Source organism: Herbiconiux dendrobii (assembly GCF_052048175.1).
GTDB lineage: Bacteria > Actinomycetota > Actinomycetes > Actinomycetales > Microbacteriaceae > Herbiconiux.
Genome location: NZ_JBLZQV010000002.1, coordinates 269020 through 383208 on the forward strand (window position 1 = coordinate 269020; position 114189 = coordinate 383208).

Here is a 114189-nt window from a genome sequence, read left to right on the forward strand (position 1 = left end):
ACCGACGACCCGCCGATCGCCGTGCGCGACACCGCGCAGCTGCCGACCGGGCGCAACACGCTGGTGAACGTGCTGGCCAACGACACCGACCCCAACGGCGGCATCCTGGCCGTTCAGTCGGTGCAGGTCCCCCAGGACGCGGGGGTGAGCGTGGAGGTGCTCGAGCACGAGATCCTGCGGATCACCGACCGCGGGCTGACCGAGCCGATCACCATCGGCTACAGCGTCTCCAACGGCAAGGCGACCGCGCAGGGCGAGGTGTTCGTCACCCCGATCCCGGCCCCGGCCCGCCTGCTGCCGCCCGTCGCGGAGGACGACGAGGTGACGGTGCGCGTGAACGACGTGGCGACCATCCCCGTGCTCGCGAACGACCACCACCCCGACGGCGACACCATCCACCTCTCCGAGACGCTGATCGAGCCGCTGGTGGCGCCGGAGGACGGCGAGATCTTCGTCTCCGAAGACGTGGTGCGCTTCAAGGCCGGTCCCGAGCCGAAGGTGGTCTACGCCACCTACGAGGTCGTCGACTCGCAGGGCCAGAAGGACGCCGGCTACATCACCATCCGCGTGGTGGGTGCCGACGACACCACCAACTCGCCGCCCCGGCCCAAGGACGTGACGATCCGGGCCCTGCAGGGCACCAGCGTGCGCATCCCGATCCCGCTGAACGGCATCGACCCCGACGGCGACTCGGTCGAACTCGTGGGCCAGAGCTCCGCACCCACCAAGGGCCGCATCGTCGACGTGGGCGAGGCGTGGCTGGTGTACGAGGCCTACCCAGACTCCACGGGCACCGACACCTTCACCTACACGGTGCGCGACCGGCTCGGCGCCTCGGCGACGGCCACCATCCTGGTGGGCATCATCCCCTCGAGCGAGTCGAACCAGGCGCCGTACGCCCTGAAGGACGTCGTGAGCGCACGCCCCGGCCGCACGGTCGCGGTCGACGTGATGGCGAACGACACCGATCCCGACGGCGACCCGATCTCGATCAGCACGAACGTCGAAGCCCCCGACGACGTCGAGGCCGGGGTCGAGGGCGGCCGCGTGCTGGTCACAGCCCCCGCCACCCCGGGCGACTACACGGTCATCTACTCGATCAGCGACCGCTGGGGAGCGACGGCGAAGGGCACGCTGCTGCTCAACGTGAGCCCGGATGCTCCGCTCGCGGCCCCGATCGCCCGCGACGACAAGGCCCAGGTGGCCGACGTGCTCGACCGCGCCACCACCGACATCGACGTGCGCGAGAACGACGACGACCCCGACGGCACCATCGACGCCCTGAAGGTCTCGGTCACCGACCCGGCCGCCACGGTGCTGGCGAGCGGCCTGGTGCGCATCACGCTGCTGCCGACTCCGCAGATCATCACCTACACGGTCACCGACCAGGACGGCCTCACCGCCTCCGCGTTCGTGGACGTGCCCGGCGTCGACGGCCTGCCGCCGGTGCTCAAGCCCGGCATCGAGCCGATCGTGGTGCACGACGGCGAGACCGTCGACATCGAGCTCAGCGACTACGTGCTGGTGGGCGAGGGCAAGACGGCCCGCATCACCGAGGCCGACAAGGTGCGCGCCTCCAACGCCAACGGCGACAACCTCGTGGTCGACGAGAACACCATGCGCTACACGCCGAAGGTGCACTACGACGGCCCGGATGCCCTGAGCTTCGAGGTCACCGACGGCACCGGCCCCGACGACCCCGAGGGCAAGAAGGCGACCCTGGTCATCCCGATCACGGTCATCTCCGACTACAACGCGCCGCCCACCTTCGTGGGAGCGAGCGTCGACGTGGCGGCGGGCGACGGCGACGGACGCCTCGACCTGCGCGGCTACTCGCAGGACGCCGACGACGGCGACCTCGAGAAGCTCACCTTCGCGATCGCCGGCGGCACGGCCCAGGGCGTGTCGGCGAAGATCGAGGACGGCTCCACGCTGATCGTGTCCGCCGCGGCGAACGCCCCGCGCAACCCCTCGACGATCGACATCGACGTCTCCGACGGCACGAACACGCCGGTGCGCGGCGTCGTCACGGTGAACGTGCTGTCGACCACGCGCAACCCGCCGTCGGCCACCGACGACGTGGTCGACAAGGCGAACCAGGGCCAGACCGTCTCGGTGCCGGTGCTGGGCAACGACTACAACCCGTTCCCCGAGACGCCGCTGACCATCACCAGCGCGACGGTCGAGACCGGTACCGGTGGGGCCGACGTCGACGGCGGCAACGTCTCGGTGACCCCCGGTGCCGACTTCGTGGGCACCATGGTGGTGCGCTACTCGGTGCAGGACGCGACCGGCGACCCGGCGCGCACGGCCGACGCCCGCATCCGCCTCACCGTGCAGGGCCGCCCCGAGGCGCCCTCCACGCCCACGGTCACGAGCATCCAGGACCGCACCGTGGTGCTCTCCTGGAACCCGCCGGTGAACAACGGCGCCGTGATCACCACGTACACCGTGACCAGCCAGAACGGCTACTCCACGCAGTGCGCCTCCACCACCTGCACGCTCAGCGGGCTGACGAACGACGTGGAGTACTACTTCACGGTCACCGCCACGAACGAGGTGGGCGTCTCCGATCCCTCACCGAGCTCCGGCCCCGCCCGCCCCGACGCGCGCCCCGACCAGCCGCAGCCGCCGACCCTCGTGTTCGGCGACAAGAGCCTCGCGGTGACCTGGGTCACCCCGTCGACCCCGGGCTCGGCCGTCACCTCGTACAACCTCGAGATCTCACCCGCCCCCGAACGCGGCTCCGCCTCGCGCTACGGCGTGACCGGCAATACGCTCACCTGGGAGGGCCTGGCCAACGGCACCGCCTACCAGGTGCGGGTGCAGGCCGTGAACCGTGCGCCCGAACCCTCGGAGTTCAGCGGCTACTCGGCGTTCGAGATCCCGGCGGGCGTTCCGGATGCTCCGGCGGCGCCCACCACGTCCCGCGCCGACGGCGTGGGCAGCCAGTCGCAGCTCACCGTCAACTGGGTCGCGCCGAAGAACAACGGCGACGCGATCAAGGGCTACACGCTCACCCGCAGCGGCGGCGGCGCGGCCGACGTGGCCATCCCGGTCGACGGCGGAGCCACCTCGCAGACGGTGACCGTTCCGGTCAGCGGTTCGGGTTACACGTTCACCCTGGTGGCCCGCAACAAGGCCGGCGACAGCGCCGTCTCGGCGGCATCCGCTCCCCGGCGGGCGTTCAACAAGCCCGAGCCGCCGACCAACGTGAGCGCGACCGGTGGCGACAACACCATGACGATCACGTTCTCCGACGGCGCCCTGAACGGCGCCAACCAGGGCGAGGTCTCGTACGAGTACTCGTTGAACGGCAACGGAAGCTGGGCGCCCCTGGGCGGCAGCGGATCCACGGTGTCGGCCCCGAACAACGGCACGTACACCGCCCAGGTGCGCACGCTCACCTCGGCCGACGGCTCGAGCTACACCAGCGATCCGAGTGCGTCCAGCAACGCCGTGTCGCCCTACGGGGCGTACGGGGGCACCTCCGCGAGTGCCAGCGGAGGCGACAAGGTCGTGAACTTCAGCTGGACGGCGCCGGCCCGCAACGGCCGCGACTACACGCTGCAGATCCGGATCGACGGGGGCCAGTGGCAGAACAAGGGCATGTCGTCGGGCAGCGCCTCCGTCGCGGCCGGCTACAGCGAGGACCACGGCATCGAGGTGCAGATGGTCGACGCGGGCGGCGCCGTGATCCCCGGATCCGGCTCCTCGGCCTCGGCCAAGTCGGACAAGGAGCCGATCAACACCTCGGTGAAGGTGTCGCAGGGCGACCACGTCAACAACAGCAACTGCCGCCACGCATCCTGCGCCTACATCAGGGTGACGGTCACCGACGGTCAGCCCGGCGTGACGTACACCGCGAAGGTCTACGCCAGCGGCAACTACGAGGACACCGTCACCATCAACGGCAGCGGCACGGGCCAGACCGGTTTCTACTGGGGCTACCCGGGAACGACCGTGAGCATCGAGGTGACCGGTGGGGGCAAGACCTACACCGACTCGATGACCTGGCCATCGAATTAGCGCCCGCATCCGCTCCCTCGCATCACCGACCCTCATGACCACCGACGAAAAGGACCCTCGATGACCATGACCCCCGAGCAGGCGACCTGGTTCGCCGGCACCTTCGACCGCCTCGTGCAGAACGTCGGTCTGGCCGTACTCGGCAAGGAGCACGTCATCCGGCTCACGCTGATGGCGATGATCACCGAGGGCCACGTGCTGCTGGAGGATGCTCCGGGTACCGGCAAGACGAGCCTGGCGAAGGCGGTGGCCGCCACGGTGCAGGGAACGCACCAGCGCATCCAGTTCACCCCCGACCTGCTGCCCTCCGACGTCACGGGCGTGACCATCTACGACCAGGACACGCACAAGTTCGACTTCCACAAAGGCCCGATCTTCGCCTCCATCGTGCTGGCCGACGAGATCAACCGCGCCTCGCCGAAGACGCAGTCGGCGCTTCTGGAGGTCATGGAGGAATCGCGCGTGTCGGTCGACGGCGTGACCCACGAGGTGGGCCGCCCGTTCCTCGTGATCGCCACCCAGAACCCGATCGAGCAGGCCGGAACCTACCGCCTGCCCGAGGCGCAGCTCGACCGCTTCCTGATCAAGACGAGCATCGGCTACCCCGACCTCGCCTCGGCCGAGCAGATCCTGGCCGGCTCCGCCAACCGCAACCCCTCGGCGGGGCTGTCGGCGGTCATCACCACCTCGGCCGTGGCCGACATGGCCGACCTCGCCTCCACCGTGCACGTCGACCCCGCCATCCTGCGCTACACCGCGCAGCTGGCCGAGGAGACCCGCTCGGCGCCGGAGTCGCGCCTGGGCGTCTCGGTGCGTGGCGCGATGGCGCTCATCCGCGCCGCCAAGGTGTGGGCCGCCGCCCAGGGCCGCCACTACGTGCTGCCCGACGACATCAAGGAGCTCGCCGGGCCGGTCTGGACGCACCGGTTCGTGCTCGACGCCGAGGCCGAGTTCTCGGGCGCGACCGCCGAGAGCGTGCTCGCCCGCGTGCTCGCCGACGTGGCCGCTCCGCAGTCGAGGCAACCCGCCGCATGAGCGAGCGGGGGCGAACGCGCTCTCGCCGTCTCGCCTCGGCTCGCAGCCGGGCGGGCGGCAGGGTGAGCGGATGGATGGGCGCGGCCGGCGGGTCGCGACCGGGGCGCTGGGTGCGCGGCACCGGATGGCCGGCCGTCGGCTCGGCGGCGCGCGTCGTGTGGCGCGTGGTCGGTCCGGTGCTCGGCACGGTGTCCGGCTTCGGCTGGGCCGTGCTCGCCGCCACGATCGCCGCGCTGATCGCGGGCTCGATCCTGGGCTGGCGCGAACTGCTCGTCATCGGCTTCGTGCTGCTCACCGCCCTGCTGATCGCGATCGGCTTCGCCATCGGCCGCTCCGCCTACGCCGTGCGGCTGGATCTCGCCCTGGATCGCGTGGTCGTGGGCGAACGCGCCGTCGGCCGCATCGCCGTCACGAACACCTCGGCCCGCACCCTGCTGCCGGCCCGGATCGAGCTGCCCGTCGGCTCCTCGTTCGCCTCCTTCGCCCTGCCTCGGCTCGCGCCGCAGGCCGAGCACGACGACCTCTTCGGCATCCCCACCCACCGCCGCTCGGTGATCGTGGTGGGCCCCGTGCGCTCGGTGCGCGGCGATCCTCTCGGCCTGATGCGCCGCGAGATCCGCTGGACCGACCCCGTCGACCTGTTCGTGCATCCGAGAACCGTCGCCCTCGGCGGCTCGTCCTCCGGCGTGCTGCGCGACCTCGAGGGCGTGGAGAGCCGCATCATCTCGGCCGACGACGTGTCGTTCCATGCGCTGCGCGAATACGTGCCGGGCGACGACCGCCGCTCCATCCACTGGAAGACCTCGGCGCGCACCGGCAAGCTCATGGTGCGCCAGTTCGAGGAGACCCGGCGCTCGCACCTGGCCATCGCGCTCTCGACCAACCGCTCCGACTACGCCGAGGGCGAGCAGGGGGAGGACGAGTTCGAGCTCGCCGTCTCGGTCTGCGGATCGCTCGGGGTGCAGGCCATCCGCGAGGAGCGCGACATCACCGTGCTCACCCAGAACGACACCCTCGAATCCGCCACCGGCCGCCGCCTGCTCGACGAGCTCTCGGGCGTGGAGCAGACCGAGCGCCGCGAGAGCATCGTGCAGCTGGCCAAGACCACGGGCACCGCGGTGCCGCAGGCCTCGGTGGCGTTCCTGATCTTCGGATCGACCGTCACTCCCTCCCAGCTGCAGGCCTCGACCGTGCACATCCCGCTCGGCATCCGCGTGATCGCGGTGAGCGCCCGGCCCGGCGCCCCGATGTCGATGCGCCGGATCGGCGAGCTGAGCCTGCTCACCATCGGCCAGCTCGGCGACTTCCCCCTGGCGCTCCGGAGGGCCAACAGCTGATGAGCACACCCACCCGATCCTCGGCGCGCGCCGACGCCGCAGCGCGCACCTCGACCCCCCTGCTCCCTCCGCGCCCCCAGGGTCCCGGCGGCCTGTTCCGGCCGTACTGGGCGATGGCGGTCGACCTCGGCGTGATCGCCGTGCTGCTGATCGTCTCGGCCCTGAGCTTCGGCCCGGCCTTCGGCGGAGCCGGCTACCTCCTCGCCTCGATCGGCGGCGTCGTGCTGGGCCTGGCCATCGCCCTCGCCGGCTGGCGCCTGTCGTGGAACCCGATCATCGTCGCCGCGGTCACGATCCTCGTCTACCTGCTGTTCGGCGGCGCCCTCGCGGCACCCGGCACGACGCTGCTGGGCGTCATCCCGACGCTGGAGACGATGCGCACCCTCATCCTCGGGATCGTGTTCTCCTGGAAGGACGTGCTGACGCTCGTCACACCCGTCGGCGGCTTCGACGGCACCCTCATCGTGCCCTTCCTCTCCGCCCTGGTGGCGGCCGTGCTGGCCGGCACCTTCGCTCTCCGCCTGAAGCGCGCGGCCTGGGCACTGCTGCCGGCGGCCGCTCTGTTCGTGACGGCGATCGCCTTCGGCACCCGTGAGGCCGCGTTCCCGATCGTGCAGGGGCTCGTCTTCGCGGGCGTCGCCCTCGCCTGGGCGGCCTGGCGGCGGCACGAGCGCCGGGTGGGGCAGAGCGCGGGCACCGCGGTGGCCACCGGTGGCGCGGCTGAGGCGGCCACGACGGCCGACCGGGCCGGAACCCGCGCCGACACCGCGAGCGCGAAGAAGCTGCGCAACACCCGCCTCGCACTCGGGGCCGGACTGATCGTCGCCGCGCTCGGCGTCGGGTTCGTCACCGGCGGCATCCTGATGCCCGCCACGGCCCGCGAGGTGATCCGCGACCAGATCGTGCCACCGCTGGACCTGCACGACTACGCCAGCCCATTGGTGGGCTACCGCAGCTACGTGCGCGACTTCAAAGAGGACTCGCTGTTCACGGTGACCGGGCTGCCGGATTCCGCGCGCATCCGCCTGGCCACGCTCGACAGCTACGACGGCATCGTCTACGACGTGGCGGGCGACGGCACCAACGGCTCCGGCACCTTCGTGCGGGTGAGCGACGACATCGCCAACGACACCGCCGGCGCGCCGGCCGAGCTCGACGTCGACATCACCGGCCTCGACGGCGTCTGGCTGCCGGATGCCGGTTACCTCGACTCCCTGCGCTTCACCGGTGACCGCGCGGAGGAGCTGGGCGGCGCCCTGCACTACAACGCGGCGACCGGCGTGGCCCTGGACACCCTGGGTGTCACCGAGGGCGACAGCTACCGGATGGACACCGTCATCCCGCCCACCTTCAACGACGAGCAGCTCTCCGACCGTGCGATCGAGAACGTCTCGGTGCCCCGGGCCAGCGGGGTGCCCGACGAGGTGGGCACGCTGGCCGCCGAGTACATCGGCGACGCCGCGACACCCATCCAGCAGGTGCGCAACATCGCCACCGGCCTCAGCCAGAACGGCTTCTTCAGCCACGGACTGGAGGGCGAGGCGGTGTCCCGCGCCGGCCACGGCGCCGAGCGCATCGCGAGCCTGCTGAGCGCCGAGCAGATGGTGGGCGACGACGAGCAGTACGCCGTGGCGATGGCCCTGATGGTGCGCTCGATCGGCATGCCGGCCCGAGTGGTGATGGGCTTCTACCCCGACACGTACTCCGGCGCCGACACCACCTACGAGATCACCGGCGACCAGCTGCACGCCTGGGTGGAGGTGCCGTTCACGGGCGCGGGCTGGGTCGCGTTCGACCCCACGCCGCCCGAAGACCAGATCCCGCTCGAAGAGGCGCCCAAGCCCAAGGCCGACCCCAAGGCCCAGGTGCTGCAGCCGCCGCCCCCGCCGCAGGAGCCGGCCGAGCTGCCGCCGGACATCCGTACCGAGGACACGCAGGACGAGGAGGTCGACAAGAACACCTTCGATCTGCTGCCGTTCCTGCTGATCGGCGGCGGCCTGCTGGCCTTGCTGATCCTCGTCTTCGGGCCGCTGCTGGTGATCGTGCTGCTCAAGCTGCAGCGGCGCAAGAGGCGCCGGCAGGCCGCGCGCACCGCCGACCGCGTGAGCGGCGGCTGGGACGAGATCGTCGACCGTGCAGGCGACCTGGGCACCCCGGTGAGTTCGAGCGAGACCCGCCGCGACAACGCCCTCGTGCTGGCGTCGGCGTATCCGGCGGTTCCCGTGGTGGCCGTGGCCGACAAGGCCGACGGCAGCGTGTTCGGCCCGGGCGACCCGACCCCCGAGCAGGCGGAGCAGTACTGGACCGAGGTCGACGCCGTGGTGAAGAGCATGGCGGCCTCGCGCACGTGGTGGCAGCGGATGCGGGCGCGCTGGGCGCTGGGCTCGTTCTTCGGCCGGCGACGGCGGAGCGGTTCGGGTTCGCGCTCGGGCTCCGGCTCGCGCCGGCCGGGCGGAACCGGTTACGGTGCTTCTGGAGAACGAGGGGGACGATGATGACGGATGCGGCCTACCCCTGCGTGCAGTGCGGCTCGCCCGTGCCGCGGAACGCGCAGTTCTGCCTGGTGTGCGGCACCCCGGCCTCCTCGCGCAGTCAGACGGCCGCGCTCGGCGCCACCCCGCACGAGCCCGCCGGATCGCCGGGTGCCGTGAGCGCGGCCGGCGGAGTGCCCGCCTCGGCCGGCTGGCAGCCCGAGCCCGCCGTGGAACCGATCCTCCCCAGTCAGCTGCTGCCCGCGAACTACGGCCGCCGTGTCGTCGCCTTCCTGCTCGACGGCGTGGCCGGAACGGTGCTGTGGCTGCTGATCGCCGTGCCGCTGATGGCGGCGGGCGTGATCCAGGTGCAGACCTCCGGCAGCACCTTCTCGGTGAACGGGCTGAGCGCCGTGCTGCTGCTGGTGCCCGCCCTCCTGGTGCCGCTGGCGAACCTGCTGCTGCAGTCGTTCCTCGGCTTCTCGATCGGCATGCTGATCATGGGCCTGCGGATCGTGAACGCCGTGCGCTTCACCCGCCCCGGCCTCGGCTGGATGCTGCTGCGCAACCTCGTGGTGGGCGCCGCCTCGCTCGTGCTCGGCCTCGGCCAGTACGTGGTGTACCTCTCGCCGCTCTGGGACTCCGGGCGCCAGGGCCGTGGCTGGCACGACAAGCTCGCCCGCACCTGGGTGATCGACGTGAAGGCGGGGCCCAACCCGCTGAAGGCGCGACCCGGGCAGCTGCTGGCGGACGACCGGGCGACCGTGGCCGCCGATCTGCTGCCCGTTCCCGCCGCGCGCGCCGATGCCGGACCGGCGCCCGTCGCCGCGGCGTCCTCGGCGCCGATCGCCGATCCGTGGGCCGCTCCCCGGCCGGCGGTCGAGCCGATCGCGAGCGTGCCCGGCTTCGCGCCGCCGCCCGTGGTGACGCCGGCGGAACTGGCCGTCGAGGAGGACTCCGAGCGCACCCGCCTCACCGACTCCGGCCGCTCGGCCATCGGCACCGGCGTGACGGTGTTCCGGCTCGACACCGGCGAGATCGTGCCGATCATCCGGAACGGCGCGCTCGGCCGCGACCCGGTGTCTCCGGGCGGCGACCCCTCCGACATCCTGATCGCCGTCACCGGCGACACCCTCTCGGTCTCCAAGACCCACCTGGAGTTCGGCGTCGACGCCGGGCACGTCTGGGTGGCCGACCGGGGCTCGACGAACGGATCGGCGATCGTGCGCGAAGACGGCGCCGAGTATCCGCTGGACCCGGGCGAGCGGATCACCGTCGTGCCCGGCGACCGCGTGCGCGTGGGCACCCGGGTGTTCTCGGTGGAGGCCTCGGCATGAGCGCCCCCGACGGCGTGCCCTCGGCCGAGCTGCGGCTGAACGTGGGCACCGAGACGCACGCCGGGCTCCGCCGCCGCATCAACGAGGACTCGTTCCTGGCCGTGCCGCCGGTGTTCCTGGTGGCCGACGGGATGGGCGGGCACCAGGCCGGCGAGGTCGCCAGCGCCCTGGCGGTCGAGGCCTTCGCGGCGCTGGAGGGCGACTTCGTCACCCCCGGCGACATCCGCGACGCCTTCGCCCGGGCGCACGGGACGATCGACGCCCTCTCTCCCGCGGGCGACCGGCGGGCCGGCACCACGGTCTCCGGCGTGGCGGTGGCCCAGAGCGACGGCCGCGCCTACTGGCTCGTGTTCAACCTCGGCGACTCGCGCACCTACCGGCTCTCCGGCGGCGAGCTCGAGCAGATCAGCGTCGACCACTCGGTGGTGCAGGAGATGCTCGACGACGGCGAGCTCGACCGCGAGGCCGCGGCGAACCATCCCAGCCGCAACGTGATCACGCGGGCGCTCGGCGCCGGCGGCGAGTTCCAGCCCGACTACTGGCTGGTGCCGGTGGAGGCCGGCGACCGGGTGCTGGTGTGCTCGGACGGCATCTCGGGCGAGCTCGACGACGAGCTGATCGCGCGCATCCTGCAGAGCGAGGAACAGGCTCAGGATGCCGCCACCCAGCTTGTGCACGCGAGCCTCGCCCGCGGCGGGCGCGACAACCTGACGGCGGTCGTGGTGGACGCCTGGGATCACGAAGGGGCATCGCGCGGCACGGCCGACGCGGACCGCGACGACGACGGCCGGCACGGCGAGGACACCATCCCCCGGGGTCCCGTCGGGGTCGGCGGGAGGAACTGAGATGACTTCGCTGCGATACACCCCGGGAGAGTGGCGCGCGATCGTGGCGCCCTCGGGCCTGGCCCTGCTGCCCGCGAGCGTCGAGGCCTCGACGCTGGAAGAGCTCTGGAGCGCATTGTCGGAGGGGGCGGGGCTCGGCGCCGTGCTGGAGTCGCTGAGCGGCGCCTTCGGCACCAGCCTGAGCTCGATCCCGCCGTTCGCGGTGGCGACCGTCTCCGGCGACTCCGGCGACTCCGGCGACTCGGGCGGGTCGGTGCGGCTCGCCGTGCGCGGGGGGCTCGCGATCGAGGTCTCGGACGCCTCCGGCACCTACGCCGTCTCGGGCGCCGAGGTGACCACCTGGAGCGAGCGCGTGGTGACGGGCGGCATCCGCCTGCGCCTGCGCCCGGACTCCGCCTCGGCGCTCTCCGCCGAGATCGCCGGCCCCTGGTTCCCGATCGCGAGCGGGGTGGTGCTCGCCGCCGCCGTCGACGTGCAGCTCACCGCCGATGCCGTGGCCCCCACCGCAGCACCGGCGGCCACCTCTGCCGCGGCCGCCGGAGGCGCTTCGGCAGAGGCCGCGCCGGTGGGGACCGCGTCCCTCGGGTCCGGTACAAGCGACGGCGTGCCGGAGTCGCAGGGGACGGATGCGGCCGATGTCGAGGAGGCGGTGGGCGTCGACGAGACCGTGAGCGTCGAGGAGACGGTGATCCCGGAAAGCACCGCGCTGCCTGAAGCGCCCGGGACGCCGGACGTGGCGGAGGTGCCGGACGTGGCGGATGCGGAGACCGGTGAGACGGGACTGGACGACGAGCTCGTGCACACCCGCACCGAGCTGCCGGACGACGCCTACGACCACCTCTGGGGTGCCACCGTGGTGAAGTCGGTCGAGGAGGCCGCCGTGCGCGAGGTCGACGACGAGGACGAGGAGGCCGCCGCGGTGACGCCGGCCGCCGCTCCCGTGGTCACGCCCGCCCCCGACGACGCCGACGCCGCGCGCGAGCAGAACGCGGCCTCGGCCGCCGAATCCGCCCCCGCCGCCCCCGGCTTCGCTCCCTCCCCCACGGCTCCCGCACCGACGGCCCCGCCCGTCAGCGGCGGCCTCATCGACGGCGTGCCCGACTTCGGCGGACTGGGCGCGGCCTCGGGCAGCTCCAGCATCAACGGCCGCACGGTCCCGCCGATCGCGCCCGCGCCGGCCCCGCTGGCCGCCGCCTCGTCGCCGTCCTCTCCTGCGACCGCGCCCTCCGCCGTCGGCCCCGCCGCCACCGGCGCCGACTTCGACCACGACGGGCTCACCGTCACCGTCTCCGAGCTGGAGGCCATGCGCCGGCTCGGCGGAGCATCCGGAACCGACCCGGCCGCCGGCGCCCCCGCCGCCACTCCCGTGGGCGGACTCGGCCGCATCGTGCTCTCCACCGGCGAGACCCACACCCTCGACCGCCCGATCATCATCGGCCGCCGTCCGCGCGCCAACCGCGTGCAGGCCGACCAGGTGCCCGTGCTGATCACGGTCGCGAGCCCCGAGCAGGACATCTCGCGCAACCACCTCGAGATCCGCATCGAGGGCCGCCACGTGCTCGTGGTCGACCTCGACACCACCAACGGCTCGGTGCTGCACCGCGAAGGCACCCCGCCGCTCCGCCTCGGCCCGAACGAGCCCGTGCTCGTGCTGAGCGACGACGTGGTCGACCTGGGCGACGGCATCACCGTGGCCTTCGAGGACGTGCCGTGAACGCGCGCCGCCCGCCCTCCGCCCCGCCCGAGATCCCCGGCTTCGGGTACCTGCAGCTGCTCGGATCCGGCGGTTTCGCCGACGTCTTCCTTTACGAGCAGCGGATGCCGCGCCGTCGCGTGGCCATCAAGGTGCTGCTCTCGGAGTCGCTCACCGAGGGCGCACGCGACAGCTTCGACGCCGAGGCGAACCTGATGGCGCAGCTGTCGACGCATCCGTCGATCGTGACGATCTACCAGGCCGACATCTCCGAAGACGGCCGGCCCTACCTCGCGATGGAGTACTGCCCCAAGCCGAACCTCGGCGCGCGCTACCGGCGCGAGAAGTTCAGTGTGGCCGAGGCGCTGCGCATCGGCATCCAGGTGGCGGGTGCCGTGGAGACCGCGCACCGGGCCGGCATCCTGCACCGCGACATCAAACCCGCCAATATTCTCGTGACGGAATACAACCGTCCCGCGCTCACCGACTTCGGCATCTCGGTCGCCCTGGTGGGCGGCGACGAGCAGGAATCCGTGGGCATGTCGATCCCGTGGTCGCCGCCCGAGGTGTTCGGCGCGGCGCCGTCCAGCGGCACCGCCGCCGACATCTACTCGCTCGGTGCCACGATCTACACGATCCTGGCCGGGCGCTCGCCCTTCGAGGTGCCCGGGGGCGCCAACTCCGGGCTCGACCTGATCGCCCGCATCCAGTCGTCCCCGCTCACCAAGACGGGGCGTCCGGATGTTCCGGCCGCGCTCGAAGAGGTGCTCGCCACGGCGATGGCCAAGCGCGAGGAATCGCGCTACTCGTCAGCGCTGGAGTTCGCCCGCGCCCTGCAGAAGGTGCAGCTCGAGCTGAGCATGTCGGTCACGCCGACGGACGTGCTCGACGACCAGGTGCCGGCCGACGAGCTGGACGAGGAAGACGAGGGGCACACCCGCATCCGCGGCATGGTGTCGATCGACCCGACCGCGCCCGTCACCGGGCGGCGCAGCTCCACCGGGCCGCGCGGCGGCTCCACGACGCCGCCCGCTCCGATCGCGTCCACCGCTCCGCCGCACGCGCCGCGATGGGGTGCGCCGCCCGCCGCCCCGAACCGCTCGGGCTCCGCGTCCGCTCCGCCGGCCGAAGAGCACACGGTCATCCGCGGGGCCGCCCCCGCGCCCGCCACCGGCACGGGCCGTGCGGGCGGTGCCGGGCCGTTCGCCGGCCCCGGTGTGGCGACCGGTGCGGGCACGGGTGCCGGTCACGCTCGCCGCGGCTTCGACGAACCCGCCCTCGAGGAGACGGTGCACCGCGAGTCGGCCGGCGCCCTCCTGCACGGCGAGCCCGAGGTGCGCCGCTCGCGCAAGCTCCCCTACATCCTCGGCGCGATCGGCCTCGTGCTGGTGCTCGGCATCGGCGGCGTCGTGTTCGCGCTGAACGGCGGCATCAGCCCGGCCTCCGACGACATCGCGGTGACCGACAAACCCGTCGACCCGATCAAGGTCGAAGACGCGGTCGTGCCGGCGATCCCCGCGTTCGCCGGCACCGCCTCGGCCGAGGGAGTGGTGTTCACCTGGGCGAACCCCGATCCGGAGCCCGGTGACCGCTACATCTGGACACCGGTCGTGACCGGCGCCCAGGAGGCGCAGGCCACCCGGATCGACGGCACCACCGTGACCGTGGCCCCCGCTGCCGGTCAGGGGCAGGTGTGCATCGACGTGGTGCTCTTGCGCAGCAACGGCAAGAGCTCCGAACCGACGACGGGATGTGGACCATGACCCCCGAGAACAGCACCGGCACCCGCATCGACGAGAGCACCATCCCGCCCAGCGGCGCCACGAAGCGCCCGCACTCCGACGCGAGCGTGGAGTTCTGCGGCGAGTGGTTCTCGCTCGACCGCGAGAAGCCGTTCGAGATCGGTCGCGAGGCCGACCTCGACATCGACGACAACCAGTACCTGCACCGCCGCTTCCTGCAGATCTCGAACGTCGACGGCATGTGGTGGCTCTCGAACGTGGGCTCCCGCCTCTCGGCGACGGTCTCGGATGCCAGCCGCACCATGCAGGCCTGGCTCGCCCCGGGCGCGCGCATGCCGATCGTGTTCGGCCTCACCACGGTCGTCTTCACGGCGGGCCCCACCAGCTACGAGTTCACCGTGCACACCAGCGCCCCCACGTTCGTCGACTCCAGCCCCGTGCCCTCCGGCAGCGGCGCGACCACGGTCGGGGCCGTCACGTTCACCGCCTCGCAGAAGCTGCTCATCCTGGCCCTGGCCGAGCCCATGCTGAAGCGCGAGGGCACGGGCACGAGCGAGATCCCCTCCTCGCAGCTCGCCGCCGAGCGGCTCGGCTGGGCGCTCAGCCGCTTCAACCGCAAGCTCGACAACGTGTGCGACAAGCTCAGCCGCACCGGCGTCGACGGGCTGCGCGGCGGGGTCGGCGCCCTGGCCACCAACCGCCGGGCCCGGCTGGTGGAGTACGCCGTACTCTCGCGCCTGGTCACGAAGGCCGACCTGCCTCTGCTCGAGCAGCCGCACGACGACCTCGCGAACGACGAGCGATAGCACCGGCACCGCCGGCGCGTCCGTGACCCGACCCCCCGTAACCCAGGCAACCCCGCAACAAGACAGGTATCAGGTACTGACGGATGCGCATCAAGGCAAGCCTCCGCCGCCCGGGCGGCAGCACCAGCAAGCTGCAGATCACGGCGGACGCCACGGCGAGCGTCGCCGACATCGCCGAGGCCATCTTCGTGGCCGACCCGCAGCGCAGTGACACGGTCGCCCCGGTCGGCCTGACCCTGCAGGTGACCGGCGCGGGCGGCGAGCCGCGCGCGCTCGATCCCTCGTCGAACCTGCTCGACGCCGGGGTGCGCTCGGGCTCGGTGCTCGAGATCGTGCGGCACAGCGAGGGCTTCACCTCCTCGGGCCAGGGCCCCGCCGCGGCGACCCTGCGGGTGCTCAGCGGTCCGGATGCCGGGGCCGAGTACCCGCTGCCGTTCGGCTCGAGCTACATCGGCCGCGAGCGCGGCATCGACGTGCGGCTGTCCGACGGGCTGATCTCCAAGCGGCACGCCCGCATCAACATCGGCGAGCACGTCGAGATCATCGACATGAACTCCGCCAACGGCCTGCTGATGGGCGGCGAGCAGGTCGCTCGCACCACGCTCTCCTCGGCCGACGTGGTGGTGCTCGGCGACACCGCGATCTGCATCGTGCCGCTGCAGCGCCTCGGCGGCGCGGCTCCCTCCACCCCCGTGATCGAGTTCAACCGCTCGCCGCGCGTGGTCGCCCGCTACCCCGGCGGCAAGTTCCCGGCGCCCGTGCCGCCGAAGCAGCCGCAGGGCGTGCGCTTCCCGTTCGTGGCGCTGGTGGCCCCGCTGCTGATGGGCCCGATCCTGTTCTTCGCCACCGGATCGGCGCTCAGCCTGATCTTCATCGCGCTCAGCCCGATCATCATGATCGGCACCTGGGCCGACAACAAGATCCAGACCCGGCGCCAGCTGCGGGACGCGATCAAGCAGTTCAACGCCTCGCTCGAGGCCTTCGTGGCCTCGATGCACGAGAAGCAGCGCATCCAGCGGGCGGTGCGGCTCACCGAGGCGCCCGCGGTCGCGGCCACGGTCGACGCCGTGCAGCGTCTCGGCCAGCTGCTCTGGACGCACCGGCCCGAGCACACCGCCTTCCTCACCGCGCGCCTGGGCCTCGGCACCGGCCTCAGCCGCGACGCGGTGCAGCTGCCCACCTCGAACGACGCGCTGCCGGAGTACTGGGGCCAGATCGAGGAGGTCGCCGACCGGTTCTCGCGCATCGACGGCGTGCCGATCGTGGTGGAGCTGCAGAAGGCCGGCGCGCTCGGCATCGCCGGGCCCTCGGCATCCGCAGACCCCGCAGCCGCACCGGGAGCCGGCACCGACGGGGGCCGCCACGGCGTGGCCCGCGCGGTCGTCACCCAGTTCGTGGGACTGCACTCCCCCTCCGAGCTCGTCATCTGCGCGCTCGCCTCGCCCACCTCCCGCAGCACCTGGGAGTGGCTCGAGTGGCTGCCGCACACCAGCTCGCCGCACAGCCCGCTCTCGGGCGACCACCTGGCCGACAACCCGGGCAGCGGATCCGCTCTGCTCGCCCGCATCGAAGAGCTCATCAACGCGCGCGTGGCGGGTGCGCCGAGCCCCCGCGGGCCGATCGACACCTCGCGGCCCGACTCCGACGACGCGCCCCGCCCGATCACCCCCGCCGTGCTGTTCATCGTCGAGGACGACGCCCCGGTCGACCGCGGCCGCCTCACCCGCATCATCGAGCGGGGAGCGGATGCGAACGTGCACGTCATCTGGTCGGCCCCCTCGATCGGCCATCTGCCCGCCGCGTGCCGCAGCTTCATCAGCGTGGAGCAGGACCCGAACGGCGCCACGGCCGGCCAGGTGCGCCTCGGCGAGCACACCTTCCCGCTCGCCTGCGAGACCGTCGACGCCGAGACCGCGCACCGCCTCGCCCGCCAGCTCGCCCCCGTGGTGGATGTCGGCGCGCCCGTCGACGACGAGTCCGACCTGCCGCGAGCCGTCTCCTACCTGGCCCTGGCCGGCACCGACCTGGCCGAGATCCCCGAGGCCGTGATCGACCGGTGGCGCGAGAGCAACTCGATCGCCGACCGCTCCGGCGCCCCGCACGTACGCCGCAAGAAGGAGGGCTCGCTGCGCGCCCTCGTGGGCCACACCGGCACCGAGCCGTTCTACCTCGACATCCGCAACCAGGGGCCGCACGCCCTGGTCGGCGGCACCACCGGTGCCGGCAAGTCGGAGTTCCTGCAGAGCTGGGTGCTCGGCATGGCCGCGGCGCACAGCCCCGACCGCGCCACCTTCCTGTTCATCGACTACAAGGGTGGGGCCGCCTTCGCCGACTGCGTCGCGCTGCCGCACACGGTGGGCCTGGTCACCGACCTCTCGCCGCACCTGGTGCGCCGGGCGCTCACCTCGCTCCGCGCCGAGCTGCGCTACCGCGAGCACCTGCTCAACCGCAAGAAGGCCAAAGACCTGGTGTCGCTCGAGAAGACGGGCGATCCCGAGACCCCGCCGAGCCTCTTGATCGTGGTCGACGAGTTCGCCGCCCTCGTGCAGGAGGTTCCGGAGTTCGTCGACGGCGTCGTCGACGTCGCCCAGCGCGGCCGCTCCCTGGGCCTGCACCTCATCCTCGCCACCCAGCGCCCCGCCGGCGTCATCAAGGACAACCTGCGCGCCAACACCAACCTGCGCATCGCGCTCCGGATGGCCGACGCCGACGACTCCAGCGACATCCTGGGCACCCCGATGGCCGCCTACTTCCCGCAGTCGATCCCGGGCCGCGGTGCCGCGAAGACCGGCCCCGGCCGGCTCGCCGCGTTCCAGACGGCGTACGCCGGCGGCTGGACGACCGACGAGCCGCCGCGCCCGCCGATCGACCTCACCGAGATGGACTTCGGATCCGGCGCCGCCTGGGAGGTGCCCGAGGTCGAGGCGCCCGAGCTGAGCGACCCGGGGCCGACCGACATCGCCCGGCTGGTGTCGAGCATCCGCACGGCCGCCTCGATGGCCTCCATCCCCGAGCCGCGGAAGCCCTGGCTCGACGAGCTCGCCGCCGTGTACGACTTCTCGCTGCTGCCGAACCCGCGCACCGACGAGCGGCTGCTGCTCGGCGTGATCGACGACCCCGCCTCGCAGTCGCAGCCCACCGTGTTCTACGAGCCCGACCGCGACGGCAACATGGCCGTGTACGGTACCGGTGGCTCGGGCAAGAGCGCCACGCTCCGCACGATCGCCGTCTCGGCCGCGGTCACGCCGCGCGGCGGCCCCGTGCACGTGTACGGCATCGACTTCGGCTCGGCCGGGCTCTCGATGCTGGAGGAGCTGCCGCACGTCGGCGCCATTATCTCGGGCGACGACGAAGAGCGGGTCATCCGCCTGCTCCGGATGCTGCGCGACCTTGTCGACGACCGCTCGATCCGCTACTCGGCCGTGCGCGCCGGTTCGATCGGCGAGTACCGCACGATCGCGAACGCTCCTCAGGAGCCGCGCATCCTGGTGCTCGTCGACGGCATCGGCGCGTTCCGCGAGCAGTACGAGTTCGGCGGCCACTCCGCCTGGTTCACCACCTTCTCGCAGATCGCCACCGACGGCCGCCAGGTGGGCGTGCACATCGTGATCGCCGGCGACCGGCCGAACTCGGTGCCGGCCTCGCTCGGCTCCACCATCCAGCGCCGCCTGGTGCTGCGGATGGCGAACGTCGACGACTACTCGCTGGTGAACGCGCCGAAGGACACCCTCTCCGCCACCTCGCCTCCCGGCCGCGGCGTGATGGAGGGCAACGAGGTGCAGATCGCGGTGCTCGGCGCCGACGCGAACGTGGCCGTGCAGGCGCGCGAGATCGCGAAACTGGCCGAGGCGATGAACCGGCAGGGGGTGTCGCGCGCGGAGCCGATCCGCACGCTCGCCGACGCCATCCCGCTCGGCGACCTACCCTCGACGGTCTCGACCGGCGGCGTGCCGCTCCCGGTCGTCGGTGTGCGCGACGACTCGCTCGCGCCGCTCGGCATCGCGCCCCGCGGCGCCCTGCTGGTGGCCGGCTCCTCCGGCAGCGGGCGCTCGACGGCCCTCGCGACGTTGGCGACCGCTCTGCGGCGGGCCGACCCGGGCATCCGTCTGGTACACATCTCACCGCGCCGCACCTCGCTCACGCCGCTGCCGCTGTGGTCGCTGTCGATGTCGGACCCGGCGCAGATCAGCGCCTTCGCCGACGACATGAGCGCGCAGCTGGACGCCGAGACCCTGAAGCCCACGCAGTTCGCCGTGTTCGTCGAGAACGTGGGCGAGCTGAACGGTTCGCCGGCCGAGGCCGACGTCGACCGCATCGTGAAGCGGGCGCTGCGCGAGGAGGTGTTCGTGATCGGCGAGAGCGAATCGTCCACCTGGTCGGCCGCATGGACCCTCGCGGGACCGTTCAAGAACTCCAAGCGCGGGCTGCTGCTCGTGCCGGGCGACCTCGACGGCGACAGCCTGCTCGGCACCGGGCTCGGCCGCTTCAAGCGCGCGGATCTGCCGCCTGGCCGGGGATTCTTCGTGCAGGGCGGACGGGTCGTCAAGCTCCAGGTGGCGACGCCGGATGAGTGATTCAGCGGTTTTCGGGGGGTCATGGGGAGTCATGGGGACTTCTCCCCATCGACGATCGTCGACCAGCTGAATAGTGTCTTTCTTGTGAGAAGCACTCACAGGAAGTAGCGGGACCGGACAGCCCGGACCGCGGAACGAAAGGGAGAACATCATGGCCGTATGGGGTCTCGACGTCGAGCAGGTTCAGCAGCTCTCGAAGCAGCTCAACACGCAGTCGCAGCAGGTTCAGCAGATTCTGACCACGCTCACCAGCGCTCTGCAGAGCGTTCAGTGGACCGGTCCCGACGCGGAGAACTTCCGCAGCGAGTGGAACGGCACCCACACCGCCGCTCTGAAGCAGGTCATCGCCGCTCTCGAAGACGCGTCGCAGAAGGCCGCGAAGAACGCTTCCGACCAGGAAGCCACCTCGAACGCGTAGTTCGATCCGGCGGGAGCCCCTTCACCGGGGCTCCCGCCTTTCTTGTCTCATCTGACTTATCGGGCCCTTCGGGGTCTCCTGGCTTTCGTGCTTTGAGAGGGTGTCATGGCTGGTGGTTTCTACGGAGCTGATGTCGAACAGCTCCGGCAACTGGCGAAGCAATTCGACGGTGCCGCGGAGAAGTTGAACACGGTGACCTCCTCCCTCACCACGAGCGTCAATCACGCGCAGGCCTGGCAGGGTCCGGATGCGTCGACCTTCCGCTCCGACTGGAACGGCACGCACACGGCCTCGCTCAAGGCGGCCGTGGCGGCGCTGCAGAAGGGCGGCGAGGGGCTGGTCAAGAACGCCGACGAGCAGGATGCGTCGTCGACCGACGGCGGGGCCTTCGGGGGCGGCGGCGCCGGGGGTGGCGGCAGTTCCGGGTCCGGGGGATCCGGATCCGGCGGCAACGGCGGCGGCTCGGGCTCTGGCGGCGGCAACGGAGGTGGCTCCGGCGGCGGTTCAGGCGGCTCCGGCTCCGGCTCCGGTGGTGACGACGACGGCACCTACTCCAACGCCGACGCGCACGGCTTCGAGACCGACTCGCACGCCGACGCGGGAACCGAGACGGGTCCCGCCTCCGCCGAGGCGAAGGCCTCCGCCGGCTGGCAGTGGGGCGCCGGCGCCGAGGCGCGCGCGGGCTTCGAGAACGACTACGCGGCCGGCGAGGCGGGAGCCGACGCCTTCGTGGGCGTCGACACCAACGCCGACGCGAGCGCGGGCATCAGCCTCGACGGCGCCGAGGCGAGCGCCTCCGCCGATGCCTTCGTGGGCGGCAAGGCGAGCGCCGATGCCAGCATCGACGTGCTCGGTGGCCTGGGCGGCGCCGATGTGAGCGCCAACGCGATGGCCGGTGCCGAGGCACAGGTCAACGCCGGCGCCACGATCGGTCCGGACGGAATCGGTGCGAACGCCGGTTTCGACGTCTTCGCCGGGGCCAAGGCCGGGGTCGACGGCAGCGTCGACCTGCTCGGCGTGACCGCCGGCGGCGGTGCCGAGGTCTACGCGGGAGTCGGCGCGCACGCGAACGTCGACGCCGACATCTCCTACAAAGACGTCGACCTGTCCTTCGACGTCGGTGCCGCACTCGGCATCGGCGGCGGCGTCAAGTTCGACGTCTCGTTCAGCCCCAAGGATGCCGTGGACTCCGTCGCCGGCATCTTCGGACTCTGACCCCGGGCATCCTGAGCATTCCCTCCCTGGCCCGCATCCTGCGCTTCTGACCTCCACCACTTTCTGAAAGGCTGGAACCATGTCCCACACCCTGACCTTCCCCGGCGACTCGGCCCCCGCGTTCCCCTCGATCGCGCTCACGCTGCCCGACGACTGGCACGCGCTCTCGGTGAGCGGCGCCGTGCTGGCGGCCGGCAAGACCGTGCCGGCGGGCGAGTTCCGGCCGAACGTGGTGGTCGCGATCTCGCGGTTCGGCGCCGACTACACACTGCAGACGGCGATTGACGCGGTCATCGCCCGCGTGGAGTCGATCGAGGGGGTCGTCGAGCTCGTGCGTGAGAGCACTCCGCTGCTCGGGCACGAGGGCTTCCGCATCGAGTTCAGCTACCCGGATGCGCGGGTCGGCACCCTGATGCAGGCCCTGCGGATCACCGTGGTCGAGAACGGCCCGGTCGTCGACCTGGTGCAGGTCACGGCCACCACCACGGGTGTTCAGGCGAAGGAGCTGTGGGGGGAGATCCGCGAGATCCAGTCGAGCGCGAGCTCCGACTCCGCCCCTGTCGCCTCGGCGGCCGGAGCCTGATGTCCGACGCCACCGGTTCGCCGGGCTCCCCCGCGTCGGTCGCCGACGCCCAGGCGCGCGTGCTGGCGCTGAACAGCCCCGAGCTCCCCTTCGTCTACGAAGCGACGCCCGACGGCATCCGCGCCACCTGGAAGTACGCCGACGTGAAGTGGGCGGCCATCGCCGCGGCCGGCACGATCAGCGCCACCTACGAGCTGCGGGTCACCCTCGATCCCTCGGACGCCACCTGGACCTTCGACGAGACCGAAGACACCTCGGGCCTCACGGTCACGGGCGACCGTGACGGCAGCATCGGTCTGAGCGGAAGCGCCTCGACCTTCACGGGCCGCCAGAAGAAGGTCTCGTTCCAGTTCGGTGTCGGCACGGCGGCCTCCACCACCGATCGCCAGGGAACCCACGAGGGCCACCTCTACGGCTACTCCTTCACCACCGACGAGCTGAAGCAGCCCCTCATCGACGCCCTCACCGCCGCCGGCTGGTCCCCCCGCAAGAAGGGCTTCTTCGGCAAACTCTTCGGCGGCTGACCCGAACCCGTCAATGCGTCGAGCCCGTCTCGACGAGCAGGACGCCGCCTACGATGAGGACGATTCCCACGATCATCACGACGGTCAATGGCTCGCGAAAGAGGAACCGGCTGAGAACGGCGATGAGTGCGACGCCGCTGGCCGACCAGATCCCATAGGCGACCCCGAGCGGTATGCCCGACTCGAGAGTGAGAGTGAGGGCGAAGAACGAGACGAGATAGCCGATGGCGACTCCGACGAACCAGCGCCGACGACCGAGCATCGCCGAGCGCAGACTGAGGGTCGCCGCGATCTCGAAGACGATCGCGCAGGCGAGGAACAACCAGCCGCTCACGGCGCCACCTCACCCTCGAGACGCTTGCGGGCGGCCGCTTGGGAACCGAGCTCGACGCACAGCACCCCGACCACGATCAACGCGATACCGATCACCATCACCGGAGTGAGCGGCTCTCCGAAAACGAGAGCCGAGAGGACCGCGGTGAGCGCGACACCGCTCGCCCCCCAGACGCCGTACGCGACGCCCAGATGGAGTCCGAGGCGAAGCGCTTTCCCGAGCATCACGAACGCCGCGACATAACCGACCACCACGACGACGTACCATCCGGGATGATCCAGAGCGGCCTTGAGGGAGAGTGAACCCGTCACCTCGGAAACTATCGCTGCGGCAAGCAGGATCCATTTCATCGGCTCATCCCGAGTAGATCTCGATGACGGAAGAGTCGTCTTGCTGGGCAAGACCGAGCCGCATGGCCTGGGCCCACTGTCCCGCCGCAGCTCTGAGCACGACGGCATCGAGTCCCGCAGCCGACGCGGCATTCAGCGCCAGGTGGGCGTCCTTCGCCAGGATCGACAGATGGGTCGCTGCCTCGCGGGTACTCGCGTTCTCGAGCATCCGTGGCCCGCGATCGCTGAGCATCCACGAAGCTCCCGCCCCGTCCGAAATCAGTTCGAGCGCCATCGCAGGATCGAGGCCGAGGCGCGACGCCAGCGCGAGCGCCTCCGCGGCGACCACCACGTGGGAGGTCGCGAGCACCTGGTTCACCACCTTCAGGTGCTGACCGTCGCCCACCCGCTCGCCACATCGCTTCACCGAGCCGACGGATGCGAGCACCTCTGCCGCCAGCTGCATTTCGAACACGCTCCCTGCAGCGAGGATCGTCAGGGTGCCCTCCTCGGCACCGGCGACGCCGCCGGTGACCGGGCAGTCGACCACTCCGATGTTGCGCGCCGCCATCGCCTGCTGGAAACCGATCACGGCATCCGCACCGACGGTGCTCATGACGCACACCAGCTCCACGGCCGTCGACTCGCCCAGGATCTCGTTCGAACTCAACGACGCGAGGTCTTCCGGCGTGGCCACCAAGACGATGAGCACCTGGGACTCGCTGAGAGTCAGAGGATCGACACTGGCGGCCACGCCGGCAGCCTGAGCACGCGAGACCCGGTCGGCCGAGAGGTCGGTGCCGAGCACCCGGTAGCCGGCCCGAGCGATCCGCCGGGCGATGGGTAACCCCATCGCCCCGAGTCCCAGAACCCCGACGGTCGGGCCGACCGGCCGGCTCATCTCGCCGACGCGAGATCGGCTTCGGGATCGCGTTCGGACATCGCGGACCTCATCTGCACGGCCGCCTGGACGATCTCCGAGACCTGCGGAACGATCGCCGCCTCCAACTCCGTGCTGTAGGGCACGGGGGTGCGCGCCGTCCCCAGCCGCCGCGGCGCCGAGGCGAGCGACTGCCAGCACTCCGAAGCCGCCCGGGCGATGATCTCGCCTCCCCAGCCGAAGTCCTGAACCGCCTCGTGCACGACGATCAGGTTGCGGGTCTTCTCGACCGAGCGGCGGACCGTCTCGAAATCGAGGGGGTAGAGGGTGCGCAGATCGATGATCTCCGCCTGGATGCCCCGCTCGGCGAGCTCACCGGCGGCCTGCTCGCACCACCGCACGGCCCGCTGGGTCGCGACGAGAGTGACATGATCGCCCTCCCGCGCGACGCGGGCGACACCGAACGGGATGATCGTGCGCGAGACCGGCCCCTTGTCGAGGTAGAGATCCTTGTGCTCCAGGAAGATGGTGGGATTGGGGCTGAGGATCGCCGATCGCAGCAACCCGTAGGCGTCGTCCGGAGTGGCCGGCACCGCCACCTCCAGCCCGGGGACGTGCGCGAAGAGCGTCTCCAGCGACTGGGAGTGCTGGCCGGCCTTGCCGATGCCGGCCCCACCGTTCGTGCGCATCACGAGGGGCACGTCGAACTGCCCGCCGAACATGTAGCGCGCTTTCGCCGCCTGATTCACGAGGGCGTCGAGTCCGAGCAGCGTGAAGTCGGAGTACATGATCTCGACGATGGTGGGGGTCCCGGTCATCGCCGACCCCACGCCGGCGGAGAGGATGACCTCCTCGCTGATGGGTGTGTCCCGCACGCGCGCCTTCCCGAAGGCCGACTCGAGCTTCTTGGTGACCCCGTAGATGCCACCGCCGGTCCCCCAGGTCGTGATGTCCTCGCCCATGATGAGCAGTCGCGGATCCTCCGCGAAGGCGTCGTGCAGCGCCAGGTTGAGCGCGCGCCAGACGGACAGGTTCTGATCGGCCATTATCGATTCGCCTCCACATCGGTGAACGCCGCGCCGACCTCGGGGAACGAGGAGGCCACGGCGAACTCGTACGCGTCGTCGACGGCGCGCACGGCGTTCTGCTGGATGGTGTCGAGTCCCTCGTCGTCGAGATGCCCTCCGTCGACGAGAGCCTTCACCAGACGGGCGATGGGGTCCCGGCCCTGCGCGGCCTCGACGGCCTCGCGCGACCGGTAGATCTCCGTGTCGTCCGCCATGTGCCCGAGGTACCGGTAGGTGTCGGCGACGAGGAAGGTGGGTCCCCCTCCGGAGCGCGCGCGCTGGACCGCAGCCTCGGTCGCCTGGCTGACGGCCGCCACGTCCATCCCGTCGATGTCGAACGAGGGCACCCCGTACGCCTCGCCTCGGCGTGAGACCACGGGCTGGGCGATCATCTCGTCGAAGGTGGCCGACTGCGCGAAGTGGTTGTTCTCGCAGATGAAGAGCACCGGAAGGCGCCAGATGGCGGCCAGGTTGAACGCCTCGGCGAGCACGCCCTGGTTGCTCGCTCCGTCGCCGAAGTAGGCGACGGCGACGTCGTCGGATCCTCTGGTCTGCGCCGAGAGCGCCGCTCCGACCGCGAGCCCGATGCCCGCACCGACGATGCCGTTCGTGCCGAGGATGCCCAGTTCCGCGGAGGCGATGTGCATGGAGCCGCCCTTCCCGCCGCAATAGCCGTCCGCACGGCCGAAGATCTCGGCCAGCGTTCGGCCGAGCTCGGCGCCCTTCGCGATGCAGTGCGCGTGACCGCGATGGTTGCTCGCGATCGAGTCCGTCGCGCGCAGGTGCGCCGAGACGCCCACGGCGATGGCCTCCATGCCCACCGAGGGATGCGTGGATCCGCGGATGAGGCCCTGCTTGGCGTAGCCCGGCAGTCTCGACTCGAACTCGCGGATGGTGATCATCTGGGCCAGCGAGGCGCGTCCGCTGCCCGCCAGGTCGAAGGTCGTCGATTCGACGAGCGTGTCGGTCATGCGATCCTCGCGATGGTCGCGCCGACGTCGAAGACGGAGCCGGCCTCGACCACGATCTCGATCGTCCCCGCGGCCGGGGCCTCGATGTCGACCATCACCTTCGAGGTCTCGACCTGGGCGATCGCCTGGCCCGCCGAGACCTGATCGCCGTCGGCGACCAGCCACTCCGCGAGATCCGCCTCGGTCTCCTCGCCGAGCACGTCCTCGGTGATATCCACATCCATGTTGCGCTCCCTTGCTGCCACGACCCATTGCTTGGTCTGATGAAGAGAGTCTATGGTACTACCAAGAATTGTTCCAGACCGTTCGACGAGAGGGATGCCCATGGCAGCCGAGCTGTACCGCAAGGAACCTCTGATCGCCTATCCACCGTCCGGCAGCTGCCGGACCATCTACGGCGACCCGGCGGGAGCGCGCGCGACACCGGTGCTGATGGAATGGGAGCTGCGCGCCGGCGAATTCTCGGACGAGCATCCGCACGACGAGTTCAACATCGTGATCGAAGGCGAACTGCACGTCGACAGCGACGGCGAGACCGTGGTCGCCGGAGTCGGCGACACCGTGCGTGTGGTCGCCGGCTCGATCGGCACCTACCGAGCACCGGTGTACGCACGAATGCTCCTGGTCTACGACCACAATCCGGCGGGACTGCCGACCGTCGTGCACGGCAACCGGTCGCTCGGCGCGCCGCAGGAGTCTGAATAACTTCAACTCTCAGCCTCTACTGGGAATCTGGTAAAGTGAGGAGATGTCAGTATCTATGCGACGTCTCGTCGGAGGCTCTGCGACTGCTGCGCTTGTGGCCTGCGGCGCCCTTCTTCCGCTCATGGCAGCCCCCGCATCGGCGTCGACCTTTGTCGCCACGACCATCCCGATCATCTCAGTGACCCGGCCCGACCCCGCACCAGTTGCCGTGGCAGTCGATACTGCTACGGCTCAGGCATACGTGACGAATACCTTCGATGGCACTGTGTCCGTCATCGACACCCGCAGCAACCGAGTAATCGACACCGTGCCGAACGGCCCGACGAGCATCGGAGCCGGGGCCAGCGGAGCCGCCATTGATCCGGCGCATCAACAGGTATTCATCGCTAACTACAACTCGAACACCGTCTCGGTGATCGACACCGGGACGAACCGGGTGACGTCAGTGATTCCTCACGACATTGTTCGCGGCATTGGGACCGGCCCCGAGGGCGTCGCGGTCGATCCCAATCTCAATCGCGCCTTCGTCTCGAATGTGGGCGGCGGTACGGTCTCGGTGATCGATACGACGGTCAACCAGGTCGTTGCGGTCATCCCTTACAGCCCGACCAGTGGCATCGGGAAGTTCCCCATCGGTATCGGTATCGATACGGTGCTCCACCGCGCGTATGTCGCAAACTACAACGACGACACTGTCTCGGTCATCGACACCAAGACCAACTCTGTCATCAGCGTGATCCCCGCGGGAGCGACGAAGGGCATCGGCGACGCGCCTCGCAGAATCGCCGTCGATGAGGTAAGCCACCGCGCCTTCGTCACGAACGAGACCGCGGGAACGCTTTCGGTTATCGATACCCAGACCAATGCCGTGATCACGGTGATCCCTCACGACCTGTCCAGGGGAATTGGAGACGGCCCAGATGGTGTGGTTGTGGACCCGGTGGGCCGGCAGGTCTACGTGCCGACCGAGTCGCGATTCACCGTGATCGACGTCGACTCTCTGCGCGTCACCAAAGTGATCACCAAAAGCGGCGGGAACGACTACGGGTCTGGGCTCCAGGGAATCGCGGTCGATCCTGTGCGCCGCCACGCCTACCTGACCGGCAGCTCCTCGAACAGCGTCGCCGTCTTGAACCTCGAGTCCACCTGCGCTCTCAGCCGACGCGGAGGCGCCGATCGGTTCGCAGTGTCCGCAGCCAACTCAGCGGCCGAGTTCGCCCCCGGGGTATCGGTCGCCTACATCGCTTCGGGCAGTGCGTTCCCCGACGCGCTCTCGGGGTCGGCGGCCGCCGGAGCGCACGGGGCGCCTGTTCTTCTCGTCAGCAACGATTCCATCCCGACCGTCATCGGCGCCGAACTTGCCCGGCTGAAACCTAAGCGCATCGTGGTGCTCGGCGGCACAGCATCGGTCAGCTCGGGCGTCGAACAGGCCCTGGGCGGGTACTCGCCGATCGTCGACCGGCTCGGCGGCCCCGACCGCTTTGCCGTGTCGGCGGCGATCTCCAAGGACAGCTTCACCCCGGGCGTGCCCGTTGCCTACATCGCCTCAGGCGCCGTCTTCCCCGACGCACTGTCAGCCTCCGCGGTCGCGGCAAAAGATGGTGCACCGGTTCTCCTCGTCACGAACGATGGCGTCCCCAAAGCGGTCGCCGACGAATTGACACGCCTGAACCCCGCACGGCTCGTGATCCTCGGCGGCACGAACACCGTCTCTACCGACGTCGAGAGTAATCTCCGTGCCACCCGCCCGACGACTCGTATCGCCGCACCGGACCGCTTCGGCGTATCCGCAGCCGCATCAGCTGCAGGATTCCCTGCAGGCGCCAAAACCGTGTTCGTCGCCTCTGGCCTAGTCTTTCCCGACGCGCTGTCCGGTTCGCCTGCGGCTGCGGCGAACGGCGCGCCGGTGCTTCTCATTGCTCCGAACGAGATCCCGCTGCCGGTCGCCACCGAGCTCGACCGCCTCAACCCCTCGCAGATCGTCGTGCTCGGCGGTAGCTCCACCATCTCCGACGCTGTTCTTCAACAGCTTCGAGGGCATCTGGGATAATCGCGCGGAGACTGAGACCGCGCGATTCCGCGAGGGCACCGCCGCAGTTCTAAGCCGGGTCGGGCGCGACGAGCGCGTCGATGTGCTCGAAGTGCCGGTCCATGGCCGCCATCGAGGCGGTGGCGTCGCCCGACTTGACGGCCTCGAGGATGTTCCGGTGCAGGGCGCGCATCTCGTCGATGTCGGATTCGAGGGCCATCATCCGCTGTCGGCGCGCGACGACGGAGGCGGTGAGCAGGTCGCTGATCGCTTCGGAGAAGAAGATCAGGGCGTCGTCGCCGGATGCCCGGAACAGGCTCCGGTGGAAGGCCAGATCGGCCTCGTAGAGCAGGCCCGGATCCGTCGTCGCCTCCATCTGCAGAACGGCCTCCTCCGCATACGCGATCGGCACCGGGCTGCGCTTGTCGGCGGCCGCTTTCACCGCCTGCCGCTCGAGCGCGACCCGGATGCTCTGGAACGACTCGCCCTTGCCCAAGGGAGAGGCCGAGAGCCCGAGCCGCAGGGCCTGCGCCACGTCTTGCGGGAGCATCGTGCGCGCGAAGGAGCCGGCCGATCCACGGCGCTCCAGGGCGCCGGCGCTCTCCAGTTCACGGAGACGGCTGCGGATGGCCGTGCGGGAGGCACCCACCAGGTCGGCCAGTTCACGCTCCGGGGGGATGCGCCCACCCGGGCCCGTGTTTTCGATGATCTGCAGCAGCGCGCTGAGCAAAGGGTCCGGCATCGTGTCCTCCCGTCGATGCTCATCGTAGAACGTGTCCCGGGAGGCTTCTAACAGGGGCTGCCCTCCGAGGCCGCGAGCGGCATGATGTGGTCGACGAGCGCGAGGAGCGCGTCCTCCACAGCGGCCGGGTCGGCGTGCCAATAGGTGATCGGGCCTTTGCCCCGCGGATGCGTCGTGCGGGAGCTCGTGGCCATCCCGAGGTCTTCGAGGTGGTGGAGGTGCTTGAGCACGCCCGAGCGGCTCAGCCCGCTGGCCTGCTGGATGTCGGCCGTCGAGGGCCCGGCGGAGCCGATGAGCGCCCGGAGCACGTGCGTGAGCTCGGCGCTCAGACCCCAGTGCACGAACGCCTCCGCGCCCCAGGCGCTCGCGTCAGTGGAGGTGGCTTCCACCGTTGATGTCCAGCGTGGTTCCGGTCAGGTAGCCGGCGTCTTCGCTGGCGAGATAGGTGATCGCGGCTGCGACCTCCTCGGTGCTCGCGACACGGCCGAGTGGAACGTCGGCCCGGATCGCCGCTTCGAGTTCCGGGGTGGTTCCGACCCGGATGTTCGTGTCGACCGCGCCGGGCGCCACCGCGTTCACCGTGACGCCGGAGTCGCCGAGCTCCCGGGCGAGCGCCTTGGTGAAGCCGAGGATCGCGGCCTTCGCGGCCGAGTACGGCACCTTGCCGAAGACACCGCCGCCCTTCTGCGCGGCGACCGACGACATGTTCACGATGCGGCCCCAGCGCTGCTCGAGGAGGTCGGGGAGGAAGGCCCGGGTCACGAGGTACGTGCCGGTCGCGTTGACGGCCAAGATCTTGTTCCAGAGCTCCAGCGTGGTGTCGAGGAACGGCACCGGCGACGTGATGCCGGCGATGTTCACGACCGCTCCCACGGGGGGAAGAACGGATGCCTCGACCTGGGCGGTCACGGCCCGGTGGGCGTTCGCGACCGACTCCTCGTCGGCCACGTCCACCTGCGTCCCGAAACCGGGGACACCGAACTCGGCGGAGATCGACGCGGCCACCTCGGCCGATCGGTCACCGTCGAGATCGAGGACGACCACCGCCCAGCCCTCCCGGGCGAAGCGGCGCGCGGTCGTCATGCCGATGCCGCGGTCGGAGGTGGCGCCGGTCACGACGGCGGTGCGCTGGGGTGTGGTGAGTGCGTCTGTCATGGGTGTCTCTCTGGGGTGGGTTGTGCGGATCATCGCTCGGACACGCGTCCGAACGCGCGGGCGATGCTCGCCAGGATGAGCGGCCGGGCCGCGAACCAGGCGGCGACGATCGCGAGCAGCGATACGGCGAAGATGAGGAATCCGGTCCAGTTCGCGGTGAACGCGGTCGGATCGGTCGAGCCCTGGGCGGCGTACATGTGGTTGAGGTTCCGCAGCGCACCGGTCGCGAACACCAGGGCGACGTGCACGATGATGAAGCCCACGAAATAGAGCATCACCGGGAAGTGGATCGCCCGGGCCCACTCGATGGGGTACACCTTATTCAGTCGAGGCGCGTTCGTGGGCCAGAGCCCGCTCATCCGCACCCCGGACAGCGCGGCGAGGGGCGCCGCGACGAAGATCGTCGTGAAGTACGCCAGAACCTGGAGGCTGTTGTAGTTCACCCAGCCGTTCTCCGTCGGCCACTGCAGCGAGAGGTACTGGACGGCCGCCGAGAGGGCGTTGGGGAAGACCTCCCAGCTGGTCGGGACCACCCGCATCCACTGCCCGGTGCTGAACAGCAGCACGACGAACACCACGCCGCAGAGCACCCACAGGATGTCGAGACTCTGATGGAACCAGAGCGTGATGCTGATCTTGCGCTTCGGGTTCCAGCGCGGCGACCAGAAGAGCGGGGGCCGCTTCTGAGTTCTGACCTGCCATCCGCTACGGATGATCAGCACCATCACGAAGGTGTTGAAGAAATGCAGCCAGCCGAGCCATCCCGGGATGCCCACCGGCGCCCCGTCCGGGAGAGCGGTCTCGCCGGGGTAGGTCGCCAGGAAGTCGCGCACGGTGGGGGTGCCCACCAGCCACGTCGCGAGCAGCACGACGAAGAAGGCCACGACGAGGGCTCCCAGCGCGATCAGCAGGCCCCGCCGAACGCGGCCTGCGCCGACGGCCGAACGGATGCCCCGTGGTTCGGGCGCAGGCGGGGATGGAGCTGCAGGCGGAGCGACATCCGACGCGGGAGGCGCCGCCGTGCTGACAGGGGGTGCATCCGGAGCGCGAGGCAGCCCCCGACGCGCAGCCGGCGCATCCGTTTTCGCGGCGGGATCATCCGCAGCGCGCGGCAGGCCCCGGCGGGCAGGCGGCGCCTCCGCGTTCACGGCCGGCACTCCCGCAGCGCGCGGCAGCCCCCGGCGGGCAGGCGGCGGTGTGCTCATGGCGTCGGCGTCATTTCCGTGCGTCCAGCCAGCTGATGAGCTCGGGCACGACGGTGAAGACGTCGCCGACGATGCCGAAGTCCGCGACGTCGAAGATGGGAGCATCCTCGTCGCTGTTGATCGCGACGATCGTCTTGGCGGTCTGCATGCCCGCGCGGTGCTGGATCGCACCGGAGATGCCGAGTGCGACGTAGAGCTGAGGGCTCACCGAGACCCCGGTCTGGCCGACCTGATGCGACGACGGGATGTAGCCCGAATCGACGGCCGCCCGGGATGCACCGACCGCGGCGTCGAGGGCATCGGCCAACTGTTCGACGAGCACGAACTTCTCGGCCGAGCCCAGCCCGCGACCGCCCGAGACCACCCGCGTCGCGCCCCGCAACTCGGGTCTGCTCGAGGTGTTCGCGAGCCCCTCGAAGGCGCTGACGTGCGCCGCGGGCGAGCCGGAGGCCGCGACCGGTAGCGAGTCGATCTGCGGCGTGACGGCCTCGGCACGAGCATCGATGGCACCCTGCCGCACCGTCGCCACGAGGGGGCCGCTGGTCGCGGCGCTCGTGACGGTGTAGGCACCGCCCCATACGGAGTGGACGGCGATGACCCCCTCCTCGTCGCGATCGACATCCACCACGTCGACGGCCAGGGCGGATCCGGTTCGCGCGGCGAAGCGGGCCGCCGCGTCCCGGCCGTCGACACTGTTCACGATCAGCACCGCTTCGGGGCCGACCTCGGCCGCCGCCACGACCAGGGCGTCGACGAGGGGCACGGTCACCTCCGTGCCGACGCGGTCGTCTTCGACGACGAGCACCCGGCTCGCGCCCGCGGCTCCGGCGGCCCCGGCGAGCGCGGCGCCGTCACCAGGCCGCGCGACGACCAGGGCCACCGCGTCTCCGATCCGTGTCGCCGCGGCGAGGAGACCGGGGACGGACGACGAGAGGGCGCCGAGCGGTCCGGCTTCGATCACGACCAGGATTGTGTTGCTCATGGGTTACACCAATCGATTCTGAACGAGGTACTCGCCGAGCTGAGCGGCGGCGTCGCCTTCGTCCTTCACTTTCACGCCGGCCGCACGGGCGGGCGTCTGTTCCACCGACGTCATGATCGATCGCGGCACGGCCGAGTCGGCCGAGACGCCGAGATCGGCGAGCGACCAGGTCTGGATCGGCTTCTTCTTCGCGGCCAGGATGCCCTTGAAGTTCGGGAAGCGAGGTTCGGGGAAGGCCTCGGTGATCGACACCACCGCCGGCAGCGGAGCGCTGATCGTGGCCGTTCCGGTATCGGTGCCCCGCTTGCCCGACACGGATTCCTGAGTGAGCTCCCACGACGACAGGAAGGTCGCGTTGGGCACCCCGAGCAGCTCGGCGAGCATGGCCGGGATGACGCCGCCGGCCCCGTCGGTGGAGACGTTCCCCGCCACCACGACGTCGAACGTCGCCGCGCGCAGCGCCGCGGCCAGCACCTCGGCCGTGAGCGTCAGGTCGGCACCGGCGAGTTCGTCGTCGAGCACGTGGATGGCCGAGTCCGCGCCCATCGCCAACCCCTTCCGCAACGACGCGGGAACGGTCGCCGGCCCCACCGAGAGCAGCACGACCTCCGTTCCCGGCGTCGTGTCGGCGAACGCGACAGCGGCCTCGACGGCGCGCTCACCGATCTCGTCGAGCACCCGCTCCGAGGCGTCGCGGTCGGCGATCCCGGTCTCCAGGTTCAGCTTCCGGTCGCCGTACGTGTCGGGTACTTCTTTGACCAGCACCACGATTTTCATTCAGGCCTCCTCGATGGGGTTACTCAGGGCGATGATGCGGCGACGTCTACAGGGCGGCCTGGCCGGCCAGTGCGACGCTCTGATCCTGCTCGCCCGAACCGCCGCTGACGCCGAGGCCTCCGACGACGACGCCGTCGCGGGTGAGGGGCACGCCGCCGGCGAAGATGGCGACCCGGCCGCCGTTGGTGGTGTGGATGCCGAAGAACTGCTGCGTCGGCTGCGCGTTGTCGCCCAGGTCCTTGGTCTGGATGTCGAACGCCTTGGCCGTCCACGCCTTGCTGATCGAGATGTCGATGCTGCCGATCCAGGCGCCGTCCTGGCGCACGTGGGCGATGAGGTTGCCGCCGGCGTCGACCACGGCGATGTTCATCGGCTGGCCGATCTCGTCGGCCTTCTTCTCGGCGGCCGCGATGAGGGTGCGGGCATCCGCGAGGGTGAGTGCTGACATGGTGTTTCTCCTACTGATCGGGGTGGATTCGGTCGTCTGCGGTCCAGACGTGGCCGAGAGGGACGGGTGTGTGAGTGCAGTTCATCGCTGCAGAAAGAAATCGAAAGCCCGGAGGGCGTCTTCGGCATCGGCGCGACCGAGACCCAGCCGGAACCGGTCGTCCGCCACGACGGCGAGGTCCGAACGGAACAGGCTCGCCGGGAGAAGGATGACTCCGGCCTCTTCGACGAGCCGCTCGGTCATCGCCTCGACCCCGTCCGTTCCGAGATACCGGGGGAACGTGACGCAGCCGCCGGCCGGCGGGCTCCACTCGAACAGGTCGGCGTGCGCCCGGAAGAAGTTCTCGTAGACCGGCAGGTTGGCGCGGATGAGGTCGCGGTTGCGCGACCAGATCGTCTCCTGGTTCTTCAGCGCGATGGTGGCCAGCGCCTCGCTCGGACCGGAGTTGCACATCGACGTGTAGTGCTTGTGCCGCTCCAGCTCTTCGAGGATGCGGTGGTCGCGCGAGGCGATCCAGCCGACGCGCAGCCCGGCGAGCCCGTAGGACTTCGACATCACGTTGAGGGAGACCGCCATGGGGTCGAGGTCGGCGGCCTGCACCAGCGTGCGCTCGGGGTCGAGCTCCAGACCCCGGTACACCTCGTCGCTGAATAGGCGGGCACCGCGCTCGGCGCACAGGTCGACCAGTGCCTGCCAGGTCTCGGCATCCGGGAGCGCGCCGGTCGGATTGTTGGGGAAGTTGACGGCCACGAGGGTCGTGTTGGGTCGCCAGGCGGCGCGCACCTGGTCGAGGTCGAGTCGCCATCCGTCGGACGCGTCCAGCAGCACGCCGCTGACCTGCGCCCCGGTCGCGAGAGGGATCGTCTCCATCGACTGATAGTTCGGGACCGTCATGATCACGTGATCCCCGGGACCCACGAGCACCTGCATCGCCCAGAAGATCGCCTCCTCGGCTCCGGCGAAGACGAGCACGTCTTCCGCGCTCAGCGAGTCGTAGGTGGCGGCGATCTGCGCGCGGAGCTCGTCGCCGCCCCACGTCGGCGTGTAGCCGAGGCTCAGCTGCTCGAAGCCCTCGCGGTCCTCCTCGCTCGCCATCGCGAGCAGGTCGCTGATCCGGATCGTCTCCAGGTCGGAGGCGGCCAGGTTGTACGTGGCGCTGAACTCCCAGCGCGCGTAGTGGGCCTCGAGCCGGAAGTCGGGGAATCGTGACACGGTCATCGCAGGGTGAACCAGATGGTCTTGAGCTCGGTGTACTGCTCCATCGCCTCGATGCCGCTGTCGCGTCCGCCGAATCCGGAGGCGCGATGGCCGCCGAACGGTGTCGTCATGTCACCCTCGCTGTACCCGTTGATCGCGACGGTGCCGGCGCGGATGCCGCGGGCCATGCGCACCGACACGTCGACGTCGTGCGACCAGACGGTGGCGGCGAGTCCGTACTCGCTGTCGTTCGCCAGCCGAAGGGCCTCCTCCTCCGTGTCGAACCCGAGCACGGAGACCACGGGCCCGAAGATCTCGTCCCGGGCGATCGCCATGTCGGGAGTCACCTCGTCGACGACCGTCGGCGGATAGAAGTGCCCGCCCGTCGTCTCGAGCACGGCCGAGCCCCCGACCCGCACGCGGGCGCCCGATGCCACGGCCTCGTCCACGTAGCGCGCGACCCGCTCGAGCGCCGAACGCTCGATCAACGGGCCCATCTGGGTGCTGCGGTCCATCGGATCGCCCAGTCTGATCTTGGCGGCGGCCTCGGCCAGCCGCGCGGTGAGCTCCTCCCGGAGCTCGTTCGCCACCAGGATCCGCGAGCCCGCCGAGCAGTTCTGACCGGCGTTGCCGAAGGCCGCGCCCGCCAGGTCGTCCGCGACGAGCTGCAGGTCGTCCTTCATGTCGGCCATCACGATCTGGGGGCTCTTGCCACCCATCTCCAGCACCACGTTCTTCATGTTGCTCTCGGAGGCGTACCGGAGGAACGCGCGACCCACCGGGGTGGATCCGGTGAAGGCCACGGCGTCGATCAGCGGATGCATCCCCACGGCCCGGCCGGCCGTGGGCCCATCACCCGGGACGACGTTGAACACGCCCGGCGGGAAACCGGCCTCGTGGGCGAGCTCGGCGAGACGCAGCGCACTCAGCGGCGCCTGTTCCGCCGGCTTGGCCACGACGCAGTTGCCGGCCGCCAACGCCGGGGCGGCCTTGAACGACAGCATGACCGCCGGGTAGTTCCACGGCACGACGATGCCCACCACTCCGACGGGCTCCCGGGCGATCACGCCGAGGTGGCCGGCGCTGGTCGGCGAGACCTTGCCGAACACCTTGTCGATCGCCTCCGCGTACCACCGGAACAGGTGTGCCACCTCGGGGATGTCGTCGGCCTCGCAGTCCGTGATCGGCTTCCCCGCGTCGATCGCATCCAGCGCGGCCAGCTCGTGGGCATGCTCCTCGACGAGCTCTGCCAAGCGGGTCAGCGCCGCACGGCGCACGTCGGCGTCGGACCAGGAGCCCTCATCGAAGGCGCGCCGGGCGGCGCGTGCCGCCCGATCGACGTCCTCGGCTCCCCCGTCGGCCACCGACGCCAGAAGCCGTCCGGTCGACGGGGCGTAGGTCGGGAAGGTCCGCCCGGAGAGGGCGTCGACGAACTGGCCGTCGATGAAGGCCTGGGTGCGGGTCACCGTCGGGACCGGCAGGACGTCTACCGACTCGAGTGAGGTGGAGTTGCTGTGTGCGCTCATGGATGTGGTTCCCTACTTCGTCTGAATCGATCACGCGGAGGGCGTCATCGAGGTCTGGTCGGTCGTGCCGTCGCCCAGGACGTCACGCCGGAGGCACCGTGTAGATCGGGCCGCGGGCCACGACCGGTGCGAGGAGGTCGTCCCTCAGGAAGAACTCGACCTCGCCCGGAGCCGGCGGCGCCGGCACCCGGCCGGGATAGCCCAGCAGCCTCCACACCGGCCGGCACGACAGGTAGCGCCCGACGAGCAGGTCGCACACCACGGCGAAACCAGCGGGATCGATCGCCTCGAGCCCTTCGAGGTCCGGCTGGACCCCGGTGCTCCACGAGTGGGCGACGGCATCCGTGAACGCAGCGATCACGGGCCGGTCCCTGACCAGTTCACGCAGGGCCATCTCCAGCACCGCTCCGCTCGGATCGGCCTGGGCGGCGGACGGGAACCCGGGAGTCGCCGGCGTGATGATCTCCGCCAGCGCGTGGAGGGTGGCGTACTGGGCCTCGCTCAGGCGGGACTCGGGGTCGAGGTCGTCCATCAGGCGGTCTCGCTTTCCATCTCGGCCATCGCGTGCTCCACGATGTGGTGGGCGGTGCGCCGGGCGAAGGCGCTGATCGTGTTGGTCGGACCGACGGTTCCGGCCGAGGGGAAGACGCTGCCGTCGACGATGAACAGGTTCGGCACGTCGTGCGCCCGCCCGTAGCCGTCGACGACCGACGTCGCCGGATCCGTGCCCATGCGCGCGGTGCCGAGGATGTGTCCCGGCTGATCCGGCATCTCGGGGTAGCGCAGCACCTGCACCGCACCGGCCGCCTCGAGAGCCTCGGTCGCGCGATCCAGGTGGAACTCGATGAGATCGCGGGAGTTCTGGTCTTTGGTGTACTGGATCCGCGGAGCCGGGATGCCGTGCGAATCCGTCAGCACCGGATCCAGCGTCACCCGGTTCTCTTCGTTCGGCAGGTCGCTCGTGCAGATCGACATCAGCACCGATCGGCCGAGGATGTTGCGGACGCCGTCCAGCATCCCCGCACCGGCGCGCGCGCCTCCGGCCGATGTCGACAGCGAGTACGCGGCCACGGGCCCGCCCGAGGCACTGGTCCCCCACGAGCCACCCAGGACGTGCCCCCGCGCCCGGTCGGTCTCGCCGAACTGGAACGAGTGCGCCGTGTTGCCGGCCGGCCCGTACCAGCCCTTCAGCTGCTCGTCGAACACGCCGACGGCCATGGCGGTGGGATTCAGCATCAGCCGCCTCCCGACCAGGCCGCTGGAGTTGGCGAGGCCGTCCGGGAAACGGGACGACGTCGAGAGCTGGAGCAGCCGGCTGGTGCCGATCCCGTTGGCGGCCATCACGAACAGGTCGGCCTTGATGCGGTGCTCCCGGCCGTCGCTGTCGAGGAAGAGGGCGCTGTCGACCTGGCCGTCCTTGTCGACGGTCAGCTCGCGCACCCGGGCACCGGTGACCAGCGTCGCACCCTGCTTCAGCGAGATGGGCCAGTGCGTGATGTCGACGCTCGCCTTCGAGCCGTTGGGGCATCCCGCTTCGCACACGCCCAGGCGCACGCACGGCACCAGTCCCTTGGTGTTCGTGTTGGCGATGGCGTTCGACGCCGGCCACCAGTGCCACCCCTTGGCGTTCATGCCCTGCGCGAACAGCCTCCCGTAGTCGTTGATCGGGTGGGGAGGGAAGGTCGTGCCCTCCGTCACCGGGAAGGCCGTGTCGCCGTGCATCGCTGCGGCGGCGAAGTCCTTGTCGACCGCGTCGTAATGCGGAGCCAGGTCGTCCCACGAGATGGGCCAGTCGTCGGCGATCCCGTACAGCGAGCGCAGCTTGAAGTCGCTCGGCATGTAACGGTGCCAGTACGCACCGAAGTGGATGCTGCCGCCTCCGACAGCGTTGTACATCACCGGCGACACGTCGCTGTCGGCGAGGTTGAGCGGGTAGTCCTCGGGCATCGCCCGGACGTTCGAGCTGCTGTGCCAGCGCCCGTAGGTCGACATCTCGTACTCGTCGCGCGTTCCGGTGTACTCGTGGGTGTCGATCCAGCGGCCCTGCTCCAGGCAGACCACGTGGAACCCCATGGCGCTCAACTCCTTGGTCACGGTCGCCCCGGACGGGCCGGAGCCGATGACGACCACGTCGGCCACGTCGTTCGCCGACGCGGTGAACTCGGTGGCGGGATAGGTACCTCGTGCGATCGTCACGGCTCGATCCTTTTCAGCGTTCGGAGGGTCAGGGAGGACGGGAAGTCCTGGGGAGGGGTGTTGTGGATGGCCTCGAGCAGCTCCCCGGCATCGATGCCGAGCTCGAGGGCCGTGGACTCGGTGACGAGGCGGTAGACCCTCTCGGCCGGCGAGTCGCTGTAGGCGAGCATCACCCGCTCGGCCAGACCGTCGATGAGGCCCTGGATGCGCATGACCGCGTCATCCACCGTGCCGATGCAGCGGAAGACGCCGTCGTCGACGCCGCCCTGGATGATGCCTCGCAACTGGCTGTCCCACTGCAGGCACAGTTCTTCGAGCCGGGCCGCCCAGCGGGCGTCGCGGAGCGCGAGACGCGAGAAGTCCATCCAGACGATCTGGTCCACCCGGTCCGGCGACGCCACGATGGCATGCCGGAGGGCGGCACCGAGCTTCGTGATCGCCGAGCCGCCGTCGTCGACCGTACCGTCCTCGAACCAGCCGTGCATCGCATTACTCAGGGCCGCGAACAGCAACTCGTACTTGGTCTCGAAGTGGTAGTGCACCGTCGCCGTCGACACGCCGGCCTGGAGCGCCACGTCGCTGACGCGCACCTCGGAGTAGCCGCGGGCGACGATGACCTCGAGCGTCGCCTCGAGGATCTTGAGGCGCGTGAGATCCGTGTCCGAGGCGCGCTGCGCAGCCCGCCCCCTCCCCTGACTGTGCCACTGCTGATCCCAGTCGCGCACCGTGTTCGCGATGCGCGACAGCTCGCGACGCTCGGCCTCACCGGTCGCCGCGGCGAGCCGGTCACGGATGCGCTTGGCACGCGCATCCGTCGTTCCGAGTCGCTGGGCGAGGGCGTTGACACTCAGGCCGGGCTCGAGCTCGAGCTCGTTGATGGCGGCGAACCAGACGCGCAGAGGCACCCGCGACCGTTCGAAGATCGTGCCCACCCGCGGGAAGACGTGGTGCCCGCAGCTGTCGCAGCTGTAGCAGCTGCGCCCGCGGACCATGTGGAAGCGACGGGTGCGGTTGCACGACGGGCAGTGCGACCGTGCGCCGTCGGTGCTGTGATGCTCGGACCACAGCCACTGGATGCAGTCCTCGTCGGTGAAGGCGTCCACGGTGTCGACCTCGGCGTCTGCGCGGGCAAAGGCGGCACCCGTGGCCCCGACGGCGCTCATGCCACCCACATGGACTTGAAGTCGAAGTCACCGAACGACAGTCCCGTCTTGGAGGCGGTCAGACCGCCCACGGATTTGCCGGCCGCATCGATCGTCGCCGCGAATTGCGGGACGATGTATCCGCCCTCGTTGTAGTCGATCAGCTGCATCTCGTGCGACAGCTCTCGGCGCGCGTTCTCGTCGACCGTCCCGATCGCCTGCGCGTACAGGCTGTTGTACTGCGCGTTGTCGAAGTGGGTCTCGGGGTACGGGGCTCCCGGTGTGGTCGTGTAGCCCGCCATGGGCAGGTAGGGGACGTACGACCACGGGTCGATCGACAGATCCCACGACAGGAAGTTGCTGCCGAAGTAGTCGGTGACGGTGACCTTCTGGATGTCGACCGTCACTCCGGCCTGCTTGGCCTGGTCGGCGAACACCTGGGCCGTCTGCACGGCGCCGTTGCCGACGTCGCCGACCGTGAAGGTGATCCGCAGATCGGACTGCCCGGCCTGCTTCAGCAGCGACTTCGCCTGTTCGATGTCCTGCTCGCGCTGCGGGAGCGACGAGTCGTAGTCCGGGTCCCAGATGCCGAACACGTCGTTGCCGACGGTCCCGTTGCCGTCGAAGACGACGCTGTTCATCTGCGCGCGATCCACCAGGAGCCGGAGCGCCTGGCGCACGCGGACGTCGTTGTACGGGGCCTTGTCGGTGCGCATGACGATCGGTACCGGAGCGCCGCCCTGCGAGATGAGAACCTGGCCCGTCGCCTGGGCGATGCCGGTGGATGCCGCGGACAGCTGGTTGACGAGATCGACCTGCTGGGACTGCAGCGCGTTCAGCTGCGCCGTCTCGTCGGCGTAGTTGCTGATCACGAGGGAGTCGACGTAGGCGGCCGTGTCCCAGTAGTCGGGGTTCGCCGCGAAGACGCTCTGCTGTCCGGGTGTGAACGACTGGAACGTGAACGGACCCGTGCCGACAGGGTTCTGGGGGTCGTAGTCGGTCGGGACGATGCCGAGGTAGTACGCGTTCGCGTAGAGGGCCTGGTCGAGGATCGCGTAGGGGGCGAAGCAGGGCAGCTTGACGGTGAGCTCGTCGAGCTTCTGCGCGTTCTTCATGTCGACCTGGGTGAGGGCGGACGACCCGCCGTACTGGTTCGAGGCCACCCGGTTGAGCGTGAAGAGCACGTCGTCGGCGGTCACCGACTTGCCGTTGTGGAAGGTCAGGCCGTCCTTGAGCCTGATCGTCCACGACATGGCGTCGGCGGAGGGCTCGATCAGCTCGGCCAGGGCATTGACGCCGATCGCGTCTTTGTTCATGACGATCAGCGGGTTGTAGAGGGCTGCGACCCGGGCGAAGTCGACGTTGTTGAGCGGGGTGGCCGCATCCAGAGTGTCGGCGGCGCCACCCCCGGTGAGACCGGCACGGAGGGTACCGCCCTTGACCGGCGTCGAGGTGGAGAAGGCCGTACCGCTTCCGGTCGAGGGCGTGCAGCCGTCGAGCACGCCGGCTACGGCGGCGGCGGCGAGGCCCACCCCCGCGTACCGGAAGAGGTCGCGACGGGACAGCCCGCGGTCGGTGAGGGTGCGCGGCTCGATCATGATTGCTCCATCTCGGATAGTTCTGGTGCGTCGAAATCGGGAAGGTGTTCCATCAGCTGCCGGGTGTACTCGGCCTGAGGGTCGTCGAGCACCGAGTCCGTGCTGCCGTGCTCGATGATCCGGCCGTCGGACATGACGGCCACCCGCTGCGCGATGCTGCGCACCAGCGGGAGATTGTGGGTGATGAACAGGATCGACAGTTCCTGCTCGAACTGGAGCTCGCGCAGCATCTCGATCACGGAGGCCTGCACCGACACGTCCAGCGCCGAGGTCACCTCGTCGCAGACGAGCACCTGCGGCTTGACCACGAGCGCCCGGGCGATCGCCACTCGCTGGCGCTCACCGCCCGAGAGCTGATCGGGATACTTGGCCAGGTAGGTGCGCGGCAGCGACACCGCGTCCAGGGTGCTGACGACCCGCTGGTTGCGTTCACGACGGCCCAGCCGGGTGAAGTGCTCGAGCGGCTGCAGCAGCAGCCCGCCCACCGTTCGGCGGGGGTTCAGCGACGCGTAGGGATTCTGGAACACGTACTGCATGTTCTTCAGGGCGTCGCGGGAGCGCTGGTTCACACCGGGCGTGAGTTCGTCCTGCCCGAGTCGCACCTGCCCCGACCACCCGCGGTGCAGACCGACGAGGCAGCGGGACAGCGTCGTCTTGCCGGAGCCCGACTCGCCGACCAGCGCCAGGCACTCGTTCTCGCCGATGGACAGGGTGATGTCGTGCAGAACCTGCTTGCTCCCGTAGCGGGCCGACAGGCCGGACACCTGGAGCACGCCGGCCGAGCGGGCGTCGTCGCGATGGTCGTCGACGGCATCCCGCACCTGGAGGCCCGGAAGCATCGACTCGCGCGCGGCGACCTCCGGTGCGACGTGACAGCGAGCGGCGTGCGCACCGTCGGAATCCGCGGAGACCGCCACGAGGGCGGGAACGACGTGATGGCAGACGCTCTCGCTCACCCAGCAGCGCGGTGCGAATGCGCAGCCGGGCGAGGAGAGGCCCAGCTCGGGCCGCACACCCGGCATCGCCTGGAGTCGGGAGCGACGCTCGGCCGAGGGCACGGCTCGCAACAAGCCTCGGGTGTACGGATGCTCGGGAGAGCCGAAGACCCGCGCAGCCGGCCCCGTCTCCACGATCTTCCCGGCGTACAGCACGGCGATCTGGTCGGCCAGTTCGGCGACGACCGCGACATCGTGGCTCACGTAGATCGCGGCGACGCCGTACTTCGCGCAGAGCGAGCGGACGGTGTCGAGCACGGTGCGCTGCGTGGTCACGTCCAGACCCGTGGTCGGCTCGTCCATCACGATCAGACCGGGGCGGCAGGCGAAGGCCATGGCGATCGCGACGCGCTGCTGCTGTCCGCCCGACAGCTGGTGCGGATACGCCGAGAGCACGTGGCGCACCCGGTCGAGTCCGACCTCGTCGATGATCTCGCGGACACGCTCGTCGGCCTCCCGCTTGCTCACGCCGTGGACCGTCAAGGTCTCGCGGAGCTGCGAGCCGACTCGCCGCGCCGGGTTGAGGGCCGTGCCCGGATCCTGCGGCACGTAGGCCATGGCGCTTCCGTAGAGTCCCGTCCGCTTCTGTGCGGGGAGCGACAGGAGGTCACTCCCGTCCACGCGCACCGCACCGTGACTGATCTCGAGACCGCGCCGGGTGTGGCCGATCATCGCCAGACCGAGCGTCGTCTTGCCCGAACCGGACTCGCCGACGAGGCCGAGGATCTCGCCGGCGGCCACCTCGATGCTCACGTCGTCGACGATCACGATCCCGCTCGAGGCGATCCGCACCGTGAGGTTCTCGACGGCGACCCTCGGGCGGGTCATCACGGATACCGACATGTCGTGCTCCTGCTCGGTCATGGTGTCTTCGATTCCTTGGAGGGCCCGGCGTGGCCCTCGGTGGGGAGGACGACGGCGTGCCCGGGCGATCCGGCGTCGGGCAGCACAGCGACGGACCCGGCGTCGGCCGTGATGCTGGCCCGCACCGTCCGGTCGACCCGCAGCGCCGATCGGGTCACCGCGTCGGCGAACGTGTTGACGCCGATGGCGAAGACGGCGAGCAGGATCGCCGGCACGAGGATGGCCAGCGGATTGACGGCCGCGCCGATCCGGTTCTCGTTGATCATGTAGCCCCAGTTGGCGTCCGGCGGCTGGAATCCGAAGCCCAGGAACGCCAGTCCGGCCATCACGATGATCGAGAAGCTCATGCGCAGTCCCGACTCCACCATCAGGGGCGTGGTCAGGTTCGGCAGCACCTCGCGCACCATGATCCGCGCGGGGCTGACGCCGGTGATGGCCACCGCCTTGACGTAGTCGCGCTCGGTCACGTCCAGGGCCGCGGCGCGGATGACGCGGGCGACCTGCGGAGCATGGGACGTGCCGACCGCCACGACGAGCAGCCACACGTTGTTCCCGGCCACCGAGATCAGCAGCAGAGCGAACACGAGCTGCGGGAAGGCGAGCACGATGTCGACCACGCGCATGATCAGGTTATCCAGCCAGCCGCCCAGGTACGCCGCGGCGACACCCGCGACGGCGCCCACGGCGACACCGATCGCGGTGGCGATCGTGGCGAGCACGATGATCTGCCAGCCTCCGGCCAGGACCCGGCTGAAGACGTCGCGCCCCAGCAGGTCTCCACCGAAGACGGCCTGGGCGGACGGCGCGGCGAACGCGCGCACGACCCCCACCTCGTTGGGATCGACGGGTGTGAGGAAGGGGCCGGCGAAGGCCACGGCGAGCACGAGCAGGGTCAGGCCCAGCCCGATCATGCCCCGCGGGCTGCGGCACGCCCGGCCCAGCACGCTCAGCCACTCGAAGCGGCGCACCATCGGGAAGTCGTCGAGCACGGCGAGCGCCGTCTCGGAGGTCTGGGTCGTCGTCATCGCGGCAGCCGCCTTCTGGGTGTGGCCATCAGGGCCAGCACATCGGTGATGATGTTGACCACCACGTAGAAGGCGGCCAGCAGGGTCACGATGAACTGGATGGTCGGGATGTCCTTGTTGAGGATGGCCTGATAGAGCGCCTGCCCCACGCCCGGGTAGTTGAAGACGGTCTCCACCACGACGATGCCTCCGGCGAGGTAGAGCAGGGTGAGCCCGATCGCCTGAACGGTCGGCGCGACGGCGTTCGGCAGCGCGTGCCGCAGCAGCACCTGCCGCTTCGTCAGGCCCTTCAGGCCGGCCATCTCGCCGTACTCGCTCTCCAGCGCCTCGCCGGTGGCGGCCCGCATCATCCGGAAGACGTACGGCGCGCTGACGATGACCAGCACGATGGTCGGCAGCACCAGCATCGAGGGGTCGTCCCACGGGAGGGCACCCGGCGGGAGCGACGAGACGGCAGGGAACAGGTGGAAGACGCTGGTGGAGAGCAGGAGGATCACGAAGATCGCGATGACGAACTCGGGCAGGGAGAGGGTCGCGAGCGCGATCACCGCCAGGGCGTGGTCGAGGGGGCTGTCCCGCAGCACCGCCGCGACGAGTCCGACGGCCACACCGATCAGCGTTCCGAGGATGCCCGCGGTGACGACGAGCGCCGCCGAGTTCAGCACCGCCGGCCCGATCAGCGACGAGATGCTCTGCTGATTCACCAGGCTCTGCCCGGGATCGCCCTGCAGCAGGCCCGACAGCCAGTGCCAGTACTGCTCGACGGGCGAGCGGTCCAGGCCCATCTGCTGCTCCAGCGCGGCGAGGCTCTCCGGCGTCGCGTTCTTCCCCAGCACCGCCAGGGCCGCGTTGCCGGGCAGCAGCTGCGTGGCGGCGAACACGATCACGGTGACGATCCAGATCGTCACGATGCCCAGCGGGATGCGCTGCAGCAGCATGGCCCGGATGGGATGGGGGACCCGCTCCTTGCCCGGCCGGCTCCTGGCCGCGGGGCGAACAGCGGTCAGGGTGCTCATGGCCGGGAGTCCAGCAAGGCCACGACATCGGTCGAGGCCTTGTGGGCGGTCTCGAGTGCGCCTTCCATCCAGCCCATGAACGAGATGGCGATGTCACTGCTGGCGAACAGGATGCGCCCCTCCGGCCGGGAGAGCTCGGAGTGCGACGTCGACAGCATGCCCGGCTGGGCACCGAACCACGATCCCTTCGCCAGCACGTCGTTGTTCCAGTCGTGCCAGTCGCTCTTGAGAACGCGGGCCCCCGGCGTCAGCGCCTCGACCGCGGCATCCGTTCCCTCGACCGAGTCGAAGTCGAAGGCGGCCGGGTCGCACGAGAACCCCACCTTGAGGGCGGAGCCCTCCACGTCGTACTCCCGGCTCAGAACAGCGAGACCCCGGTTGGTGCTCGGCCCCGCCATCACGGAGTCGACGTCGTTCTTCTCCACCAGGGCCCAGAACTTGACGGTCATGTCGGAGGAGTGCACGCCGGCGGCGGCATCCCGCTTGCCCTGGCTGAGTGCCGGGGTGAACCGCACGTCGTTCCAGCAGTTCAGCGGCGTCGTCCAGATCACGTAGCGGGCACGGATGACGTTCCCGGCAGACGTGGTGACCTCGACCCCGTCCCGGTTCTGCGTCACGGATGCCACGTGGGTGTTCAGCCGCACGTCGGCGCAGTCGCCGGCGATGGCGTCGATCATCGACTTGGTCCCGTGGGTGAAGCGGTGGTGTCCGATCGCGAAGAAGCTCCACGGGCTGTTGCCCACCAGGGCCAGCTGCTGGAGCAGCATCAGGGCCGACATCGACGCGGTGTCCCGCGCGGCGTAGAAGACCGGGAACATCGACAGGAAGTCCCAGGTCGCCGCCGGGAGCTCGAGCGGAGCGAAGAACTCGTCCCACGACACGTCGAGGTCTTCCAGACCCTGGGTGTCCAGCGGCGCGTACGGGTCGATCCGGTCCGCCGCCCGGACCGCGTGCAGCACGGCCTTCTCCAGGGCGGGGATCTGGTCGAAGGGGACGGGGAAGCCCCGGGTGCGGCTTCCGTCGATGAGCCACTCCGACGCGGCCATCTCCGGGCTCAGCTCGATCGGGATGCCGTACCGGTCGAGCTCGGCCTGCATCAGCGGCTGGTAGTTCATCGTGAGCCAGTTGCCGCCCATCTCGACGAGCTGCTCGGTGTCGGCGAACTTGCGGTACCACGTGCGGCCCCCGAGTCGATCGCGGGATTCCAGCACCACGGCGCTGATGCCCTGGTCGGCCAGATTCCTGGCCGCCGTCAGACCAGCGAAGCCGGCCCCGACAACGACAACCTCGAACTGCTCCGGATCCGTCATGGTGTTCTCCAATTCTTTGCGGGGTCTGCGGCTGATGCACTGTTCCGAGTGTGAACTGGCTAGTCAGCGCTACGCGTGAACTCAATAGTTAGGAGTCAATGTGCCCGTGTCAAGCGACTTCGGGCCCGGAAATCTGATTGAAACATGGAAAGTTACGTGCTTCAACGAATTCTGCTTTTAGGCACGTACTGCCCGTTTCGCCCTCTCCCGATCGGCCGCTCCCGCCACTGTCGCGGATCGCTGCGCCGCCGTGAGGCAGGTACCTGCTCCAGGGGCCTTTCGATAACCACGGGAAGCACGCCTCGGAGCTTTTTCCGGCGGCGGACGGCGCGTTGACGGCCGTGTGCCGGCGCCTGCATGATCGTCGGATGTTTGAAGGATTCGAAGAACACACCATCCGCGTCGGCGACGTCGACATCGCCTGCGTCGCCGGCGGAACCGGTCCGGCGGTGCTGATGCTGCACGGGGCACCGCAGACCCATGCGATGTGGCACAAGGTCGCGCCCCGCCTCGCGCGCCGCTTCACCGTGGTCGCCGCCGACCTGCGGGGATACGGCGACAGCTCCAAGCCGCCCTCGGGGGCCGACCACGCGGAGTACTCGTTCCGCGCCATGGCGCTGGACCAGGCACGGCTCATGTCCGCCCTCGGCCACGAGCGCTTCGCGGTGGTGGCCCACGACCGCGGGGCACGGGTGGCGCACCGGCTTCTGCTGGACCACCCCGAGCGCGTGCGCGGGGCGTCGATCCTCGACGTGCTGCCGACCGAGTACAACTACTCCCACGTCACGCGGGAGCTGGCGACCGCCTACTGGCACTGGTTCGCCTTCATCCAGCCGGCGCCGCTGCCGGAGGATCTCATCACCCCCGAGCCCGTCCGCTTCCTGCACCACGTGCTGAACTCGTTCGGGAGCAGCGCCTCGGTGTTCGCGCCGGAGGCGATGGCCGAATACGAACGCTGCTTCCGCGACCCGGAGATGATCCACGCGATGTGCGAGGACTACCGGGCGGCCGCCTCGATCGACCTCGAGCACGACCACGCGAGCCGTGATCAGCGCGTGGAGTGCCCGTTGCAGATCATCTGGGGCTCCGCCGGGGTCGTCGGCCGGCTGTTCGACCCGCTCGCCGTCTGGCGCCGATACGCCACCGACGTGCGCGGATCGGCGGTCGACGCCGGGCACTTCCTGGCCGAGCAGCAACCCGATCAGACGTTCGCGCTGCTCGACGATTTTCTCGGCTCGCTCGCGTAGGTACCTGTCTGAACGGGCAAAACTTCAAGCACGTACCTTTCTTCGACGCTGCGGCTTTTCAGCCCGAAATCGCTTGACTTGTTGAAGACGCTTTGACGATATTTGACTAAAGAATCAATCAGAGAGCTTCGATCTCCGCGTCGCGGAGTCGGCTCGAATCCCCGAAGGACACCGGATGATCATCGAGCGAGACGTCATGATTCCCCTCCGCGACGGAGTCAGAGTCGCCGCGACCCTTTACCGGCCCGACACGGCGGCACCCCTGCCCGCGACGCTCATCTATGCGCCGTACCGCAAGGACGACCTGAACGCCATCGAGGACGAGTTCCAGACCGAGTTCTTCGCGAAGAACGGCTACGCCTCGCTCCAGGTCGACATGCGCGGCTGCGGGGCATCCGAAGGTGTCCGCTGGGAATCGTTCGACGGCGACGGCGAGGGTCAGGACGCCTACGACGTCGTCGAGTGGATAGCGCAGCAGACCTGGTGCGACGGCAACGTCGCCATGTACGGCTTCTCGTACCCGGGATGCACCTCGTTGCAGGCGGCCGCGCTGCGCCCGCCGCATCTCAAGGCCATCGCTCCGATCATGCCGCCCGCCGACGCCTATGAGCTCTGGTATCCCTCGGATGTCCCGGCGCCCTACATCTCCACCACCTGGGCAGGGTTCATGCTGGCGATGGAGCTGCTGCCGCCCGGCCGCCAGGACACCGCCGGTGCGTGGCACCGCACCTGGCTCGAGCGTCTCGAGCAGTTCCCGGAGCGGTCGCAGGAGTGGCGCCGTCACCCCGACCGCGAGGATCCCTACTGGGACTCCCGAGCGATCGACTGGAGCCGGATCGAGGCGGCGACCTTCGTCATCGGCGGCTGGCGCGACCTCTTCCCCCGGGAGGTGTCGTGGGGCTTCGAGGCGCTCAAGGCGCCGCGGAAGCTCATGATCGGTCCGTGGGAGCACGCCCTTCCGCACGCCGCCCCGCTCGGCACGACCGACCACCTCGCCCTGATCAAGGCGTGGTTCGACCGGTACCTGAAGAACGACACCACGGCCGTGAGCGAAGACGACCCCGAGGTGGCCGTCTGGGTCTACGGAGCAGAGAAGTGGCGCGCCGAGCGCACGTGGCCGGTCGTCGAGCGCGCGGCGAAGCGCGCACTCACCCTGTCGGCGGATCACCGGCTCGTCACCGACGGGGGATCGGTCGTGGCTCACGAGTACGGCTACGACGGCGATGCGACGGTCGGAGCCCACTCCGTGCTGTTCGACGGCCTGGGAGGCGGGCTCGCGGCGGCCCTGGATCAGGGGCCCGACGACATCAAGTCCCTCACCTTCGACTCCGCGCCCTCGGAGGACGTCATCGACATCCTCGGAGTGCCGCACGCGACTCTCCTCGTCGCCGTCGACGAGGGCAGCGAACTCGACCTCACGGTCAAGCTCAGCCACGTGGCCCCCGACGGCCGCGCCACACTCATCTGCCTGGGCTCGGCCAGACTCACCGACGACGGGCCCGACGGGGCACGCTTCGAGCCCGGCGAATCCGTCCGGGTGGACGTCCCGCTGTTCCCGATCGCCTACCAGGTCCCGGCCGGTCATCGCCTCCGGGTGTCCATCGCGGTGGGAGACTTCCCGCGGCACTGGCCGTCGTCCGTCACGCCGAAGATCCGTCTGTCCACCGGCGGCACGGTCGCCTCCGAGATCCGGCTTCCGCTCGTCGACGACCACGTCTGGGAGAGCCCGGCGCTTCCTGCGCCGGACCCGTCCGTCAACGTCATGCCGCTCGCCGTCGAGGGCGGCTTCGTCGATCGCCGCGTCGAGACCAGCGTGGCCACCGGCGCGGTCGTCACCGCGATCGAGTCGCGAGGGTCGGCCTACCTCCCGTCGGGAACCGGTGACCTCCTGACATTCGACTCGACCTTCCGGTTCTCGGTCACGGCCGGCCGGCCGGACGCGGCCCAGGTGGACACGGACGTCACGGTCTCGATGGGACTGGAGGGCGGGGCCACGGTCGAGGTGCACGCCGTCACCTGGCAGACGCGGCACGCCCACTGGGCCAGGGCCACGGTGTCGCTGAACGGCTCCCCTTTCTTCCAGCGGCACTTCGCCCTCTGACATCCGGCCCGCGCAGGGCCCCCGACTCATCCCCTCTTATAAGGACTCACGGAAACATGGCTCACACCAAGAAGAACCTCCGCGGCATCCTCGCGGCCGTCACCACACCGTTCACCGAAGACGGTGACGCCCTCGATGAGGCAGCGCTGCAGCGCCAGGTGGAGCGACTGGTCTCGGCCGGCATCCACGGCATCGTCACCACCGGCACCACCGGCGAGTTCACCACGCTCTCCGCCGAGGAATACCGGCGTGTCATCGAGCTCTACGTCACAGGAACGGATGGCCGTATCCCGGTCGTGGCGGGCATCGGTGCTCTGTCGACCCAGGGTGCCATCGACCTCGCGCAGCACGCCGAGAGCGTCGGTGCCGACGCGATCATGCTCGTTCCGCCGTTCTTCGACCCGCTGAACCCGGGCATGCTGAAGGCCTTCCTCTCCGCGGTGGCCGAATCGATCAGCATCCCGATCGTGTACTACAACGTCCCGGGTGCGACGGGCGTGCACCTCACGGCGGCCGAGCTCGCCGAGCTGGGCGACATCGACGGCGTCGACTACATCAAGAACACCTCCGACGACGCCGTCGGCCTCGCCGAACTCCTCGCCGTCCGCAGCGACCGCATCAAGGCCTTCAACGGCTGGGACACGCTGACGTTCTTCGGCATCGCCAGCGGCGCCGAGGCATCCGTCTGGGGCACCGCCTCCGTCGTGCCCGAGCTCGCCGTCGAGTTCTGGAACGCCCTCGCCGAGGAGAAAGACCTGGTGCGCGCCCGCGAACTGTGGAAGCACCTCTGGGCCGTCAGCGACTTCCTCGAGTCCGTCAACTACGTGGCCGGCATCAAGGCGGGGCTGGAACTGATCGGCGAACCCGGCGGTCCGGTGCGTCCGCCCATCCAGCCGCTTCCCGCCGAAGAGCGCGAACGGTTCGCCGGCATCCTCCGTGCCGCCGGTGTGCTCCCGACCGTAGCGGTGTGAGACCGTGAGCCAGTTCATCGACGGCGAGCGCGTCGACGGCAGCTCCGGGGAGAGCATCGACGTCATCGATCCGTCCACGGGCGAGACCATCACGACCGTCACCCTTGCGGGAACCGACGACGTGAACCGCGCCGTGCAGGCGGCCAGAGCGGCCTTCCCTGCCTGGTCCCGGGCGACTCCGGCGGAACGCTCCGCCGTGCTGACCAGGTTCGCCGTGCTGATGGAAGAACGGGCCGAAGAATTCGCCCAGCTCGAGTCACGCCAGGCCGGGAAGCCCATCCGGCTCGCCCGCGAATTCGACGTCCCGGGCACGATCGACAACATCGCCTTCTTCGCCGGTGCCGCCCGCAACCTCGAGGGGAAGGCCACCGGGGAGTATTCCGCCGACCACACCTCGTCGATCCGCCGCGAGGCGATCGGCGTCGTCGGCTCCATCTCCCCGTGGAACTACCCGTTGCAGATGGCCGCGTGGAAGATCCTGCCCGCCATCGCCGCGGGGAACACCATCGTTCTGAAGCCCGCGGAGATCACGCCGCTCACCTCGCTCCTGTTCGCCGAGGTGGCCACCCAGGCGGGGCTGCCGAACGGCGTCGTCAACGTGCTGACCGGCCGCGGGCCCACCGTCGGTGCGCAACTCCTCCGTCATCCCGATGTGGACATGCTCTCGTTCACCGGCTCCACCGCCGTGGGCCGTACCGTGCTGGAAGCGGCGGCCACCACCGCCAAGCGGGTCCACCTCGAACTCGGCGGGAAGGCGCCCTTCGTCGTGCTCGACGACGCCGACCTCGAAGCCGCCATCCACGGCGCCGTCGCCGGGAGCCTGATCAACACCGGGCAGGACTGCACCGCGGCCACCCGCGCCATCGTGCACCGTTCGCTGTACGAGGACTTCATCGCGGGAGTCGCGGAACTCTTCGCGAAGGTCAGGCTCGGCCCCACCCAGGACGTGACGACCGATCTCGGCCCGCTCGTGTCGCGCAGGCACCAGCAGTCCGTGGCGGGCATGGTCGAGCGCGCCCGCGGCTACGCCCGCGTGCTGGGCGGCGGGATCCCCGACGGCGACCTCGCCGCCGGCTCCTACTACCGGCCGACGCTGGTGGCGGATGCGAGCCCGGACAGCGAGATCTTCCGCGTCGAGGTCTTCGGGCCGGTTCTGGCGGTCACGCCGTTCGACTCCGACGACGACGCACTCGCGCTGGCCAACGACACGCCCTATGGCCTGGCCTCGTCGGTGTGGACGAAAGACGTCCACCGCGCACTGCGTTTCACCCGCGACATCCGCGCCGGCGTCGTGTGGGTGAACGACCACATCCCGATCATCAGCGAGATGCCCCACGGCGGGATGAGACAGTCCGGCTTCGGGAAGGACATGTCCACCTACTCCCTGGACGAGTACACCGTGATCAAACACGTCATGTACGACCTCACCGGGAACGCGGCCAAGGACTGGCACCGCACCGTCTTCACCCTGGAGGGCTAGGTGGCCACCGGTCGGGTCCGCGGCCAGTTGAACGCTCTTCGCGCCGCGGATCCCCGCATCATCGACGTTCGGGGGGCCGGTCTGGTCTGGCACTTCGAGGTCGTGGATCATCGCGGCTGCGGCGACCCCGTGCTCGGCGAAGAAGTGCGGCATCGTCTCGCCCGGAACGAAGACGGCTGGCGGGCGCGCCTGATCGGGGACAGCACCATCATGCTCGTCCTCGAGCACGACGAGACGTCCGAGAGCGCGCTCTTCCGCGACGCCCTGCTCGACGTGCGCCGCGTCCTGTCGACCACCTCTCTCGACCATCTCCGCGAACTCACCGCACCGTAGGAGCACCACGTATCCGCCGGGCAGGACGTGCTGCCCGGCACACGTCAGCGAGCCTGGGCCCTCTCCCGACGGAGTGCGGGAGGTGGGCCCAGGCTCGCTGGAGTAGACGACGCAGGTGCGCCGGATGCGTCCTACGGAGTGACGGCCGTGGAAGCGCCCGTCCAGGCCGAGAGGGTGTTGTCGACCGACTCGCCGACCGTGGTGGAGGGGACCGTGCAGGTGAACGTCCAGGTGGTCGGCTCGCCGACGCCCTGCACGGGGGCGTCGCTCAGGCCGATCTCCACCAGCGCGACGAGCGATCCGCTGGGCGCGGGGATCTCCGCGTCGGTGTCGAAGGTGACGGTCGAGGTGCCGATGCCCGCGACGTTCGTGACCGATCCGGAGACGGATCGGAAGACCACGCTGCCGGCGGCGAGGGACGCTCCCGCGGTCTGGCTGAGCGTCATCGTGACGCTCTGGCCCGCGGGCACGGCCTCGGTGGACGAGCCGTTGAACATGTCGACCTCGGTGGGCCGGCGCAGGGTGATGGAGCTGCCGTCGGGGGCGGTTCCGACGACGGCTGCGTCTTCGAACCCTCCCCACTGCACGTACAGGTTGCTCACCGTGGAGGCGGCGGCGAAGGGCGTTGCAACGGCCAGCGCGACGACGGGAACCGACCAGGCGGCTCCGGCGAGGAGGGTACGGCGGTCGATGTTCAGAGTGTTCTCGTTCACGGATCTCCTAATTCAGGGTGGGGGAGCTCGGGTCGAACCCCCCGAATGCGGGGTGTCGCACATGCTTCGAAGCCAACCGTGCATTCGGATTGCCCACAATGAGGATGCCGAGCAACCATCCGCATTTCACCCTGGGCGAAAAGACCCGCCATGCGCCCTTCGTCCTCGCCTTCACCCCCGGTCGGAGACCCCGCGCGGCGAGGCTGCGACGGAGCAGGATCGCCGAGCAGCGCAGCTCAGCGGTGATGAAGTGAGGGTTCCGTCCGCGAGCTCAGGTGCAGGGCAGTGGCCCGGTTCGCCGACGCCACTGCATCGATGAGCCGCTCCCGCGCGAGCGTCGAACCCGCACCCTCCCGTGCGCCGAGCGAGGCGAGGCGACGCCCACCCCGCCCGAGCAGCGCGAGCGTGAGCTCGGCGGCGAACACGTCGCCGGCGCCGATCAGCGACTCCGACGCGATCGGCCCCACCGGGTGCGCCGGCACGTCGCGCCGAAGCCCGTCCCGGTACACGGAGGCCCCCCGAGGCCCGCGCGTGACCACGATCGCCACCCCGGGATGACCGGCCGCCCATCCCCCGGCCACCCGATCCACCTCGGGCACGTCCTCGTCGCTCAGCACGGCGATGTCGAACAGCGGGAGCAGCTCGTCGGCCTCGGCGAACACACGCGGGCCCACCGAAAGATCTCCCCGGGCATCCGGAACCTGGTCGGGCTCACGGAGGTAGCCCTGCAGCAGCACCATCCGCAGCGCCCCCGGGGGCACCGTGGCCACGTAGTCGGCCACGACCGAGACCGGCGGATCGGCCAGCAGCGGCGCGAACAGCAGCGCCTCCGCCTCGCCGAGGGCCTGGCGCACCGCGGCCTCCGGGCGCTGCAGCCGCGCCGACTCCGCACGGCGCACCGCCTGCAGCCGCCGTTCGCCGCGCACGTCGTTGACGAACACCAGTGTGTGCGCCCCGCGCGCCGGCTCGAGCAGGCGGAGCCCCCCGGCGCGCGCCGAACCCGCCTCCAGCACCTCGAAGTCGCGCCCGTATGGAGCGGCGACCGGGGCACGCACGCCGCCCGCCTCGAGCACCGGTGCCATGAACGCCGCCGGCGATCCGATCGCGCGCACCGTCCCGGCCGAGGTGATGTTCTCGTCGATGCAGACGTGCCCGGCGATGACCACGCGGCGCTCGGCATCCATTCGAGCAAGCCTAGGCCAGCCTTGGTTGAAGATCGTTCTGCAGAGGGTGTAACTTTGCAGCCTGCGCAAATTTCGCGCGACCCCCCTGTCTTCCGCGTTCTGAGGATGCTCGTGTCTCGTTCCGAATCATCGTCCACCCGTCGCTCCAAATCGGCCGACGCCTCGGCGGCCCGCCAGAAGGCCTTCGACGAGGCCGGCGGCAAGATGACCCACCGCCAGATCCTGTTCATCATCTTCGGGCTGATGGCGGGCATGTTCCTGGCGTCGCTGGACCAGACCATCGTCGGCACCTCGATGCGCACCATCGGCGACGACCTCGACGGCATCTCGCTGCAGGCCTGGGTGACCACCGGCTACCTCATCATGTCGACCATCTCCACGCCGCTCTACGGCAAGCTGTCCGACATCTTCGGGCGGCGCCCGCTCTACATCATCGCGATCGCGATCTTCCTGATCGGCTCGCTGCTGGCCGGTCTCGCCACGAACATGTACGAGCTCGCGGTCTTCCGCGCCATCCAGGGGCTCGGCGCCGGCGGCCTGATGTCGCTCGCGCTGACCGTGATGGGCGATATCCTCGCTCCCCGCGAGCGCGCCAAGTACCAGGGCTACTTCCTGGCCACCTTCGGCATCTCCAGCGTGATCGGCCCGCTGCTCGGCGGCCTGCTCTCGGGTGCGCCCGAGATCCTCGGCATCACCGGATGGCGCTGGATCTTCCTGCTCAACCTGCCGATCGGCGCCGTCGCGATGGTGATCGTGCTGCTGTTCCTGCACATCCCGCACACCAAGCGCGCGGTGCGCATCGACTGGGGCGGAGTCGCGGCCATCATCCTCACGGTCGTGCCGATCCTGCTCGTGGCCGAGCAGGGGCGCGAGTGGGGCTGGGGTTCGGCCGGCGCCATCGCCTGCTACGTGATCGCCCCGATCGGCCTGATCGGCTTCATCCTGATCGAGCGCCGGATGGGCGACGACGCGATCATCCCGCTCAAGCTGTTCCGCTCGCCGACGTTCTCGATGGCCACCATCCTCGGTGTGCTGGTCGGCTTCGGCATGTTCGGCGCGATGATGACCATCCCGAACTACCTGCAGATCGCCGCCGGCGCCACGCCCACCGAGGCCGGCCTGATGATGATCCCGATGGTGCTCGGCCTGATGATCTCCTCGATCGTCTCTGGTCAGCTGATCTCGCGCACGGGTCGCTACAAGATGTTCCCGATCATCGGCACGGGCCTGCTCGTGGCGGCGTTCTTCTACATGACCTTCGTCTCGGCCGACAAGCCGATCTGGTACATGCTGCTCGGGATGCTCGTCATCGGCCTCGGACTCGGCCAGCTGATGCAGACCCTCACCATCGCCTCGCAGAACTCGGTCGGGCCGCGCGACATCGGTGTGGCCACCTCCTCGTCGACGTTCTTCCGCTCCATCGGCGGAACGCTGGGCACGGCCGTGGTGTTCTCCGTGCTGTTCTCGCGCCTCGGCGCGACCCTGCCGGCGGCGTTCACCAACCCGACGATCCTGGCGGGGGCGCAGACCGCCGCCGCCGATCCTGCGGTGCAGAGCGACCCGGCGAACGCGGCGATCCTGCAGATCCTCGGGAACGCGCAGACCGACCCGTCGTCGATCGGGGACGCCCTGAGCGGCGACACCTCGTTCCTGGTGGGCGCCGACTCGCGGCTCACGCTGCCCTTCGTCGACGCCTGGGCGAACGCCACCTCGACGGTGTTCTGGGTGTGCCTCGCGGTGGTGTCGGTGGCCTTCGTGCTCTCGTTCTTCCTCAAGGCGACGCCGCTCCGCGCGAAGTCGGCCCTCGAGGAGTCGGCTGACAACGCCGCCGCCGCGCGCGCGGACGCCGACGACGCGGCGAACGACCCCGCCGTCCAGGCCCAGCTCGCCGCCGAGTCGGTCGGCGCGATGGTGCTCCCGGACGTCACCACCCGCAGCACCCCGGTGCAGCCCCCCGCGGGAGGCTCGCGCTAACCCCCTCCCGTCAGCGGATGCAGTTATGACGAGGACCGACGCCCTATACGGCGTCGGTCCTCGTTATTTCTGCATTCGCTGACCGAATCCCGGGCGTCACCCGGGCCAGGGCCCGCCCACCCGGCCCACCTCCCTACCCAAAGGCGATCCGGAACGGCGCCCGAAGTCTCGGGGCCTGCTCGACGACCCAGGGTGAGGGCGTGGCCGCGACAGCGACCGCACCCGAACATGTCCCCTCGCGCCGGGCGGGGACCGGCGCGACCGCCAGAGGCCCCTCGCCGAAGGCGAGAGGTCTCTGGCGCAGCCAGCTCAGAAGTCGCGGAGGTTGCCGCGCAGGCCACCGTCGCCGTAGCTGCGGCGGAGGATGCCGCGGCGGCGCAGGATGGGGACGAGGTCGCCGAGCATCCGGTAGACCGTCGTGGGGTGGAAGTCGCCCGAGAAGATGAAGCCGTCGTTGTCGGCGTCGTCGCCGATCTCGGCGATGAAGTCGGCGATCTCGTCGGCGGTGCCGACGAAGCCCGAGCGGTCGGAGAAGCGGCCGAGACGAGCCTTGGCGGTGAGGATCTCGCGCAATGTCGCATCCGCGAAGCCGTCGAATACGCCGAGCAGTCCCTTGATGCTGCCCCGGGAGACGTGGTCGCCGAAGATCGCGGGGTCGATGGGCCGGTCGAGGTCGAGCTTCGTGAGGTCGGTCTCGAGGTCGCTGGACTGGCCGGCGGCGATGGTCAGCAGAGCCTCGTCGGAGGGGTGCGCGGAGGCCGCCACGATGCGGTCGGCCTCCTCGGCACTGGCCGCGACGATCGGCTTGAACACGAACAGGATGTCGATGTCGGCCGCCGTGCGCCCGTGCGCGTGCGCCGCCGCGAGCACCTTCTGCCGGTAGGCACGGATGGTGTCGGTGTCGAGCGAGGCCAGCGCGAGCTGCACCTGCGAGTTCGTGCCCGCGAAGTCGAGCCCACGCGGCGATCCTCCGGGCGACACCACGACGGGGTCTCCGGATCGGGCCTCCGCCGAGGCCTCCGAGGCCCTCGCGCCGCCCGCGCCACCGCCGACGCCACCGCCCCCGCTCAGCTCCCCGAACGGCAGCGCGTTCAACGGCCCGTCGAACGTGAAGTGCTCGCCGCGGTGCTGCACGGGGTCGAGGTGGGTGCCGTCGGCGAAGTGCCCGGTCGTCGCATCCGCGATCAGCGCATCCGTCCCCCAGCTGTGCCACAGCGCCTTCACCGCGCCGAGCCACTCCTCGGCCCGGTCGTAGGCGCCGTCGTGGTCGAGCGCGGGCACGCCGAAGTGTCGCGAGCTGCCGACATCCGTCACCACGTTGATGCCGAAGCGGTGCGCGCTCAGGTGCTGCAGCGTCGCGAACTGCCGGGCCGCCTGGTAGGGCGAGTAGGCCAGCGGATTCACCGTCGGCGCGATGCCGATGTGCTGCGTGACGTCGAAGAGGTAGGGCGCGAGCAGCAGCGGGTCGTGCTTGGGTCCGCCGTACGCGCTCCGGATGCGCAGGTCGAGGGTGTCGGCGTTGCCGAGCGAGAGGGCGTCTTCGATGATGACGAGGTCGAACCCGGCCTGCTCGAGCGCGCGCACCGACTGCTGATAGAGCTCGGGCTCCTGCCAGCGGTGCCCCCAGTCCCAGCTCGGCTGCCCCCAGCCCTGCGGCCCGAAGCCGCGGGAGAGGAACCAGCCGAAGTGCTGGGGCCGGCTCACGCCTGGATCCCCGCGGCCTCGGCCCGCTCGACCACGACCTCCGCGACGGCCTCGTCGGCGGGCGCCTCGGTCAGATGCCCGGCGGCACGCACCGCGGCCAGCGCCTGCTCGAGGTCGGCGATCAGGTCGGCGGCGTCCTCGACCCCGATCGAGAGCCGGATCAGCCCGTCCCAGATGCCGCCCTCGGCCCGCTGCTCCGGCGTGCGCCCGGCGTGCGTGGTCGACGCCGGGTGCAGGATGAGCGAGCGCACGTCGCCGAGGTGCGTCATGCGGGTGAACAGCTCGGCCGAGTCGATCAGCGTACGCGCCGCCGCGGTGCCCCCGTGCACCGTGAACGCGAACACCGAACCCTGCCCGCGCGGCAGGTAGCGCGCCGCCAGCGCCCGCGACGGGCTGGACTCGAGCCCGGCATGGTCGACGGACGCAACCTCCGGCTGCTGTTCGAGCCAGCGCGCCACCTGGAGCGCGGAGGCCGACTGCCGGTCGACCCGCAGCGACAGCGTCTCGATGCCCTGCAGGATGAGGAACGCGTTCAGCGGCGAGGGCGTCGGCCCGAACCGCGCCACCACCACGTCGCGGGTGAAGGCGAGGAACGCGGCCGGCCCGTGGACGGCGGCCAGGCTCTGCCCGCCGAGCGAGGCCACCGGGGAGTCGAGGTGCGGGAAGCGGGCCGATCCGTCGGCCGCCGTCACCGACCAGTCGAAGGAGTCGCCGCTCACGATCACGCCACCGAGCACCGAGCCGTGCCCCGCGAGGAACTTCGACGCCGAGTGCACCACGATGTCGGCACCGTGCTCGATCGGCCGCAGCAGGTAGGGCGTGGCGAAGGTGTTGTCGACGATCAGCGGGATGCCGTGCCGGTGCGCCACCTCGGCGACGAGCGCGATGTCGACGAGGTCGTTCTTGGGGTTCGGGATCGACTCCACGAACAGCGCTTTGGTGTTCGGCCGGATGGCGAGCTCCCAGGCGAGCGGGTCGTTCGCGTCGAGCACGAAGTCGGTGCCGATGCCCAATCGCCCGAGATTCTCGGTGAACAGGCTGCGCGACCCCTCGTAGATGCTCGACGCCGAGACGAGGTGGTCGCCGGCCGAGGCGAGACCGAGCACGGCCGAGGCCACCGCGGCCTGCCCGCTGCCGACGAGGATGGCGTGCGAGCCCCCCTCCAGGGCCGCGATCCGCCGCTCGAGCGCCGAGTTCGTGGGGTTGCCGAGCCGGGTGTAGCTGAAGCCGTCGTCGCCGCCGGTGAACCGGTCGTGCGCCTGGTCGAAGTCGTCGAACACGAAGCCCGCGGTGAGGTGGATGGGCGTCACCCGGGGGTTCGCGCCGCCGGGAACGTGCGGCTCGGCGCCGGCGTGCACCTGCTCGGTGGCGAAGCCGCGGCGGGGCCGAGGATGCAGAGGTGCGGGGTCGTGAACGCTCATGGTCACCCAGGGTGCCACGCCCGCCTGGTCAGAGGACCTTTTACGAAGTTCTGTTACGACCGCGGATGCCCGGTACTCTGGGAGAGAGCGCTCTCAGACCCATCGGGAGCCCGAGCACCCTGCGAAGGAGCAGTGCACACACCATGACCACGTCTTTCCCACCCGGATTCCTCTGGGGTTCCGCCACGGCCGCCGCCCAGATCGAGGGAGCAGCCTTCGAGGACGGCAAGAAGGCGTCCGTCTGGGACACCTTCGCCCGCGTCCCCGGCGCCGTGCTGAACGGCGACACCCTCGACGTGGCCGTCGACCACTACCACCGGATGCCCGACGACGTGGCGCTGATGAAGCAGCTGGGCCTGCACTCGTACCGCTTCTCGACGAGCTGGGCGCGCATCCGCCCGGATGACGCCGCCACCAACCGGGCCGGTCTCGACTTCTACTCCCGCCTGGTCGACGAGCTGCTCGGCGCCGGCGTGCTGCCCTGGCTCACGCTCTACCACTGGGACCTCCCGCAGGCTCTCGAAGACCAGGGCGGCTGGGCGAACCGCGACACCGCCTACCGCTTCCGCGACTACGCCGAGGTGGTCTACGAGGCGCTCGGCGACCGCGTACAGCACTGGACGACCTTCAACGAGCCGTTCTGCTCGTCGCTTCTGGGCTACGGATCGGGCGTGCACGCCCCCGGCCGGCAGGAACCCGCCGCCGCGGTCGCCGCGGTGCACCACCAGCACCTCGCGCACGGCCTCGCCGTGTCGCGGCTGCGCGAGCTCGGCGCGCCGAACCTCGGCATCACGCTGAACCTCACCAATGCGGTGCCGCAGAACCCCTCCGACCCGGTCGACGTGGAGGCCGCACGTCGCATCGACGGCCTGAACAACCGCATCTTCCTCGACCCGCTGCTGCGCGGCGAATACCCGGCCGACATCCGCCGCGATCTCGCCGAGTGGGGGCTCGACGAGGTCGGCGACACCGGCCTCGTGCGCCCCGGCGACCTCGAGGTCATCGCGCAGCCGCTGGAGTTCCTGGGCGTCAACCACTATCACGACGACCAGGTGAGCGGGCATCCGCTGGCCGCCCCGGCCGATCCGTCGATCGTGCCCGCCGACCCGCACGCGGTCGCCGGCGGGCGCAGCGTGAGCTCGCCGTTCGTGGGCTCGGAGCACGTCACGTTCCCGCTGCGCGGCCTGCCGCTCACCGGCATGGGCTGGGAGGTGCACCCGGCCGGCCTCCGCACGCTGCTCGTGCGCCTCGGCCGCGAGTACCCCACGCTGCCGCCCCTGTACGTCACCGAGAACGGCGCCGCGTACGACGACGAGGTGTCGCCCGACGGCGCCATCCACGACACCGCGCGCACGCAGTACATCCTCGACCACATCCAGGCGGTGTCGGAGGCGATCGCCGACGGCGCCGACGTGCGCGGCTACTTCGTGTGGTCGCTGCTGGACAACTTCGAGTGGGCCTGGGGCTACGGCAAGCGCTTCGGCATCGTGCGGGTCGACTACGACACGCTCGTGCGCACCCCGAAGGACAGCGCGCTGGCGTACGCCGACGTGATCAAGGCGGCGGATGCGGCGGGCGCTTCGTCAGCCGTCGGCGCACCCGGCTCGCTATCCTGAGCCTCGTGCAGCGAAACCCGACCCTGGAGATGGTGGCCGCCGAGGCCGGCGTCTCGCGCGCCACCGTGTCGCGGGTGGTGAACGGCTCCACCAGCGTCAACCCCGAGGTGATCACGGCGGTGAACGCGGCCGTGGCGCGCCTGAACTACGTGCCGAACCGGGTGGCACGCTCGCTCGCGAGCCGGCGCACCGACGTGATCGCGCTGATCGTGCCGGAGTCGACCTCGACGGTGTTCGCCGACCCCTTCTTCGCGCCGGTGGTGCGCGGGGTGGCGCGGGCGCTGTCCGACACGAATTACACGCTGAACCTCCTGATCGCGTCGGAGGCCCGGCCCGAGAAGACCCGGCGCTATCTGCAGGGCGGCAACGTCGACGGCGCCCTCGTGGTGTCGCACCACGCCGAAGACCACTCCTACGTCGGGCTGGGCGACTCGCTGCCGATCGTCTTCGGTGGGCGGCCGCTGCATCCGGAGCTCTCGGACGCCTACTACGTCGACGTCGACAACCGCGCGAGCGCCCGCCTGGCCACCGATCACCTGATCGGCCTGGGCCGTCGGCGCATCGCCACCATCGCGGGACGGCAGGACATGCCCGCCGGCATCGACCGCCTCGCCGGCTGGCGGGAGTCGGTGGCCACGGCCGGGGGCGATCCCTCGCTCGTCGAGTACGGCGACTTCTCGCAGGCTTCGGGTGCCGAGGCGATGGCCCGGTTGCTGATCCGAACGGATGCGGCCGCCCCGGATGCCGCTGGCTCCGGCGATCCGATCGACGCCGTCTTCGTGGCGAACGACCAGATGGCGGCGGGCGCGATCCAGGTCTTGCACGCCCAGGGCCGGTCGGTGCCGGGCGACGTGGCGGTGGTGGGCTACGACGACGACACCTTCGCCAGCACGCTCACCCCGCCGCTGACCACGGTCAACCAGCCTTCGGCCGATCTCGGCGCGAGCATGGCCGAGCTGCTGGTGCGGCTGATCGCGGGCGAGGAGGCGCCGCGGCGCACGATCATCCCCACGACGCTCGTCGTGCGCGCCTCCGCGTAGCTGCCGCTGTCAGGCGCTCGGCCCCGGGCGCTCGGCACTCGGCGCTCGGCGCTGGATCAAGCGCTGGCGGGCTGTGACTGCGACTGCTCCTGCACCGCGGCCCAGACGGCGTCGAGCGAGAGGCCGAGCACCTCGGCGATCGCGGCGATGGTGGAGAACGCGGGTGTCGCCACGCGCCCCGACTCGATCTTCCGCAGGGTCTCGGGCGAGACGCCGGCGGCGAGCGCCGTCTCGAGCATCGGGCGGTCGCCCCGAGCCCGGCGCAGGAGCGCACCGAGGCGCCGGCCGCGCTCGAGCTCGGCGGGCGTGAGGGAGAGGCGGACCATCATGCGTCCGAGTGTAATACCGGGATAGGAATACCAGTCGAGGCGTGTGGCCGGTTAGGCTGACCGGGATAGTTATTGGGTCGCTTCCGTGCGGCCCGGGAGAGGCCCCGCATGATCGAGATCCTGACCGCCGCCGAGCTGCCCCGCGCCCGAGCGGCCGGAGCGCTGGTCGCGACCATCCTGCAGACGCTCAAGGGCCGCGCCGCCGTCGGCACGAACCTGCTCGAGATCGACCGCTGGGCCGCCGAGCTGATCGTCGAGGCCGGAGCGGTCTCCTGCTACGTCGACTACGCGCCCTCCTTTGGACGCGGCCCGTTCGGCCACTACATCTGCACCGCCGTCAACGACGCGGTGCTGCACGGGATGCCGCACGACTACGCCCTGCGCGACGGCGACCTGCTGACGCTCGACCTCGCGGTCTCGCTCGACGGCCTCGCCGCCGACTCGGCGATCAGCTTCCTGGTGGGTGAATCCCGCCCCGCCGAGAGCGTCGCGCTGATTCGGGCGACCGAGCGCGCCCTCGCCGCCGGCATCGCCGCGGCCGGCCCCGGAGCGCGCATCGGCGACCTCTCGCACGCCATCGGCACGGTGCTGAGCGAGGCCGGCTACCCGATCAACCTCGAGTTCGGCGGCCACGGCATCGGCTCGACGATGCACCAGGATCCGCACGTCTCGAACGACGGCCGCCCCGGCCGCGGCTACCGCTTACGGCCGGGTCTCTTGCTGGCGCTGGAGCCCTGGGTGATGACCGACACCGACCGCCTGGTCACCGACCCCGACGGCTGGACCCTGCGCAGCGCCACCGGTAGCCGCACCGCCCACAGCGAACACACGATCGCGATCACGGAGGACGGCGCCGAGATCCTCACGCGGGCGCCCGGCGCCGCGGCGCGTTAGCAACCGCGCCCGCTGCGCGCTGCCCGCTAGGCGAAGGTCGCGCCGGGCAGGCGCCGGCGGATGACGTCGATCGCCGCCGGGTTCTGGTCGACGAGCACGTAGTTGCGCCCGAGCGCCGCGGCGACGGCGCCCGCCGTGCCGCTGCCGGCGAAGAAGTCGAGCACCCAGTCGCCCTCGCGCGAAGAGGCCTGCACGATCCGCCGCAGGATGCCCTCGGGCTTCTGCGTGGGATACCCGGTCTTCTCCCGGCCGGTGGGCGACACGATCGTGTGCCACCAGACATCCGTCGGCAGTTTGCCGAGCGCGGCCCGCTCGGGCGTCACGAGCCCGGGCGCCATGTACGGCTCGCGGTCGACCGTCGTCGAGTCGAAGTAGTACGCCGCCGGGTTCTTCACGTACACCAGGATCGTGTCGTGCTTCGTGGGCCAGTGCTTCTTCGACTTCGCCCCGTAGTCGTAGGCCCAGATGATCTCGTTGAGAAAGCTGTCGCGGCCGAACAGGGCGTCCAGCAGCACTTTCGCATAGTGCGCCTCGCGGTAATCCAGGTGCAGGTAGAGGGTGCCGTCGTCGGCGAGCAGGCGCCAGGCCTCCACGATCCGCGGCTCCAGGAACGACCAGTAGTCGTCGAAGCGGTCGTCGTACTGCAGCAGGTCGCCCTTGATGCGGTCGTACTGGCGACCCTGGAACCCCGTGATGCGACCCGCGGCGGACTCGGCCGGCTCCGCGACCGGAGTGCGCACCGCCGTCGTCGATCGCCGGCTCTGCGTGCGCCCGGTGTTGAACGGCGGATCGAGGTAGATCACCGTGAACGAGCCGTCGGCGAACGACGGCAGCACCTCGAGGTTGTCGGCGTGGAACACTAGTCCCTCGCCGCGGGCCCCGTCGCCGAACCGCGCGAGCGGGGACGGCGGATGGGGCATCCTGCCATTGTGGCAGTTCGCGGGAACCCGGCGTACGCTCAGCACACCATGAGCACCGAGATCCACAACGAGGCCGAGAACAACCGGTACACCATCAGCGTCGACGGTGAGGTGGCCGGCTTCGCCGACTACCGCATCGAGGGCGGAACGATCGTGTTCATCCGCACCGAGGTCGACCCTTCCAAGCGCGAGGGCGGCCTGGCCGGCCGGCTCGTGCAGTACGCCCTCGACGACGTGCGCACGAGCGGCACCCTCGCCGTCGTGCCCCAGTGCAGCTACGTCGCCCACTTCATCGACACCCACCCCGACTACCAGGAGCTCGTCGACCGCGGCTGAACCCTCTCCACATCGCTTGCCGCGCCCGGGGCGGGTCGCGCTGTCGGGAACGCACAGCGCTCACGACACCGCGCATCCGCCCGTGGTGGGATGGATGCCATGCCCACCGACGCGCACCTCCCGACTGCTCCGACGCCCGCGACGACGGATGCCGCCACCCCCGCCGCACCCGTTCGCTTCGCCCTCGACGCGGGCGGCGACATCGCGAGCACTCCCCTGCAGCTGGAAGCCGCGGCGGTGCAGGCCGAGGCCGCAGGATTCGACGGCGTGCTCGTCACCGAGACCCGGCACGACCCGTTCGTGGCCCTCACCTTGGCCGCCCGCGCCACCGAGCGCGTGCAGCTCTCCAGCGCGATCGCGGTGGCGTTCGCGCGCAACCCCATGAACACCGCGATGCTCGCGAACGACCTGCAGCTGGTCTCGGGCGGCCGCTTCGTGCTCGGCCTCGGCTCGCAGATCAAGCCGCACATCGAGCGCCGGTTCAGCATGCCCTGGTCGCACCCGGCCAAGCGGATGCGCGAGTACATCGAGGCGCTCCGGGCCATCTGGGCGAGCTGGCAGACCGGCGAGCGCCTGAACTTCCGCGGCGAGTTCTACTCGCACACCCTGATGTCGCCCATGTTCAGCCCCGGACCGAACCCGCACGGCACCCCGCGCATCCTGCTCGCCGGCGTGGGCGAACTGATGACCGAGACGGCCGGCGCCGTGGCCGACGGCTTCCTCAGCCACAGCTTCACCACCCGCCGCTACCTCGACGAGGTGAGCATCCCGGCCCTCCGCCGGGGCCGGGCCTCCGCCGGCCGGGCCGTCGACGGCAGCGACGACGTCGAGATCAGCCTCCCCGCCTTCGTGGCGATCGGCACCACGGATGCGGAGCTCGCCACCGCGCGCCAGGCCGTCAAGAAGCAGATCGCCTTCTACGGTTCGACGCCCGCGTACCGCGGAGTGCTCGAGCTGCACGGCTGGGACGGCCTGCACGAGACCCTGCACGCCGGCTCGGTGCGCGGGGAGTGGGACGCGATGGCCGATGCCGTCTCCGACGAGGTGCTGGCCGAGTTCGCCGTGACCGGATCCCCCGCCGAGGTCGCAGCGGGCCTGCGCGACCGCTTCGGCGGCATCGTCTCCCGCCTCTCCTTCAGCGCCCCGTACCCGGTGTCGCCCGAGGTCTGGGCAGAACTCGTGCGCGAGCTCCGCTGACAACTCAGCCGCGGTGGGTTCGGGCCTTCAGGTACGCGGACACCGCATCGGAGGCCGTCTGGTGGTCGACGACGTCGGGCTCGCCCGAGGTCGTGATGGTTCCGACGAGGGCTCCCTCGACGAAGATCGGGATCGATCCGCCGTGCGCCCGCACGAAGGAGTGGTCGATGCCGCGGTCGTCGACCTGCTCGAACGGAGTACCCGCCTCCTCGTGGCGCAGGCGCACCAGGAGCGACGGCACCGCGAACATCCGGGCGGCGGCGGCCTTGCCGGCCAGCCACGGGTCGTTGCCCGGGCCGGTCGAGCCGAGCTTCGCCCGGAACACCAGGTCGAGGCCGTCGGTGGGTGACGAACCGGCGGCGCCGACGGATGCGGCGGCGGCGGCATCCGGGTCGTCGATGAGCACCACGTCCACGGCCAGGTCGAGCCCGCGCTCACGGATGAGGGCGGCCGCGATCGTGCCGAGCTCGAAGGCGTCCTCCTTGGTGAAGGAGGGCACGTCGAACGGCGCCACGGAATCGAGCTCGGCGACGGTGTAGACGGGCAGGTCGGCCGGTCCGGACCCGGCGGAGCCGGCGGGCTCGGCGGCGTGCGCCCCGCTCACGGCACGCGGCCGATCCACTCGGGGGTGCTGAATTTGGTGCGCACCAACTCCTCGGCCTTGGCACGCTCGTCAGCGGTGATCTCGCCATCCGTCGCCCCGTACAGGCCCTTGAAGGTGCCGATCAGGCGGTCGATGATCTCGTCGCGGGGCAGGCCGGTCTGGCTGCGCAGCGGGTCGACGCGCTTGGCGGCCGACTTGGTGCCCTTGTCGCTCATCTTCTCGCGCCCGATCCGCAGCACCTGCACCATCTTCTCGCCGTCCATGTCGTAGCTGAGCGTGGCGTGGTGCATCACCGCCCCGTTGCCGAGCCGTTTCTGCGCGGCGCCGCCGATCTTGCCCTTGGCGGAGGTGATGTCGTTCAGCGGCTGGTAGAACGCGTCGATGCCGAGCGACTTGAGGGCGGTGATGACCCACTCGTCGAGGTAGGCGTAGGAGTCGGCGAACGACATGCCCTGCACCAGGGCGGCCGGGGCGTAGATCGAGTAGGTGATGACGGAGTTGGCGTCCATGAACATGGCGCCCCCGCCGGAGATGCGGCGCACGATCTCGAAGCCGTACTTCGCGGCGTTCTCGGGATCGACCTCGTTCTTCACCGACTGGAAGCTGCCGATCACCACGGCGGGCTCGTTCCACTCCCAGATGCGCAGGGTGGGCCGGCGCCGCCCCTCCCCCACCTCGATGGCGAGCACCTCGTCGAGCGCGAGCTGCATCTGCGGCGTCTCGGCGCCCGAGTGGATGAGCTCCCACTCGTAGGCGTCCCAGCTGGCGGCGGAGGCGAGCGCCCGGCGCACGGCGACGGCGACGGCCTCGGCGCTGAAGCCGAGCAGCACCGCGTCGGCGGGAAGCGCGTTCTTGACGGCCGCGGCGATCGTGGCGGCGTCGCTGCCCACGGGCAGACCGTTCACGGCCGCGTCGATCAGCGGCAGCGCGTCGTCCGGTTCGAGGAAGAAGTCGCCGGCCAGCCGGAACCCCGCGATACGCCCCTCGACCTCGTCGAGATCGACCACGACGAGCTTGCCGCCGGGCACCTTGTATTCACCGTGCATGTCAGTCCTCCTTGGACACGCCCAGCCTACTTCCGGCCACGTCTGACTGCGCGTCATCGCTCAATGAACGAAGTCGACCTCCCAGATCTGAAATCCGTCGATTGCGGCCGGAGATAGAACGCGCCCTGAGCGGACTCCGATCGCCCTCTGATCCCACGTGATGGCATTGCATGTGCCGGTCACCTCTCCAGCGGACGATCCGAACAGATCTGCCGCAAGAACGGGAGTACCGAAAGTGTCGTGACCAAGATGGAGGTTCATCGTTCGGGAGTAGCCGTTAGTACAAACCACCGAAACCCTCCATGGACTGACCCAACCATCGGCGCGTCCAACGATGGCTGAAGGGGCGACTTCGCTGCGAATCGAGAAGTTGACGATCTTGTCTGGGGCGATGACCGTGTCCGCCGATTGCAATCGCACCGAAGGCGTCGGCGACGGGGTGGGCGTCGGCGAGCACGCGGGTGGTGCCGGCACCTGACTGCACGCAGGCAGAGCCTGAGCCGTTGATGCACCCACGAGCACGGCTGACGAAAGGACGCCAACTCCGAACATGAACGACATGACTCGGAGTGCGCGAGCAGGAACTGTGTTGAACATTGTTGCCTCTCTTCGAAAGCAGCACCTTATCGCTTACTGACGTATTCTCAGTTTATGAATTCGACCATGAGATTTTTGGTGAGTGCCATTGTCGCCTTCGTTACGATCGGCACATCGTCTTGCGCATCGACTCCGCCGCCCATCGCATCTTCCTCGCGCGCAAGCGCATCCGAGGGGGGCGCGTCCGCGCTCGGGGCGGACAGCGCCGCACAGGACGTCCCCGCATCGGGGTGGGTGGCGGATGCCTCTTGGCCGCCGGTAGTCGTCGATCCAGACCCGATTGAGATCACGATCCCGACTTCCTGGTCCGAGGCCGACAAGGAGCAGGCGCGCGAATGGGTCACCGTGCAGCAGAACACGAGGGCCTGCGTCTTGGATCGCGGCGAGGTCTACATCTACCATTCGATCTGGAACGAGTTCGACGAGACCGGTGCGCCGGTCGATGCCGTGCCGCCGAGCAATTGGGCCTCGCATTTCGAGCATCCGTTCATGAGCTTCATGAACTCGGTCGTAGTGTGCTTCGATCGCGCTCTCACCGCGATCGGGCGCCCTACTAGCGGCCCCCTCGAGTTCGCACCGCGAGCGCCCAGGTTCGAGCCGGCCGACTTCGCCGACCCGGCCACCCTCGACATCCCGGCGGAGTGGAGTGCCGACGAACAGGCGAGCGCCCGAACCAGTTGGGAGGTCGAGCTGGTAGTACGGCAATGCATGAGCGATGCCGGCTATCCGAGCTACGGACAGCCTCCCTACTGGAAGATGACAGATGCCATCCGCGGCCAGGACCGCTGGACCGCCACGATCCCGGCCGCAGACCGAGCTGCGGCCGAGATCGCCCTCGACGGATACGCCGACAACATCCCCTACGATCCCGACCGAGCTGGGTGCTGGGGCCAGGCCAATGCGCAGGTGGGCGACTGAGCAGCCGCTCGTTCTGGTTTGTCAGCGCGGCTCAGGGGGTGGCGGGGCGGGCGCGGGGCGGTAGCGGTGCTCGGGGCGGCCGGTGGCGCCGTACTGGAGCTCGATCGCGAGTTGGCCCTCCTGGGCGAGGGAGGAGAGGTAGCGCTGGGCCGTGGCACGGGAGATGCCGACGCGCTCGGCCACCGCGGGGGCCGCGAGGGCGTCGGCGGATGCGGCGAGCGCCTCGAGCACGGCCGTCTCGGTGGGTGAGCGGCGGGCCGACGACTCCCGCGCCGCCGAGCCGTGCAGAGCGCGACGGGCGCGCTCGATGACGTCTTGGCTGAGCTCGGGGCCGGCGTCGAGCAGGTTGCGGTAGCGCGTGTAGGCGTGCAGCAGGTCGGTGAGCCGCTCGTCGGCGAAGGGCTTCACGAGGTAGCCGAAGGCGCCGCGCTGGAACGCCCGGCGCACCGCCGCCGAGGTGACGGCCGCGCTCAGCACGATCGCGTCGACTTCGTAGGCGCGCACGAGGTCGAGCCCGCTGCCGTCGGGGAGGTAGATGTCGGCGAGCAGCAGGTCGGGCCGCTCGGCGTCGATCAGGGAGCGGGCCTCGGCCACCGTGCCCGCGGAACCGACGACGGCGAAGCCCTCGACCCCCTCCACGATCCGGGTGTGCAGCCGGGCCACGTGGAAGTCGTCGTCGACGACGACCACACGGAAGCGCTCCGCGGCGCCGCTCACGAGCCGTCCTCCGGCTCGAACTGCTCGTCGAGGCGGGCGCAGAACACGGCGCCGTGGGCACGCGCGCCGGTGGTGGGGCCGGCCATCGCGAGCCAGAGCTCGCCGCCGTGCCGCCGCGCCACCTCGGCCGAGAGCCGCAGGCCGATCCCGTGGCCGTGCTCCGGTTCGAGGGCGGAGACCGACTTCTTCGCGGGGGCGTCCCCGTCCGGCATCCCCTTACCTGCCTCGGGTGCCCGGCTCGCGAACGGGTCGCCTGCGACCCCGTCGCCCGAGTCCATCACCGAGAGGTGCAGCTCGTCGCCGTGCCGGAGCGCCTCCACCTCCACCCAGCGCGGCGCCCGCGCCGATCCGGCCGCCGCTTCGATGCCGTTGTCGACGAGGTTGCCGAGCACGGTGGTGACGTCTTCCGGATGCCGCAGCGAACCGCTCACCTCGGCGTCGGGGCCGATCCGCAGAGTCACCCCACGACGCTCGGCCTCCATCGCCTTGGCGCCGAGGAAGGCCTGCAGGTACGGCTCCCGGATGAGCCCCGCGCCCTCGAGCGGGAAGCGGACCGGTCCGTGATCGCCCACCTCCGCGAGATAGCGCAGCGCCTCTTCGCTGTCGCCGCCGCGCACCAGCCCGGTCACCACGTGGATGCGGTTCGCGAACTCGTGCCGCTGTTCGCGCAGCGCGCTGGCGAGCGTGCCCACGGCGGTCAGCCGGCGGGACAGGTTCTCGACGTCGGTGACGTCGCGCACGATCACCACCCGCCCGAGCAGCCGCCCGTCGCGCCGCACCTCGTGCACGTCGACGTACAGCAGCCGACTGCCCACGGCCAGGGGCTCGGATGCGCCAACCGCCGTCCCCGCCGTGCCCGCCGTGCCCGCCGTGCCCGAGGCGCTCCGGATGCGTTCCCGCACCCCCGCATCCGGGATCGCCTCGTCGACGACCCGGCCCACGGCATCCGTCGGCCCGAGTCCGAGCAGCTCGGCCGCCCGCTCGTTGCACACCCTCACGACCCCCTCCACCGAGAGGCCCAGCACCCCGTCGTCGACGCCCTGCAGCACGGCCTGCTGGTCGTGCACGAGCTCGAGCAGCTCCTCGGGCTCGAGACCGAGTGTCTTCGTGCGCAACCGGCGCGTGATGAACGCGGCCAGCACCGCGCCCACGCCGAGCGCGAAGGCGGTGGACAGCGCCACCGGTACCGCATCCGCGAGCACCGTCGACCAGACCTCGGTGGGCGGCAGCCCCACGCTCACCTCGCCGACCACGCGCGACGGATCCGCCGCCCCGTAGATCGGCACCTTGGCGCGCGCGGAGTCGCCGAGCGTGCCGCGCTCCCAGCTCACGACCTCCTCGCCGCGGAGCGCCGCATCCGGGCTCGTCGACACCGGATCGCCGATCTCGGCGGGGTTCGGATGCGCGAGCCGACGCCCCGTGTCGTCGGTGATCACGACGAACAGCGCTCCGGTGCGCGCCTGAACCTCGCGGGCGTAGTCGTCGAGACCGGAGTCGACCAGCTGCGCGTCGGTGGAGGGCACCGCGCGATCCGACTCCGTCTCGGCGGCCTCGCGAACGCCGGGCGTCTCGGCCACGGTCTGCGCCACCCGCAGCGCCGACTCCTGGGTCTGCTGCACCAGCCGGTTGAAGCCCGTCACCGCGAACAGCACGAGCGTGATCAGCGACACCAGGATCATCGCCGCCACGATCCAGCGGTTGATCTGCCGGGTGAAGAGCGCGCGCCGCGGCTGCTGTGCCACCCGCCGCTCCATCGCCATGCCCGAATGCTACCCACGCCGTCCGACGTCCGGTGAGCAGAATGCGCAGAACGGGTTCAACGCGCGATTCGCTCGCAATGCGCAGTAGCGCGCGAGGGGCATCCGTCCCTTCCTACGCTGTCCGGAACGCCGGCCCACCCGCCGACGCCGGAAGAAGACGAAGGAGTCTCGGATGCTGGTTCTGCTCGGGTTCGGAATGGTCGCCACCTTCATGGTGCTGATCATGACCAAACGGATGACGCCGGTGCTCGCACTGATCATCGTGCCGACCATCTTCGGCCTCTTCGCCGGCGCCGGTCTCGGCATCGGCGACATGGCGATGGACGCGATCGGGGGACTCGCCCCCACGGCCGCGCTGCTGATGTTCGCCATCATCTACTTCGGCCTGATGATCGACGTGGGCCTCTTCGACCCGCTGGTGCGCATCATCCTGCGGGTCGTCGGCCACGACCCCGTGAAGGTGGTGGTGGGCACGGCACTGCTCGCGGCGGTCATCTCGCTCGACGGCGACGGCTCCACCACGTTCATCGTGGTGACCAGCGCGATGCTGCCGATCTACCTGCGGCTGGGGCTCAGCCCGGTGGTGCTCACCGTGGTGGCGGGGCTCGCGAACGGCACCATGAACATCCTGCCCTGGGGCGGACCGACGGCCCGTGCCGCCGCCGCCCTCGACCTCTCGCCGAGCGAGGTGTTCGTGCCGATGATCCCGTCGATGGCCGTGGGTCTCGCCATCATCTTCGTGTTCTCCTGGCACCTGGGGCTGATGGAGCGCAAGCGTCTGGGCACGATCGACCTGCCCGAGGAGGCGTCGGTGTCGACGGATGCTCGTGGCGGCTTCCTGCGCCGGGCGGCCGGCGGATCGGCGACGGCGAGCGCGACGGGTGCGGGTGCGGGTGCGGGCAGCGCATCCGGAACCGGGCGGGGCCGCCTCTCCACCGACGTCGCCCGCATCTCCACCAGCTCGCTGCGCGCTCTCGTGAACCCCGCCGACACGGCGATGGCCGACACGATGCTCGACCCGCAGCGGCCGACACTGCGCCCGAAGCTGTTCTGGTTCAACCTCGTACTGACCGTAGCCGTGATGGTGCTGCTGGTAGCCGACGTGCTGCCGCTGGCCTACGTTTTCATGGCCGGGAGCGCCATCGCGATCATCGTGAACTTCCCCCGGGTCTCCGACCAGGCCGCGCGGATCGTGGCGCACGCGCCCTCGATCGTCGGCGTGGTCTCGATGGTGCTCGCGGCCGGCGTGCTGATCGGCGTGCTGGAGGGAACCGGCATGGTCGACGCGATGGCCGCCTGGGTGGCCGGTTCGATCCCCGCCGAGCTCGGCGCGTTCTCGGCCGTCATCACGGGCCTGTTGAGCATCCCGATGACCTTCTTCCTCTCCAACGACGCGTTCTACTTCGGCATCCTGCCGGTGCTCTCCGAGAGCGCGGCGGCCTTCGGCATCGCGCCCGTCGACATGGCCCGGGCCTCGATCACCGGGCAGGTCGTGCACATGCAGAGCCCGCTGGTGCCGGCCATCCTGCTGCTCGTCTCGCTCGCGGGCGTGAACCTCGGCGACCACCACAAGCGGGTGCTCTGGCGCGCCGTCGTCGTCGCCCTCGCGATGCTCGTGGTGGGCGTGCTGCTCGGCGCGATCGGCATCGGCTGAGCGGGCCACCGTGGCCGCATTCAGCGAGAACCGAAATACGGCGATAACACGGCGTTCACGCGCAGCAAGTACCGTTGACGTCATGACTTCCACCGTCACCCGCGACGCGAGCCGCCTGACCGCCGCCCGCGCCCTGCTGTTCGACCTCGACGGCGTGCTCACCCCCACGGTCGACGTGCACATGCGGGCCTGGGCCCGGCTGTTCGCGCCCTACCTCGAGGCCGAGGGCGCGGATCCGTACACCGACGACGACTACTACCTCTGGATCGACGGCAAGCCGCGGGTCGACGGGGTGCGCTCGCTGCTGGAATCGCGGGGGCTCTCGCTGCCCGACGGCACGCCCGAGGACGAGCCGGGCGCAGCCACGGTGTGGGGCCTCGGCAACCTCAAGAACGGCGAGTTCGCGGCCGAGCTCGAGGAGAACGGCGTCGCCCCGTACCCCGGATCGCTCGTCTTCCTCACCGCCGCGATCGACGCCGGCTACGAGGTCGCGGTGGTCTCCAGCTCGCGCAACGCCGAGGGGGTGCTGGAGGCCGCCGGCATCCGGGACCGCTTCGTGGTGATCGTCGACGGGATGCGGTCGGCCGCCGAGAGCCTGCCCGGCAAGCCCGCCCCCGACACCTACCTGCGCGCCGCCGAACTGCTCGGGCTGAGCCCGGCCGAGTGCGTCGTGGTGGAGGATGCGCACTCCGGCGTGCAGGCCGGCCGCGACGGCGAGTTCGGCCTCGTGGTGGGCGTCGACCGCGGGGTGGGCGCGCAGGAGCTGCTGGATTCCGGCGCCGACATCGTGGTCGAGGATCTCGACGAGCTCACCGCCGCCCTGCGCTGAGGCGAGTTCTCCACAGGCGGCCTTCTCCGCCGATCCATCCCCCGGTTCGGGCGGCCGACGCCATCAGCACCCGCTGTTCGCTACCATCGACCGAACCCACCGCCCGACACGCCCGCCCTGCCGGCCGGCCCACCCGCTCCGAGAAAGCGCCCGATGAACCCCATCTCCTCCGACCCGCTCGACCGCTCGCAGTTCCCGCTGGACGAGTGGGCGCTCGTCGAGGCCGAGTTCGACAAGGCCAGCCGCGGCCGCACCGAGACGCTGTTCGCGGTCGGCAACGGCTACCTCGGCCTCCGCGGCAACTTCGAAGAGGGGCACAACGCCTACGCCGAGGGCTCGTTCATCAACGGCTTCCACGACACCTGGCAGATCCGGCACGCCGAGGAGGCCTACGGTTTCGCGCGCGTCGGGCAGACGATCGTCAACGTGCCGGATGCCCGGGTCATCCGCCTCTACGTCGACGACGAGCCCTTCGCCATCGACGACGCCGACACCATCGAGTACTCGCGCACGCTCGACTTCCGCACGGGCGTGCTCGAGCGCGTGGTCGAGTGGCGCACACCCTCGGGCAAGCGCGTTCTGGTGCGCTCGCGCCGGCTGGTCTCGTTCACCGATCGGCACCTCGCCGTCATCGACTACGAGGTCACGATGCTCGACTCCGACGCATCCGTCCTCATCTCGAGCCAGATCCTGAACCGGCAAGACCGGGTGGACGAGTACTCCGCGGCGGGCGGCTCGAACGGCGGCGGCGGCATCGCCGACCCGCGCAAGGCCTCCGGCTTCAGCGACCGGGTGCTGCTGCCCCGCCACAAGTGGATCCACGAGGGCCGGTACGTTCTCGGCTACCGCACCGCCAACTCGGGCATGACGATCGCGGTCGGCGCCGAGCACCACCTCGAGACCGAGAACGTCTACGACGAGTCGGCGCAGATCGACGACGACATCGCCAAGCAGGTGTACCACGTGCGCGCCCGGGCCGGCGAGTGCATCCGGCTGGTCAAGACCATCGCGTACCACACCTCCACCAGCGTGCCGGCGAGCGAGCTGGCCGACCGCACGAACCGTACCCTCGACCGCATCCGCGAGGAGCCGATCGAGCGCGTGTTCGAGCGCCAGGCCGAGTGGCTGGCCGACTTCTGGCGCCGCTCCGACATCGTGGTGGCGGGCCAGCCCGACGTGCAGCAGGCGGTGCGCTGGAACCTGTTCCAGCTCGCGCAGTCGACCGCGCGCACCGACGGCGGCGGCATCGCGGCCAAGGGCGTCTCGGGCTCGGGCTACGGCGGCCACTACTTCTGGGACACCGAGATCTACGTGCTCCCCTACCTCACCTACACGGCGCCGCAGGTGGCGCGCAACGCGCTGCGCTTCCGCGAGCGGATGCTGCCGGCCGCCCGCGACCGCGCCATCGAGCTGAACCAGCGCGGGGCCCTGTTCCCATGGCGCACCATCAACGGTCTCGAGTCCTCGGCCTACTACGCGGCGGGCACGGCGCAGTACCACATCGACGCCGACATCTCGCACGCGCTCTCGCAGTACGTCGCGGCCACCGGCGACCACGACTTCCTCAACCGCGGCGCCATCGACATCCTGGTCGAGACGGCCCGGATGTGGGCCGACCTGGGCTTCTGGCGCGGGCGCGGGGTGGGGGCGGAGTCGTTCCACATCCACGGCGTGACGGGCCCCGACGAGTACACCACGGTGGTCAACGACAACCTGTTCACCAACGTGATGGCGCGCGCGAACCTGCGCGCCGCCGTGCGCCAGACGCGCAAGCTGCGGGCCGACGAGCCCGAGGCCTACGCGCGCATGGTGCAGCGGCTCGAGCTCGGTGAAGACGAGATCGAGGAGTGGGCGGCCGCCGCCGAGGCGATGCACGTGCTCTTCGACGAAGACCTCGGCATCCACCCGCAAGACGCGCAGTTCCTCGAGAAGGAGCTGTGGGACCTCGAGAACACGCCCGCGTCGAAGCGGCCGCTGCTGCTGCACTTCCACCCGCTGGTGATCTACCGCTTCCAGGTGATCAAGCAGGCCGACGTGGTTCTCGCGCTGCTGCTGCAGGGCGATGAGTTCAGCACCGCGCAGAAGCGCGCGAACTTCGAGTACTACGACGCGCTCACCACGGGCGACTCCACCCTCTCCGCATCGACGCAGTCGATCATCGCGGCCGAGGTGGGCTACCGGGAGCTAGCGCTCGGCTACTTCCGGGCGGCGCTGTTCGTCGACCTCGGCGACCTGCACAACAACACGGCCGACGGCATCCACGTGGCCTCGACGGGCGGCGTGTGGAGCGCCCTCGCCTTCGGTTTCGGCGGCATGCGCGACTACCTCGGCAAGTTCACCTTCGACCCGCGCCTGCCCGAGGAGTGGGAGTCGCTGGTCTTCCACGTCACCATCCGCGGCTCCCTGATCGAGGTCGACCTGCGGCAAGACCGCATGACCTTCTGCGTCGAAGAGGGCTCGTCGGTCGTGCTGTACGTGCGCGGCGAGCGCATCGAGGTGGGCCCGGGTGCGCCCGTCACGGTCGCGCTGGCAGACGACCGCCCCACCATCGAGGGCGCGCCCACCACGTCCGACATCGAGGGAACGGTGCGCGCCGACGGCTCGGTCATCACGGCCTCGATGCCCACCATCGTCTCCGACTACGACGAGCCCGACGCCCTCGTCGGCATGGACTAGCCGGGAGCCGACAGACCGAGCCGGGGGTACAGCACCTCGAAGCCCTTCTCGAAGCCGCCCTCCAGCGCGTCCACCACGTGGCCGGCGTTCGGGATGACGTAGTAGGTGGTCTTCCAGCCGGCCGCGGTCGCGGCATCCGACGCCCCCTTGGCCTCGGGGATGAACCCGGGGTCGTTGCCGCCGACGGTGAAGATCGCGACGGTGTCGGGGTAGGCGTGGGCGCCCGACTTGAGGATCGCCTCGGGCTTCTCGGCCTCGAAGGCCGCCTGGTCGCCGCCGAAGAGGTTCGCCACGACCTGGTCGGGCTCCTCCGAGCCCGGGTACTCCTCGCCCGAGATGTCGAGGACGTTGCCCCACACCTCCGGGTACTTCGCACCGTACTTGAACGCGCATCCGCCGCCGTTGGAATAGCCGGCGATCGTCCAGTGCGCCGGGTCCTGCAGGATGCGCAGGTTCGCCTTCGCCCAGCCCACCACGTCCTGCATGATGAACGACTCCGCGTTGCCGAGCTTCGCGGTGTCGGCGCAGACCGGGTCCAGGCTCGGGTCGCCGAGCTGGTCGGCCACGATCACGATCGGCGCGAGCCCCTTGTTCTTGGCGGCGTACTCGTCGAGCACGGTCGCGATGTACTGCGTGTCGGGGTTGCCCGGCTGCCCCATCATCAGCACGAGCAGCGGCAGCTCGGGCGCGTCGGGCACCTGGGCGGCGGGTGGCAGGTAGATGCCGGCGGGGCGCGACGAGAATCCGGAGACCGTGGCCGGGATGACCTGGGTGCCCTGCTTGCCCGTGGTGGGCATGTCGGCGGGCGGCGTCCAGGTCTCGTAGAGCGGCTTGGCCGCCTCGCCGTTCGGATCGGGGCTGGGGTTCGGCGATCCGGTCGGCTTGTTGATGTCGATCGGATGCTCGACCGTCACCCCGAGCAAGCTCGCGAGCGTGGGGTTCAGCCCGAAATACGCGTTGATGCCGAGGGTTCCGGATGCCGCGAACAGCACGATCCCGATGATCGCCACGAGCTTGCGCCACCACCGTGAGCGCCAGAGGTTCACCACGGCGAGCCCGATGGCGGCGAAGGTGGCGACCACCCAGGCATCCGTCTGCACGGTCAGCGGCACGCCGAACACGTTTACGGCCTCGACGATCGCGATGGTGGCGAAGGCGGCGAGCGCCCCGGCCAGCAGCCCGATCAGGGCGGTGAGCACCCAGCGGATGCGCGGCGGGCGGGCGAGCAGGTACACGAAGGCGGCGGCGGCGAGAAGCCAGACGGTCCACGGAACGGGGCCGTCGACGATCCGCAGTTCGAGCAGCGAGTCGGGCATCTCCGGCTACTCGGCGGCCGCGGCGGCCGAAGCGGCGGGCGCCTCGGGAGCGGCCGGCAGGTGGCGGTCGAGCCAGTCCACCAGCTGGGCGACCACCTCGTCGCGGTTGCTCTCGTTGAAGATCTCGTGGCGCGCTTCGGGGTACACGTGCAGCTCGACGTCGGCCAGCCCGGAGCGGGTGCGGTAGGCGTCGCGCAGCTTCTCGGCGCTGCGGCGGCCGCCCAGGATGTCGTCGTCGCCCACCAGGATGAGGATCGGCACGACGGCGCCGAGCCGCTTGGCCGGCCGCCCGAACAACCGCAGCCCGTCGGCCACGCCGAACAGCTTCAGAACCTCGGCGGGGAACATCAGCTCGTCGCCGGCGGCACGCTGCTGGGCGGCGGGATCGCGGCTGAGCCACTCGAACCCGTTCCCCGAGGCCTTGCCCGCCGGCCTGTGGCGGCGGGTGAGGTCTCCGCCGTCCATCGACCCGGGCATCCGGTACGCCGTGCCCGAGAGCACGACGCCGGCGTAGTGCGCCAGCGCGGGTGAGTTCACGAGGATCTGCACCATCAGCGATCCCCAGCTGTGCCCCAGCAGCACGATCGGAACGTCCGGATGCTCGCGGGCGATCCGCACGCCGAGCTGACGGATGTCGTCGACCGTGGCCACGAGCCCGCCGGGGCCGAGACGCCCCATCTTCGACCGGTCGCCGCCGTGCTGGGCCAGTCCCGTCGCCCCGTGACCCCGCTGGTCGGCGGCGTACACGCTGTACCCCGCGGCGTTCAGCTCGCCGGCGAGCGTGGCGTACCGGAGTGCGTGCTCGCCGAGCCCGTGCGCGATCTGCACGACGCCCCGCGGATGCGGCACCGTCCACCCGTAATACATGATCTCGACGCCCTGCTCATCGCGGAACTGCGCGCTGAAATGGGCGCTCGGGGCGGTCTCGTGCGTCGACATACGCCATTGTTGCATGGGGCCGAGCTGACGGAGGTTCCCCCGAAAGGTCCGGCCGTCGTCTCCTCCTCCACAGACCGGCCGTGGCTCAGGAACCGGATCGGGACCTGTGGATAACTGCCGAGGGAGGGTCTGGGGCGTCTAGGTTTCTGGGCATGCAGAACATGACATCCACTCAGATTCGCCGGGCCGTCCTCTCGACGGTGGCCGGCATCGTCCTCGCCTCCAGCGTGCTGGGGGCGACCTCCGCCTTCGCCGAGGAAGTGCCGCCGGGAGGCACGGCCGACGGGCCCGCCACCGCGACCGCCGCGGCGACCACCGTCGAGCGGATCGGCGGCGCCGATCGATACGAGGTCTCGGCGGCGATCTCGGCGCGCACCTTCGCTCCCGACGTGCCCGTGATGTACATCGCATCGGGGGCCGTCTACAGCGACGCCCTGTCGGCGTCGGCTGCCGCGGGGGCGTTCGGAGGTGGAGTGCTGCTGGTCGAGCACGACACCATCCCGCCCGTCATAGCGGATGAACTGACCCGGGTGCGTCCGCAGCAGATCGTCGTGATGGGCGGGGAGGCCACGGTCAGCCGTGCGGTCGAAGTCGCGCTCCGGGCGTACTCCAGCTCGGTCACCCGGGTCGGCGGCGCCGATCGGTACGAGGTGTCGGCGGCCGTGTCCGGGCGCACCTTCGGCACCGCACGGCCGGTGGCGTTCATCGCCTCCGGCGCCGTCTTCTCCGACGCCCTGTCGGGGTCGGCAGCGGCCGGGCACCTGGGTGGCCCCGTGCTGCTGACCGACAAGGCCGTCGTGCCGCCGTCGATCCTCAGCGAACTCAACCGGTTGAACCCGGCTCGGATCGTCGTTCTCGGCGGCTCGTCGACTGTGTCGGATGCGGTGGTCACCCGACTCGGCGCCATCGCACCGACCACGCGCATCAAGGGCGCCGACCGCTTCGACGTGTCCGCTGCGGTCTCGCTGAAGTCGTTCACACCGAGAGCGGGTGCGCCCGTCTACGTGGCCTCGGGAACCGTGTTCGCCGATGCCCTCTCCGGAGGCGCGGCGGCGATCACCGCCGGCAGCCCCGTGCTGCTGGTGGAGAAGGATGTGCTGCCGCCCTCGGTGGCCACCGAGATCCAGCGCCTCGACCCGAGCCGGATCATCGTGCTCGGCGGCACGAGCTCGGTGTCCGACGGCGTGACGGCCGCCCTCGGCCGGCTCTGACTGCGGGGAGATCACCCGGGCGGGGTCACGACTCCCGGGTGATCTCCACCTTCACGAAGAGCGACGAACCGAACGGGCCGGCGTAGACGCCCCGCAGGGGGGCGATGTCGTTGTAGTCGCGGCCGCGGCCGACGATGACGTGTCGCTCGCCGATGTCGATCAGGTTCGTGGGGTCGAAGCCCCGCCAGTCGCCGCAGAACCACTCCACCCAGGCGTGGGACTCGCCGGCGATGGTCTCGCCGATCGCGGCGTCGGGCTTCGGATGCAGGTAGCCCGACACGTAGCGGGCCGGGATGCCGACCGAGCGCAGAGCACCGATCGCGATGTGCGTGATGTCCTGGCAGACACCGCGCTTGTCCAGCCAGGCCTCCTTGGACGTCGACTGCACGCCGGTCACACCCTGCACGTACTCCACCTGGCGGCCGATCTCGGTGCAGATCTCCAGCGCCGCCTCGCAGGGGCTCGCGTGGCGGGCGGCGATCTCCTCGGCCAGCTCCACGAGGTCGGGTGCGGGCGCGGTGAGCTTCGTCTGCTTCGCCTGCTCCACGTAGGTGGTGGAGTTGGCGGCGGCGTTCGCGAGCAACTCCCAGTCCACCGCGTGCGGCGCGTGGGCGCGGTTGCGCACCTCCACCAGGCTGGTCGCGGTGAGCGACAGCTCCTTGTGCGGCGTCAGCACCTCGAACGACGACACCCGGGTTCCCCAGTAGTCGACGTAGTTGTGGCTCGACGACACCGGCGCGATCTCGAGGGAGGAATGCAAGACGAACTGCCCCTCCGAACTGACGGGAAGCATCCGCGCCTCGTTGTAGGAGGCCTGCACCTCGCCCTCGTAGCGGTAGCCGGTGACATGCCGGATGCGCAACCGGTTCATACGCTCTCTCCGATCCAGCTGGGGGCGGTGTTCGTGGGGAAGTAGCGCTGCCGGATGGCCTCGGAGGCCTCGCTGGTGGCCTCCTGCACGCCGTCCATGTAGCGGGGCAGATCGTGCAGGATGTCGGTGATCGGGCGGTACTCCAGCTGCGAACGGATCTGGCCGAGCAGGCGCTGGGCGTTGTCGGTGACGCCGATCCGCTCGTTCCGCGGGCCGAGATCGCGCAGGCACTGCTCGGCGCGGCTCACGGAGTACAGGATCGAGCGGGGGAACAGCCGGTCCAGCAGCAGGAACTCGGCCGCGTTGCGCGCCGAGGGAACACCCCGATAGGTGCGGAGATACGCCTCGTAGGCGCCGCAGGAACGGAGGATCGTGGTCCAGGAAGGCCCGCTGGCCTCGGTCAGCGAACGGGTCGCGAGCAGGCGGGCGGTCATGTCGGCCCGCTCGAGCGAGCGGCCGAGGGTGAAGAAGTGCCAGGCCTCGTCGCGCGAGGCCGACGACTCCATGATGCCCACGGCGAGCGCCGCGCGGTCGCGCACCCAGCCGAAGAACTCGTGCGTCTTCTCGCCCGAGATCTTGCGCGGCATCCGCGCCCGGGTGGTGTTGAGGCACTCCCACAGCTCGGTCGACACGATCTCGCGGGCCCGCCGGGCGTTCTCGCGAGCCGCGCCGAGCGAGTATGCGATGGAGGCCGGATGCGTGCGGTCGACCGCGAGGGTCGCCAGCACGTCGGCGCGGGTGAGGGAGCGCTCGTCGTCGGGCACGTCCGAGCCCATCACCGAGAGGAGGGAGCGGCAGGCGAGGTTCTCCTCGATCCACGGGTCTTCGAGCAGCAGCTGCAGGTGCACGTCGAGGATGCGGGCGGTTCCGTCGCTGCGCTCGATGTACCGGCCGATCCAGAACAGGGATTCCGCGATGCGCGAGAGCATGGCCATCAGGCACCCTCCCCTTCGGAGTCGGCAGGCGCCGGCGAGCTGGACCGAGGGGCCGTCCCGATACGGGACTGCTGCTGTTGCTGGGCCTGATCCTGGTTGCGCGGGCGGTCTTCGGGCGAATGGTCGGGCTGATGTCCCTGGATGATCGTTATCGCCTGCGTGTTCGCGGCCTGGTCGGCCACGAGCCCCTGGATGTTGTGGCTGTCGCTGAAGGAGCCGAGCGCCTCCTGCCCCACCACCCAGGTGTCCTTCGAGCCGCCGCCCTGCGAGCTGTTCACCACGAGCTGCCCTTCGGGGAGCGCCACGCGGGTGAGCCCACCGGGCAGCACCCACACGTCGCTGCCGTCGTTCACGGCGAAGGGCCGGAGGTCGGCGTGACGCGGGCGCATGCCGTCCTCCACCAGGGTGGGGATGGTCGAGAGCTGCACCACGGGCTGGGCGATCCAGCCGCGAGGATCGGCGATCAAGCGGTTGCGAAGGGTCTCGAGCTCTTTCGGCGAGGCGTCCGGCCCCACGACGAGCCCCTTGCCGCCGGAGCCGTCGACCGGCTTCACGACGAGTTCGTCGAGGCGGTCGAGCACCTCCTCGAGCGCTCCCGGGTCTTCGAGCCGCCAGGTGTCGACGTTCGGGATGATGGCCTTCTCGCCCAGGTAGTACTGGATCAGGTCGGGCATGTAGGTGTAGACGAGCTTGTCGTCGGCGACGCCGTTGCCGACCGCGTTCGCGATCGTGACGTTGCCGAGGCGCGCCGCGAGCAGCAGGCCGGGCGAGCCGAGCATCGAGTCGGCCCGGAACTGCAACGGGTCGATGAACTCGTCGTCCACCCGGCGGTAGATCACGTCGACGCGGGTGGGGCCGGCCGTGGTGCGCATCCACACCCGCCCGCCCGAGCAGAACAGGTCGCGCCCTTCGACCAGCTCCACGCCCATCAGGCGCGCGAGCAGTGTGTGCTCGAAGTACGCGGAGTTGTAGACGCCCGGCGTGAGCACCACGACGGTCGGGTCGTCGACGCCGTTCGGGGCGGAGGCACGGAGGGCCTGCAGGAGCTTGTTCGGGTAGTCGCCGACCGGCCGCACGCGCATCGAGACGAACAGCTCGGGCAGCGTCTGCGCCATCACGCGCCGGTTCGAGATGACGTAGGAGACCCCCGAGGGCACCCGCACGTTGTCTTCGAGCACGCGCCAGGCGCCGTTCTCGTCGCGGATGAGGTCGATCCCCGAGACCTGGATGCGCACGTTGTTGGGCGAGACGATCCCGGCGGCCTCGCGGTGGAAGTGGTTCGACGAGCTGATCAGGCCGGCCGGGATGACCCCGTCGCGCACGGCCGCCTGCGATCCGTAGATGTCGGCGAGGAAGGCCTCCAGGGCGCGCACCCGCTGCTTGATGCCCGCCTCGACGTCGACCCATTCGCTCTGCTCGATCACGCGAGGCACGGCATCCAGCGGGAACGGACGCTCCTCGCCGGCGAAGTCGAAGGTCACGCCCTGGGCGAGGTACGAGCTGGCGAGCGCATCGGTGCGGCCGCGCAGTTCTTCCTGCGTCATCTTCGCGAGAGCGTTGTAGATGTCTTTGTAGGCGGCCCGCGCCTCCACCGGATCGTGGGACTTCGGCTCGGGGAACATCTCGTCCCACGGGGAAGCGCTCCCCCGTCGGGACTTCGGCAGGAGCGTGGCGCCGTAGCCGTCGAACAGGTCAACCATGGTCGCGAGCCTACTGCGCGGGTGTTGCGGCGGTGTTTCCGAATCCCGGGGCCGGCCGGGTCGCAGGATCGCGTGCAACCGGGCGTCTTTGCACGCCTTCGCGCGACCCGGGTGAGGCGGGTGGGTGGCGGTAGCTCAGGCGGGCGGCGCGGCGGCGCCGGCCGTCGAGGCGCGCACGATCAGCTCCGGCGGGAAGAACACGTGGCGGTAGTCCCGCGCCGCGGGGTGCTCGATCTCCTCGAGCAGGAGCTCGGCGGCGGTGCGGCCCATCTCGGCGGCCGGCTGGCGGATCGACGACATCGGAATGGCGGCGTTCGCCGCGAAGTAGATGTCGTCGTAGCCGATGATCGCGATGTCGTCGGGCACCCGCACCCCGGCGCTGGTGAGCGCCTGCAGCACGCCGAGCGCGATCAGGTCGTTCGCCGCGAACACCGCATCCGGCCGCTCGGAGGGCGCGAGCGCGAGCAGTTGCTCGGCGCCGACCCGCCCCACATCGGCCCGCATCGTCTCGAACTCGAGCACGCGCAGCGGCCGGGCGCCGCGGGCCAGCACCGTGTCGCGGGCTCCGCGCAGGCGCTCGGCCACCTGCAGCACGTGTTGTGGTCCGCCCACGAAGGCGAGCCGCGAGCGCCCGAGATCCAGCAGGTGGCCCGCGGCCAGAGCCCCGCCCTGCAGGTCGTCGACCGAGACCGAGCTGAACGAGCGCGCGTTCTCGTGGCGGTCGACCAGCACCACGGGCGATCCCCGGGAGCGCAGCCGCTCGAGTCGCGAGAGCACGTCGCCGACGGGGGTGATCAGGAGGCCGGCGACCCGCTGCTCCTCGAACAGGTCGAGGTAGCCGAGCTCGCGGTGCGCCTCCTCCCCGCTGTTGCCGAGGATCAGCGAGCGGCCCGTGAGGGCCAGCGCGTCCTCGGCGCCCCGGGCGATGTCGGTGAAGAAGGGGTTGCTGACATCCAGCACCATGATGCCCACCGTGCGGCTCTGCCCGACGCGCAGCTGCCGGGCGGCGTCGTTGCGGATGAAACCGAGCTTCTCGATGGCGTCGAGCACCCGCTTCGCCGTCTCGGGCGCGACGGGTTTGGAGCCGTTCAAGACGTTCGACACCGTGCCCACCGACACACCGGCGAGCGCCGCGACGTCGCGGACGTTGGCTGCAGCCATTCTCACCTCACCGTGATCGATCTCCACCGGCGAAGGCGGACGCGACGGATGCTCGACGGTTCGAGTGCCCGGCGCGACCTGCGGGTAGAACGTTTCACGAGGATACCGCGCCAGCCGTCGAATCCCGATCCGGACTCGGAATACTAACGATTCACTCCGCAGCTTGACGCCGGAGGAAGGCGGGTCATAGAGTCATGCCTGTTCTTCAGTAAAACGATTCATTCTTTCCTCGATGTGGAGGTGGTGGGTAGCCGATGGCGACTGACCCCAAACGAATCTCCGAACCGTCTGCGCTCTCGCTCACCGGCGCGAGCAAGACGTTCGGCCCGGTGATCGCCCTGGCCGACGGCACGATCGACATCCGGCCCGGCGAGATCCACGCGCTCGTGGGCGAGAACGGCGCCGGCAAGTCGACGCTGGTCAAGATCCTCGCCGGCGTGCATCAGCCCGACGGCGGCGAGTTCCTCGTGGCCGGCCAGCCCGTGAGCTTCCGCACCCCGGCCGACAGCAAGGCCGCCGGCATCTCGGTGATCTACCAGGAGCCCACTCTCTTCCCCGACCTCACCGTCGCGGAGAACATCTTCATCGGCCGGCAGCCCCGCAACCGCGCCGGGCTGATCAACCGCGCCGAAATGCGCCGCCAGGCCCGCGCCCTGTTCGAGCGCCTGGGCGTGCCGATCGATCCCGACCGCGTGGCCGAGGGCCTCTCGATCGCCGACCAGCAGATCATCGAGATCGCCAAGGCCATCTCGCTCGACGCCAAGGTGCTCGTGATGGACGAGCCCACGGCCGCCCTCTCCGGCGTCGAGGTCGACCGTCTCTTCGGCGTGGCCCGCTCGCTCCGCGAACGCGGCGCCGGCATCCTGTTCATCTCGCACCGCTTCGAAGAGGTGTTCGCGCTCTGCGACCGCATCACCGTGATGCGCGACGGCCGCTACATCTCCACCCACGTCACCGCCGAGGTGACCGTGGATGCGATCGTGCGCGAGATGGTCGGCCGCAGCATCGAGGCCCTCTTCCCCAAATCGGAGGCGCCGATCGGCGACACCGTCCTCAAGGTCGAGGGCCTCGGCCGCGCGGGCGTGTTCCGCGGCATCGACTTCGAGGTGCGGGCAGGCGAGATCGTGGCCCTCTCCGGCCTCGTCGGCGCCGGCCGCACCGAGGTCGCGCGCGCCGTGTTCGGCATCGACAAGTACGACGAGGGCACCGTCACCCTCGGTGGACGGGCGCTCAAGCCGCACAGCCCGCAGGCCGCGATCGACGCCGGCATCGGCTTCGTGCCCGAAGACCGCCGTAAGCAGGGCCTCGTGATGGACCTCTCGGTGGCGAAGAACGCCACCCTCACCCTGCGCAAGCAGCTCGCGAAGTTCGGCCTGATCAACGGCCGCACCGAGCGCCGGGTGGCCGAGGACTGGTCCACGCGCCTCCAGGTGAAGACCGGATCGCAGGACTACGCGGTCTCCACCCTCTCCGGGGGCAACCAGCAGAAGGTGGTCATCGCCAAGTGGCTCGCCACCGAGCCGAAGCTGCTGATCGTCGACGAGCCCACCCGCGGCATCGACGTGGGCACCAAGTCGGAGGTGCACCGGCTGATCTCCGATCTGGCCGGCCGCGGCATCGCCATCCTGATGATCTCGTCCGAACTCCCCGAGGTGCTCGGCATGGCCGACCGCGTGCTCGTGATGCACGAGGGCCGCATCACCGCCGAGATCCCCCGCGAGAGGGCGACCGCCGAGCGCGTGATGCACGCCGCGACCGCCTCGGTGAACCTCACGACCGAAGGGTCCGCCGCATGACCACCACCACCGTCCTCTCGGAGACGCCGCCGACACCGGGGCACGACAAGCGCAATCCCGTCGCCGCGTTCTTCCGCCAGCGCGAGATCCCCGTGGCCGCCGCCCTCGTGGCGCTCGTGCTGATCACCTTCGCGATCAACCCGCTGTTCCTCTCGCCGCAGAGTGTGAAAGACCTGCTGCTGAACGCCACGATCATGATCATCCTGGCCGTGGGCCAGGCGCTCGTGATCATCACCCGCAACGTCGACCTCTCGATCGGCTCCATCGTGGGCCTGGTCGCGTTCGGCACCGGCTCGCTGTTCGACATCGCACCCGGGATGCCCATCCCGCTCGTCTTCCTGATCGGGATCGTGTTCGGCGGCGTGCTCGGCGCGATCAACGGCCTCCTGGTCACGCTGGCCAAGGTTCCCGCACTGGTGATCACGCTCGGCACGATGTACATCTACCGCGGCATCCTCAGCACCTGGGCCGGCAGCAAGCAGTACTTCTCGGGCGACAACCCCAAGGAGTTCGGCAACCTTTCGGTCGACACCTTCTTCGGCTTCCCGATCATCACGATCATGGCCGTGGTCGTCGTCGTGATCGTCGCCGTCGTGCTCGGCCTTCGCCGCGGGGGCCGCGACCTCTACGCGATCGGCTCCGATCCGGATGCCGCCAAGCTGTTCGGCATCCCGGCCGGCCGCCGGGTGATGGCCGCGTTCATCGCCTGCGGTGCGCTCACCGGCCTCGCCGGCATCCTCTACGCCTCGCGCTACAACTCGGTCGGTGCGTTGACCGGATCGGGTCTGGAGCTCGACGTGGTGGCCGCGGTCGTGGTGGGTGGCGTCGCCATCTTCGGCGGATCGGGCACCGTGGTCGGCGCCGCGATCGGCGCGATCCTGCTGAGCACCATCACCTCGTCGCTCACCGCGACCCGCGTCGACAAGTTCTGGCAGCAGGCCATCGTGGGCGTGCTCATCCTGGCCGCCATCGTGATCGACCGCGTGGTGAGCATCCGAAATACCCGCAAGCTGCGAGTGAGTGAGGCCCGCGATGTCTGAGACTCTCATCGACACCTCCGCCGCGCCCAAGCGCGGTCTGCCCCGCTGGCTGCGCGGCAACGACGCGATCATCTTCGCGGTGCTGCTGGTCGTCATCCTGGTCTCCTGCATCTCGGTGAAGAACTTCGCCAGCACGCTGACCGTGGGCTTCCTGCTCATCCAGATCGTGCCGATCATCCTGATCGCGATGCCGATGGCGCTCGTGATCATCTCGGGCGAGATCGACCTCTCGGTGGCGAGCACCGCCGGCCTCACCAGCGCCGTGATGGGCGTGCTGTGGCGCGACAGCGGGATGGACATCTGGGTCGTGATGGCCCTGTGCCTCCTGGTCGGTGTGGCGGCCGGCGCCTTCAACGGCTTCCTGATCACCACGCTCGGGCTGCCCTCGCTGGCGGTCACCATCGGCACGCTCGCGCTCTACCGGGGCCTCGCCCTGGTGGTGATCGGCGACGGCAAGGTGTCGAACTTCCCCGCCGAGCTGACCGCGCTCTCCACCGCCAAGATCGGCACGACCGGCATCCCCGTGGTGATGATCCTGGTGCTCGTGGTGATCGCGTTCTTCGCGGTGCTGCTGCACTTCACCCCGTTCGGCCGCGGCCTCTACGCACTCGGCTTCAGCAAGGAGGCCGCGACCTTCGTGGGCATCCGCGTGGGTCACGCGAAGTTCTGGCTGTTCGTGGCCACCGGCGTCGTGTCGAGCCTGGTGGGCGTGTTCTGGACGCTGCGCTTCGCGAGCGCCGGCCCCGACAACGCCACCGGCATCGAGCTCAGCGTGATCGCGGCCGTGCTGCTCGGCGGCGTCTCGATCTTCGGCGGCAAGGGATCCATCCCCGGCGTCGTGGCGGGCGTGCTGCTGATCGGCACCCTCACCTACGCCCTGCGCCTGGCGAAGGTTCCCGAGACCACGCTCGTCATCGTCACGGGTGCCCTGCTCGTGATCTCCGTCGTCGCCCCCAGCCTCAGCGGCTGGATCCGCGAACGCATCCGGCTGGCCCGGGTGCGGCGCGCGGTCGGCGGCGGCGGCCCAGACGTCCAGAGGGTGTCCACCTCCGGTCAAACCAGCGCCTAACGCACCAGGCGTGCCCTAAGAAAGGAAGAACAATGGAGTTGTTTCAGAAGTCCGGCGGTTCTGGCCGTCGTTCGAACGCCCGGCGTATCGCCTCCGTCGCCGCGATCGCCGCGACCGTCGCCCTCGTGGCCACGGGCTGCGCATCCGGCGGCAGCGACACCGCCTCCACCGACAGCGCGGGAGGCGACAGCCCCGGCTCGATCGTGTTCCTGCCCAAGCAGCTGAACAACCCGTACACCGACGTCGTCCTCGGCGGCGGCGACACGGCGGCCGGCGAGATCGGCTTCGAGGCCTCGACCCTCGGCCCGCTCGAGGCCTCGGCCAGCGCGCAGGTGCCCTTCATCGAGCAGGCGACGCAGGAGGGCGCGAACGTCATCGTGATCGCCGCCAACGACCCCGACGCCGTCGGCCCCTCGCTGCAGCAGGCGCGCGACGCCGGCGCGAAGATCGTGGCGTTCGACTCCGACACCAACCCCGACTACCGCGACGTGTTCGTCAGCCAGGTCGTGGCGAAGGACGTCGGGCTCGTGCAGCTGGAGATGATCGCCGACCAGATCGGCGGCGCCGGCGACATCGCGATCCTCTCGGCCACGGCCACCGCGACCAACCAGAACGAGTGGATCAAGTACATCGAGGACGAGCTCGCCTCGAACCCGAAGTACAAGGACATCAAGCTCGTCACCACCGTCTACGGCGACGACGACGCCGACAAGTCCTTCAAGGAGGCCCAGGGCCTGCTGCAGAGCTACCCCGACCTGAAGGGCATCATCTCGCCCACCACGGTCGGCATCGCCGCGGCGGCCAAGTACCTCAGCACCTCGGACTACAAGGGCAAGGTCGCACTGACCGGCCTCGGCCTGCCGAACGAGATGCGCGAGTTCGTGAAGGACGGCACCGTCACCGAGTTCGCTCTGTGGGACCCGGCGCAGCTCGGCTACGTCGCGGCCTACGCCGGCCAGGCCCTGCTGGACGGCACCATCACGGGCGCGGAGGGCGACACCTTCACGGCCGGCGACCTCGGTGAGAAGGAGGTCGGCGCCGACGGGATCATCGTGGTCGGTCCGCCCACGCAGTTCAACGCCGAGAACATCGACGACTACGACTTCTAGGCCGTAGCCCTCGCTCCGGCACCCGGGCCGATCACGCCCGGGCGCCGGACCCCTCCGCATCCGTTCCCCTCTCCCCCGCTCCCCTCAAGGAAGAGTCATGAGCATCCTCACCCCGTTCCAGCGCCGTAAGACCCGCATCGGCCTCGTCGCCGGCGGTCTCGCCGCCTATTGGCCGCAGTTCCCCGAGCTGCTCCCGCAGCTGCAGGAGTCGAGCGCCTACGTCACCGGCCGCTTCAACGAGCTCGACGCCGAGGTCGTCGACGTGGGCTTCGTGTCGGATGCGCAAGAGGCCGTCGTCGCCGCCGAGAAACTGCGGGTCGCCGACTGCGACCTCATCGTCATCTTCCTCACCACCTACCTCACCTCCTCGATGGTGCTGCCCATCGCGCAGAAGTCGCAGACGCCGGTGCTGGTCATCGACCTGCAGCCCACCGAGGCCATGGATCACGCGAACTTCGACACCGGCAAGTGGCTCGCCTACTGCGGCCAGTGCCCCGTGCCCGAGGTCGCCAACGTGTTCACGCGGGCGGGCATCCCGTTCCGCTCCGTCTCGGGCCACCTGAAGCAGGAGTCGGCTTGGACGCGGATCGAGCAGTGGGTGCACGCCGCCGGCGTTCGCGCCCGGCTGCGCACCGCCCGGCACGGCCTGATGGGCCACCTCTACCCCGGCATGCTCGACGTGTCGACCGACCTCACCCTGGTACAGACCCAGTTCGGCTCGCACGTCGAGGTGCTCGAGTTCGACGACCTGCGGGTGCGCGTCGACGAGGTGACGGATGCCGAGGTGCGCGAGCGCGTCGCCCTCGCCCGTGAGCTGTTCAGCATCGACGGATCGGTCGACCAGGACGACTTCGACTGGGGCGCCAAGGTCTCGGTGGGGCTCGACCGGCTGGTCGCCGACTTCGACCTCGACACGGTCGCCTACTACCACCGGGGGCTCAAGGGCGAACAGCACGAGCGCCTGGGCGCCGGCATGATCCTCGGCTCCTCCCTCCTCACCGCCCGCGGCATCCCGATGGCCGGCGAGTACGAGCTGCGCACCTCGATCGCGATGCTCGCGGCGCAGGCGATCGGATCCGGCGGCTCGTTCACCGAGATCCAGGCCATCAACTTCCTCGACGACGTGGTGGAGATGGGGCACGACGGCCCGGCGCACCTCGCGGTCTCGGCGCGGGATCCACTGCTGCGCGGTCTCGGCGTCTATCACGGCAAGCGCGGCTGGGGCGTGTCGGTCGAGTTCGACGTGCAGGCCGGGCCCGTGACGACCTTCGGCCTCGGGCAGGACCGCGACGGTTCGTACGTGTTCATCACCTCGGAGGGCACGGTCGTTCCGGGCCCGCTGCTCGAGATCGGCAACACCACCTCGCGGGTCTCCTTCGGCGGCGATCCCGGCGAGTGGGTCGACGAGTGGTCGCAGACCGGCATCGGGCACCACTGGGCGCTCTGCGTGGGCCACCGGGCGGCCGACATCAAGGCGGCCGCCGCGCTGCTGGGCATCCGTCACCGCCACGTATCGATGGCCGGCAAGCGCAGCTGGGAGGTCTGATCCTCATGCAACGCGTCTGCTTCCAGCTGCAGGTGAAGCCCGAACTCATCCCCGAATACACCCGGCGGCACGCGGCCATCTGGCCCGACATGGCGGCGGCCCTCAAGGCGACCGGATGGCACAACTACTCGCTGTTCCTGCGCCCCGACGGCCTGCTGATCGGATACTTCGAGACCCCGTCGCTCGAGCAGGCGCAGGCCGGCATGGCCGCAACCGAGGTCAACGCCCGCTGGCAGGCCGAGATGAGCGAGTTCTTCGTGGAGCTCGAAGGCACACCCGACACCGGGTTCGTGCAGCTGGCGGAGGTCTTCCACCTGGAAGACCAGCTGCCCGGCTGACCACACGCCGTCCGCTTCTGATACTTTTGAAACGTTTCACCACAAGGGAAAGCTAAGGAAACATCCATGGTGCAGTTCAACGACATCGCCGCCGATCTCGAACGCCAGGCGATCGAGCTCCCCTCCTGGGCGTTCGGCAACTCCGGTACCCGCTTCAAGGTCTTCGGCACGCCGGGAACCCCCCGCACGCCCGAGGAGAAGATCGCGGATGCGGCCCAGGTGCACCGCTACACCGGTCTCGCTCCGAAGGTGGCCATCCACATCCCGTGGGACAAGGTCTCCGACTACGCGGCCCTGCGTTCCTACGCGAACGACCACGGTGTCGACCTCGGCACGGTGAACTCGAACACCTTCCAGGACGACGCCTACAAGTTCGGCTCGCTGACCTCCTCGGATGCTGCGGTGCGCCGCCAGGCGATCGACCACCACCTGGAGTGCATCGACATCATGCACCAGACCGGATCGCAGGATCTCAAGATCTGGCTCGCCGACGGCACCAACTACCCGGGGCAGGGCGACATCCGCTCGCGTCAGGACTGGCTGGCGGAGTCGCTGCGGGAGATCTACGACGCGCTCGGTGAGTCCCAGCGCCTGGTGCTGGAGTACAAGTTCTTCGAGCCGGCGTTCTACCACACGGATGTTCCGGACTGGGGCACCTCCTATGCCCACGTCTCGGCGCTCGGGCCCAAGGCGTTCACCTGCCTGGACACCGGTCACCACGCGCCGGGCACGAACATCGAGTTCATCGTGGCGCAGCTGCTGCGGCTCGGGAAGCTCGGCTCGTTCGACTTCAACTCGCGCTTCTACGCCGACGACGACCTGATCGTGGGGGCGGCGGATCCGTTCCAGCTGTTCCGCATCCTGTTCGAGGTGGTGCGCGGCGGCGGTTACGACGTCGACTCCCCCGTGGCCTTCATGCTCGACCAGTGCCACAACGTCGAGGAGAAGATCGTCGGTCAGATGCGCTCGGTGCTGAACGTACAGGAGATGACGGCGCGCGCGCTGCTCGTCGACCGCGCGGCGCTGCTCGAGGCGCAGAACGCGAACGACGTGCTCGGCGCCAACGGCATCCTGATGGACGCCTTCTACACCGACGTGCGCCCCGCCCTCGCCGCCTGGCGCGAATCCCGCGGCCTGGCCGGCGACCCGATCGCCGCCTTCAAGGCCTCGGGCTACCAGGAGAAGATCGTCGCCGACCGCGTCGGCGGCGCCCAGGCCAGCTGGGGCGCCTGACCCGCCGCTCCCCCTGCCGTCCGCCGTGCCTCGTGGTGGGGGCGCGGCGGACTCCCCCGCTCTCATCGTCCGGCCGGCGACGGGCTAGGGTCGAGGGATGACCGAGGAGCGCACGCCGGAGCAACTCGCCCGGCGGCGCACCGTGGGGGCGGCCACGCAGCTCGGCACCGAGGTGAGCATCAACCTCGGCTCGGCGCTCGCGGGGCTCGTCATCCCGGTGGTCGGCGCCTTCGTGGTGGTGGCCGCGCGGCAGCTCGTGATGGCCGCCGTGGTGCTGCCGTTCTACCGCCCGGCCCGCGCGCGCCTCACCTGGCGGGCGCTCTGGCCGGCCGTGTCGCTCGGCGTCGTGCTGGCGGTGATGAACCTCTCGTTCTACCAGTCGGTGCACCTGCTCGGGCTCGGCATCGCAGCGACGATCGAGTTCCTCGGCCCGCTGACCCTGGCGCTCGTCACCAGCCGGCGCCTCCTCGACGTGATCTGCGCCATCGCGGCCGGCTGCGGAGTCTTCCTGCTCACCGGATTCGACGGCACGATCGACGGCTGGGGCATCCTGCTCGCCCTCACCGCCGCGGCCGCCTGGGCGTTCTACATCGTGCTGACCCGCCGCGTGGCCACCCGCCTGCCGGGGCTGGAGGGCCTCACCGTGGCGAGTGTGGTGAGTCTCGCCATCCTGGTGCCGCCGGCCCTGCTCACCCTCGACGTGACGACGATCGACTGGAACGTCGTCGCCCTGCTGGTGGGGGTGGCGATCCTCTCGTCGGCCCTGCCCTACAGCCTCGACACCTACATCCTGCGCCGGATCACCCCGCGGCTCTACGCCATCATCACGGCGTTCGGCCCGGTGGTGGCGGCGGTCTTCGGCTGGCTCATCCTGCACGAGCAGTTCACCGCGCTGGAGGTGCTGGCCATCGCCATCGTCTGCGCCGCAGCCGGCACCGCGATCGCCACCCAGCGCGACCGCCCCGCGCCCCCACTGCAGCAGCTCGCCACCCAGCTCCCCTAGGCCTGGAACGGCAGAACGCCCTCGCCGCCGGGCGAGAGCGCTCTGGCGCAGCTGGCTCAGAAGCCGATCGCGGGGTCGATGAACTCGTTCGTGACGATCGAGTCCGGGGTCAGACCGTCGGCCGGGGGCGTGCCCTGCTCCTGGAAGAGGGGCGTCGTGATGTCGATGATCTTCTGCACGCGGTCGAGGTCGAAGTTGCCGACCGTGTCATCCGATCCGTTGCCCACGAGGCCGAGATCCTTCTGCGCCTGCACCGAGTAGGCGGCCACGCCGGGCGTGTAGACCCAGCCGTTGTCGAACTCGTCGACGGCCTTCAGGATGAGTTCGTTGGTGGCCGACGGGTCGGTGTAGTAGTCCACCGTGGCCTGCTGGATGACGGGCACCAGCGCCGTCAGGCACGGCGACAGCGACTCGAGGTCACCTGTGCGCACCGAGAGCGCGGAGGCGTAGATCGGGTACCCGGCGTCATGGATGAGCTGGAACGCCACCGGCTTCTCCCAGTCGGCCAGCTCGTTCTCGTACACGTACGGCTCGACCGTCGCGAAGCCCTGCTGCGCGTCGGCCCCCTGCGCCGCGATGAACGAGGCGGGCGTGCCGTCGTAGCTGCCGTCGACGTGCGAGGCGGGGAGGATGCCCGAGCCCATCAGGTACTCCATGTAGGCCGCGCCGCCGAAGTAGCGCACGATCGCATCCGTCTTGCCGAGGTCGGCGATGGTCTTCACGTCGGGGTACGTCGCCGGGTCCCACATGATGATCTGCGGCCCCACCTCGAAGGGCGCGAACACCGCGGTGGTGGGCATGTCGGCCGAGAGCTGCACGGCCTCGTCGGTGTTGGCGTAGCCGAGCGTGATGTCGGGGTCGGTGTACTGCTGGCTGGTGACGGTCTGGAAGCCGATCGCCGGCCCGCCCGAGCGCACCTCCACGTTCACGCCGGTGTACTCGCCGCTCGCGAACAGAGGCCCCGAGACCGCCTTGTTCTGGGCGTCGATCGTCGCATCCGGACCGATCAGCTGGTACAGGTTGCCCTGCTCGGCCTCGGGGTTCCAGTCGGTCTGGATGACGACGTTCGCCGGGCAGCCCGCGGCGGCGAGGTCGACCGAGCCGATCGTGAGGTCGGCGGCGGGGCTGGCATCGGTTCCGGATGCTCCGGCCGAGCATCCGCTGAGCGCGGCGATCGAGACCAGGACGGCGCCGGCGGCGACGACGGTGCGACGGGCGGCCGGGCGGGTAAGGGTGGATCTGCGGTGCATGACGTCTCCTTGGTGGGGGGATGAGTGGTGCAGAGAGGGGGTGGGGGAAGTGGTGCGGGGTGGGCGGATGGCGCGGCCGGATGCGGCGCCCGGCTGTCAGAGCTCGTCGGCGTCGGCCGTGGCGGGCGCGCCGCGCAGCGTGAAGCGGTCGCGGGTGGTGGTGTAGAAGCTCGCCCCGAAACGGGCGACGGGGGCGTAGTCGGCCAGGCGCACGCGCCACGCCTCCGTGTCGATCAGGTCGTCACGGGTGTGCAGCGACACGATCCGGCCCAGGAAGATCTCGCGGCTGGTGGTCTCGATCTTCTCGTGCAGCACGCACTCGAACGCCACCGGCGCGGTGCGGATGGTGGGCGGCACGACGACGCGCGACGGATCGGTCAGAAGTCCCACGGCCTCGAGCTCGCTGACGCCGTGCGGCAGTCGCTCGCCGCAGCGGTCGGCGGCCTCGGCGAGCTCTTCGTCGACCATGTGCACCACGAACTCGCCCGAGGAGTCGATGTTGCGCGCGGTGTCGCGGCGCTCATCCGGCCCCGAGCGGTTGAGGCTGATGAGCACCAGCGGCGGCTCCTCGCCCAGCATGCAGAACATGCTGAAGGGAGCGGCATTCACCGTGCCCTGCGGATCGACGGTGGTCACGAACGCGATCGGCCGCGGCACGATCAGGCTCGCCATCAGCTTGTACCGCTCGTACTCGCCGATCGCCGTGAAGTCGACGTCAGGCACGGTGCGTCGCCGCCCACCAGGCCAGCAGCACGTCACGCAGGGCCGAGCCCTCGTCGGAGTAGAGGTCGCGGCGCCACAGCGCCTCGAACAGCGTCGCCGTCTCCGCCGTGAGCTCGACCTCGGTCGGCGAGTACACGATGGGGGCGTTGGTGAACTGCGGCGTGTAAGAGGAGTCGCGGCGAAGCTCCCGCTCGGCCCGGATGACCGGCTGCCGGAACTGCTCCACCGTGCGCTGCGTATCGTAGGCGCGCAGTACCGGCACGGTCGCGATGTCGGCGCCGGAGGCCCGCCACCGCTGCACGAGCACGGGCTTGATCGAGAAATTGCTGGTCTTCATCACATCGGCGCCGCAGATGTTGGGCACGGCGAGCACGTCCATCAGCGCCAGCAGCTCGACGTGGTCGCCCGGCTGCGACGACTGGTGGTGGATGCCGGGCATCCCCTCGTCGACGGTCGTGCTCATGAAGAAGTTGAACGAGTCGTGCACGTCATCCGGAGTCAGTCCGTACTCGCGCTGCGCCTCGGCCTGGATGTCGGCGCAGTTGGTGTGCTCGGCGAAGCCGTACGCGGTCTCGTAGAGGTTCGCGCTGCAGCGCGGGAAGACGACGTCGTTGCAGTGCACGGTGTCGGCGGCGATGAACATCATCGCGCGCTCGCGGGGCGGCGACGACCAGAGGAAGTCGCCCGCGCCGGGGTTGATGCCGTGCAGCGTGCGGGTGCGGCCGGTGTGGAAGAACTCGCGGTAGTCGTGCAGGTTGAAGCAGTTGAAGTCGACGCACTGCGCGCCCTCGATCTGCTCGATCCGCAGCAGTTCGCCGGCCGCGACCTCGACCGCCTTGCCCGTGCCGGGCTCCAGCACGAACTCCTCGAGCAGCTCGCGGGCGTCGGGCACCGGATGCGCGACCCGCGACGCCCAGTCGTCGACCCGGCCCGAGACGTCCGGCACCGCCAGGGTGGAGTACTCGCCGCTCGCGGTCTCGGCCACGGCCCGGGCCACGAGGGCGCCCAGGTCGGGCGCCTCGCCGGCGTCGATGCTGCGGGCGAGCAGGGCGCGCTGCTGCTGGTTCAGCTGCAGCGCCACGGAGGTGAGGAGATCGGTCATGGGTTAAGTATGCATGAATGCGCGTTTCGGTATACGTAAACTCTATGTTTCGTATTCGTTTCCGCTGCGTCACGGATGCCAGGCCCTATACTCTCCTCATGTCCGACCCGTCTTCGAGCCGCTCGCTCACCGCCTACGCGGCCCTGCGCGAAGCCATCATGGAGAACGCGCTGAAGCCCGGCACGAAGCTGCCGGAGGAGGATCTCGGTGTGCACTTCGGGGTCAGCCGCACCCTCATCCGGGCGGCGATCGCGCGACTGGCCACCGAGGGACTGGTCGACGTGGGCAAGACCAAGTCGGCCACCGTGGCCCAGCCGAGCCGCGAGGAGGCCGAGGAGGCCTTCGAGGTGCGACGGATGCTCGAACGCGAGGTCGTGCGTCTGGTCGCCGGGCGGTGGGACGAGAGCAAGCACCGCACTCTGCTCGCGCAGATCGCGCAGGAGCGGGCGGCCTCCGAGAGCGGCGACCACAAGCTCTCGGTGCGGCTCGGCGCCGAGTTCCACATCCTGCTCGCCGAGATGACGGGCAACGCGCTGCTGCGCCGCTACGTGTTCGAGATCCTGGGCCGCACCACGCTGATCATCGCCGTGCACGGACGGCCGCATCCGCAAGACGACAGCCTCGCCGAGCACATCGCGCTCGTCGACGCGCTGCACTCGGGCGACCCGGCGACCGCCGACCGCATCGTCGACGCCCACATCGCCGCCGTCGAGTCCCGCGCCCTCCCGGCGGCGCCCCCGCCCGAACCCGAAGCCCTCGCCGACATCCTCACCCGCTTCTCCCGCCCCTGAGGCTGCGGGGGTTATCCCCCGCACGGATCGGGCGGGTGGCCGCATGGTCGCGGGCACAGGCCGCCGCCTACGGTTGAGACGTGAAAAGAACACTGCTCTTCCTCTGGTGCGCCGCCGCCGATCTGGCGCTCGACGGACTGCTCGGCATCCTGTGGTTCACCGTGCTGATCGCGATGGTGAGCACGGGCATCGGCCTCATCCCGGCCTTCGGTCTCGGCATCGCCCTGCTCTGGCTCACGGCGTATGCGGCCCGCGGCATATTCTTCGTGGAACGCCGGCGGGCGCAGGCCCTCTACGACATCCGGATCACGCCTCCGGCGCGCACGCGCACCGTGGCGGGCGGGTTCGGAGGCTGGATCGCGCAGGTGTTCCTCGACGTGTTCTCGGGCGCATTCTGGAAGCGCTTCCTGCACACCCTGCTCAGCCTGGTGCTCGGCACCGTGTTCTGGGTGCTGCTGCAGAGCGCGTTCTCGGTGGTCGCCGGCCTCCAGCGGGGTGCCATCGACGGGCTGAGCCTGCCGTTCAGCGGTGCGCCCGTCGCCATGGTCGGCGGCATCCTCGCCCTCGCGGTGGTGCTGCTCTACATCTACGGCGCCGGCTCGCTCGACCGACTGTTGGCCCCCGTGCTGCTCGGCACCAGCCGCACCGCCGCCCTCGAGCAGCGGGTCGACGTGCTGCAGGATGCCCGCCAGGGCGCGGTCGACGCCGCTTCGATCGAACGCCAGCGGATCGAACGCGACCTGCACGACGGCGTGCAGCCCCGCCTGGTGGCGATCGCGATGACCCTCGGCATGGCCCAGGGCAAGCTCGACTCCGACCCCGCCGGCGCCCGAGCCCTGCTCGACGAAGCCCACCGCGAGACCAAGGAGTCGATCACCGAGCTGCGGCACCTGGCCCGGGGCATCCACCCCGCCGTGCTCACCGATCGGGGTCTGGATGCCGCCCTCTCGGCCGTGGCCTCCTACTGCACCGTGCCCACGACGGTGCGGGTCGACCTGCCCACCCGCCCCTCGGCCGAGACCGAGGCTGTGATCTACTTCGCCGTGTCGGAGGCGCTCACCAACGTCAGCAAGCACTCCCGCGCCGCCAGCTGCTCGGTGGGTGTGACGCAGACGCCGAACGGAGTGCGCGCCGTGGTGTTCGACGACGGCGTGGGCGGAGCCGAACTCGGCCGTGGTGGCGGAGTGGGGCTCGCCGGCCTCGCCGACCGGGTGCGCTCGGCCGGCGGATCCGTCGCCGTGCACAGCCCCGCCGGCGGCCCGACCGTGCTCACCGTGGAGGTGCCGTGCGCGTTGTGACCGGCACGCCCGCCCGCCTCGGTCGGCACGCCCCCGCCCGGTTCTCCCGGTTCGGTCGGCGCACCCCCGCCCGCTTCGACCACCCCACCACCCACCTCCCGGAGGTACTGCTGTGCGCATCCTGATCGCCGAAGACTCCGTGCTGCTGCGCGCCGGCCTCGAACGCCTGCTCGCCGACGCCGGCCACGAGGTGGTGGCCTCGGTCGCGAGCGCCGAAGACCTGCTGCGCGCCGTCGACGAGCACCGCCCCGACCTCGCCCTGGTCGACGTACGGATGCCGCCCACCTTCACCGACGAGGGCATCCGGGCCGCGGTTCTGCTGCGCTCCGGCCCGGCCCGTGCGGCCACGCCGACGGGCACGGAGTCCGCGACCGGCGCGACCGCCACGGCCGGCTCCGGCCCCCTGCCGGTACTCGTGCTCTCGCAGTACGTCGAGGAGCGCTACGCCGCCGAACTGATCGCCTCGAACTCGTCCGGTCTCGGCTACCTGCTGAAGGATCGCGTGGCCGACGTCGAGGAGTTCCTCGGCGCGGTCGCCGAGGTGGGCGCGGGTGGCACCGTGCTCGATCCCGAGGTGGTCGCGCAGATCGTCATCCGCTCGCAGCGCTCCTCCGAACTCGGCACGCTCACCGCCCGCGAGCGCGAGGCCCTGCAACTGATGGCCGAGGGGCGCTCCAACAGCGCCATCGCCGCCCGGATGCACGTGACCGAGGGCTCGGTCGAGAAGTTCATCTCGGCCGTCTTCGGCAAGCTCGGCCTGCCCGCCGCCGATTCCGGCAACCGCCGCGTGCTCGCGGTGCTCAAATACCTCGGCGCCACCGGCCGCTCCTGACGCGGCGACCTCCCCGCCCCCTCTTCTTCCCTCCGACGAAAGCAGATCCTCCCATGTCGACCACACCACACACCCTCCCCGCCTTTCCCTCCCCGGCTCCCGCCCCCAAGCCCGACCGCACCCTGCGCAAAGCCCTGCTGGCCATCGGATCGGCCCTGATTGTGGGGCTGCTGCTGATCGGCGGCGTGCAGTTCGCCCTGGCGAGCACCGGCGAGAACCAGTCGGGCAGCTACACGCAGGCCGGCTCGTTCCGCACGCTCGACATCGACACCAGCGCGGCGAACGTGAGCGTGCGGTACGGCGCCGTCTCCGAGGCGCGGATCGACTTCGACTCCGGTGGGGCCCCGCTGCGCTACGAACAGCGGATGACCGGCGACACCCTCGAGGTCGGTGTGCACAACCGCGGCTGGTGGATCTTCGGCCTCGTCGGCGGTTTCCAGCCCGCGACGCTGCAGATCACCCTGCCGAGCGCGCTCGCCCCGGTGGCGGTCTCGCTCGGCTCCTCCGCCGGCAACAGCGACCTCGACGGCGACTTCGCGGCCCTCGACCTCGAGAGCTCGGCCGGCAACATCCGTCTCACCGGCTCGGCCGATTCGCTGTACGCCTCGAGTTCGGCCGGCGATCTCACGGCCGACGATCTCGCGGTCGCCGGCGAGGTCGAGACAGAGAGCTCGGCGGGCAACACCGAACTCTCCTTCACCACCCTGCCCTCCTCGATCGAGATGGACAGCTCGGCCGGCGACATCCGGGTCGCCCTCCCCTCGGGCAGCTACGAGATCCGTACCGAGACCTCGGTCGGTTCCGTCGAGCTCGGCGTTCCGAGCACTCCCGGCGCCTCCCGCCAGTACTCCTTCGAGACCAGCGCCGGCAACATCGTGCTGCTCCCCGCTCCCTGACCGGCCGGCCGGAGCGGTGCGGGCGACCCCCGCCCGCCCGAACAGCGCGTCCGAACGGATGGGGCCGCACCGCCAAGACGGATGCTGGCTCCATCCGTTGCGCATGAGGGCACCGCACTCCATCCACTCGGATGCCGCCGGCGGCCGCCTGTCAGGTGAGGCGGTAGGTCGCGTACCGCACGGTGCTCGCGGCGCGCTCGGCCACGGCGACGTAGAGCGCGCGCTGCAGCGCCGCGAGGCGGGGCGACGAGGTCTCGATCGAGACCGTGGTGCGGAAGTAGTAGTCGCCCGGGTCGACCGGCTCCCCGCGCAGCAGTGCCTCCAGCACCTCGGGAGCGCCGCTCCGGATGCCCGCGGCGTGCAGGTAGAGCAGCTCGCCCTCGGAGGTGGAGGCCGAGTACCGGCCGTCGATCTCGATCGAACCGTCCGCGCGCACCACCTGCCAGTCGGCGCCTCCCGGCAGGATCTGCGCGACCAGTTCGTCGCCAGAACCGCCGTGAAGGTCGTCCGGGACGTCATCGAGAGCGCCACTGGGGACACCTCCGAGAGTCCCTCCGACGCGGCCCCGGATGCTGCCGCCGACGATCGGGACGATCCGACGATGCCCGACCCGGGTCATCCCGTGGTCTTCGATCTCGCCGAGCCGAACCTCGACGTCGAACACGTGCTCGAGGGTGGGAAGGGGAAGCGTCATCGTTACTCCGTCTCGTCGGCCGGCGCGCCGCCGTCGGTCAGCACGGCGAGCAGGCGCTCCAGCGCGGGGGTGGCTTCGGCGAGCGCGGCCGCCTCGGCCGAGGTCAGGCCCGCCGCGGCCTCGCGCAGCAGCGCGGCGCTCGCCCGGTCGAAGGTCTCGAACAGCGTCAGTGCGCGCTCGGAGGCGGTGACCACCACGCGCCGCCGGTCACCGTCCGCCGGCGTGCGCACCACCAGCCCCCCGCGCTCCGCGGTGGCGAGCAGGTTGCTCACCGTCGAGCGGTCCAGCCGCAGCCGCTCCGCGAGCTCGCCCGGGCTCGCCGAGGTGCCGCGCGGCAACGCCCGGATGAGGTCGATCTGCGCATCCGGGATGTCGGGCAGCCCGGCGGCCGAACGGGTCGCCGCCAGAAGGGCCCGGCGCAGCGGCGAGATCACGGCCGCCAGGCGCCCGGGCTCGAAAGAGCTCCCGCTCATCCGCGCGCCTCGGCGGCACGGCGCACGGTGAGGGAAGGCCGCTCGTTCAGCAGGGCCGGGTGGAATCCCGCCGCCTTCTTGTAGTCCGTGGCCACCCGCTCCAGCTCCTCGGGGCCGATCACGTCGTGGATGTGCTCGAAGCCGCCGGGGGCGCGCTGCTCGGCGAGCACCATGACCTTCTCGGGCCCCGCCTCCCGGGTCTGGGCGAGCAGGGCCGCGGTGGCGGGACGCCGCTCGGCCTCGTACGCGGCGAGCCCCTCGGCCACGCTCGGCGCGGTCGCCAACTGGAACGCGAGCACCCGCGAGTCGATGATCGCCTGCGATCCGCCGTTCGACCCGTTCGGGTACATGGCGTGGGCGGCGTCCCCGACGAGCGTCGACCGCCCCACGGTCCACTCGGCGAGCGGCTCGCGATCCACCATCGGGTACTCCAGCAGCTCGTCGGCGGAGGAGATCAGCGCGGGCACGTCGAGCCAGTCGTACCGCCAGTCCGCGAACAGCTCGGCGATCGGACCGATCTCCACCGCGCGGTTCCAGTCCACCGAGGCCGAGCCCGCTCCGCGTTTCTCGGCGATGAAGTTGATGCGCATCCGTCCGCTCTCGTCGACCTCGCCGAGCGGGTACGCCACGAACTTCTGGTCGCCGTGCCCGGCCATGATCATGGTGCGACCATCGAGGAACGGCGGCGCATACGCCACGCCGCGCCACAGCGTCAGCCCGCCCCACGACGGCGCCCCCTCCTCGGGATTGTGCTGCGCACGAAGGGCCGAATGGATGCCGTCTGCCCCCACGATCACGTCGGCCGGCACCTCCACGACCCCCGCCGCCGTCTCGAACCGAGCGATGTCGGCCGTCTCTCCCCGCACGACCTCGAGCAGCCGGTGGCCCGTGCGGATCACGTCGCCGAGCCTCTCCTGCACGGCGTCCCGCAGCGCCAGCTGCAGCCGCCCGCGGTGCACCGAGAGCTGCGGCCAGCGGTACCCGGCCGCCAGCCCGCGCGGCTCACTCCAGATCGGCTGCCCCTGCGCGTTGAAGTACGCCAGCGACGTGGGCTCGACGCCCAGTGCCGAGATCCGCTCGGCCAGTCCGAGCTCGGTCAGTTCCCGCAGAGCATGCGGCAGCAGGTTGATCCCCACCCCGAGCCCACGCAGCTCGTCGGCCCGCTCGTACACCTCGATGTCGCGGAACCCCGCGGCATCCAAGCTCAGGGCGGTGGCCAGCCCGCCGATCCCCGCACCCACGACAACGATCTTCATCGATCACTCCTAGTCAGAACTCGCACCGTCGTCGAGCTCAACATAGTTTTGCCACAAAAGTATCTTGTGTGCAACCCTGCTGTGCTAGCTGCGGTCGCGCCGGGCTTCGCTCGGCGTGACCGGGCTGCGCCGGTCCCTGCCCGGCGCAGCGCGACATGTGGGGGCGCGGTCGAACGGCCCGGCCTGCGGTCGGGCCGTTCGGCCCCACCCCCACCTTGGGTAAACGAGTACGGCCCGAGACTTCGGGCCCTCCACCTGAGTTGCGGTCTGAAGCTGCCCGCGGCGTGAGACTTCGAGCCCTCAACCTCTGCTGCGCTCTGAAACCCCAAACACGAACGCCTCCGCGCCATAAAGGGCGGAGGCGTTCGTGAAGTGTTGCAGTTCTCGACCGAGCACTCGAGCCGAGCATCCAAAGTCTCAGGCCCTTGTCGACGACCCAAGGTGAGCGGGTGGCCGACGGGTGCGAGCGAAGCCCGCGCCCGGCGACCGCGCGCTCACGTGTCGCGTCGCGCCGGGCAGGGACCGGCGCGACCCGGGGACGCCGAGCGACGCCCGGCGCCCCCGGCAGCTAGCTCTTTGCGCCGGTCAGGTGCTCGAGAGCCAGCTGCTGCAGGCGCACGAAGCCGAAGCCCTTGCCGTTGAAGTAGGCGTCCGAGTCGAAGTCCTCGTAGGAGGCGCGGTCGGCGATCAGGTCGTCGTACGACTCGCCCGGGTTCAGGGTGGGCTCCGAGAGCTCGGGCACGCGCGAGGCGGCGAGCGCCTCCTGCACCTCGGGGTCGGCGCGGAAGGCCGCGGCGCGCTCCTTCAGCAGCAGGTAGGTGCGCATGTTCGCGGCGGCCGAGTCCCAGACACCGGTCTCGTCTTCGGTGCGCGAGGGCTTGTAGTCGAAGTGGCGGGGGCCGTCGTAGGTCGGTCCGCCGTTGGGGCCGCCGTTCTCCAGCAGGTCGACGAGCGCGAAGGCGTTCTGCAGGTCACCGTGACCGAACACGAGGTCCTGGTCGTACTTGATGCCGCGCTGACCGTTGAGGTCGATGTGGTAGAGCTTGCCCTGGTAGAGAGCCTGGGCGATGCCGGCGGCGAAGTTCAGGCCCGCCATCTGCTCGTGGCCGACCTCGGGGTTGACGCCGACGAGCTCGGGGCGCTCGAGGGTCTCGATGAAGGCGAGCGCGTGGCCGAGGGTCGGCAGCAGGATGTCGCCGCGGGGTTCGTTGGGCTTGGGCTCGATGGCGAAACGGATGTCGTAGCCCTTGTCGGTGACGTAGTCGCCGAGCAGGTTGACGGCCTCGCGGTAGCGCTCGAGAGCGGCGCGGATGTCTTTCGCCGCGTCGTACTCGGCGCCCTCGCGGCCGCCCCACATCACGAAGGTCTTCGCACCGAGCTCGGCGGCCAGGTCGATGTTGCGGATCACCTTGCGCAGCGCGAAGCGGCGCACGGCGCGGTCGTTCGAGGTGAAGCCGCCGTCTTTGAACACGGGGGCCGAGAACAGGTTCGTGGTGACCATCGGCACGATGACGCCGGTGTCGGCCAGTGCGCCCTTCAGGCGGTCGATCTGGGTCTGGCGCTCGGCATCCGTCGAGCCGAAGGCGAACAGGTCGTCATCGTGGAAGGTGAGGCCGTAGGCGCCCAGTTCGGCGAGCTTCTCGACGCCGTGCACGACGTCCAGCGGGGCGCGGGTGGGGCCGCCGAAGGGGTCGGCGCCGTTGTAGCCGATCGTCCACAAGCCGAATGAGAACTTGTCTTCGCGGGTGGGGGTCAGCGACATCAGGGTGCTCCAGTTCAACGTCTTTGTAGAGTCGCTCACCGAGGCGGCGACGGGAAAAGTTACTGCCCCCAACATATTGCCCGGTTTGGATGGTGTCAAAGCAGTCGGTGCACATCGACAGGTCACGAATTGGCAACAAACACCAACGCTGGCACGTTTTCTTTGCGTTGGACCTATCGCTGTTATATGTTTCGGAGGTCAACAAAGAAGCACCAAGAGTTGACCGTTACAAGGGAGTAATAGCGTTCTGCTAGATCCCCCTTCCAAAGATGAAAGGGACTGACATCACATGTCAATGACGAAGAAACTGATGGCTCTGGCCGTCGTCGGCGGCCTCGCGGCCAGCCTGGCAGCCTGCAGCTCCGGCTCCTCCTCCAGCGGCGACAGCACCGACGGAGCCTCGGTCGCCGACTGCAACGTCGGCATCTCGATGCCGACCCGTTCGCTCGAGCGCTGGATCAACGACGGTGAAGGCCTGCAGAAGCAGCTCACCGACGCCGGTTGCACCGTCGACCTGCAGTACGCGGACAACAAGACTGAGCAGCAGATCTCGCAGATCCAGAACCAGGTCGCCGGCGGCTCCAAGATCCTCGTGGTCGCGGCCATCGACGGTGAGACCCTCGGCCCGGTGCTCGCCGACGCCAAGAAGCAGGACATCACGGTCATCGCCTACGACCGTCTGATCAACGGCACCGACGACGTCGACTACTACGCGACCTTCGACAACTACAAGGTCGGCCAGCTCCAGGGCCAGTACATCGAAGAGCAGCTGGGCCTCAAGGACGGCAAGGGTCCGTTCAACTTCGAGCCCTTCGCCGGCAGCCCCGACGACAACAACGCCGGCTTCTTCTTCCACGGCGCCTGGGACGTTCTCGAGCCCTACGTCGAGAGCGGCCAGCTCGTGATCCCCTCGGGCAAGAACCCGACCGGTGAAGACGGCTGGAAGTCGATCGGTATCCTCGGCTGGGGTTCGGATGACGCCCAGGCCGAGATGGACAACCGCCTGAGCTCGTTCTACTCCGGTGGCCAGAAGGTCCAGGTCGTGCTGTCCCCCAACGACAGCCTGGCGCTCGGTATCGAGGCCTCGCTGAAGTCGGCCGGTTACACCGCCGGCGCCGACTACCCGGTGATCACCGGTCAGGACGCCGACAAGGCCAACGTCAAGGCCATCCTCGACGGCACCCAGTCGATGACCGTCTGGAAGGACACCCGCGAGCTCGGCAAGCGCGTCTTCGAGATGATCCAGTCGATCGCCGCCGGTGAAGAGGTCGAGGTCAACGACACCGAGACCTACGACAACGGCAACAAGGTCGTCCCGTCCTACCTCCTCGACCCGGTGGTCGTGGTCAAGGACGACGTCCAGAAGACCCTGATCGACTCCGGATTCCTCCAGGCATCCGACGTCGGACTCTAAGTAGCACCACGGTCGGCGGCGGCCTCCTCCGGGGGCCGCCGCCGATCATCCTTGTTCCACCCGCACCACCCCACACCCACCCGAAAGAGAGCGACGCGACACATGAGCAACGCGATTCTGTGGATGCGGGACATCACCAAGGACTTCAACGGTGTGAAGGCGCTCGACGGCGTCTCGATCGTCGTGGAGCGCGGTGAGGTCCACGCCATCTGCGGTGAGAACGGCGCCGGCAAGTCGACCCTGATGAAGGTGCTGAGCGGGGTCTACCCGCACGGCTCCTTCGGCGGCACCATCGAGTTCGAGGGCCACCCGACGGCGTACAAGACCATCAACGACTCCGAGCACGACGGCATCGTGATCATCCATCAGGAGCTCGCTCTGAGCCCCTACCTGTCGATCGCCGAGAACATCTTCCTCGGCAACGAGAACGCCACCCGTGGCGTGATCGACTGGAACAAGACCAACCGCGAAGCGGCCACCCTGCTCGCCCGCGTCGGCCTGAACGAGAACCCGGCCACGCCGGTGCTCGAGCTCGGTGTCGGCAAGCAGCAGCTGGTCGAGATCGCGAAGGCGCTCTCCAAGCGCGTGAAGCTGCTCATCCTCGACGAGCCCACCGCGGCCCTGAACGACGACGACTCCGATCACCTGCTGACGCTGATCAACCACCTGCGCGAGCAGGGCATCACCTGCATCATCATCAGCCACAAGCTGAAGGAGATCCGCAAGATCGCCGACACCGTCACCATCATCCGTGACGGCAAGACGATCGAGTCCTTCAGCATGAAGGAACAGGACGCCACCGAGGCGCGCATCATCCGCTCGATGGTGGGCCGCTCGCTCGACAACCAGTTCCCGCCGCGCACGCCCGACATCGGCGAGGAGTACTTCCGGGTCGAGAACTGGACCGCGTACCACCCCGTCGACACCGAGCGGAAGGTCGTCGACGACGCCTCGTTCACCGTGAAGGCGGGCGAGATCGTGGGCTTCGCGGGCCTGATGGGCGCCGGACGCACCGAGCTCGCGATGAGCATCTTCGGGCGCTCGTACGGCATCAACATCTCCGGCAAGGTCTTCAAGGCCGGCAAGGAGATCCAGACCCGCACCGTGAGCGAGGCGATCGAGAACGGTCTCGCCTACGCCACGGAGGACCGCAAGAAGTACGGCCTCAACCTGATCGCCGACATCGCCGAGAACATCTCGGCGGCGGGCCTCGGCAAGCTCGCCAAGGGCGGGGTGGTCGACCGCAACCGGGAGACCAAGGTCGCCGAGGAGTACCGGGCGTCGATGAACATCAAGGCGCCCTCGGTGTCGGCCATCGTCGGCAAGCTCTCCGGCGGCAACCAGCAGAAGGTCGTGCTGTCGAAGTGGATGTTCACCGGGCCCGACGTGCTCATCCTGGATGAGCCCACCCGCGGCATCGACGTGGGTGCGAAGTACGAGATCTACGGCATCATCAACGAACTGGCGGCACAGGGCAAGGCGGTCATCGTGATCTCCTCTGAGCTCCCCGAGCTCCTCGGCCTCGCCGACCGCATCTACACCATCTCCGAAGGCCGGATCACGGGCGAGGTCGCCCGCGAAGACGCCACGCAAGAAACTCTCATGCACTACATGACCGCGGGAAGGGACTGACCCGAATGAGCAACATCGCAACGGAAGCACCGACGGAGCCTTCGGGCCCCGCGCCGGTGGCCTCGCCCAAGAGGCTTCGGGTCGACCTGCGCCAGTACGGCATCCTCGCCGCCCTGGCCATCATCATCCTGCTGTTCGAGATCCTGACCGGCGGGCGCCTCCTGATGCCCGGTAACGTCAACAACCTCATCCAGCAGAACTCCTACGTGCTGATCCTCGCGATCGGCATGGTGATCGTGATCATCGCGGGGCACATCGACCTCTCGGTCGGATCGGTGGTCGCCCTCGTCGGCGCCGTCGCCGCCCTGGCGATGAACACCTGGGGGATGCCCTGGTGGGCCGCCGTCCTCCTCTCGCTCGTGGTGGGCGCCGTGATCGGCGCCTGGCAGGGCTTCTGGGTGGCGTTCGTCGGCATACCGGCGTTCATCGTGACCCTCGCGGGCATGCTGATCTTCCGTGGCCTCACCCTCGTGCTGCTCACCGGCGGCACCATCTCGGGCCTGCCCGACGAGTTCACCGCCATCGGCGCCGGCTGGATCCCGCCCTTCCTGGGTGAGATCCTCGACGGCCGCGACGCCTTCACCCTGGTGCTCGGCCTCCTCGCCTCGGCCGCGTTCGTGGTGCAGCAGGTGCGCACCCGCGCCACCCTGCGCAAGCTCGAGCTCCCCCGCGAGCCCGCCGCCTCCACCATCGTCAAGAGCGCCATCCTGGTGATCGCGATCATGGCCCTGTCGTGGCAGCTCTCGGCCTACTCGGGCACCCCGATCATCCTGATCATCCTGGCCGTGCTCATCCTGCTGTACACCTTCATCCTGAACCGCACGGTCTTCGGCCGTCACGTCTACGCGATGGGCGGCAACCTGTTCGCCGCGCAGATGAGCGGTGTGAAGACGCAGTGGATCAACTTCGCGATCTTCGTGAACATGGGTGTGCTGGCCGGCCTCGCCGGTGTGGTCGCGACCGCCCGTGCGGGTTCGGCCGTGGCATCCGCCGGTCAGAGCTACGAGCTCGACGCGATCGCCGCCGTGTTCATCGGTGGAGCGGCCGTGCAGGGCGGTGTCGGAACCGTCGTGGGCGCCGTCATCGGTGGTCTCGTGATGGGTGTGCTCAACATGGGTCTGTCGATCCTCTCGGTCGACGCGGCCTGGCAGCAGGCCATCAAGGGCCTCGTGCTGCTGCTCGCCGTGGCCTTCGACATCATCAACAAGAGGCGCTCCGGCCGCTGACGCCCTACCCGGGTGCGGTCTGAGGCCGCACCCGGGTACCCGTCGGTCCTTCCACCCGATTCCTAGGAGGAGCTGTGTCCAGCACCGGCTCTCCGCGCCCGCTGTCGGCGGGTGTCGGCAACAGCAACGACCAGACCCGCCGCCACAACCTTTCGACCATCCTCACCACCCTGCACCACGGTGGATCCCAGACCCGCGCCGATCTCACCCGCCGCCTGGGCCTGAACCGCAGCACGATCGCCGCCCTCGTCGGCGAGCTGAGCGACCTGGGGCTCGCCTTCGAGACCGCCCGCACCGATCACGGCACCGTGGGCCGCCCCTCCCCCGTCGTGCACCCCAACGAGCGGGTCGCGGCCATCGCCGTGAACCCCGACACCGACGCCATCATCATCGGGCTCGTCGGCCTCGGCGGCGTGGTGCACAAGCGCATCCGCTACGAGACCGATGGCCTGCCCACCGTGCGCGAGACCGTGAACATCGTGCGCGCCGTCGTCGACGGGATGCGCGGCGAACTCGAATCGAGCTACCGCATCGTGGGCGTCGGCATCGCGGTGCCCGGCCTCGTGCGCGCCGACAGCGGCATGGTGACGCTCGCGCCGCATCTCGACTGGCACGACGAGCCGCTCGCCGAATACGTCGCCGAAGCGCTCGGCTACCCGGCCACAGTGGGCAACGACGCCAACGTGGGCATCATCGCCGAGAGCATCTACGGTGCCGGGCGCGGCGTCGACGACCTGATCTACGTCAACGGCAGCCCCAGCGGCATCGGCGGCGGCGCGCTCGTGGCGGGGGTACCGCTGCGCGGCGCCCAGGGCTTCGGGGCCGAGCTCGGCCACACCCTGGTGAACGGCAACGGCCTGCTCTGCCACTGCGGGCGGATCGGCTGCCTCGAGACCGAGGTGCAGCTCTCCCGCCTGCTCGCGGTGCTCGGCCGCGAGCGCATCGACGGAGACGAGCTCGACCAGCTGCTCGCCGACAACACCGACCCGGCGGTCGGCGCCGAGATCGACCGGCAGCTCGACATCCTGAGCGTCGCCCTGGCCAACTTCATCAGCGTGCTGAACCCCGAGCGCATCCTGCTCGGCGGCTTCCTCGGTTCCCTGGTGGCCGTGCACCCGGATCGGCTCCGCACGGGCGTTCTCGAGGCCTCGTTCGGGCAGCTCGCCACCGAGGTCACCCTCGAGCGCGCCCAACTGCGCTCCCGCCTGCTGATCGTCGGCGCCGCCGAGCTCGCCTTCCAGCGCCTGCTGGACGACCCCGCCGCCGCCTCTCTGAGTCGAGAAGTCGTGAGTGGCCCGTAAAGGCGCCACTAGGGGGCCATGTGCGACTTCTCGACGGGGTGGATAAGTTAGCGTCGGACGGGCAGGGCGAGTTGAGAGGGCGCGGATGGCAGCGGTGATCGGCGCGGAACGGCGCGAGCGGCTGCTGGCGCGGCTGGAGCGGAGCGGCGTCATCCGGCTGGAGGAGGCCGCCGCCGAGCTCGGCGTCTCGACGATGACCGTGCGGCGCGACCTCGAAGGTCTCGAGCTCGAGGGCGTCGTGGTGCGGGTGCGCGGCGGGGCCGTGCCCACCGTGAAGGCGCGCTCCTTCGCCGAGCGGCAGGGCGCCGACGACCAGGCGAAGACCGAGATCGCCCGCAAGGCGCTCGACCTGGTGCCGACCACCGGGACGATCGCCGTCGACGCCTCCTCCACCGCCGCGCATCTGCTGGCCCAGCTGCGCACGGGTACGAATGCGACCACCGGCGCGACCACGGGCGCGACCACCGACCTCGTGATCGCCACGAACTCCGCGCACAACCACGGGCTGGCCCGGGCCCAGCGCGGGGTGCGCAGCATCCTGATCGGCGGCGAGCTCGAGCCGCGCACCGAGAGCTTCGTGGGCCCGATCGCCTGCGCCTCCGCCGCCCTGCTGAACTACGACCGCTTCTTCACCTCGGCCGCCGCCGCCGACCTCGAGCACGGCACGAGCGAGACGATCATCGAGGAGGCGCAGGTCAAGCGCGAGTTCCTGCGCGCCTCCCGCGAGACCGTGCTGCTGATCAACTCGGCCAAGCTCGGCAAGCACGCCGCTGCCGTGGCCGTGCCCTGGGACCGCATCTCGATCGTCGTGACCGAGCTCGACCCGTCGGACCCGCGACTGGATGAGCTGCGTCCCTTGGTGGAGCTGCGCTGAGGCGTTCACCTGCCGGATGTTGACGCACCGCCGTGCGGTATGTAATGTTTTGTGAAGTTCACATAGCATCACATGCCGATTCGATGGAGCATCCATGACCAACCCCGCCGCCGCCGCGCTGATCGCCCGCTCGAACCGCCTCGGTTCCGACCCCAAGAACACCAACTACGCCGGCGGCAACACCTCGGCCAAGGGCTTGGAGACCGACCCCGTCACCGGAGAAGACGTGGAGCTGATGTGGGTGAAGGGCTCCGGCGGCGACCTGGGCACGCTCACCGAGGGCGGCCTCGCGGTGTTGCGCGTCGACCGCCTGCGCGCGCTCACGAACGTGTACCCGGGCCTCGACCGCGAGGACGAGATGGTGGCGGCGTTCGACTACACGCTGCACGGCAAGGGCGGCGCCGCCCCCTCGATCGACACCGCGATGCACGGCCTCGTCGACGCGAACCACGTCGACCACCTGCATCCCGACTCCGGCATCGCCATCGCGACCGCCGCCGACGGCGAGGAGCTCACGCAGAAGATCTTCGGCGACAAGGTGGTGTGGGTTCCGTGGCGCCGCCCCGGCTTCCAGCTGGGCCTGGACATCGCCGCCATCAAGCGCGAGAACCCGGATGCCGTGGGCTGCATCCTGGGCGGCCACGGCATCACCGCGTGGGGCGACACCAGCGAGGAGAGCGAGGCGAACTCGCTCTGGATCATCGACACCGCCGCCGCGTACATCGCCGAGAACGGTCGCACCGAGCCCTTCGGTCCCGCCCTCGACGGCTACGGCGCCCTGCCCGAGGGCGAGCGCCGCGCCAAGGCGGCGGCCCTCGCACCGACCATCCGCGGGATCGCCTCCACCGACAAGGCGCAGGTGGGCTCGTTCACCGACGCCGACGTGGTGCTCGATTTCCTGGCCAGCGCCGAGCATCCGCGACTCGCCGCGCTCGGCACCAGCTGCCCCGACCACTTCCTGCGCACCAAGGTGAAGCCGCTCGTGCTCGACCTGCCCGCCGACGCGTCGATCGAGGACTCGATCGCGCGCCTCAAGGAGCTGCACACGGCCTACCGCGAGGACTACCAGGCCTATTACGACCGGCACGCCACGGCCGACTCGCCCGCCCTGCGCGGAGCCGACCCGGCGATCGTGCTGATCCCGGGCGTCGGCATGTTCTCGTACGGCGCCAACAAGCAGACCGCGCGCGTGGCCGGCGAGTTCTACATCAACGCCATCAACGTGATGCGCGGCGCCGAAGCACTGAGCACGTACGCGCCGATCGACGAGGCCGAGAAGTTCCGCATCGAGTACTGGGCGCTCGAAGAGGCCAAGCTGCAGCGCCTGCCGAAGCCGAAGTCGCACGCCACGCGCATCGCGCTGGTGACCGGTGCCGCATCCGGGATCGGCAAGGCCATCGCCACCCGTCTCGCCGCCGAAGGGGCGTGCGTCGTCATCGCCGACCTCGACCTGGCCAAGGCGCAGGCCGCGGCCGCCGAGCTGGGCGGCACGGACGTCGCCATCGGCGTGCAGGCGAACGTGACGAGCGAGGCCGAGATCCGGGCCGGCATCGACGCGGCCCTGCTGCAGTTCGGCGGGCTCGACCTCGTGGTGAACAACGCCGGGCTGTCGATCTCGAAGCCGCTGCTGGAGACCACCGAGGCCGACTGGGACCTGCAGCACGACGTGATGGCCAAGGGCTCGTTCCTGGTCTCGAAGGCCGCGGCGCGCGTGCTGATCGAGCAGGACCTCGGCGGCGACATCGTGTACATCTCGTCGAAGAACTCCGTGTTCGCCGGCCCGAACAACATCGCCTACTCGGCGACGAAGGCCGACCAGGCCCACCAGGTGCGGCTGCTGGCCGCCGAGCTCGGCGAGTACGGCATCAAGGTGAACGGGATCAACCCGGATGGCGTGGTGCGCGGTTCCGGCATCTTCTCCAGCGGCTGGGGCGCCAAGCGCGCGGCCGTCTACGGCGTGCCCGAGGAGGAGCTCGGCGCCTACTACGCCCAGCGCACCCTGCTGAAGCGCGAGGTGCTGCCCGAGAACGTGGCC

At 70.1% G+C, this 114189-nt stretch carries 96 protein-coding genes (2 of these 96 cut by a window edge); 50 read left to right on the plus strand and 46 right to left on the minus strand.

Annotation, left to right across the window (positions count from 1 at the left end; translation table 11 throughout):
* The 14 genes from ACN4JJ_RS06215 to ACN4JJ_RS06280 all read left to right on the plus strand — a co-directional run.
* Positions 1-4029, plus strand: partial view of an Ig-like domain-containing protein gene (locus ACN4JJ_RS06215; RefSeq protein WP_440709048.1) — the 3' portion only. 2046 nt of this gene lie to the left of the window's left edge; only the last 4029 of its 6075 coding nucleotides appear in the window; its start codon lies off the left edge, out of view; it ends in the stop codon at positions 4027-4029.
* A gap of 60 nt (positions 4030-4089) precedes the next feature.
* Positions 4090-5064, plus strand: a complete 975-nt coding sequence (locus tag ACN4JJ_RS06220) for an AAA family ATPase (protein ID WP_440709049.1) — start codon at positions 4090-4092, stop codon at positions 5062-5064.
* 62 nt (positions 5065-5126) lie between these two features.
* Complete coding sequence (locus tag ACN4JJ_RS06225) at positions 5127-6401, plus strand: DUF58 domain-containing protein (protein ID WP_440709050.1); 1275 nt, start codon at positions 5127-5129, stop codon at positions 6399-6401.
* Positions 6401-8896: a transglutaminase-like domain-containing protein gene (locus tag ACN4JJ_RS06230; protein ID WP_440709051.1), complete on the plus strand. Its 2496-nt coding sequence runs from the start codon at positions 6401-6403 to the stop codon at positions 8894-8896. The genes ACN4JJ_RS06225 and ACN4JJ_RS06230 overlap by 1 nt, the downstream gene beginning before the upstream one ends.
* Positions 8893-10209 carry an RDD family protein gene (locus tag ACN4JJ_RS06235; protein WP_440709052.1) on the plus strand — a complete coding sequence of 439 codons (1317 nt, stop codon included), beginning with the start codon at positions 8893-8895 and terminating at the stop codon, positions 10207-10209. The genes ACN4JJ_RS06230 and ACN4JJ_RS06235 overlap by 4 nt, the downstream gene beginning before the upstream one ends.
* A complete protein-coding gene (locus tag ACN4JJ_RS06240; RefSeq protein WP_440709053.1) occupies positions 10206-11054 on the plus strand; it encodes a PP2C family protein-serine/threonine phosphatase in 849 nt (282 codons plus the stop codon). Before ACN4JJ_RS06235 ends, ACN4JJ_RS06240 begins: the two co-directional genes overlap by 4 nt.
* Before the next feature lies 1 nt (position 11055).
* A complete protein-coding gene (locus ACN4JJ_RS06245; protein ID WP_440709054.1) occupies positions 11056-12768 on the plus strand; it encodes an FHA domain-containing protein in 1713 nt (570 codons plus the stop codon).
* Positions 12765-14510: a serine/threonine-protein kinase gene (locus ACN4JJ_RS06250; protein ID WP_440709055.1), complete on the plus strand. Its 1746-nt coding sequence runs from the start codon at positions 12765-12767 to the stop codon at positions 14508-14510. Before ACN4JJ_RS06245 ends, ACN4JJ_RS06250 begins: the two co-directional genes overlap by 4 nt.
* Entirely contained in the window at positions 14507-15295 is a 789-nt protein-coding gene (locus ACN4JJ_RS06255; RefSeq protein ID WP_440709056.1) for an FHA domain-containing protein, read from the plus strand. Before ACN4JJ_RS06250 ends, ACN4JJ_RS06255 begins: the two co-directional genes overlap by 4 nt.
* Before the next feature lie 83 nt (positions 15296-15378).
* Positions 15379-19869, plus strand: coding sequence for a type VII secretion EssC family protein (locus tag ACN4JJ_RS06260; protein ID WP_440709057.1), 4491 nt, complete (start codon positions 15379-15381; stop codon positions 19867-19869).
* A gap of 151 nt (positions 19870-20020) precedes the next feature.
* A complete protein-coding gene (locus ACN4JJ_RS06265) occupies positions 20021-20287 on the plus strand; it encodes a WXG100 family type VII secretion target (protein ID WP_291055922.1) in 267 nt (88 codons plus the stop codon).
* A 192-nt stretch (positions 20288-20479) separates the two neighbouring features.
* The gene (locus ACN4JJ_RS06270) at positions 20480-21502 is read left to right on the plus strand and encodes a hypothetical protein (protein WP_440709058.1); all 1023 of its coding nucleotides are present in this window, start codon (positions 20480-20482) and stop codon (positions 21500-21502) included.
* Between the two features lie 79 nt (positions 21503-21581).
* A complete protein-coding gene (locus ACN4JJ_RS06275; protein ID WP_440709059.1) occupies positions 21582-22085 on the plus strand; it encodes an LpqN/LpqT family lipoprotein in 504 nt (167 codons plus the stop codon).
* Positions 22085-22609, plus strand: coding sequence for a hypothetical protein (locus ACN4JJ_RS06280; RefSeq protein WP_440709060.1), 525 nt, complete (start codon positions 22085-22087; stop codon positions 22607-22609). The genes ACN4JJ_RS06275 and ACN4JJ_RS06280 overlap by 1 nt, the downstream gene beginning before the upstream one ends.
* A 10-nt stretch (positions 22610-22619) precedes the next feature.
* Here ACN4JJ_RS06280 and ACN4JJ_RS06285 read toward each other — a convergent pair whose 3' ends face one another.
* Genes ACN4JJ_RS06285 through ACN4JJ_RS06310 form a run of 6 tightly spaced genes read right to left on the minus strand, consistent with a single transcriptional unit; the run spans position 22620 to position 26414 of the window.
* Positions 22620-22943 (minus strand): DMT family transporter, encoded by a 324-nt coding sequence (locus ACN4JJ_RS06285; protein ID WP_440709061.1) that lies wholly within the window; start codon positions 22941-22943, stop codon positions 22620-22622.
* The gene (locus ACN4JJ_RS06290; protein WP_440709062.1) at positions 22940-23293 is read right to left on the minus strand and encodes a DMT family transporter; all 354 of its coding nucleotides are present in this window, start codon (positions 23291-23293) and stop codon (positions 22940-22942) included. The genes ACN4JJ_RS06285 and ACN4JJ_RS06290 overlap by 4 nt, the downstream gene beginning before the upstream one ends.
* Positions 23294-23297: 4 nt before the next feature.
* Positions 23298-24173, minus strand: coding sequence for an NAD(P)-dependent oxidoreductase (locus ACN4JJ_RS06295; RefSeq protein WP_440709063.1), 876 nt, complete (start codon positions 24171-24173; stop codon positions 23298-23300).
* On the minus strand, positions 24170-25198 hold the full coding sequence (locus ACN4JJ_RS06300; RefSeq protein WP_440709064.1) for an alpha-ketoacid dehydrogenase subunit beta: 1029 nt from the start codon (positions 25196-25198) through the stop codon (positions 24170-24172). The genes ACN4JJ_RS06295 and ACN4JJ_RS06300 overlap by 4 nt, the downstream gene beginning before the upstream one ends.
* Complete coding sequence (locus tag ACN4JJ_RS06305) at positions 25198-26190, minus strand: thiamine pyrophosphate-dependent dehydrogenase E1 component subunit alpha (RefSeq protein ID WP_440709065.1); 993 nt, start codon at positions 26188-26190, stop codon at positions 25198-25200. The genes ACN4JJ_RS06300 and ACN4JJ_RS06305 overlap by 1 nt, the downstream gene beginning before the upstream one ends.
* A complete protein-coding gene (locus ACN4JJ_RS06310; protein ID WP_440709066.1) occupies positions 26187-26414 on the minus strand; it encodes a lipoyl domain-containing protein in 228 nt (75 codons plus the stop codon). Before ACN4JJ_RS06310 ends, ACN4JJ_RS06305 begins: the two co-directional genes overlap by 4 nt.
* A gap of 100 nt (positions 26415-26514) precedes the next feature.
* On the opposite strand from ACN4JJ_RS06310, the gene ACN4JJ_RS06315 reads away from it, so the two are divergent.
* Positions 26515-26895: a cupin domain-containing protein gene (locus tag ACN4JJ_RS06315; RefSeq protein ID WP_440709067.1), complete on the plus strand. Its 381-nt coding sequence runs from the start codon at positions 26515-26517 to the stop codon at positions 26893-26895.
* Positions 26896-27016: 121 nt separating this feature from the next.
* Positions 27017-28945: a cell wall-binding repeat-containing protein gene (locus ACN4JJ_RS06320; protein WP_440709068.1), complete on the plus strand. Its 1929-nt coding sequence runs from the start codon at positions 27017-27019 to the stop codon at positions 28943-28945.
* Positions 28946-28994: 49 nt separating this feature from the next.
* Here ACN4JJ_RS06320 and ACN4JJ_RS06325 read toward each other — a convergent pair whose 3' ends face one another.
* The 17 genes from ACN4JJ_RS06325 to ACN4JJ_RS06405 form a co-directional block, all read right to left on the minus strand.
* The gene (locus ACN4JJ_RS06325; RefSeq protein ID WP_440709069.1) at positions 28995-29666 is read right to left on the minus strand and encodes a FadR/GntR family transcriptional regulator; all 672 of its coding nucleotides are present in this window, start codon (positions 29664-29666) and stop codon (positions 28995-28997) included.
* A gap of 47 nt (positions 29667-29713) precedes the next feature.
* Positions 29714-30055: a helix-turn-helix domain-containing protein gene (locus tag ACN4JJ_RS06330; RefSeq protein ID WP_440709070.1), complete on the minus strand. Its 342-nt coding sequence runs from the start codon at positions 30053-30055 to the stop codon at positions 29714-29716.
* Complete coding sequence (locus ACN4JJ_RS06335) at positions 30036-30821, minus strand: SDR family NAD(P)-dependent oxidoreductase (protein WP_440709071.1); 786 nt, start codon at positions 30819-30821, stop codon at positions 30036-30038. The genes ACN4JJ_RS06330 and ACN4JJ_RS06335 overlap by 20 nt, the downstream gene beginning before the upstream one ends.
* A 29-nt stretch (positions 30822-30850) precedes the next feature.
* A complete protein-coding gene (locus tag ACN4JJ_RS06340; protein ID WP_440709072.1) occupies positions 30851-31705 on the minus strand; it encodes a cytochrome b/b6 domain-containing protein in 855 nt (284 codons plus the stop codon).
* 331 nt (positions 31706-32036) lie between these two features.
* Positions 32037-33008, minus strand: a complete 972-nt coding sequence (locus tag ACN4JJ_RS06345; RefSeq protein ID WP_440709073.1) for an electron transfer flavoprotein subunit alpha/FixB family protein — start codon at positions 33006-33008, stop codon at positions 32037-32039.
* A gap of 3 nt (positions 33009-33011) precedes the next feature.
* Positions 33012-33785: an electron transfer flavoprotein subunit beta/FixA family protein gene (locus ACN4JJ_RS06350; protein WP_440709074.1), complete on the minus strand. Its 774-nt coding sequence runs from the start codon at positions 33783-33785 to the stop codon at positions 33012-33014.
* 46 nt (positions 33786-33831) lie between these two features.
* The gene (locus tag ACN4JJ_RS06355) at positions 33832-34233 is read right to left on the minus strand and encodes a GlcG/HbpS family heme-binding protein (RefSeq protein WP_440709075.1); all 402 of its coding nucleotides are present in this window, start codon (positions 34231-34233) and stop codon (positions 33832-33834) included.
* An 81-nt stretch (positions 34234-34314) separates the two neighbouring features.
* Positions 34315-35445 (minus strand): aminotransferase class I/II-fold pyridoxal phosphate-dependent enzyme, encoded by a 1131-nt coding sequence (locus ACN4JJ_RS06360; protein ID WP_440709076.1) that lies wholly within the window; start codon positions 35443-35445, stop codon positions 34315-34317.
* A gap of 2 nt (positions 35446-35447) precedes the next feature.
* The gene (locus tag ACN4JJ_RS06365; protein WP_440709077.1) at positions 35448-36956 is read right to left on the minus strand and encodes an aldehyde dehydrogenase family protein; all 1509 of its coding nucleotides are present in this window, start codon (positions 36954-36956) and stop codon (positions 35448-35450) included.
* An 82-nt stretch (positions 36957-37038) separates the two neighbouring features.
* Positions 37039-37488, minus strand: a complete 450-nt coding sequence (locus ACN4JJ_RS06370) for a hypothetical protein (protein ID WP_440709078.1) — start codon at positions 37486-37488, stop codon at positions 37039-37041.
* Positions 37488-39152, minus strand: a complete 1665-nt coding sequence (locus ACN4JJ_RS06375; RefSeq protein ID WP_440709079.1) for a GMC family oxidoreductase — start codon at positions 39150-39152, stop codon at positions 37488-37490. Before ACN4JJ_RS06375 ends, ACN4JJ_RS06370 begins: the two co-directional genes overlap by 1 nt.
* Entirely contained in the window at positions 39149-40315 is a 1167-nt protein-coding gene (locus ACN4JJ_RS06380; RefSeq protein WP_440709080.1) for a TetR family transcriptional regulator, read from the minus strand. Before ACN4JJ_RS06380 ends, ACN4JJ_RS06375 begins: the two co-directional genes overlap by 4 nt.
* Positions 40312-41892 (minus strand): ABC transporter substrate-binding protein, encoded by a 1581-nt coding sequence (locus ACN4JJ_RS06385; RefSeq protein WP_440709081.1) that lies wholly within the window; start codon positions 41890-41892, stop codon positions 40312-40314. The genes ACN4JJ_RS06380 and ACN4JJ_RS06385 overlap by 4 nt, the downstream gene beginning before the upstream one ends.
* On the minus strand, positions 41889-43751 hold the full coding sequence (locus ACN4JJ_RS06390; RefSeq protein ID WP_440709082.1) for an ABC transporter ATP-binding protein: 1863 nt from the start codon (positions 43749-43751) through the stop codon (positions 41889-41891). The genes ACN4JJ_RS06385 and ACN4JJ_RS06390 overlap by 4 nt, the downstream gene beginning before the upstream one ends.
* Positions 43748-44776, minus strand: a complete 1029-nt coding sequence (locus ACN4JJ_RS06395) for an ABC transporter permease (protein WP_440709083.1) — start codon at positions 44774-44776, stop codon at positions 43748-43750. The genes ACN4JJ_RS06390 and ACN4JJ_RS06395 overlap by 4 nt, the downstream gene beginning before the upstream one ends.
* On the minus strand, positions 44773-45792 hold the full coding sequence (locus ACN4JJ_RS06400) for an ABC transporter permease (protein ID WP_440709084.1): 1020 nt from the start codon (positions 45790-45792) through the stop codon (positions 44773-44775). The genes ACN4JJ_RS06395 and ACN4JJ_RS06400 overlap by 4 nt, the downstream gene beginning before the upstream one ends.
* Positions 45789-47102: a flavin monoamine oxidase family protein gene (locus ACN4JJ_RS06405; RefSeq protein WP_440709085.1), complete on the minus strand. Its 1314-nt coding sequence runs from the start codon at positions 47100-47102 to the stop codon at positions 45789-45791. Before ACN4JJ_RS06405 ends, ACN4JJ_RS06400 begins: the two co-directional genes overlap by 4 nt.
* Before the next feature lie 368 nt (positions 47103-47470).
* On the opposite strand from ACN4JJ_RS06405, the gene ACN4JJ_RS06410 reads away from it, so the two are divergent.
* From ACN4JJ_RS06410 to ACN4JJ_RS06430, 5 genes are all read left to right on the plus strand, one after another.
* Positions 47471-48349, plus strand: coding sequence for an alpha/beta fold hydrolase (locus ACN4JJ_RS06410; RefSeq protein WP_440709086.1), 879 nt, complete (start codon positions 47471-47473; stop codon positions 48347-48349).
* 175 nt (positions 48350-48524) lie between these two features.
* Positions 48525-50450 carry a CocE/NonD family hydrolase gene (locus tag ACN4JJ_RS06415; RefSeq protein ID WP_440709087.1) on the plus strand — a complete coding sequence of 642 codons (1926 nt, stop codon included), beginning with the start codon at positions 48525-48527 and terminating at the stop codon, positions 50448-50450.
* 56 nt (positions 50451-50506) lie between these two features.
* Positions 50507-51421 (plus strand): dihydrodipicolinate synthase family protein, encoded by a 915-nt coding sequence (locus tag ACN4JJ_RS06420; RefSeq protein ID WP_440709088.1) that lies wholly within the window; start codon positions 50507-50509, stop codon positions 51419-51421.
* A gap of 4 nt (positions 51422-51425) precedes the next feature.
* Complete coding sequence (locus ACN4JJ_RS06425) at positions 51426-52901, plus strand: gamma-aminobutyraldehyde dehydrogenase (protein ID WP_440709089.1); 1476 nt, start codon at positions 51426-51428, stop codon at positions 52899-52901.
* A complete protein-coding gene (locus ACN4JJ_RS06430; protein ID WP_440709090.1) occupies positions 52902-53234 on the plus strand; it encodes a hypothetical protein in 333 nt (110 codons plus the stop codon).
* Between the two features lie 131 nt (positions 53235-53365).
* On the opposite strand, the gene ACN4JJ_RS06435 is transcribed toward ACN4JJ_RS06430, so the two are convergent.
* A complete protein-coding gene (locus tag ACN4JJ_RS06435; RefSeq protein WP_440709091.1) occupies positions 53366-53947 on the minus strand; it encodes a hypothetical protein in 582 nt (193 codons plus the stop codon).
* A gap of 236 nt (positions 53948-54183) precedes the next feature.
* On the minus strand, positions 54184-55131 hold the full coding sequence (locus ACN4JJ_RS06440) for a carbohydrate kinase family protein (protein ID WP_440709092.1): 948 nt from the start codon (positions 55129-55131) through the stop codon (positions 54184-54186).
* Between the two features lie 204 nt (positions 55132-55335).
* On the opposite strand from ACN4JJ_RS06440, the gene ACN4JJ_RS06445 reads away from it, so the two are divergent.
* On the plus strand, positions 55336-57105 hold the full coding sequence (locus tag ACN4JJ_RS06445) for an MDR family MFS transporter (protein WP_440709561.1): 1770 nt from the start codon (positions 55336-55338) through the stop codon (positions 57103-57105).
* Positions 57106-57414: 309 nt separating this feature from the next.
* On the opposite strand, the gene ACN4JJ_RS06450 is transcribed toward ACN4JJ_RS06445, so the two are convergent.
* Both ACN4JJ_RS06450 and ACN4JJ_RS06455 read right to left on the minus strand, forming a co-directional pair.
* Entirely contained in the window at positions 57415-58809 is a 1395-nt protein-coding gene (locus ACN4JJ_RS06450) for an LLM class flavin-dependent oxidoreductase (protein ID WP_440709093.1), read from the minus strand.
* Positions 58806-60230, minus strand: coding sequence for an O-acetylhomoserine aminocarboxypropyltransferase/cysteine synthase family protein (locus ACN4JJ_RS06455; RefSeq protein ID WP_440709094.1), 1425 nt, complete (start codon positions 60228-60230; stop codon positions 58806-58808). The genes ACN4JJ_RS06450 and ACN4JJ_RS06455 overlap by 4 nt, the downstream gene beginning before the upstream one ends.
* Before the next feature lie 143 nt (positions 60231-60373).
* Here ACN4JJ_RS06455 and ACN4JJ_RS06460 point away from each other — a divergent pair, with 143 nt between their 5' ends.
* Complete coding sequence (locus ACN4JJ_RS06460) at positions 60374-61846, plus strand: glycoside hydrolase family 1 protein (RefSeq protein ID WP_440709095.1); 1473 nt, start codon at positions 60374-60376, stop codon at positions 61844-61846.
* 29 nt (positions 61847-61875) lie between these two features.
* Complete coding sequence (locus tag ACN4JJ_RS06465; protein WP_440709562.1) at positions 61876-62886, plus strand: LacI family DNA-binding transcriptional regulator; 1011 nt, start codon at positions 61876-61878, stop codon at positions 62884-62886.
* 56 nt (positions 62887-62942) lie between these two features.
* On the opposite strand, the gene ACN4JJ_RS06470 is transcribed toward ACN4JJ_RS06465, so the two are convergent.
* On the minus strand, positions 62943-63212 hold the full coding sequence (locus ACN4JJ_RS06470) for a helix-turn-helix domain-containing protein (protein ID WP_440709563.1): 270 nt from the start codon (positions 63210-63212) through the stop codon (positions 62943-62945).
* A gap of 111 nt (positions 63213-63323) precedes the next feature.
* Between ACN4JJ_RS06470 and map the strand changes: the two genes are divergently transcribed.
* Positions 63324-64109 carry a type I methionyl aminopeptidase gene (gene map, locus ACN4JJ_RS06475; RefSeq protein ID WP_440709096.1) on the plus strand — a complete coding sequence of 262 codons (786 nt, stop codon included), beginning with the start codon at positions 63324-63326 and terminating at the stop codon, positions 64107-64109.
* A 26-nt stretch (positions 64110-64135) separates the two neighbouring features.
* Here the strand turns inward: map and ACN4JJ_RS06480 are convergent, their stop codons facing one another.
* Positions 64136-65029 carry a DNA-methyltransferase gene (locus ACN4JJ_RS06480; RefSeq protein ID WP_440709097.1) on the minus strand — a complete coding sequence of 298 codons (894 nt, stop codon included), beginning with the start codon at positions 65027-65029 and terminating at the stop codon, positions 64136-64138.
* Positions 65030-65077: 48 nt separating this feature from the next.
* On the opposite strand from ACN4JJ_RS06480, the gene ACN4JJ_RS06485 reads away from it, so the two are divergent.
* Both ACN4JJ_RS06485 and ACN4JJ_RS06490 read left to right on the plus strand, forming a co-directional pair.
* On the plus strand, positions 65078-65365 hold the full coding sequence (locus tag ACN4JJ_RS06485) for a GNAT family N-acetyltransferase (protein ID WP_440709098.1): 288 nt from the start codon (positions 65078-65080) through the stop codon (positions 65363-65365).
* A 99-nt stretch (positions 65366-65464) separates the two neighbouring features.
* Positions 65465-66562 carry a TIGR03617 family F420-dependent LLM class oxidoreductase gene (locus ACN4JJ_RS06490; protein ID WP_440709099.1) on the plus strand — a complete coding sequence of 366 codons (1098 nt, stop codon included), beginning with the start codon at positions 65465-65467 and terminating at the stop codon, positions 66560-66562.
* A gap of 4 nt (positions 66563-66566) precedes the next feature.
* Here ACN4JJ_RS06490 and ACN4JJ_RS06495 read toward each other — a convergent pair whose 3' ends face one another.
* On the minus strand, positions 66567-67166 hold the full coding sequence (locus tag ACN4JJ_RS06495) for a heme-binding protein (protein ID WP_440709100.1): 600 nt from the start codon (positions 67164-67166) through the stop codon (positions 66567-66569).
* Positions 67163-68212, minus strand: coding sequence for a lipoate-protein ligase LplAB (lplAB, locus tag ACN4JJ_RS06500; protein ID WP_440709101.1), 1050 nt, complete (start codon positions 68210-68212; stop codon positions 67163-67165). Before lplAB ends, ACN4JJ_RS06495 begins: the two co-directional genes overlap by 4 nt.
* 651 nt (positions 68213-68863) lie before the next feature.
* Here lplAB and ACN4JJ_RS06505 point away from each other — a divergent pair.
* Positions 68864-69727: a hypothetical protein gene (locus tag ACN4JJ_RS06505; protein ID WP_440709102.1), complete on the plus strand. Its 864-nt coding sequence runs from the start codon at positions 68864-68866 to the stop codon at positions 69725-69727.
* A gap of 21 nt (positions 69728-69748) precedes the next feature.
* Here ACN4JJ_RS06505 and ACN4JJ_RS06510 read toward each other — a convergent pair whose 3' ends face one another.
* Together ACN4JJ_RS06510 and ACN4JJ_RS06515 are read right to left on the minus strand one after the other, a co-directional pair.
* Positions 69749-70444 carry a response regulator gene (locus tag ACN4JJ_RS06510; protein ID WP_440709103.1) on the minus strand — a complete coding sequence of 232 codons (696 nt, stop codon included), beginning with the start codon at positions 70442-70444 and terminating at the stop codon, positions 69749-69751.
* The gene (locus tag ACN4JJ_RS06515; RefSeq protein ID WP_440709104.1) at positions 70441-72204 is read right to left on the minus strand and encodes a sensor histidine kinase; all 1764 of its coding nucleotides are present in this window, start codon (positions 72202-72204) and stop codon (positions 70441-70443) included. The genes ACN4JJ_RS06510 and ACN4JJ_RS06515 overlap by 4 nt, the downstream gene beginning before the upstream one ends.
* Before the next feature lie 172 nt (positions 72205-72376).
* Between ACN4JJ_RS06515 and ACN4JJ_RS06520 the strand changes: the two genes are divergently transcribed.
* The 3 genes from ACN4JJ_RS06520 (at position 72377) to ACN4JJ_RS06530 (ending at position 77363) form a co-directional block, all read left to right on the plus strand.
* Positions 72377-73858 carry a CitMHS family transporter gene (locus ACN4JJ_RS06520; RefSeq protein WP_440709105.1) on the plus strand — a complete coding sequence of 494 codons (1482 nt, stop codon included), beginning with the start codon at positions 72377-72379 and terminating at the stop codon, positions 73856-73858.
* A gap of 82 nt (positions 73859-73940) precedes the next feature.
* Complete coding sequence (locus ACN4JJ_RS06525; protein ID WP_440709106.1) at positions 73941-74687, plus strand: HAD family hydrolase; 747 nt, start codon at positions 73941-73943, stop codon at positions 74685-74687.
* 153 nt (positions 74688-74840) lie between these two features.
* Positions 74841-77363 (plus strand): glycoside hydrolase family 65 protein, encoded by a 2523-nt coding sequence (locus ACN4JJ_RS06530; RefSeq protein ID WP_440709107.1) that lies wholly within the window; start codon positions 74841-74843, stop codon positions 77361-77363.
* On the opposite strand, the gene ACN4JJ_RS06535 is transcribed toward ACN4JJ_RS06530, so the two are convergent.
* Positions 77360-78679, minus strand: a complete 1320-nt coding sequence (locus tag ACN4JJ_RS06535; RefSeq protein ID WP_440709108.1) for an alpha/beta hydrolase — start codon at positions 78677-78679, stop codon at positions 77360-77362. The two genes, ACN4JJ_RS06530 and ACN4JJ_RS06535, sit on opposite strands and share 4 nt — an antisense overlap.
* Before the next feature lie 6 nt (positions 78680-78685).
* Complete coding sequence (locus ACN4JJ_RS06540) at positions 78686-79618, minus strand: alpha/beta fold hydrolase (RefSeq protein ID WP_440709109.1); 933 nt, start codon at positions 79616-79618, stop codon at positions 78686-78688.
* Positions 79619-79770: 152 nt separating this feature from the next.
* Here ACN4JJ_RS06540 and ACN4JJ_RS06545 point away from each other — a divergent pair, with 152 nt between their 5' ends.
* The gene (locus ACN4JJ_RS06545) at positions 79771-80829 is read left to right on the plus strand and encodes a cell wall-binding repeat-containing protein (protein ID WP_440709110.1); all 1059 of its coding nucleotides are present in this window, start codon (positions 79771-79773) and stop codon (positions 80827-80829) included.
* A 25-nt stretch (positions 80830-80854) separates the two neighbouring features.
* Here ACN4JJ_RS06545 and ACN4JJ_RS06550 read toward each other — a convergent pair whose 3' ends face one another.
* From ACN4JJ_RS06550 to ACN4JJ_RS06565, 4 genes are all read right to left on the minus strand, one after another.
* Complete coding sequence (locus ACN4JJ_RS06550; protein WP_440709111.1) at positions 80855-81700, minus strand: transglutaminase family protein; 846 nt, start codon at positions 81698-81700, stop codon at positions 80855-80857.
* Positions 81697-82629 (minus strand): alpha-E domain-containing protein, encoded by a 933-nt coding sequence (locus tag ACN4JJ_RS06555; RefSeq protein WP_291056725.1) that lies wholly within the window; start codon positions 82627-82629, stop codon positions 81697-81699. The genes ACN4JJ_RS06550 and ACN4JJ_RS06555 overlap by 4 nt, the downstream gene beginning before the upstream one ends.
* A gap of 5 nt (positions 82630-82634) precedes the next feature.
* The gene (locus ACN4JJ_RS06560) at positions 82635-84335 is read right to left on the minus strand and encodes a circularly permuted type 2 ATP-grasp protein (RefSeq protein WP_440709112.1); all 1701 of its coding nucleotides are present in this window, start codon (positions 84333-84335) and stop codon (positions 82635-82637) included.
* 135 nt (positions 84336-84470) lie between these two features.
* Positions 84471-85496 carry a LacI family DNA-binding transcriptional regulator gene (locus tag ACN4JJ_RS06565; RefSeq protein ID WP_440709113.1) on the minus strand — a complete coding sequence of 342 codons (1026 nt, stop codon included), beginning with the start codon at positions 85494-85496 and terminating at the stop codon, positions 84471-84473.
* A gap of 254 nt (positions 85497-85750) precedes the next feature.
* On the opposite strand from ACN4JJ_RS06565, the gene ACN4JJ_RS06570 reads away from it, so the two are divergent.
* The 8 genes from ACN4JJ_RS06570 (at position 85751) to ACN4JJ_RS06605 (ending at position 94630) form a co-directional block, all read left to right on the plus strand.
* Complete coding sequence (locus ACN4JJ_RS06570) at positions 85751-87292, plus strand: sugar ABC transporter ATP-binding protein (protein WP_440709114.1); 1542 nt, start codon at positions 85751-85753, stop codon at positions 87290-87292.
* On the plus strand, positions 87289-88332 hold the full coding sequence (locus ACN4JJ_RS06575) for an ABC transporter permease (RefSeq protein WP_440709115.1): 1044 nt from the start codon (positions 87289-87291) through the stop codon (positions 88330-88332). Before ACN4JJ_RS06570 ends, ACN4JJ_RS06575 begins: the two co-directional genes overlap by 4 nt.
* The gene (locus tag ACN4JJ_RS06580) at positions 88325-89401 is read left to right on the plus strand and encodes an ABC transporter permease (RefSeq protein WP_440709116.1); all 1077 of its coding nucleotides are present in this window, start codon (positions 88325-88327) and stop codon (positions 89399-89401) included. The genes ACN4JJ_RS06575 and ACN4JJ_RS06580 overlap by 8 nt, the downstream gene beginning before the upstream one ends.
* Positions 89402-89433: 32 nt before the next feature.
* Positions 89434-90510, plus strand: coding sequence for a rhamnose ABC transporter substrate-binding protein (rhaS, locus tag ACN4JJ_RS06585; RefSeq protein WP_440709117.1), 1077 nt, complete (start codon positions 89434-89436; stop codon positions 90508-90510).
* A gap of 97 nt (positions 90511-90607) precedes the next feature.
* Complete coding sequence (locus ACN4JJ_RS06590; protein WP_440709118.1) at positions 90608-92056, plus strand: arabinose isomerase; 1449 nt, start codon at positions 90608-90610, stop codon at positions 92054-92056.
* A gap of 5 nt (positions 92057-92061) precedes the next feature.
* Positions 92062-92394, plus strand: a complete 333-nt coding sequence (locus tag ACN4JJ_RS06595) for an L-rhamnose mutarotase (RefSeq protein ID WP_440709119.1) — start codon at positions 92062-92064, stop codon at positions 92392-92394.
* Positions 92395-92460: 66 nt separating this feature from the next.
* Positions 92461-93627: an L-rhamnose isomerase gene (gene rhaI / locus ACN4JJ_RS06600; protein WP_440709120.1), complete on the plus strand. Its 1167-nt coding sequence runs from the start codon at positions 92461-92463 to the stop codon at positions 93625-93627.
* 97 nt (positions 93628-93724) lie between these two features.
* Positions 93725-94630, plus strand: a complete 906-nt coding sequence (locus tag ACN4JJ_RS06605) for an EamA family transporter (RefSeq protein ID WP_440709121.1) — start codon at positions 93725-93727, stop codon at positions 94628-94630.
* A gap of 56 nt (positions 94631-94686) precedes the next feature.
* Here the strand turns inward: ACN4JJ_RS06605 and ACN4JJ_RS06610 are convergent, their stop codons facing one another.
* The 3 genes from ACN4JJ_RS06610 to ACN4JJ_RS06620 form a co-directional block, all read right to left on the minus strand.
* Complete coding sequence (locus ACN4JJ_RS06610; RefSeq protein ID WP_440709122.1) at positions 94687-95880, minus strand: substrate-binding domain-containing protein; 1194 nt, start codon at positions 95878-95880, stop codon at positions 94687-94689.
* A gap of 96 nt (positions 95881-95976) precedes the next feature.
* Complete coding sequence (locus ACN4JJ_RS06615) at positions 95977-96603, minus strand: flavin reductase family protein (protein ID WP_440709123.1); 627 nt, start codon at positions 96601-96603, stop codon at positions 95977-95979.
* Positions 96596-97705, minus strand: a complete 1110-nt coding sequence (locus ACN4JJ_RS06620; protein WP_440709124.1) for a DUF1989 domain-containing protein — start codon at positions 97703-97705, stop codon at positions 96596-96598. The genes ACN4JJ_RS06615 and ACN4JJ_RS06620 overlap by 8 nt, the downstream gene beginning before the upstream one ends.
* Before the next feature lie 98 nt (positions 97706-97803).
* Here ACN4JJ_RS06620 and ACN4JJ_RS06625 point away from each other — a divergent pair, with 98 nt between their 5' ends.
* From ACN4JJ_RS06625 to ACN4JJ_RS06640, 4 genes are all read left to right on the plus strand, one after another.
* Positions 97804-98496: a GntR family transcriptional regulator gene (locus tag ACN4JJ_RS06625; RefSeq protein ID WP_440709125.1), complete on the plus strand. Its 693-nt coding sequence runs from the start codon at positions 97804-97806 to the stop codon at positions 98494-98496.
* A gap of 80 nt (positions 98497-98576) precedes the next feature.
* On the plus strand, positions 98577-99794 hold the full coding sequence (locus ACN4JJ_RS06630) for a sensor histidine kinase (RefSeq protein WP_440709126.1): 1218 nt from the start codon (positions 98577-98579) through the stop codon (positions 99792-99794).
* 112 nt (positions 99795-99906) lie between these two features.
* Positions 99907-100626 carry a response regulator transcription factor gene (locus ACN4JJ_RS06635; protein WP_440709127.1) on the plus strand — a complete coding sequence of 240 codons (720 nt, stop codon included), beginning with the start codon at positions 99907-99909 and terminating at the stop codon, positions 100624-100626.
* 53 nt (positions 100627-100679) lie between these two features.
* The gene (locus ACN4JJ_RS06640; RefSeq protein ID WP_440709128.1) at positions 100680-101522 is read left to right on the plus strand and encodes a DUF4097 family beta strand repeat-containing protein; all 843 of its coding nucleotides are present in this window, start codon (positions 100680-100682) and stop codon (positions 101520-101522) included.
* Between the two features lie 151 nt (positions 101523-101673).
* Here ACN4JJ_RS06640 and ACN4JJ_RS06645 read toward each other — a convergent pair whose 3' ends face one another.
* From ACN4JJ_RS06645 to xylA, 4 genes are all read right to left on the minus strand, one after another.
* Positions 101674-102216 (minus strand): DUF3237 domain-containing protein, encoded by a 543-nt coding sequence (locus tag ACN4JJ_RS06645; RefSeq protein WP_440709129.1) that lies wholly within the window; start codon positions 102214-102216, stop codon positions 101674-101676.
* 2 nt (positions 102217-102218) lie between these two features.
* On the minus strand, positions 102219-102689 hold the full coding sequence (locus ACN4JJ_RS06650; RefSeq protein ID WP_440709130.1) for a MarR family winged helix-turn-helix transcriptional regulator: 471 nt from the start codon (positions 102687-102689) through the stop codon (positions 102219-102221).
* The gene (locus ACN4JJ_RS06655) at positions 102686-103945 is read right to left on the minus strand and encodes a flavin-dependent oxidoreductase (protein WP_440709131.1); all 1260 of its coding nucleotides are present in this window, start codon (positions 103943-103945) and stop codon (positions 102686-102688) included. The genes ACN4JJ_RS06650 and ACN4JJ_RS06655 overlap by 4 nt, the downstream gene beginning before the upstream one ends.
* Positions 103946-104513: 568 nt before the next feature.
* Positions 104514-105707, minus strand: a complete 1194-nt coding sequence (xylA, locus tag ACN4JJ_RS06660) for a xylose isomerase (protein WP_440709564.1) — start codon at positions 105705-105707, stop codon at positions 104514-104516.
* A gap of 289 nt (positions 105708-105996) precedes the next feature.
* On the opposite strand from xylA, the gene chvE reads away from it, so the two are divergent.
* The 6 genes from chvE to ACN4JJ_RS06690 all read left to right on the plus strand — a co-directional run.
* Positions 105997-107121 carry a multiple monosaccharide ABC transporter substrate-binding protein gene (chvE, locus tag ACN4JJ_RS06665; RefSeq protein ID WP_440709132.1) on the plus strand — a complete coding sequence of 375 codons (1125 nt, stop codon included), beginning with the start codon at positions 105997-105999 and terminating at the stop codon, positions 107119-107121.
* A 102-nt stretch (positions 107122-107223) separates the two neighbouring features.
* Complete coding sequence (mmsA, locus tag ACN4JJ_RS06670; RefSeq protein ID WP_440709133.1) at positions 107224-108753, plus strand: multiple monosaccharide ABC transporter ATP-binding protein; 1530 nt, start codon at positions 107224-107226, stop codon at positions 108751-108753.
* Between the two features lie 5 nt (positions 108754-108758).
* On the plus strand, positions 108759-109979 hold the full coding sequence (gene mmsB, locus ACN4JJ_RS06675; RefSeq protein ID WP_440709134.1) for a multiple monosaccharide ABC transporter permease: 1221 nt from the start codon (positions 108759-108761) through the stop codon (positions 109977-109979).
* 74 nt (positions 109980-110053) lie between these two features.
* On the plus strand, positions 110054-111280 hold the full coding sequence (locus ACN4JJ_RS06680; RefSeq protein WP_440709135.1) for an ROK family protein: 1227 nt from the start codon (positions 110054-110056) through the stop codon (positions 111278-111280).
* Between the two features lie 85 nt (positions 111281-111365).
* Positions 111366-112154, plus strand: a complete 789-nt coding sequence (locus tag ACN4JJ_RS06685; protein WP_440709136.1) for a DeoR/GlpR family DNA-binding transcription regulator — start codon at positions 111366-111368, stop codon at positions 112152-112154.
* Positions 112155-112248: 94 nt separating this feature from the next.
* Positions 112249-114189 carry the 5' portion of a bifunctional aldolase/short-chain dehydrogenase gene (locus ACN4JJ_RS06690; protein ID WP_440709137.1) on the plus strand. It continues 96 nt past the right edge of the window, so 1941 of the gene's 2037 nt are visible here — the first part of the coding sequence; the start codon lies at positions 112249-112251; its stop codon lies off the right edge, out of view.

What these genes read in the sequence shown, in the direction of transcription:
- ACN4JJ_RS06220 (WP_440709049.1), top strand. Translation starts at nt 4,090, where the DNA reads ATGACCATGACCCCCGAGCAGGCGACCTGGTTCGCCGGCACCTTCGAC.
- ACN4JJ_RS06230 (WP_440709051.1), top strand. Translation starts at nt 6,401, where the DNA reads ATGAGCACACCCACCCGATCCTCGGCGCGCGCCGACGCCGCAGCGCGC.
- ACN4JJ_RS06235 (WP_440709052.1), top strand. Translation starts at nt 8,893, where the DNA reads ATGATGACGGATGCGGCCTACCCCTGCGTGCAGTGCGGCTCGCCCGTG.
- ACN4JJ_RS06240 (WP_440709053.1), top strand. Translation starts at nt 10,206, where the DNA reads ATGAGCGCCCCCGACGGCGTGCCCTCGGCCGAGCTGCGGCTGAACGTG.
- ACN4JJ_RS06245 (WP_440709054.1), top strand. Translation starts at nt 11,056, where the DNA reads ATGACTTCGCTGCGATACACCCCGGGAGAGTGGCGCGCGATCGTGGCG.
- ACN4JJ_RS06255 (WP_440709056.1), top strand. Translation starts at nt 14,507, where the DNA reads ATGACCCCCGAGAACAGCACCGGCACCCGCATCGACGAGAGCACCATC.
- ACN4JJ_RS06260 (WP_440709057.1), top strand. Translation starts at nt 15,379, where the DNA reads ATGCGCATCAAGGCAAGCCTCCGCCGCCCGGGCGGCAGCACCAGCAAG.
- ACN4JJ_RS06265 (WP_291055922.1), top strand. Translation starts at nt 20,021, where the DNA reads ATGGCCGTATGGGGTCTCGACGTCGAGCAGGTTCAGCAGCTCTCGAAG.
- ACN4JJ_RS06275 (WP_440709059.1), top strand. Translation starts at nt 21,582, where the DNA reads ATGTCCCACACCCTGACCTTCCCCGGCGACTCGGCCCCCGCGTTCCCC.
- ACN4JJ_RS06280 (WP_440709060.1), top strand. Translation starts at nt 22,085, where the DNA reads ATGTCCGACGCCACCGGTTCGCCGGGCTCCCCCGCGTCGGTCGCCGAC.
- ACN4JJ_RS06290 (WP_440709062.1), bottom strand. Translation starts at nt 23,293, where the DNA reads ATGAAATGGATCCTGCTTGCCGCAGCGATAGTTTCCGAGGTGACGGGT.
- ACN4JJ_RS06295 (WP_440709063.1), bottom strand. Translation starts at nt 24,173, where the DNA reads ATGAGCCGGCCGGTCGGCCCGACCGTCGGGGTTCTGGGACTCGGGGCG.
- ACN4JJ_RS06300 (WP_440709064.1), bottom strand. Translation starts at nt 25,198, where the DNA reads ATGGCCGATCAGAACCTGTCCGTCTGGCGCGCGCTCAACCTGGCGCTG.
- ACN4JJ_RS06305 (WP_440709065.1), bottom strand. Translation starts at nt 26,190, where the DNA reads ATGACCGACACGCTCGTCGAATCGACGACCTTCGACCTGGCGGGCAGC.
- ACN4JJ_RS06310 (WP_440709066.1), bottom strand. Translation starts at nt 26,414, where the DNA reads ATGGATGTGGATATCACCGAGGACGTGCTCGGCGAGGAGACCGAGGCG.
- ACN4JJ_RS06315 (WP_440709067.1), top strand. Translation starts at nt 26,515, where the DNA reads ATGGCAGCCGAGCTGTACCGCAAGGAACCTCTGATCGCCTATCCACCG.
- ACN4JJ_RS06320 (WP_440709068.1), top strand. Translation starts at nt 27,017, where the DNA reads ATGGCAGCCCCCGCATCGGCGTCGACCTTTGTCGCCACGACCATCCCG.
- ACN4JJ_RS06325 (WP_440709069.1), bottom strand. Translation starts at nt 29,666, where the DNA reads ATGCCGGACCCTTTGCTCAGCGCGCTGCTGCAGATCATCGAAAACACG.
- ACN4JJ_RS06335 (WP_440709071.1), bottom strand. Translation starts at nt 30,821, where the DNA reads ATGACAGACGCACTCACCACACCCCAGCGCACCGCCGTCGTGACCGGC.
- ACN4JJ_RS06345 (WP_440709073.1), bottom strand. Translation starts at nt 33,008, where the DNA reads ATGAGCAACACAATCCTGGTCGTGATCGAAGCCGGACCGCTCGGCGCC.
- ACN4JJ_RS06350 (WP_440709074.1), bottom strand. Translation starts at nt 33,785, where the DNA reads ATGAAAATCGTGGTGCTGGTCAAAGAAGTACCCGACACGTACGGCGAC.
- ACN4JJ_RS06355 (WP_440709075.1), bottom strand. Translation starts at nt 34,233, where the DNA reads ATGTCAGCACTCACCCTCGCGGATGCCCGCACCCTCATCGCGGCCGCC.
- ACN4JJ_RS06365 (WP_440709077.1), bottom strand. Translation starts at nt 36,956, where the DNA reads ATGAGCGCACACAGCAACTCCACCTCACTCGAGTCGGTAGACGTCCTG.
- ACN4JJ_RS06370 (WP_440709078.1), bottom strand. Translation starts at nt 37,488, where the DNA reads ATGGACGACCTCGACCCCGAGTCCCGCCTGAGCGAGGCCCAGTACGCC.
- ACN4JJ_RS06380 (WP_440709080.1), bottom strand. Translation starts at nt 40,315, where the DNA reads ATGAGCGCCGTCGGGGCCACGGGTGCCGCCTTTGCCCGCGCAGACGCC.
- ACN4JJ_RS06385 (WP_440709081.1), bottom strand. Translation starts at nt 41,892, where the DNA reads ATGATCGAGCCGCGCACCCTCACCGACCGCGGGCTGTCCCGTCGCGAC.
- ACN4JJ_RS06390 (WP_440709082.1), bottom strand. Translation starts at nt 43,751, where the DNA reads ATGACCGAGCAGGAGCACGACATGTCGGTATCCGTGATGACCCGCCCG.
- ACN4JJ_RS06395 (WP_440709083.1), bottom strand. Translation starts at nt 44,776, where the DNA reads ATGACGACGACCCAGACCTCCGAGACGGCGCTCGCCGTGCTCGACGAC.
- ACN4JJ_RS06400 (WP_440709084.1), bottom strand. Translation starts at nt 45,792, where the DNA reads ATGAGCACCCTGACCGCTGTTCGCCCCGCGGCCAGGAGCCGGCCGGGC.
- ACN4JJ_RS06405 (WP_440709085.1), bottom strand. Translation starts at nt 47,102, where the DNA reads ATGACGGATCCGGAGCAGTTCGAGGTTGTCGTTGTCGGGGCCGGCTTC.
- ACN4JJ_RS06410 (WP_440709086.1), top strand. Translation starts at nt 47,471, where the DNA reads ATGTTTGAAGGATTCGAAGAACACACCATCCGCGTCGGCGACGTCGAC.
- ACN4JJ_RS06415 (WP_440709087.1), top strand. Translation starts at nt 48,525, where the DNA reads ATGATCATCGAGCGAGACGTCATGATTCCCCTCCGCGACGGAGTCAGA.
- ACN4JJ_RS06420 (WP_440709088.1), top strand. Translation starts at nt 50,507, where the DNA reads ATGGCTCACACCAAGAAGAACCTCCGCGGCATCCTCGCGGCCGTCACC.
- ACN4JJ_RS06440 (WP_440709092.1), bottom strand. Translation starts at nt 55,131, where the DNA reads ATGGATGCCGAGCGCCGCGTGGTCATCGCCGGGCACGTCTGCATCGAC.
- ACN4JJ_RS06445 (WP_440709561.1), top strand. Translation starts at nt 55,336, where the DNA reads ATGACCCACCGCCAGATCCTGTTCATCATCTTCGGGCTGATGGCGGGC.
- ACN4JJ_RS06455 (WP_440709094.1), bottom strand. Translation starts at nt 60,230, where the DNA reads ATGAGCGTTCACGACCCCGCACCTCTGCATCCTCGGCCCCGCCGCGGC.
- ACN4JJ_RS06460 (WP_440709095.1), top strand. Translation starts at nt 60,374, where the DNA reads ATGACCACGTCTTTCCCACCCGGATTCCTCTGGGGTTCCGCCACGGCC.
- ACN4JJ_RS06465 (WP_440709562.1), top strand. Translation starts at nt 61,876, where the DNA reads ATGGTGGCCGCCGAGGCCGGCGTCTCGCGCGCCACCGTGTCGCGGGTG.
- ACN4JJ_RS06470 (WP_440709563.1), bottom strand. Translation starts at nt 63,212, where the DNA reads ATGGTCCGCCTCTCCCTCACGCCCGCCGAGCTCGAGCGCGGCCGGCGC.
- map (WP_440709096.1), top strand. Translation starts at nt 63,324, where the DNA reads ATGATCGAGATCCTGACCGCCGCCGAGCTGCCCCGCGCCCGAGCGGCC.
- ACN4JJ_RS06480 (WP_440709097.1), bottom strand. Translation starts at nt 65,029, where the DNA reads ATGCCCCATCCGCCGTCCCCGCTCGCGCGGTTCGGCGACGGGGCCCGC.
- ACN4JJ_RS06485 (WP_440709098.1), top strand. Translation starts at nt 65,078, where the DNA reads ATGAGCACCGAGATCCACAACGAGGCCGAGAACAACCGGTACACCATC.
- ACN4JJ_RS06490 (WP_440709099.1), top strand. Translation starts at nt 65,465, where the DNA reads ATGCCCACCGACGCGCACCTCCCGACTGCTCCGACGCCCGCGACGACG.
- lplAB (WP_440709101.1), bottom strand. Translation starts at nt 68,212, where the DNA reads ATGCACGGTGAATACAAGGTGCCCGGCGGCAAGCTCGTCGTGGTCGAT.
- ACN4JJ_RS06505 (WP_440709102.1), top strand. Translation starts at nt 68,864, where the DNA reads ATGAATTCGACCATGAGATTTTTGGTGAGTGCCATTGTCGCCTTCGTT.
- ACN4JJ_RS06515 (WP_440709104.1), bottom strand. Translation starts at nt 72,204, where the DNA reads ATGGCGATGGAGCGGCGGGTGGCACAGCAGCCGCGGCGCGCGCTCTTC.
- ACN4JJ_RS06520 (WP_440709105.1), top strand. Translation starts at nt 72,377, where the DNA reads ATGCTGGTTCTGCTCGGGTTCGGAATGGTCGCCACCTTCATGGTGCTG.
- ACN4JJ_RS06525 (WP_440709106.1), top strand. Translation starts at nt 73,941, where the DNA reads ATGACTTCCACCGTCACCCGCGACGCGAGCCGCCTGACCGCCGCCCGC.
- ACN4JJ_RS06530 (WP_440709107.1), top strand. Translation starts at nt 74,841, where the DNA reads ATGAACCCCATCTCCTCCGACCCGCTCGACCGCTCGCAGTTCCCGCTG.
- ACN4JJ_RS06535 (WP_440709108.1), bottom strand. Translation starts at nt 78,679, where the DNA reads ATGCCCGACTCGCTGCTCGAACTGCGGATCGTCGACGGCCCCGTTCCG.
- ACN4JJ_RS06540 (WP_440709109.1), bottom strand. Translation starts at nt 79,618, where the DNA reads ATGTCGACGCACGAGACCGCCCCGAGCGCCCATTTCAGCGCGCAGTTC.
- ACN4JJ_RS06545 (WP_440709110.1), top strand. Translation starts at nt 79,771, where the DNA reads ATGCAGAACATGACATCCACTCAGATTCGCCGGGCCGTCCTCTCGACG.
- ACN4JJ_RS06550 (WP_440709111.1), bottom strand. Translation starts at nt 81,700, where the DNA reads ATGAACCGGTTGCGCATCCGGCATGTCACCGGCTACCGCTACGAGGGC.
- ACN4JJ_RS06555 (WP_291056725.1), bottom strand. Translation starts at nt 82,629, where the DNA reads ATGCTCTCGCGCATCGCGGAATCCCTGTTCTGGATCGGCCGGTACATC.
- ACN4JJ_RS06560 (WP_440709112.1), bottom strand. Translation starts at nt 84,335, where the DNA reads ATGGTTGACCTGTTCGACGGCTACGGCGCCACGCTCCTGCCGAAGTCC.
- ACN4JJ_RS06565 (WP_440709113.1), bottom strand. Translation starts at nt 85,496, where the DNA reads ATGGCTGCAGCCAACGTCCGCGACGTCGCGGCGCTCGCCGGTGTGTCG.
- ACN4JJ_RS06570 (WP_440709114.1), top strand. Translation starts at nt 85,751, where the DNA reads ATGGCGACTGACCCCAAACGAATCTCCGAACCGTCTGCGCTCTCGCTC.
- ACN4JJ_RS06575 (WP_440709115.1), top strand. Translation starts at nt 87,289, where the DNA reads ATGACCACCACCACCGTCCTCTCGGAGACGCCGCCGACACCGGGGCAC.
- ACN4JJ_RS06580 (WP_440709116.1), top strand. Translation starts at nt 88,325, where the DNA reads ATGTCTGAGACTCTCATCGACACCTCCGCCGCGCCCAAGCGCGGTCTG.
- rhaS (WP_440709117.1), top strand. Translation starts at nt 89,434, where the DNA reads ATGGAGTTGTTTCAGAAGTCCGGCGGTTCTGGCCGTCGTTCGAACGCC.
- ACN4JJ_RS06590 (WP_440709118.1), top strand. Translation starts at nt 90,608, where the DNA reads ATGAGCATCCTCACCCCGTTCCAGCGCCGTAAGACCCGCATCGGCCTC.
- ACN4JJ_RS06595 (WP_440709119.1), top strand. Translation starts at nt 92,062, where the DNA reads ATGCAACGCGTCTGCTTCCAGCTGCAGGTGAAGCCCGAACTCATCCCC.
- rhaI (WP_440709120.1), top strand. Translation starts at nt 92,461, where the DNA reads ATGGTGCAGTTCAACGACATCGCCGCCGATCTCGAACGCCAGGCGATC.
- ACN4JJ_RS06605 (WP_440709121.1), top strand. Translation starts at nt 93,725, where the DNA reads ATGACCGAGGAGCGCACGCCGGAGCAACTCGCCCGGCGGCGCACCGTG.
- ACN4JJ_RS06610 (WP_440709122.1), bottom strand. Translation starts at nt 95,880, where the DNA reads ATGCACCGCAGATCCACCCTTACCCGCCCGGCCGCCCGTCGCACCGTC.
- ACN4JJ_RS06620 (WP_440709124.1), bottom strand. Translation starts at nt 97,705, where the DNA reads ATGACCGATCTCCTCACCTCCGTGGCGCTGCAGCTGAACCAGCAGCAG.
- ACN4JJ_RS06625 (WP_440709125.1), top strand. Translation starts at nt 97,804, where the DNA reads ATGTCCGACCCGTCTTCGAGCCGCTCGCTCACCGCCTACGCGGCCCTG.
- ACN4JJ_RS06640 (WP_440709128.1), top strand. Translation starts at nt 100,680, where the DNA reads ATGTCGACCACACCACACACCCTCCCCGCCTTTCCCTCCCCGGCTCCC.
- ACN4JJ_RS06645 (WP_440709129.1), bottom strand. Translation starts at nt 102,216, where the DNA reads ATGACGCTTCCCCTTCCCACCCTCGAGCACGTGTTCGACGTCGAGGTT.
- ACN4JJ_RS06650 (WP_440709130.1), bottom strand. Translation starts at nt 102,689, where the DNA reads ATGAGCGGGAGCTCTTTCGAGCCCGGGCGCCTGGCGGCCGTGATCTCG.
- ACN4JJ_RS06655 (WP_440709131.1), bottom strand. Translation starts at nt 103,945, where the DNA reads ATGAAGATCGTTGTCGTGGGTGCGGGGATCGGCGGGCTGGCCACCGCC.
- xylA (WP_440709564.1), bottom strand. Translation starts at nt 105,707, where the DNA reads ATGTCGCTGACCCCCACCCGCGAAGACAAGTTCTCATTCGGCTTGTGG.
- chvE (WP_440709132.1), top strand. Translation starts at nt 105,997, where the DNA reads ATGTCAATGACGAAGAAACTGATGGCTCTGGCCGTCGTCGGCGGCCTC.
- mmsA (WP_440709133.1), top strand. Translation starts at nt 107,224, where the DNA reads ATGAGCAACGCGATTCTGTGGATGCGGGACATCACCAAGGACTTCAAC.
- mmsB (WP_440709134.1), top strand. Translation starts at nt 108,759, where the DNA reads ATGAGCAACATCGCAACGGAAGCACCGACGGAGCCTTCGGGCCCCGCG.
- ACN4JJ_RS06685 (WP_440709136.1), top strand. Translation starts at nt 111,366, where the DNA reads ATGGCAGCGGTGATCGGCGCGGAACGGCGCGAGCGGCTGCTGGCGCGG.